At 66.0% G+C, this 113,842-nt stretch carries 105 protein-coding genes, 2 tRNA genes and 1 pseudogene (2 of these 108 cut by a window edge); 46 read left to right on the top strand and 62 right to left on the bottom strand.

All coding sequences use genetic code 11. From position 1 onward, the window contains the following. A protein-coding gene (locus tag L1O03_RS06990) for a DEAD/DEAH box helicase (RefSeq protein ID WP_236118768.1) crosses the window boundary here: on the bottom strand, positions 1-699 show its beginning. The gene continues 2,385 nt to the left of window position 1, outside the view; only the first 699 of its 3,084 coding nucleotides appear in the window; its start codon is at positions 697-699; its stop codon lies beyond the left edge, outside the window. Positions 700-983: 284 nt separating this feature from the next. Between L1O03_RS06990 and putP the strand changes: the two genes are divergently transcribed. From putP to L1O03_RS06975, 3 genes are all read left to right on the top strand, one after another. Continuing rightward, positions 984-2,516 (top strand): sodium/proline symporter PutP, encoded by a 1,533-nt coding sequence (putP, locus tag L1O03_RS06985; protein ID WP_236118766.1) that lies wholly within the window; start codon positions 984-986, stop codon positions 2,514-2,516. A 117-nt stretch (positions 2,517-2,633) separates the two neighbouring features. Beyond that, the gene (locus L1O03_RS06980) at positions 2,634-3,308 is read left to right on the top strand and encodes an HNH endonuclease family protein (RefSeq protein ID WP_236118764.1); all 675 of its coding nucleotides are present in this window, start codon (positions 2,634-2,636) and stop codon (positions 3,306-3,308) included. 51 nt (positions 3,309-3,359) lie between these two features. Continuing rightward, positions 3,360-3,851, top strand: a complete 492-nt coding sequence (locus tag L1O03_RS06975) for a DUF2269 family protein (RefSeq protein WP_236118762.1) — start codon at positions 3,360-3,362, stop codon at positions 3,849-3,851. A gap of 96 nt (positions 3,852-3,947) precedes the next feature. Here L1O03_RS06975 and L1O03_RS06970 read toward each other — a convergent pair whose 3' ends face one another. Continuing rightward, positions 3,948-5,972 (bottom strand): DEAD/DEAH box helicase, encoded by a 2,025-nt coding sequence (locus L1O03_RS06970; protein ID WP_236118760.1) that lies wholly within the window; start codon positions 5,970-5,972, stop codon positions 3,948-3,950. Positions 5,973-6,099: 127 nt separating this feature from the next. Between L1O03_RS06970 and L1O03_RS06965 the strand changes: the two genes are divergently transcribed. Further along, on the top strand, positions 6,100-7,494 hold the full coding sequence (locus tag L1O03_RS06965; RefSeq protein ID WP_236118754.1) for an amino acid permease: 1,395 nt from the start codon (positions 6,100-6,102) through the stop codon (positions 7,492-7,494). Here L1O03_RS06965 and L1O03_RS06960 read toward each other — a convergent pair. Beyond that, positions 7,476-8,723, bottom strand: coding sequence for an MFS transporter (locus L1O03_RS06960; protein WP_236118752.1), 1,248 nt, complete (start codon positions 8,721-8,723; stop codon positions 7,476-7,478). The two genes, L1O03_RS06965 and L1O03_RS06960, sit on opposite strands and share 19 nt — an antisense overlap. Before the next feature lie 99 nt (positions 8,724-8,822). Here L1O03_RS06960 and L1O03_RS06955 point away from each other — a divergent pair, with 99 nt between their 5' ends. Next, a complete protein-coding gene (locus tag L1O03_RS06955) occupies positions 8,823-9,314 on the top strand; it encodes a hypothetical protein (protein WP_236118750.1) in 492 nt (163 codons plus the stop codon). A 30-nt stretch (positions 9,315-9,344) separates the two neighbouring features. On the opposite strand, the gene L1O03_RS06950 is transcribed toward L1O03_RS06955, so the two are convergent. Further along, on the bottom strand, positions 9,345-9,932 hold the full coding sequence (locus L1O03_RS06950) for a hypothetical protein (RefSeq protein WP_236118749.1): 588 nt from the start codon (positions 9,930-9,932) through the stop codon (positions 9,345-9,347). A gap of 138 nt (positions 9,933-10,070) precedes the next feature. Here L1O03_RS06950 and L1O03_RS06945 point away from each other — a divergent pair, with 138 nt between their 5' ends. The 3 genes from L1O03_RS06945 to L1O03_RS06935 all read left to right on the top strand — a co-directional run bounded on the left by L1O03_RS06945 (position 10,071) and on the right by L1O03_RS06935 (position 15,652). Continuing rightward, positions 10,071-10,886 (top strand): shikimate 5-dehydrogenase, encoded by an 816-nt coding sequence (locus tag L1O03_RS06945; RefSeq protein WP_236118748.1) that lies wholly within the window; start codon positions 10,071-10,073, stop codon positions 10,884-10,886. Positions 10,887-10,936: 50 nt separating this feature from the next. Further along, positions 10,937-11,767 (top strand): hypothetical protein, encoded by an 831-nt coding sequence (locus L1O03_RS06940; RefSeq protein WP_268914210.1) that lies wholly within the window; start codon positions 10,937-10,939, stop codon positions 11,765-11,767. Positions 11,768-11,914: 147 nt separating this feature from the next. Beyond that, complete coding sequence (locus L1O03_RS06935; RefSeq protein ID WP_236118746.1) at positions 11,915-15,652, top strand: multifunctional oxoglutarate decarboxylase/oxoglutarate dehydrogenase thiamine pyrophosphate-binding subunit/dihydrolipoyllysine-residue succinyltransferase subunit; 3,738 nt, start codon at positions 11,915-11,917, stop codon at positions 15,650-15,652. Positions 15,653-15,781: 129 nt separating this feature from the next. On the opposite strand, the gene L1O03_RS06930 is transcribed toward L1O03_RS06935, so the two are convergent. Next, positions 15,782-16,507 carry a glycine betaine ABC transporter substrate-binding protein gene (locus L1O03_RS06930; RefSeq protein WP_236118745.1) on the bottom strand — a complete coding sequence of 242 codons (726 nt, stop codon included), beginning with the start codon at positions 16,505-16,507 and terminating at the stop codon, positions 15,782-15,784. After that, entirely contained in the window at positions 16,504-17,058 is a 555-nt protein-coding gene (locus L1O03_RS06925; protein ID WP_236118744.1) for a YflT domain-containing protein, read from the bottom strand. Before L1O03_RS06925 ends, L1O03_RS06930 begins: the two co-directional genes overlap by 4 nt. A gap of 280 nt (positions 17,059-17,338) precedes the next feature. Between L1O03_RS06925 and L1O03_RS06920 the strand changes: the two genes are divergently transcribed. Genes L1O03_RS06920 through L1O03_RS06910 form a run of 3 tightly spaced genes read left to right on the top strand, consistent with a single transcriptional unit; the run spans position 17,339 to position 20,361 of the window. After that, positions 17,339-18,643: a magnesium transporter MgtE N-terminal domain-containing protein gene (locus L1O03_RS06920; protein WP_236118743.1), complete on the top strand. Its 1,305-nt coding sequence runs from the start codon at positions 17,339-17,341 to the stop codon at positions 18,641-18,643. Positions 18,644-18,655: 12 nt separating this feature from the next. Beyond that, complete coding sequence (locus tag L1O03_RS06915) at positions 18,656-19,216, top strand: DUF1003 domain-containing protein (protein ID WP_236118742.1); 561 nt, start codon at positions 18,656-18,658, stop codon at positions 19,214-19,216. An 11-nt stretch (positions 19,217-19,227) separates the two neighbouring features. Beyond that, positions 19,228-20,361 (top strand): Mrp/NBP35 family ATP-binding protein, encoded by a 1,134-nt coding sequence (locus L1O03_RS06910; protein ID WP_236118741.1) that lies wholly within the window; start codon positions 19,228-19,230, stop codon positions 20,359-20,361. 63 nt (positions 20,362-20,424) lie between these two features. Here the strand turns inward: L1O03_RS06910 and L1O03_RS06905 are convergent, their stop codons facing one another. The 3 genes from L1O03_RS06905 to sigE all read right to left on the bottom strand — a co-directional run bounded on the left by L1O03_RS06905 (position 20,425) and on the right by sigE (position 22,008). Next, on the bottom strand, positions 20,425-20,904 hold the full coding sequence (locus L1O03_RS06905; protein WP_236118740.1) for a twin-arginine translocase TatA/TatE family subunit: 480 nt from the start codon (positions 20,902-20,904) through the stop codon (positions 20,425-20,427). A gap of 9 nt (positions 20,905-20,913) precedes the next feature. Then, positions 20,914-21,270: an anti-sigma factor family protein gene (locus tag L1O03_RS11560; RefSeq protein ID WP_338026136.1), complete on the bottom strand. Its 357-nt coding sequence runs from the start codon at positions 21,268-21,270 to the stop codon at positions 20,914-20,916. A gap of 102 nt (positions 21,271-21,372) precedes the next feature. Continuing rightward, a complete protein-coding gene (gene sigE / locus L1O03_RS06895) occupies positions 21,373-22,008 on the bottom strand; it encodes an RNA polymerase sigma factor SigE (protein ID WP_236118739.1) in 636 nt (211 codons plus the stop codon). 101 nt (positions 22,009-22,109) lie between these two features. Here sigE and L1O03_RS06890 point away from each other — a divergent pair, with 101 nt between their 5' ends. Then, a complete protein-coding gene (locus L1O03_RS06890) occupies positions 22,110-22,766 on the top strand; it encodes an O-methyltransferase (protein ID WP_236118738.1) in 657 nt (218 codons plus the stop codon). A 72-nt stretch (positions 22,767-22,838) separates the two neighbouring features. On the opposite strand, the gene glgC is transcribed toward L1O03_RS06890, so the two are convergent. Further along, the gene (glgC, locus tag L1O03_RS06885; protein ID WP_236118737.1) at positions 22,839-24,071 is read right to left on the bottom strand and encodes a glucose-1-phosphate adenylyltransferase; all 1,233 of its coding nucleotides are present in this window, start codon (positions 24,069-24,071) and stop codon (positions 22,839-22,841) included. Between the two features lie 38 nt (positions 24,072-24,109). Between glgC and glgA the strand changes: the two genes are divergently transcribed. Together glgA and L1O03_RS06875 are read left to right on the top strand one after the other, a co-directional pair. Next, on the top strand, positions 24,110-25,348 hold the full coding sequence (glgA, locus tag L1O03_RS06880) for a glycogen synthase (protein WP_338026140.1): 1,239 nt from the start codon (positions 24,110-24,112) through the stop codon (positions 25,346-25,348). 117 nt (positions 25,349-25,465) lie between these two features. Beyond that, positions 25,466-26,989, top strand: coding sequence for a GH32 C-terminal domain-containing protein (locus L1O03_RS06875; protein ID WP_236118731.1), 1,524 nt, complete (start codon positions 25,466-25,468; stop codon positions 26,987-26,989). An 81-nt stretch (positions 26,990-27,070) separates the two neighbouring features. Here L1O03_RS06875 and L1O03_RS06870 read toward each other — a convergent pair whose 3' ends face one another. The 9 genes from L1O03_RS06870 to dapE all read right to left on the bottom strand — a co-directional run bounded on the left by L1O03_RS06870 (position 27,071) and on the right by dapE (position 33,271). Then, the gene (locus L1O03_RS06870) at positions 27,071-27,625 is read right to left on the bottom strand and encodes an LppP/LprE family lipoprotein (RefSeq protein ID WP_236118729.1); all 555 of its coding nucleotides are present in this window, start codon (positions 27,623-27,625) and stop codon (positions 27,071-27,073) included. Between the two features lie 56 nt (positions 27,626-27,681). Continuing rightward, on the bottom strand, positions 27,682-28,335 hold the full coding sequence (locus L1O03_RS06865) for an LppP/LprE family lipoprotein (protein ID WP_236118728.1): 654 nt from the start codon (positions 28,333-28,335) through the stop codon (positions 27,682-27,684). Beyond that, entirely contained in the window at positions 28,335-29,201 is an 867-nt protein-coding gene (locus L1O03_RS06860) for a methyltransferase domain-containing protein (RefSeq protein ID WP_236119203.1), read from the bottom strand. The genes L1O03_RS06865 and L1O03_RS06860 overlap by 1 nt, the downstream gene beginning before the upstream one ends. Positions 29,202-29,293: 92 nt before the next feature. Beyond that, entirely contained in the window at positions 29,294-29,464 is a 171-nt protein-coding gene (locus L1O03_RS06855) for a DUF3117 domain-containing protein (protein WP_236118727.1), read from the bottom strand. Positions 29,465-29,509: 45 nt separating this feature from the next. Further along, positions 29,510-29,803, bottom strand: a complete 294-nt coding sequence (locus L1O03_RS06850) for a DivIVA domain-containing protein (RefSeq protein ID WP_236118725.1) — start codon at positions 29,801-29,803, stop codon at positions 29,510-29,512. Then, positions 29,797-30,546, bottom strand: a complete 750-nt coding sequence (locus tag L1O03_RS06845) for a glucosyl-3-phosphoglycerate synthase (RefSeq protein WP_236118724.1) — start codon at positions 30,544-30,546, stop codon at positions 29,797-29,799. Before L1O03_RS06845 ends, L1O03_RS06850 begins: the two co-directional genes overlap by 7 nt. Beyond that, entirely contained in the window at positions 30,543-31,355 is an 813-nt protein-coding gene (gene folP / locus L1O03_RS06840) for a dihydropteroate synthase (protein WP_236119202.1), read from the bottom strand. The genes L1O03_RS06845 and folP overlap by 4 nt, the downstream gene beginning before the upstream one ends. Positions 31,356-31,389: 34 nt before the next feature. Then, complete coding sequence (locus L1O03_RS06835) at positions 31,390-32,151, bottom strand: LOG family protein (RefSeq protein WP_420830312.1); 762 nt, start codon at positions 32,149-32,151, stop codon at positions 31,390-31,392. Positions 32,152-32,155: 4 nt separating this feature from the next. Further along, positions 32,156-33,271 carry a succinyl-diaminopimelate desuccinylase gene (gene dapE, locus L1O03_RS06830; RefSeq protein WP_236118720.1) on the bottom strand — a complete coding sequence of 372 codons (1,116 nt, stop codon included), beginning with the start codon at positions 33,269-33,271 and terminating at the stop codon, positions 32,156-32,158. Positions 33,272-33,408: 137 nt separating this feature from the next. Here dapE and L1O03_RS06825 point away from each other — a divergent pair, with 137 nt between their 5' ends. The 3 genes from L1O03_RS06825 to dapD are packed head-to-tail and all read left to right on the top strand — an operon-like array spanning position 33,409 to position 36,751. Then, entirely contained in the window at positions 33,409-34,356 is a 948-nt protein-coding gene (locus tag L1O03_RS06825) for a DapH/DapD/GlmU-related protein (protein ID WP_236118717.1), read from the top strand. A 10-nt stretch (positions 34,357-34,366) separates the two neighbouring features. Continuing rightward, complete coding sequence (locus tag L1O03_RS06820) at positions 34,367-35,755, top strand: amino acid permease (RefSeq protein WP_236118715.1); 1,389 nt, start codon at positions 34,367-34,369, stop codon at positions 35,753-35,755. Between the two features lie 18 nt (positions 35,756-35,773). Then, on the top strand, positions 35,774-36,751 hold the full coding sequence (dapD, locus tag L1O03_RS06815; RefSeq protein WP_236118714.1) for a 2,3,4,5-tetrahydropyridine-2,6-dicarboxylate N-succinyltransferase: 978 nt from the start codon (positions 35,774-35,776) through the stop codon (positions 36,749-36,751). Positions 36,752-36,893: 142 nt separating this feature from the next. On the opposite strand, the gene L1O03_RS06810 is transcribed toward dapD, so the two are convergent. The 7 genes from L1O03_RS06810 to typA are packed head-to-tail and all read right to left on the bottom strand — an operon-like array spanning position 36,894 to position 44,102. Next, positions 36,894-37,505: a GtrA family protein gene (locus L1O03_RS06810; protein WP_236118713.1), complete on the bottom strand. Its 612-nt coding sequence runs from the start codon at positions 37,503-37,505 to the stop codon at positions 36,894-36,896. Continuing rightward, positions 37,505-38,626: a succinyldiaminopimelate transaminase gene (dapC, locus tag L1O03_RS06805; protein ID WP_236118712.1), complete on the bottom strand. Its 1,122-nt coding sequence runs from the start codon at positions 38,624-38,626 to the stop codon at positions 37,505-37,507. Before dapC ends, L1O03_RS06810 begins: the two co-directional genes overlap by 1 nt. Before the next feature lie 3 nt (positions 38,627-38,629). Then, complete coding sequence (gene fdxA / locus L1O03_RS06800) at positions 38,630-38,953, bottom strand: ferredoxin (RefSeq protein ID WP_236118711.1); 324 nt, start codon at positions 38,951-38,953, stop codon at positions 38,630-38,632. Positions 38,954-38,994: 41 nt separating this feature from the next. Further along, positions 38,995-39,414, bottom strand: coding sequence for a hypothetical protein (locus L1O03_RS06795; RefSeq protein WP_236118710.1), 420 nt, complete (start codon positions 39,412-39,414; stop codon positions 38,995-38,997). Then, positions 39,404-40,333, bottom strand: coding sequence for an N-acetyl-1-D-myo-inositol-2-amino-2-deoxy-alpha-D-glucopyranoside deacetylase (mshB, locus tag L1O03_RS06790; protein WP_338026135.1), 930 nt, complete (start codon positions 40,331-40,333; stop codon positions 39,404-39,406). The genes L1O03_RS06795 and mshB overlap by 11 nt, the downstream gene beginning before the upstream one ends. 4 nt (positions 40,334-40,337) lie before the next feature. Further along, positions 40,338-42,143, bottom strand: a complete 1,806-nt coding sequence (locus tag L1O03_RS06785) for an ABC transporter family substrate-binding protein (RefSeq protein ID WP_236118709.1) — start codon at positions 42,141-42,143, stop codon at positions 40,338-40,340. 45 nt (positions 42,144-42,188) lie between these two features. After that, complete coding sequence (typA, locus tag L1O03_RS06780; protein WP_236118708.1) at positions 42,189-44,102, bottom strand: translational GTPase TypA; 1,914 nt, start codon at positions 44,100-44,102, stop codon at positions 42,189-42,191. 183 nt (positions 44,103-44,285) lie between these two features. Between typA and L1O03_RS06775 the strand changes: the two genes are divergently transcribed. Further along, positions 44,286-45,035, top strand: coding sequence for an Rv1157c family protein (locus tag L1O03_RS06775; RefSeq protein ID WP_236118706.1), 750 nt, complete (start codon positions 44,286-44,288; stop codon positions 45,033-45,035). A 2-nt stretch (positions 45,036-45,037) separates the two neighbouring features. Further along, complete coding sequence (locus L1O03_RS06770; RefSeq protein ID WP_236118704.1) at positions 45,038-45,571, top strand: DUF402 domain-containing protein; 534 nt, start codon at positions 45,038-45,040, stop codon at positions 45,569-45,571. On the opposite strand, the gene L1O03_RS06765 is transcribed toward L1O03_RS06770, so the two are convergent. The 5 genes from L1O03_RS06765 to L1O03_RS06745 form a co-directional block, all read right to left on the bottom strand. Beyond that, positions 45,549-46,388, bottom strand: coding sequence for a ribonuclease H family protein (locus L1O03_RS06765; protein WP_236118703.1), 840 nt, complete (start codon positions 46,386-46,388; stop codon positions 45,549-45,551). The genes L1O03_RS06770 and L1O03_RS06765 overlap by 23 nt on opposite strands. Before the next feature lie 32 nt (positions 46,389-46,420). Then, entirely contained in the window at positions 46,421-48,127 is a 1,707-nt protein-coding gene (locus L1O03_RS06760; protein ID WP_236118700.1) for a dipeptide ABC transporter ATP-binding protein, read from the bottom strand. Continuing rightward, positions 48,124-49,080 (bottom strand): ABC transporter permease, encoded by a 957-nt coding sequence (locus L1O03_RS06755; RefSeq protein WP_236118698.1) that lies wholly within the window; start codon positions 49,078-49,080, stop codon positions 48,124-48,126. Before L1O03_RS06755 ends, L1O03_RS06760 begins: the two co-directional genes overlap by 4 nt. Further along, positions 49,073-49,999, bottom strand: coding sequence for an ABC transporter permease (locus L1O03_RS06750; protein WP_236118695.1), 927 nt, complete (start codon positions 49,997-49,999; stop codon positions 49,073-49,075). Before L1O03_RS06750 ends, L1O03_RS06755 begins: the two co-directional genes overlap by 8 nt. A gap of 115 nt (positions 50,000-50,114) precedes the next feature. Beyond that, complete coding sequence (locus L1O03_RS06745; protein WP_236118694.1) at positions 50,115-51,692, bottom strand: peptide ABC transporter substrate-binding protein; 1,578 nt, start codon at positions 51,690-51,692, stop codon at positions 50,115-50,117. 298 nt (positions 51,693-51,990) lie between these two features. Between L1O03_RS06745 and L1O03_RS06740 the strand changes: the two genes are divergently transcribed. From L1O03_RS06740 to L1O03_RS06730, 3 genes are all read left to right on the top strand, one after another. Beyond that, positions 51,991-52,956: a DUF808 domain-containing protein gene (locus L1O03_RS06740; protein ID WP_236118692.1), complete on the top strand. Its 966-nt coding sequence runs from the start codon at positions 51,991-51,993 to the stop codon at positions 52,954-52,956. Positions 52,957-53,028: 72 nt separating this feature from the next. Then, positions 53,029-54,126 (top strand): lipoate-protein ligase small subunit, encoded by a 1,098-nt coding sequence (locus L1O03_RS06735; protein WP_236118691.1) that lies wholly within the window; start codon positions 53,029-53,031, stop codon positions 54,124-54,126. A gap of 15 nt (positions 54,127-54,141) precedes the next feature. After that, positions 54,142-55,398, top strand: coding sequence for a hypothetical protein (locus tag L1O03_RS06730; RefSeq protein WP_236118690.1), 1,257 nt, complete (start codon positions 54,142-54,144; stop codon positions 55,396-55,398). A 24-nt stretch (positions 55,399-55,422) separates the two neighbouring features. Here the strand turns inward: L1O03_RS06730 and L1O03_RS06725 are convergent, their stop codons facing one another. From L1O03_RS06725 to L1O03_RS06710, 4 genes are all read right to left on the bottom strand, one after another. Then, positions 55,423-55,956 carry an O-acetyl-ADP-ribose deacetylase gene (locus tag L1O03_RS06725; protein ID WP_236118689.1) on the bottom strand — a complete coding sequence of 178 codons (534 nt, stop codon included), beginning with the start codon at positions 55,954-55,956 and terminating at the stop codon, positions 55,423-55,425. A 17-nt stretch (positions 55,957-55,973) separates the two neighbouring features. Then, complete coding sequence (gene selB, locus L1O03_RS06720) at positions 55,974-57,788, bottom strand: selenocysteine-specific translation elongation factor (RefSeq protein ID WP_236118688.1); 1,815 nt, start codon at positions 57,786-57,788, stop codon at positions 55,974-55,976. After that, entirely contained in the window at positions 57,776-59,209 is a 1,434-nt protein-coding gene (selA, locus tag L1O03_RS06715; protein ID WP_236118681.1) for an L-seryl-tRNA(Sec) selenium transferase, read from the bottom strand. Before selA ends, selB begins: the two co-directional genes overlap by 13 nt. Positions 59,210-59,236: 27 nt before the next feature. Continuing rightward, positions 59,237-59,331, bottom strand: a tRNA-Sec gene (locus L1O03_RS06710). A 73-nt stretch (positions 59,332-59,404) separates the two neighbouring features. Between L1O03_RS06710 and selD the strand changes: the two genes are divergently transcribed. Further along, a complete protein-coding gene (gene selD / locus L1O03_RS06705; RefSeq protein WP_236118680.1) occupies positions 59,405-60,406 on the top strand; it encodes a selenide, water dikinase SelD in 1,002 nt (333 codons plus the stop codon). Positions 60,407-60,466: 60 nt separating this feature from the next. Here the strand turns inward: selD and nrfD are convergent, their stop codons facing one another. From nrfD to L1O03_RS06685, 4 genes and pseudogenes are all read right to left on the bottom strand, one after another. Then, the gene (gene nrfD, locus L1O03_RS06700; protein ID WP_236118678.1) at positions 60,467-61,555 is read right to left on the bottom strand and encodes an NrfD/PsrC family molybdoenzyme membrane anchor subunit; all 1,089 of its coding nucleotides are present in this window, start codon (positions 61,553-61,555) and stop codon (positions 60,467-60,469) included. Then, positions 61,552-62,637 carry a 4Fe-4S dicluster domain-containing protein gene (locus L1O03_RS06695; protein ID WP_236119200.1) on the bottom strand — a complete coding sequence of 362 codons (1,086 nt, stop codon included), beginning with the start codon at positions 62,635-62,637 and terminating at the stop codon, positions 61,552-61,554. Before L1O03_RS06695 ends, nrfD begins: the two co-directional genes overlap by 4 nt. Before the next feature lie 152 nt (positions 62,638-62,789). Continuing rightward, positions 62,790-65,987, bottom strand: a pseudogene (gene fdnG, locus L1O03_RS06690) (formate dehydrogenase-N subunit alpha); the annotation flags it as partial. 133 nt (positions 65,988-66,120) lie between these two features. Then, positions 66,121-67,560 (bottom strand): GuaB1 family IMP dehydrogenase-related protein, encoded by a 1,440-nt coding sequence (locus L1O03_RS06685; protein WP_236118677.1) that lies wholly within the window; start codon positions 67,558-67,560, stop codon positions 66,121-66,123. Positions 67,561-67,757: 197 nt separating this feature from the next. Between L1O03_RS06685 and L1O03_RS06680 the strand changes: the two genes are divergently transcribed. The 5 genes from L1O03_RS06680 to L1O03_RS06660 all read left to right on the top strand — a co-directional run bounded on the left by L1O03_RS06680 (position 67,758) and on the right by L1O03_RS06660 (position 72,849). After that, the gene (locus tag L1O03_RS06680) at positions 67,758-68,996 is read left to right on the top strand and encodes an MFS transporter (protein WP_236118676.1); all 1,239 of its coding nucleotides are present in this window, start codon (positions 67,758-67,760) and stop codon (positions 68,994-68,996) included. Between the two features lie 21 nt (positions 68,997-69,017). Further along, positions 69,018-69,464 (top strand): DUF2871 domain-containing protein, encoded by a 447-nt coding sequence (locus tag L1O03_RS06675; RefSeq protein ID WP_236118675.1) that lies wholly within the window; start codon positions 69,018-69,020, stop codon positions 69,462-69,464. A 38-nt stretch (positions 69,465-69,502) separates the two neighbouring features. Beyond that, the gene (locus L1O03_RS06670; RefSeq protein WP_236118674.1) at positions 69,503-70,594 is read left to right on the top strand and encodes an alpha/beta fold hydrolase; all 1,092 of its coding nucleotides are present in this window, start codon (positions 69,503-69,505) and stop codon (positions 70,592-70,594) included. Next, positions 70,581-71,168 (top strand): DapH/DapD/GlmU-related protein, encoded by a 588-nt coding sequence (locus L1O03_RS06665; protein ID WP_236118673.1) that lies wholly within the window; start codon positions 70,581-70,583, stop codon positions 71,166-71,168. The genes L1O03_RS06670 and L1O03_RS06665 overlap by 14 nt, the downstream gene beginning before the upstream one ends. A gap of 151 nt (positions 71,169-71,319) precedes the next feature. Next, complete coding sequence (locus L1O03_RS06660) at positions 71,320-72,849, top strand: ATP-binding protein (RefSeq protein WP_236118672.1); 1,530 nt, start codon at positions 71,320-71,322, stop codon at positions 72,847-72,849. A 731-nt stretch (positions 72,850-73,580) separates the two neighbouring features. Here L1O03_RS06660 and ychF read toward each other — a convergent pair. After that, entirely contained in the window at positions 73,581-74,666 is a 1,086-nt protein-coding gene (ychF, locus tag L1O03_RS06655) for a redox-regulated ATPase YchF (RefSeq protein ID WP_236118671.1), read from the bottom strand. 73 nt (positions 74,667-74,739) lie between these two features. Here ychF and L1O03_RS06650 point away from each other — a divergent pair, with 73 nt between their 5' ends. Next, positions 74,740-76,167, top strand: a complete 1,428-nt coding sequence (locus L1O03_RS06650) for an AI-2E family transporter (RefSeq protein ID WP_420830310.1) — start codon at positions 74,740-74,742, stop codon at positions 76,165-76,167. A gap of 60 nt (positions 76,168-76,227) precedes the next feature. Next, positions 76,228-77,406 carry a DUF6542 domain-containing protein gene (locus tag L1O03_RS06645; RefSeq protein WP_236118670.1) on the top strand — a complete coding sequence of 393 codons (1,179 nt, stop codon included), beginning with the start codon at positions 76,228-76,230 and terminating at the stop codon, positions 77,404-77,406. 99 nt (positions 77,407-77,505) lie between these two features. Here L1O03_RS06645 and L1O03_RS06640 read toward each other — a convergent pair whose 3' ends face one another. Beyond that, on the bottom strand, positions 77,506-78,465 hold the full coding sequence (locus tag L1O03_RS06640) for a 4-hydroxy-3-methylbut-2-enyl diphosphate reductase (RefSeq protein WP_236119198.1): 960 nt from the start codon (positions 78,463-78,465) through the stop codon (positions 77,506-77,508). A 129-nt stretch (positions 78,466-78,594) separates the two neighbouring features. Here L1O03_RS06640 and xseA point away from each other — a divergent pair, with 129 nt between their 5' ends. Together xseA and L1O03_RS06630 are read left to right on the top strand one after the other, a co-directional pair. Next, entirely contained in the window at positions 78,595-79,836 is a 1,242-nt protein-coding gene (gene xseA, locus L1O03_RS06635; RefSeq protein ID WP_236118668.1) for an exodeoxyribonuclease VII large subunit, read from the top strand. A gap of 37 nt (positions 79,837-79,873) precedes the next feature. Continuing rightward, the gene (locus L1O03_RS06630; RefSeq protein WP_236118666.1) at positions 79,874-80,182 is read left to right on the top strand and encodes an exodeoxyribonuclease VII small subunit; all 309 of its coding nucleotides are present in this window, start codon (positions 79,874-79,876) and stop codon (positions 80,180-80,182) included. Here the strand turns inward: L1O03_RS06630 and L1O03_RS06625 are convergent. Continuing rightward, on the bottom strand, positions 80,179-80,826 hold the full coding sequence (locus tag L1O03_RS06625; protein WP_268914163.1) for a DUF4245 domain-containing protein: 648 nt from the start codon (positions 80,824-80,826) through the stop codon (positions 80,179-80,181). The genes L1O03_RS06630 and L1O03_RS06625 overlap by 4 nt on opposite strands. Before the next feature lie 122 nt (positions 80,827-80,948). Between L1O03_RS06625 and glpX the strand changes: the two genes are divergently transcribed. From glpX to L1O03_RS06585, 8 genes are all read left to right on the top strand, one after another. Continuing rightward, a complete protein-coding gene (glpX, locus tag L1O03_RS06620; protein ID WP_236118663.1) occupies positions 80,949-81,962 on the top strand; it encodes a class II fructose-bisphosphatase in 1,014 nt (337 codons plus the stop codon). A 100-nt stretch (positions 81,963-82,062) separates the two neighbouring features. Beyond that, on the top strand, positions 82,063-83,463 hold the full coding sequence (locus tag L1O03_RS06615; RefSeq protein ID WP_236118661.1) for a class II fumarate hydratase: 1,401 nt from the start codon (positions 82,063-82,065) through the stop codon (positions 83,461-83,463). 85 nt (positions 83,464-83,548) lie between these two features. Continuing rightward, positions 83,549-84,784 (top strand): NRAMP family divalent metal transporter, encoded by a 1,236-nt coding sequence (locus tag L1O03_RS06610; protein ID WP_236118660.1) that lies wholly within the window; start codon positions 83,549-83,551, stop codon positions 84,782-84,784. Positions 84,785-84,819: 35 nt separating this feature from the next. Continuing rightward, the gene (locus L1O03_RS06605; RefSeq protein WP_236118658.1) at positions 84,820-85,575 is read left to right on the top strand and encodes a LamB/YcsF family protein; all 756 of its coding nucleotides are present in this window, start codon (positions 84,820-84,822) and stop codon (positions 85,573-85,575) included. Positions 85,576-85,578: 3 nt separating this feature from the next. Further along, positions 85,579-86,229 carry a 5-oxoprolinase subunit B family protein gene (locus L1O03_RS06600; RefSeq protein ID WP_236118656.1) on the top strand — a complete coding sequence of 217 codons (651 nt, stop codon included), beginning with the start codon at positions 85,579-85,581 and terminating at the stop codon, positions 86,227-86,229. Further along, complete coding sequence (locus L1O03_RS06595) at positions 86,226-87,122, top strand: 5-oxoprolinase subunit C family protein (RefSeq protein WP_236118655.1); 897 nt, start codon at positions 86,226-86,228, stop codon at positions 87,120-87,122. The genes L1O03_RS06600 and L1O03_RS06595 overlap by 4 nt, the downstream gene beginning before the upstream one ends. Positions 87,123-87,262: 140 nt before the next feature. Further along, complete coding sequence (locus L1O03_RS06590) at positions 87,263-87,913, top strand: TetR/AcrR family transcriptional regulator (protein WP_236118653.1); 651 nt, start codon at positions 87,263-87,265, stop codon at positions 87,911-87,913. Further along, on the top strand, positions 87,910-89,559 hold the full coding sequence (locus tag L1O03_RS06585) for an MDR family MFS transporter (protein WP_268914158.1): 1,650 nt from the start codon (positions 87,910-87,912) through the stop codon (positions 89,557-89,559). Before L1O03_RS06590 ends, L1O03_RS06585 begins: the two co-directional genes overlap by 4 nt. A gap of 111 nt (positions 89,560-89,670) precedes the next feature. On the opposite strand, the gene L1O03_RS06580 is transcribed toward L1O03_RS06585, so the two are convergent. The 3 genes from L1O03_RS06580 to L1O03_RS06570 form a co-directional block, all read right to left on the bottom strand. Next, a complete protein-coding gene (locus L1O03_RS06580; protein ID WP_236118652.1) occupies positions 89,671-90,204 on the bottom strand; it encodes a GNAT family N-acetyltransferase in 534 nt (177 codons plus the stop codon). A 118-nt stretch (positions 90,205-90,322) separates the two neighbouring features. Further along, the gene (locus L1O03_RS06575) at positions 90,323-90,922 is read right to left on the bottom strand and encodes an LGFP repeat-containing protein (protein WP_236118651.1); all 600 of its coding nucleotides are present in this window, start codon (positions 90,920-90,922) and stop codon (positions 90,323-90,325) included. 118 nt (positions 90,923-91,040) lie between these two features. After that, positions 91,041-91,820: a LysR family transcriptional regulator substrate-binding protein gene (locus tag L1O03_RS06570; RefSeq protein WP_236118650.1), complete on the bottom strand. Its 780-nt coding sequence runs from the start codon at positions 91,818-91,820 to the stop codon at positions 91,041-91,043. Positions 91,821-91,882: 62 nt separating this feature from the next. Here L1O03_RS06570 and L1O03_RS06565 point away from each other — a divergent pair, with 62 nt between their 5' ends. After that, the gene (locus L1O03_RS06565) at positions 91,883-92,230 is read left to right on the top strand and encodes a DUF5997 family protein (RefSeq protein WP_236119196.1); all 348 of its coding nucleotides are present in this window, start codon (positions 91,883-91,885) and stop codon (positions 92,228-92,230) included. On the opposite strand, the gene L1O03_RS06560 is transcribed toward L1O03_RS06565, so the two are convergent. Further along, the gene (locus L1O03_RS06560; RefSeq protein ID WP_236118649.1) at positions 92,218-93,414 is read right to left on the bottom strand and encodes an alpha-amylase family glycosyl hydrolase; all 1,197 of its coding nucleotides are present in this window, start codon (positions 93,412-93,414) and stop codon (positions 92,218-92,220) included. The two genes, L1O03_RS06565 and L1O03_RS06560, sit on opposite strands and share 13 nt — an antisense overlap. Before the next feature lie 22 nt (positions 93,415-93,436). Next, positions 93,437-94,747, bottom strand: a complete 1,311-nt coding sequence (gene glyA, locus L1O03_RS06555) for a serine hydroxymethyltransferase (RefSeq protein ID WP_236118647.1) — start codon at positions 94,745-94,747, stop codon at positions 93,437-93,439. An 89-nt stretch (positions 94,748-94,836) separates the two neighbouring features. On the opposite strand from glyA, the gene coaA reads away from it, so the two are divergent. Continuing rightward, positions 94,837-95,760 carry a type I pantothenate kinase gene (gene coaA / locus L1O03_RS06550; protein WP_236118646.1) on the top strand — a complete coding sequence of 308 codons (924 nt, stop codon included), beginning with the start codon at positions 94,837-94,839 and terminating at the stop codon, positions 95,758-95,760. A gap of 15 nt (positions 95,761-95,775) precedes the next feature. Here the strand turns inward: coaA and L1O03_RS06545 are convergent, their stop codons facing one another. From L1O03_RS06545 to mca, 4 genes are all read right to left on the bottom strand, one after another. Beyond that, a complete protein-coding gene (locus L1O03_RS06545; protein ID WP_236118645.1) occupies positions 95,776-96,306 on the bottom strand; it encodes a flavodoxin domain-containing protein in 531 nt (176 codons plus the stop codon). Between the two features lie 13 nt (positions 96,307-96,319). Next, a complete protein-coding gene (locus tag L1O03_RS06540) occupies positions 96,320-97,096 on the bottom strand; it encodes an isoprenyl transferase (protein WP_236118644.1) in 777 nt (258 codons plus the stop codon). 133 nt (positions 97,097-97,229) lie between these two features. After that, positions 97,230-97,508, bottom strand: a complete 279-nt coding sequence (locus tag L1O03_RS06535) for a hypothetical protein (RefSeq protein ID WP_236118643.1) — start codon at positions 97,506-97,508, stop codon at positions 97,230-97,232. A 12-nt stretch (positions 97,509-97,520) separates the two neighbouring features. Further along, positions 97,521-98,384, bottom strand: coding sequence for a mycothiol conjugate amidase Mca (mca, locus tag L1O03_RS06530; RefSeq protein ID WP_236118642.1), 864 nt, complete (start codon positions 98,382-98,384; stop codon positions 97,521-97,523). A gap of 196 nt (positions 98,385-98,580) precedes the next feature. Between mca and L1O03_RS06525 the strand changes: the two genes are divergently transcribed. The 3 genes from L1O03_RS06525 (at position 98,581) to L1O03_RS06515 (ending at position 100,231) form a co-directional block, all read left to right on the top strand. Beyond that, positions 98,581-99,036, top strand: coding sequence for a DUF4307 domain-containing protein (locus tag L1O03_RS06525; RefSeq protein WP_236118641.1), 456 nt, complete (start codon positions 98,581-98,583; stop codon positions 99,034-99,036). Positions 99,037-99,170: 134 nt separating this feature from the next. After that, the gene (gene greA, locus L1O03_RS06520) at positions 99,171-99,692 is read left to right on the top strand and encodes a transcription elongation factor GreA (RefSeq protein WP_236118640.1); all 522 of its coding nucleotides are present in this window, start codon (positions 99,171-99,173) and stop codon (positions 99,690-99,692) included. 56 nt (positions 99,693-99,748) lie between these two features. After that, positions 99,749-100,231: a hypothetical protein gene (locus L1O03_RS06515; RefSeq protein WP_236118639.1), complete on the top strand. Its 483-nt coding sequence runs from the start codon at positions 99,749-99,751 to the stop codon at positions 100,229-100,231. A gap of 197 nt (positions 100,232-100,428) precedes the next feature. Here L1O03_RS06515 and L1O03_RS06510 read toward each other — a convergent pair whose 3' ends face one another. From L1O03_RS06510 to L1O03_RS06460, 11 genes are all read right to left on the bottom strand, one after another. Continuing rightward, a complete protein-coding gene (locus L1O03_RS06510; protein WP_420830316.1) occupies positions 100,429-101,250 on the bottom strand; it encodes a Bax inhibitor-1/YccA family protein in 822 nt (273 codons plus the stop codon). A 137-nt stretch (positions 101,251-101,387) separates the two neighbouring features. Further along, positions 101,388-101,461 (bottom strand) — tRNA-Leu (locus L1O03_RS06505). A 100-nt stretch (positions 101,462-101,561) separates the two neighbouring features. Further along, complete coding sequence (locus L1O03_RS06500) at positions 101,562-102,512, bottom strand: Ppx/GppA phosphatase family protein (protein WP_236118638.1); 951 nt, start codon at positions 102,510-102,512, stop codon at positions 101,562-101,564. Then, on the bottom strand, positions 102,509-103,072 hold the full coding sequence (locus L1O03_RS06495; protein ID WP_236118637.1) for a DUF501 domain-containing protein: 564 nt from the start codon (positions 103,070-103,072) through the stop codon (positions 102,509-102,511). The genes L1O03_RS06500 and L1O03_RS06495 overlap by 4 nt, the downstream gene beginning before the upstream one ends. Positions 103,073-103,077: 5 nt before the next feature. After that, complete coding sequence (locus L1O03_RS06490; protein WP_236118636.1) at positions 103,078-103,677, bottom strand: FtsB family cell division protein; 600 nt, start codon at positions 103,675-103,677, stop codon at positions 103,078-103,080. 84 nt (positions 103,678-103,761) lie between these two features. Further along, a complete protein-coding gene (gene eno / locus L1O03_RS06485; protein ID WP_236118635.1) occupies positions 103,762-105,039 on the bottom strand; it encodes a phosphopyruvate hydratase in 1,278 nt (425 codons plus the stop codon). 198 nt (positions 105,040-105,237) lie between these two features. Then, on the bottom strand, positions 105,238-106,011 hold the full coding sequence (locus tag L1O03_RS06480) for a lytic transglycosylase domain-containing protein (RefSeq protein WP_236119195.1): 774 nt from the start codon (positions 106,009-106,011) through the stop codon (positions 105,238-105,240). 89 nt (positions 106,012-106,100) lie between these two features. After that, a complete protein-coding gene (locus tag L1O03_RS06475; RefSeq protein ID WP_236118634.1) occupies positions 106,101-107,009 on the bottom strand; it encodes a CPBP family intramembrane glutamic endopeptidase in 909 nt (302 codons plus the stop codon). Between the two features lie 125 nt (positions 107,010-107,134). Then, positions 107,135-107,749: a MazG nucleotide pyrophosphohydrolase domain-containing protein gene (locus L1O03_RS06470; protein WP_236118633.1), complete on the bottom strand. Its 615-nt coding sequence runs from the start codon at positions 107,747-107,749 to the stop codon at positions 107,135-107,137. 52 nt (positions 107,750-107,801) lie between these two features. Next, on the bottom strand, positions 107,802-111,488 hold the full coding sequence (gene mfd, locus L1O03_RS06465) for a transcription-repair coupling factor (protein ID WP_236119194.1): 3,687 nt from the start codon (positions 111,486-111,488) through the stop codon (positions 107,802-107,804). A 14-nt stretch (positions 111,489-111,502) separates the two neighbouring features. Then, on the bottom strand, positions 111,503-112,180 hold the full coding sequence (locus tag L1O03_RS06460) for a TetR/AcrR family transcriptional regulator (RefSeq protein ID WP_236118632.1): 678 nt from the start codon (positions 112,178-112,180) through the stop codon (positions 111,503-111,505). 898 nt (positions 112,181-113,078) lie between these two features. On the opposite strand from L1O03_RS06460, the gene glmU reads away from it, so the two are divergent. Continuing rightward, on the top strand, positions 113,079-113,842 hold the 5' portion of the coding sequence (gene glmU / locus L1O03_RS06455) for a bifunctional UDP-N-acetylglucosamine diphosphorylase/glucosamine-1-phosphate N-acetyltransferase GlmU (RefSeq protein ID WP_338026133.1). The gene runs 760 nt beyond the window's last position; only the first 764 of its 1,524 coding nucleotides appear in the window; the start codon lies at positions 113,079-113,081; the stop codon falls past the right edge of the window.

Here is a 113,842-nt window from a genome sequence, read left to right as displayed (position 1 = left end):
ATTCTTCCACTCGTTGAGGGCGTGGAGCAGGTGGGCCCCGCCCCGCTTGAGCGGCTGCGATCGCACGAGTGCCTGCGGGAACTCATGCCACTTGCGCGGCGGGATGCTGTCCAGGATCTCCTCAAGCACAGCGCTCACCACCCAATGCGGGAGGTTTTTCACCAGGTCCTCCACGAGAAAAGAATTATTGTCGACGAGAACCCCCGGCGCGCAGCCCGTCATCGCCGCGACCCAGGTGCGTTCCGCAACGCCCGAGGCGAGCTGCCACTGCGGCCACCACTGCCGGTCCTCGAAACCGAGCCCGAACACCACGCGCCCGGCGCGGACGAATCGCACAATCCCCCGCTGGAAGCGGATGAGCCAGCGCAGGTCGGGGGCAATCGCCGCGAGCTGCTGCGGGGTGGCCGCGGGTGCGGCTTCATCGAGGTAGCTGAGCTGATCGAGGAACTCCACCGCGGCGGGTCCGCCGTAGGCGGCGGTGGGGATGACGAGCTCCACGCTGCGCCCCCGAGGGGTGTGGAGTCGGGTGCGCAGCCGGTGGCGGAAGCGGCGGTCGTCGAGCAGCCGAGCAACGTGGTGAGGGAAGACGCCTTCGGGCACGGCCGAGGGAAGGACGATGCGGTGCCCCTGAGTCTGCTCGATCCACACATGGAGCCCAGATCCTCGGATCCACAGCCCATGGAGGAGAAAATCGGGCATGTACTCGCCGTCCTTGACCGTCGTTCACTCACTTGTCGGGGCGTCTCCACGGAGACATCCCCGGAGACATCTACTAGAGAGAGGGTACACGGCACCCCGGACATGATCGGCTGGCCGGCCCCTTCAGCCGATTCCCATCGCGGCCACTGAGCGCACCGCCGTTCGGGGGTGAAACTTTCCGCGGCCATGTGATGTGCCTGACAAGCTGTTAGGCTCGCACGGTCAGCCTTGTGCCCTCGCGGGATGCGTCGGGCACGGGGGCCTCCCCTCATGGAAGGACACCGATGACTGAACAAAACTGGTTTGTCATAGCCATCGTGATCTACATGGCTGCCATGCTGGCCATTGGGTACTGGAGCTATAAACAGACCGATAAGTACGACGACTATGTGCTCGGCGGGCGGGGCCTGCCGCCCTTCGCGGCCGCGCTCTCCGCCGGCGCCTCGGACATGTCCGGCTGGCTGCTCATGGGCCTTCCCGGCGCGCTGTTCGTATCGGGATTCTCGGAGCTGTGGATGGCCGTCGGGCTCCTCGTCGGTTCGTGGTGCGCATGGAAGTGGGTGGCCCCGCGGCTTCGCGCCTACTCGGAGGTCTCCTCCGACTCCATCACGCTGCCGAGCTTCTTCGAAAACAGGTTGAAGGACCGCTCGCGGGCGCTGCGCGTCTGCGCCGCGATCATCATCATCCTGTTCTTCACGTTCTATGTCTCCTCCGGGATGGTCTCGGGCGGCCGCTACTTCGAGGCCACCTTCGGCGGGGATTACCTCACGGGCATGCTCATCGTCGCAGCGGTGACCGTCGCGTACACCTTCGTGGGCGGCTTCCTCGCTGTCTCGTATACGGACGTGGTGCAGGGCCTCATCATGTTTGCCTCGCTCATCATCGTGCCGGTCATGGCGCTCGTGTCTCTCGATAATCCCTCGGATATCTTCAGCTGGGCCACCAGCCATGACTACGGTCCGTACACCGACGGCACCGGGAACCCGCAGTACTTCAACCTGGTGGCGGGCGTCTCCGCGGCGACGATCATCGGGAATCTCGCCTGGGGGCTCGGCTACCTGGGGCAGCCGCATGTCGTGGTCCGCTACATGGCGCTGCGCTCGCCGCAGGAGGCGAAGGCCGGCCGCCGCTACGGGATCGGCTGGATGGGCCTGTCGATGATCGGTGCGGTCTTCGTCGCGCTCGTCGGCACTACCTTCTTCTCCCAGAATGCCGACTACTCGGTCACGGACCGGGAGGCCTTCGAGACGATCTTCCTCGACATGGGCCGCATCCTCTTCCACCCGCTCATCGCGGGCCTCGTGCTCACGGCGGTCCTCGCGGCGATCATGTCGACGATGTCCTCGCAGCTCCTCGTCGTGTCCTCCTCTCTTATCGAGGACCTCTTCACCATCGCGAAGAAGAATCTGCCGGCCGAGCACATCATGATCAACCTCTCCCGCACGGCAGTGGTGATCATCGCGGTGATCGCCGGACTGATGGCGGTGAATCCGCAGGACTCCATCCTCGGACTCGTGAGCTTCGCCTGGGCGGGCTTTGGCTGCGCCTTCGGCCCGCTCATGCTGGGCTGCCTCTACTGGCGACGGCTGACGAGCGCCGGCGCTCTTGCCAGCATGGTGACCGGGACGGTCGTCGTGCTTGTCTGGGGGCTCACGGGGCTCTCCGACATCATCTATGAGATGGTGCCGGGCTTCGTGTGCTCGAGCATCGTCCTCGTGGTGGTCTCCCTCCTGACCAAGCAGGACAACCCCGAGGTCGAGCGCGAGTTCGACGAGGCCAGCCGCCTCGCCGCCAAGGTCGCCAAGGCCGCAAGCTAGGGATCCCGCCCGGGCCGGCTGCGCACAAGCCAGCCCGCGGGAACCCTCCCCGCATCGGCGCTGTCTGTTCGAGACATGCGCCGATACTTTTTTCTCCTCCTCGTAGCAGCAAGTTGCGTGATTCTCGCCCTCACCGTGCTCCCCGCGCTCCATGGCCCCTCGCACCGGCTGCTCGCCAGCCCGCCACTTGCCGACACCCTCCCTCATCTGCGCATTCTCCCCCAGCGCTCCCGCGTCCTGGGCTATGAGCGCGAGGCCTTCGGCGAGGGCTGGCAGTCTACCCTCCGCCCGGGAGACACCGAGCCCTGCACCACCCGGCAGCACCTCCTTCTCGACGCCGCCCGCGCCACCCCGCTCTCCCCTTCCACTGACTCGCCGCGCAGCGAAGGCTGCCACCTGATCGCCGGCACCATCCTCGACCCCTATTCGGGGAAGGACCTGGTCATTCGTGCCGACGGTGGGCCGTCGGCACTTCGCCCCCGAGATATCGACATCGACCACATCTTCCCTCTCTCGGCGGCCTGGGACCTCGGCGCCTTCGCGTGGAGCAGGGAGCGGAGGGTGGCCTTCGCCAATGACCCGGCGAACCTGGTACCCACCCTCAAGGCGTGGAATCGGGAGAAGTCCGATGCTCTCCCCTCCGAATGGCTCCCGCCTGATCCGAGGGTGCGCTGCGACTACTCCCGGCGCGTCGCCGCACTGGCCCTGCGCTGGGACTTGGCGCTCACCGAACCTGACCTCTCCACCATGCGGAGGCAATGCTGGCTGTCCGAATGGCTGCCCACCGCCTAGGATCGATGACGGACTTCACCCATGTCTACCCGTATGAAGGACACTATCTGCATGCATACACTGCTGTTAGCACTCCATATCCTGTGCGCCATCCTCTTCCTGGGACCTGTCACCGTTGCGGTTTCCGGCTTCGGGGCGCAGGCGTGGAAAGCCCAAGAAGGATCGGACCTCGCCCGCGGCACTGCCCGCATCTTCCATAAGATCACGGCCACCTATGGCGTCCTCTCGGTCCTCGTTCCTGCGATCGGCGTGGCGCTCATGTTCACCGATCCCGGCCTCTACTGGAAGCAGGGCCGCTTCCACGCCTCCATCGTGCTGTCGGTCATCGCGTGGATCCTGCTCATTGTTGTCATCATCCCGCGTCAGAAGAGGATGCTGGGGGCGCTGCGCCTTCTCGACGAAGGCGAGCAGGAAGAAGCGGAGGCCGATGGCGAAGCCACCGTCACGGACTGGGCTTCCGCGAAGAAGCAGCTCTCCATAATGGGCGGTATCTTCTGCCTCCTCTGGGTCATCATCGCGATCCTCATGTTCACCAACTTCTAGGGCATCGAGGGCGCAGCCCAAAAAACAACGCCGCAGGGTCTCTTCCCTGCGGCGTCATTCTTTATCTCGTTTTATCTCGTTGAACTCGTGCTGGGGCTAGTCGCGCCAGTTGTCGTCTCGCCAGTTCCGGCGGCGGCCATTCCTGTCATTCCGGTCATTGCGGTCGCGGTAGCCGCGGCGATCATTGCGGTCGAAGCGCTCCCGACGACCTCGCTGATCGCCCCGGTCGCGGCGGTCGCGGTCTCCGCCCTGCCCGCGATAGCCATCCCGACGGCCACCGCGGCGGTCAAACTGCCGGCGCGGCGGGCGCCCGGTGTCCGGGGCAATATTGATGAGCTGCCCCGAGATCCGGGTCTCCTTGAGCCGATCGAAGAAGTCGGCCGGCAGGTCCTTCGGCAGCTCGACGAGGCTGTGATCAGCGCCGATAGTGATGCGCCCGAAGTCCTTGGAGTTGAGCCCGCCTTCGTTCGCGATGGCGCCCACGATCGCCCCGGGGCGCACCCGCTGGCGTCGGCCCACATCGAGACGATAGGTATCCATAGAGCCGGAGCGGCCCCCGTGCCGACGATCCCCGCGGTCCCGGCGATCGCGCCGGTCGCCGTCGCCATCGCGGCGGAAGCCACGCTCGCGCCGCTTCTCCGGCGGCGGCTCCTTCATGAGGAACTCATCACCCGCCTGGGCCTGGGTGGCCAGGGCAGCGGCGACATCCTCCAGCGGAACGTCATGCTCCTCGGCGTACTGCTTGACGAGGCTCCGGAAGAGGTCAAGCTGCGTATCTTCGAGAGATTCCGTGATGGAGTCCGCGAACTTCGCCTTCCGGGTCGCGTTGACTTCGTCGACGGTCGGCAGGTCCATTTCTTCCAGCCGCGCATTCGTGGCCCGCTCGATCGAACGGAGCATGCGGCGCTCGCGCGGAGTGACGAAGAGGATGGCCTCACCGCTGCGCCCCGCGCGGCCGGTGCGGCCGATGCGGTGGACGTAGCTCTCGGTGTCGTGCGGGATGTCGTAGTTGAGGACGTGGCTGATGCGCTCGACATCGAGCCCTCGGGCGGCGACGTCCGTCGCGACGAGGATATCCAGCCGCCCGTCTTTGAGCTGGTCGACGGTCCGCTCGCGCTGCGCCTGCGGGATGTCGCCGTTGATAGCGGCGGCGTTGAAGCCGCGGGCGCGGAGCTTCTCGGCCAGCTCCTCGGTCTCGAACTTCGTCCGCACGAAGATGATCATCGCCTCAAACTCGGTGACCTCGAGGATGCGGGTCAAGGCGTCGAGCTTGTTGCGGTGCGCGGTGTGCAGGTAGCGCTGCGTGATGTTCGTGTTCGTGCGCGTCTCCGAGCGCACGGAGATTTCCTCCGGATTGCGGAGGTACTGCTGGGAGATCCGACGGATGCTCGCGGGCATCGTCGCGGAGAAGAGCGCCACTTGCTTCTCCTCGGGGGTGTCGGCGAGGATGCGCTCGACGTCCTCCTGGAAGCCCATCTGCAGCATCTCATCGGCCTCATCGAGGACGAGGAAACGCAGGCGAGAGATGTCGAGGGATCCCTTCTCCAGGTGGTCGATGACCCGACCCGGCGTTCCCACGATGATCTGCGCCCCGCGGCGAAGGCCGGACAGCTGGATGCCATAGGCCTGGCCGCCGTAGATCGGCAGGATGTGGATGTCGCCGAGGTGATCGGCAAAGGATTGGAAGGAGTCCGCCACCTGGAGGGCAAGCTCGCGGGTGGGCGCGAGGATGAGCGCCTGGGGGCTGCGCTCCTCCTTCTCGATCCGGGCGAGGATGGGCAGCGCAAAGGCCGCCGTCTTTCCCGTTCCGGTCTGCGCCAAACCCACGACGTCCACCCCCCGCATGAGGAGCGGGATGGTCTCCGACTGGATCGGGGATGGGGATTCAAAACCAACGCGCTGAACGGCGCTCAGCACATCGTCGGGAAGCCCCAGGCCGTCGAAGCCTTCGGGGGCATCGTCCGTGGTCGTGTCGTTCTGTTCGGGGGAGTCGGACTCGGACGGTGTCGCTTCCCCGGTGACCAGCCCTTGGGCTTCACCCAGCGATGTGTCCTGAGATTCCGATGGATTCTTGATTTCCGGCTGTTCGAGGCCGCCGGCAGCGTGATCGGTTATGCTCATTGCTCGCTCAGATTACGCTACGTCCTGGAAAAACTCCATTCCGCGGGCCACTGAACTGCGCGAAAACGCTCAGGGTAATCTAAGGAAACGCGCTCACTTTCCGATCGAAGGATGAGAGGACTTCCCTGTGTCTCGCACCCCGCAGCCGTCATCGACGACGCCCACCTCCCGCCCCCGAGGCCTCAAAGCACGCCATATTCATTTCATCGCGTTGGGCTCCGCGATTGGCACCGGATTGTTCTACGGTTCGGCGGGCGCCATTCAGGCGGCCGGCCCGGCGGTCCTGCTCGTCTATCTGCTCGGCGGCGCGGTGGTCTATTTCCTTCTCCGCGCGCTGGGTGAGATGGCGGTTCGCCACCCGGTCGCGGGCTCTTTTGCGGAATATACCCGCGCGTATTTGGGCGATTGGGCCGGCTATATCACGGGCTGGATGTACGCATTCGAGATGATCATTGTCTGCCTCGCGGATCTCACGGCCATCGCCATTTATATGAAATTCTGGTTCCCGGACACACCCCAATGGATCTGGGTGGCTGTCACACTCCTTGTGGTGGGTGCGGCTAATCTCGCCAGCGTGCGCTGGTTCGGTGAGCTCGAATTCGCCTTCACCATTATCAAGGTCAGCGCGGTCATCGCGATGATCCTCGCTGGTGCAGCGATCCTCGTCTTTGGGGTGGGAAGCACCCCCTCCCACCACGTCGGCCTCTCCAACCTCTGGTCCGATGGCGGCTTCGTACCGAACGGCGTGCCGGGGATTATTTCCGCCTTCATTCTTGTTCTTTTCGCCTTCGGCGGGACGGAAATCATTGGCGTCGCGGGGGCGGAGGCCGACCACCCCGAGCGCGATATTCCCGCCTCGGTCAATACCGTTCCGCTGCGCATTCTGCTCTTCTACGTCGGGGCTATCCTCGTGATCCTGGCTCTCAACCCGTGGAGATCCATTACCGGCGAGGAATCCCCCTTCGTCCAGATTTTCTCCGCACTCGGTGTGCACTGGGCGGCGGCACTCCTCAATATCGTGGTGATTACTGCAGCGCTCTCCGCGATTAATTCCGATCTTTTCGGCGCCGGCCGCGTCATCACCGGCATGGCGGCGAAGAAACTCGCGCCCGCCGCATTCAGCCGGGTGAGCGCTCAGGGCGTGCCCATCGTGACGACTGTTGCCCTCATCATCGTGCTCATCGTGGGTGTGATTCTCAACGCCATCCTGCCGGAAGAGATTTTCACGATTATTGCGGCGCTTGCCACCTTCGCGACCATCTTCGTGTGGCTCATGATCCTCCTCGCCCACGTGGCTTTCCGCCGTTCCCTCAACGCGGAGCAGAAGAAGAGCTTGCAATTCCCCGTCCCCTTCTGGCCAGTGGGCCAGTACTTCGCCATCGCCTTCATCATCTTCACGTTCGGCATCATGGTCTGGCAGGCGGAGTATCACTCGGCCCTCGCGGTGGGCGTGGTCTTCACCATCCTCATGTCCGTCCTCTACGCCCTTCGCGCGCGCCGAGCTCAGTCCGCCGCCAATTGAGTGGGCTTGGCTGTCTGCAGGGTTTCCCTCCCCTTCAGCCACACGAGGATGGCCACCAGCCCGATCACGCCACAGCTCATGAAGCCTGCCTCAAAACCCCACCGGCTGGCGATCATCCCGACGAGGATGGGCCCCAGAATCGCCCCGCAGTCCTGGGCCATCTGGAAATTCGCCAGGGCTTTCCCGCCCGAGCGCTCCCTCCCGATGACATCCCCCACCACCGCCTGCTGGGCAGGGTTGAGGCACCCCGCTCCCAGGCCTGCCGCCGCGGACAGACCCAGGAGCAGCGGGACAGTCGTCGCGAACCCAATGCTCGCGCTAAACACCGTGTTGACGGCAAGCCCAACGAGGATGAGCGGCTTCCTCCCCCAGCGATCCGCGAGCGCACCCGAGAATTGCAGGGCGATGGCGCTGCCTACCGCATAGGCTGCGAGCGCGATCCCCGCGATGGATCCACTGTGGTGGAAAATCGTCGCGGCGAAGAGTGGCAGCGCCGCGACGCGCACCCCAAAGTTTGACCACCCATTGGCAAAAGCGCCGACGAGGGCGCTGCGATACGCACTGTCGCGAATGGCGGTCCGGAATGTCAGCGGCGGAAGGCTGGATTCCGACTCCTTCCGTCGCGCCCCAATCCCCGCCGGCATCCGCCACCAGACGACGAACGCGGCGAGCGCCACCATGCTCCCGTAGATCGCGAAGGGGGCGCGCATTCCCAGCATCGCGAGCGCCGCCCCCAGCACCGGGCCAATGATATTCCCCATAAGGAAGGCCGAGGCATAGAGGGAGGAGCACCGGCCCCGAATGCTCGGCGGGGCCATCGAGATGACCAGGCCCATCGCGGAGACGGTGAACATCGTTGAACCAATGCCGCCAATGCCCCGGAGCAGCAGAATGTGCCAGTACTGCGTGGCAAGGGAGACGAGGCCCGTCGTCACCGCCACCGTGAGCAAGCCGGTGAGGTACACCTTCCTCGAGCCGAGCGTATCCACGAGCTTCCCCGAGGCGGGAGCGAAGAGCAGTCTCGACGCCGCAAAGATGGACACCACCGCGCCGGCGGCCGCCATGCTCACGTCGAAGCTGGAGGCGAACTGCGGAATGATCGGCGCAATGAGCCCATAGCCCAGCGCGATGAGAAAGGCCGCGGCCACAAGCACCCAGATCCCCGCCGGAATCCGTGGCCGCGCCTCCTTATTCTTTTCCTTCGAGAGAGGAGATGAGATCTTTTTCATTGCCCTACCAGGCTACACGCGAGAACTATTCGAACATATATTCGACTTCGGGCGTTGGTGCGCGATCCCATGTCCGGCCCTGCCCCTAGTGTTCCGGACATGAAGAACATTCACGCCAGCGCCATTTCCCCCATCCACCCGGCCCGTCTCGCGGAGCAGATCCGCGCGCACGCTACCGACGAGCTTCACCGGCTCCACGCGATCATGCGCCACCCGCGCTCCCTGGCCCGGCCGCTCCCCTCGTGGCGGCCGCCGCGCATCAGGCTGCCCCTTCGCCCCTATCCCGAACTCACCGCCACGCTCACGCGCTACCGCGTGGGCCCACGCACCCGGGCGCTCGTGAGCGGCGGCGATGATCTGCGCATCCCCGCCTATCTCATCTCTCTTCGTTTCAGCCGCGCGGACGGCGGGACCGTCCGCCCCCAGCTCAGCGAGGCTTGGGTGCGCGGCATGGTGGGAGAGCACCGGGCAGATACCGTCCACGTCCTCGACGAGGACCACGCCCCCACCTATTGCTGGCTCGTGGACTCGGAGTTCCGCCCGCTCCGCTCCCCTGCCTCCCTTTTCGAGGGAGTCGCGGAGGCCGCCTAAGCCCGCGGGCTCAACTCGCGGGCGCGGGCTCTACTCCACCGGGTTGAGCTCCTCCTCCCACTCCTCGGCGCGCTCGGCTGCGAGCGCCAGGACGTCGAAGAGCCGGTCCACGTCGCGGAAGGTACCGAGTGTGAGGATCTCCTCCTCTGTTTCCTCGTCCTCCGGATCCCCGTAGGCCACCATGCTCACGGTAGCCAGGAGAGCCCCATCCTCCGTACTCAGCTGCACGTGAAGTTCGGAGTTCTCTGCCACATCGGCCACGGCGAGGTCCGGCATGGTCCCGTCCTGAAGGAACTCGAGGTCCCCCAGGCGCTCGTCGGTCCCCTCGAAGAGGTCGTGGAGCACGGTGACGAGCTGATCCGTCGCAACGTGGTTGGCAATCTCCTCGAGGGCATCCTCCACGCTGAAGACGACGGCGACGAGGGTGTCCTCCCCGTCCTCCTCGTCGAGGTCAGAGGAGCTCGAAATGTACACATTGGCCGCGGGAAGGAGCGGGTCAATCTCTACAAGATGAATCTCAATGCCCGAGGCGATGGGCACCAGCATCGTGGTCCCATGCACCCGAGACTCCAGGCCTTCCTTATCCAAAGTTGCTGATAGATCTTCCAGAAAGCTCATCGGGTGTCGAGTCCCTTTCTCACTCACCGTGAACAATGAACCGCCGGGCCGACGGTTCTCCCCAGAATAGCGAGCGTCCTGCGACTGCGCCTGAAGGCCGACTAAGAAATTCCGCCACCATGCTCTACGGTGGAGGGTATGACTCCGCACATTGATCGCGATACGTCTCTGTGTATCTCTCTGGCGGAACGCCCCTCCAACCACGGCGTCCGTTTCCACAATTGGCTCTACAACGAGCTAGGCCTCAACTACATCTACAAGGCCATCGCCCCGGAGGACATCACCGCCGCTATCGCCGGCATCCGCGGGCTCGGGATCCGCGGAGCAGGGGTGTCCATGCCCTATAAGCAAGAGGTCATCCCCCTCATCGACGAGCTCGACCCCTCCGCCGCGCGGATCAACGCCGTCAACACCATCGTCAACAACGACGGCGAGCTGACGGGCTACAACACGGACCTCCTCGCCGTCTCCTCCCTCCTGAAGAGCCACGCCGTCTCCCCGGATCTCTCCGTCGCCGTCCGCGGCTCGGGCGGGATGGCCCACGCCGTTGTCGCAGCGCTGGCCGAGCACGGGCTTCGCGGCACGGTTGTCGCGCGCAACCACGTGACGGGAACCTCCCTCGCCAAGGCTCATGAGTGGGAGTACTCGACGCTCGTGCCCGAAGGCACCCAGTTCCTGGTCAACGTCACGCCGCTCGGAATGTACGGCCCCGACGAGGATGTCCAAGCCTTCAGCGACGAGGAGATTGCGGCCGCGCAGATCGTCATGGACGCCGTCGCGTATCCCGTCGAGACCCCTCTCATCCGAGCTGCCCGCGCAGCGGGCACGGAGACGATCACCGGCCAGGAGATCATCGCGCTCCAGGCGGCCGAGCAATTCGTGCTGTACACGGGGGTCCGGCCCAGCGAGGAGGACATTCGCCGGGCCGAGGACTACGCCTCTGCGGAGCACTAAGCTAAAATTTTCACGAAGTTTTATATCTCCTGGAAGGAACCCACGTGGGGCTGATCGACACCCTCAAGAACACTCTCGTGAAGCGCTCGGCGCAGACGCCGGACTCCGTCACCGACGGCGTCGGCTCCGACCCGGCGGCCCTGGAAAAGAACGCCGGGAAGGCCGGAAAGGTCCTCATTTCGGTGCTCGACCGTGCCGCGGCCATGCAGTCCGGCGCCATCACCCGCTACGTCGACTTCCTGCGCTCCCGCCACCCGGAGGCCAGCCCGGCGGAGATCCAGCAGATGATCGACACGCACTTCCTCCGCATCGTGAGCGGATCCGGCGGCACGGTGGGGGCGGCCTCCGCCCTCCCGGGCGTCGGCTTCATCGCCGGCGCCGCAGCGATCAGCGCAGAATCCCTTCTGTTCCTCGACGCCGCTGCCTTCTACACGATGGCCTCGGCGAAGATCCGCGGCGTGGATATCAGCGACTCCGAGCGCCGACGCGGGCTCATCCTCCTGGCCCTGCTCGGTTCGCAGGGCACCGCCATCGTGGACACCATGATCGGCGACACGGCCGGTTTCGCGGGCCTGCCCTCGGCGGCCTCCCTGGCCCGGCTGTCCACCTCGAGGCTGCAGACCGTCAACAACCGTCTCCTCAGCACCGCCCTCAAGCAAGCGAAGAAGCGGATCAAGATGGCATGGCTCGGCAAGCTCATGCCGCTGGGGATCGGCGCGGCCATCGGACTCATCACCAACCGGAAACTGGCGAAGAAGTTCATCTCCAATGCACGGGAATCCCTGGGGGTGCTCCCCTCCCGTTTCGACACCGCCGCGCCCTCGAAAGACGAGGTCAATGAGCCTGAGCTCGAGTCCGTCGAGAAGGCCCTGGAGAACTAAGTTGACGGAAACTGCACACACGGGGGTGGCGCGAGCCCCTCGACGTGTCAACTATTCCTCCTACCGCGTACTCTGTACGAGGTAGAGACATTTGTCACCTTTGTGACCACACAAAACCCAACTACAGAAGTGAGGCGAGCAACTGCTGTGAGCAGCGCGAGTACTTTCGGCCAGAATCAGTGGCTGGTGGATATTATGTACCAGCAGTTCCAAGATGATCCTTCATCGGTGGACCCGGAATGGCGGGAACTCTTTGACAAGGGAGGCCACGTCGACGCCTCCGCCGCCTCTCACTCCGCCTCCTCGGAGGAGTCTGCCCCGGCAACGAAGGGCGACTCTGCCGGGCTGGGCGTCTCCAAGAAGGAGGAGAAGCCCGCCAAGGTTGCGGAGAAGGCCCGCCAGGCGGCCCCCACCCCGCAGCAGGCGGAAAAGGCCCGCAAGGAGGCCGCGCAGAAGAAGCGCGAGCAGTCCCCGCTGAGCAAGGTGAAGGAGCAGCCCGCCGCTGGTTCGAAGCCGCTCAAGGGAATGTTCAAGGCCATCGCGAAGAACATGGACGAGTCCATCGAGGTGCCCACCGCGACCTCCGTCCGCGACATGCCGGCCCGCCTCATGTTCGAGAACCGCGCAATGGTCAACGACCAGCTCAAGCGCACCCGCGGCGGCAAGATCTCCTTTACGCACATTATTGGATACGCGCTGGTCAAGGCCGTCATGGCGCACCCGGATATGAACCTGCGCTATGAGGTCGTCGACGGCAAGCCCACCGTCGTCACCCCCGAGCACATTAACCTCGGTCTCGCGATTGATCTCCCGCAGAAGGATGGCACCCGCGCGCTCGTCGTCGCCGCCATCAAGGAGTGCGAGAAGAAGAACTTCGCGGAGTTCGTCGAGGCCTATGAGGACATCGTTGCCCGCTCGCGCACGGGCAAGCTCACCCTCGAGGACTACCAGGGTGTCACCATTTCCCTGACGAACCCGGGCGGCATTGGCACCCGCCATTCCGTCCCCCGCCTCACCAAGGGGCAGGGCACCATCATCGGTGTCGGTTCCATGGACTACCCGGCCGAGTTCGCGGGTGCGTCGGCGGACCGCCTGGCTGAGCTGGGCGTCGGTAAGCTCGTCACCATCACCTCCACCTATGATCACCGCATCATCCAGGGTGCGGAGTCCGGTGACTTCCTCCGCACGATGAGCCAGCTCCTCATCGACGACGCCTTCTGGGATGACATCTTCGAGTGCATGCACATCCCCTACACCCCGATGCGCTGGGCCCAGGATCTGCCCAACACGGGTGTGGACAAGAACACCCGCGTCATGCAGCTCATCGAGGCCTACCGTTCCCGCGGCCACCTCATCGCGGACACGAACCCGCTCAACTGGCACCAGCCGGGCATGCCGGTCCCGGACCACCGCGACCTGGACATCGCCACCCACGGCCTCACCCTGTGGGACCTCGACCGCACCTTCAACGTCGGTGGCTTCTGCGACAAGGAGACCATGACGCTGCGCGAGGTGCTCAGCCGCCTCCGCTCCGCCTACACCCTCAAGGTGGGCTCCGAGTACAACCACATCCTCGACCGCGATGAGCGCCTCTGGCTGCAGGATCGCCTCGAGGCCGGGATGCCCAAGCCCACCAACGCGGAGCAGAAGTACATCCTCCAGAAGCTCAACGCCGCGGAGGCCTTCGAGAACTTCCTCCAGACCAAGTACGTCGGTCAGAAGCGCTTCTCCCTCGAGGGTGCCGAAGCCCTCATCCCGCTCATGGACTCGGCCATCGACACCGCGGCCGGGCAGGGACTCGACGAGGTCGTCATCGGCATGCCGCACCGCGGCCGCCTCAACGTCCTCTTCAACATCGTCGGCAAGCCGCTGGCCACGATCTTCAACGAGTTCGAGGGCCACATGGAGCAGGGCCAGGCCGGGGGCTCCGGTGACGTGAAGTACCACCTCGGCTCCGAGGGCCGCCACATCCAGATGTTTGGCGACGGCGAAATCAAGGTCACCCTCACCGCCAACCCCTCCCACCTCGAGGCTGTGGACCCGGTCATGGAGGGTCTGGCCCGCGCCCGCCAGGACATCCTGGACAAGGGCGAGGACGGATACACCGTCATGCCGCTCATGCTCCACGGTGATGCTTCCTTCGCCGGCCTCGGCGTGGTCCAGGAAACCCTCAACCTGGCTCAGCTGCGCGGCTACACCGTGGGCGGCACCGTGCACATCGTCGTCAACAACCAGATCGGCTTCACGACGACCCCCGACTCCGGCCGCTCCAGCCACTACGCCACCGACCTGGCGAAGGCCTACGGCTGCCCCGTCTTCCACGTCAACGGCGACGACCCCGAGGCCGTCGTCTGGGTGGGCCAGCTCGCGACGGAGTACCGCCGCCGCTTCGGCAAAGACGTCTTCATCGACCTCGTGTGCTACCGCCGCCGCGGCCACAACGAGGCCGACGACCCGTCGATGACCCAGCCGAAGATGTACGAGCTCATCAACAACCGCTCCTCCGTGCGTGCGCACTACACCGAGGACCTCATCGGACGCGGCGACCTCTCCAGCGAGGACGCCGAGAAGGCCGCCCGCGACTTCCACGACCAGATGGAGAGCGTCTTCAACGAGGTCAAGGAAGCGGAGAAGAAGGGCCCGCAGGAGCAAAAGGGCATCACCTCCTCCCAGGATCTGCCGCACGGCCTGAAGACGAACATCACCCGCGAGGAGCTCGTCGAGATCGGCCAGGCGTACTCCAACCTCCCCGAGGGCTTCGAGTTCCACAACCGCGTCAAGCCGGTTGCGAAGAAGCGCCTCGAGGCCGTGAAGAACGGCGGCATCGACTGGGGCTGGGGCGAGCTCATCGCCTTCGGCTCTCTGGCGAACACCGGCAAGCTCGTCCGCCTGGCTGGCGAGGACTCCCGCCGCGGTACCTTCACGCAGCGCCACGCCGTCGTCTACAACCCGAAGAACGGCGAGGAATACAACGCCCTCCACGAGCTCGCCCAGAGCAAGGGCGAGGGCAAGTTCCTCGTCTACAACTCCGCGCTCACCGAGTACGCGGGCATGGGCTTCGAGTACGGCTACTCCATCGGTAACCCCGAGGCCGTCGTGGCCTGGGAGGCCCAGTTCGGTGACTTCGCCAATGGTGGCCAGACCATCATCGACGAGTACGTCTCCTCCGGAGAGGCCAAGTGGGGGCAGCTGTCCTCCCTCATCCTCCTCCTGCCGCACGGCTACGAGGGCCAGGGGCCGGACCACTCCTCCGCCCGCATCGAGCGTTTCCTCCAGCTCTGCGCCGAGGGCTCCATGACCGTGGCCCAGCCCTCCACCCCGGCGAACCACTTCCACCTCCTGCGCCGCCACGCCCTCGGTGGCCTGCGCCGGCCGCTCGTCGTCTTCACCCCGAAGTCGATGCTGCGCAACAAGGCCGCCGTGTCCTCCATCGAGGACTTCACCGAGGTCACCCGCTTCCAGTCGGTCATTAACGACCCGCGCCTGGTCTCCCGTGACCTCGAGGAGATCGGCGACGTGAAGAAGGTCAAGAAGATCATGCTGTGCTCCGGCAAGATCTACTATGACCTCGAGAAGCGCCGCCAGAAGGACGGCCGCGAGGACGTCGCGATCATCCGCATCGAGATGCTCCACCCGATCCCCTTCAACCGTCTCCAGGAGGCCTTCGCCTTCTACCCGAACGCGGAGGAAATCCTCTTCGTCCAGGACGAGCCGGCCAACCAGGGTCCGTGGCCCTTCTACAACGAGCACCTGCCGAACCTCATCCCGGACATGCTGCCCATGCGCCGCGTGTCCCGGCGTTCCCAGTCCTCCACGGCAACGGGTATCGCCAAGGTTCACCAGGCCGAGCAAGCCCAGCTGCTCGACGAGGCATTCGGCGACTAATCGCCTCCTCTCAGCGCCTCACGGCGCGCACAGAGAACGGCCCCTCCCACCACACGGTGAGAGGGGGCGTCCCCTATCGTGAGCACACCACGCGCGAAGGGGCACGATGCCCACTCGCTACCCGGCGCGCTAGATGTCCGTCTTCTCGTCCTGCGTCTTGATCTGGCCCTCGGCGCCGCCTCCGCCGCCCAGGCTGTGCGTCGCGAGGAAGTGGCTCACCGCCTCAGAGATGGAGGCGTTGTCTTTGGCTTCCTGCATGATTTCCTCGAGGTCTTTCGTCGTGAGAGTGCGGTTCACCGTGTTGAGGGCCTCGTAGGCGTAGCGGCTCACGGCCTCCTTGCGATACACCGGGACGATGTTCTGCGGCAGCTTCCCCTGCGCGGTGTTCATGCACCCCTGCGCGGTCGAGGGATCCGTCATGTCATAGGATCCCGGCATCGTCGCGACGAGGGTCTTATACACCGTGTCCTGGAAGTCCTGCCCCTCCTGGGCCCCCTCGGCCTGCTCTTGCTTGGCCGTCAGGGACTTCGCCGCCGAGGCATCCATCTGCTCCAGCAGAGTGCCGGTGCACCCCACCGCTATGTCCGCGTGCCCATTCCGCAGGAGCTCCAGCGGCGAGCTGCCCCCGTTCGTGTCCACCTGCATCGTGGCGGGCACGCCCTCGGCGTTGAGCGCCTGCTGGAGGAGCTCGCCCAGCACCATCTGCTCCATCGAGTTCACGCTCACACCGACCACCAGCGCCTGGTTCGGCTTCTCCTGGGCTTCGGGCCCCGGTTCAGCGGAGGCACAGCCCCCCAGCGCGAGGGCCCCCACCACGCTGAGAGCCCCCAGAGTTCGCGACGACGTCAGCCTCATGCATCCTCCCCGTCGTTCTCCGCGGGCCGAGGCGCCCGGGTGTCCGGGGCGGGCTGCCCGGCGATCCCGCTCTCCGCAATCATGTCCCGGGCCTGGCGGGCGAGGGAGGGCGTGCAGATGACGTCGTAGCGGCCGGCCACGATCGTCGAGGAGGAGGTGAAGTCCCGGCGCCCGCGCGTCGCCGCATAGGGAACCGCGACCATGATCATCCCGAAGATGACGCCCATGATGATCCCGGTGATGAGCGGCATGAGCCACCCCTGACCGAAGATTCCCATGAGCAGGCCAAAGAAAACGCCCAGCCAGGCGCCCGAACCGGCGCCGCTGGCCAGCACCTTGCCCCAGGTGAGGCGGCCGGTGACGTTCTCCACCTCGATGAGGTCCACGCCGACAATGGTGAGCTCCGCGACCGGGAACTCGCGGTCCGAGAGCATATCCACTGCAGCCTGGGCCTGCTCATAGGTGCTGAAGCTCCCCACAGGCCATCCGGTCGGGCGCCGGCGCTCGCGAAGGGAAGCGCTGGCGCGCCGCTGGGGATCCTGGTGAACCATGGTGAATCGTCTCCTCTGCGCGTCCGGGTGCGATACTGCCACTCTATTATGAACGCCCCGGGGCTCCTCATCGTTCCTCGGTGTTCCACGGTTCACACTCACAAGCCCCCACCAGGCCGCACATTCTTCGACACTATCTCTGGTGATAAAAAGAATATGAAGCGCCTTCGCCAGCGGGCAGGTGCACACCCGCACCGGGAAGAATCGGGGCCGGATTCCGGTTCTGGACTCAGGTCCCTTTCAGTGCGTTGTCCAGGAATTTGAGTGTAAGGGTGGAGATATGAGTCTCATTGATCGCGTGTACGCCGGCCGGCTCCGAGGCATGGAAGTCCACACGCCTGACGGGGAAGCTCTTGGCCGGGTCCGCGATGTGGTGACCGGCCTTCGCCCCCAGGGCCACACGTCTCGGGCGCTCGGGCTCGTCGTCGAGCTCAATACCAAGCGAAGGATCTTCCTCCCGATGCTGCGGATCGCCAGCATCGAGCCCGGCGACATCACCCTCACCACCGGCTCTGTCTCCCTGCGCACTTTTGTGCCCCGCGCCGGGGAGGCCACGATCCTCGGGGACATCATCGGGACGAAGATCCATACCGACGACCCCGACTCCCCCGAGCTCCACGATCGCCCCCTCGAAATCGCCGACGTCGAACTCGAGCGCACCCGTACCCGTGACTGGGTCATCAGCCGCGTTGCCGTGTTCACCACCCGCCCGAGCTTCGGCCGCACGCCCTCGCTCTCCACGGTGCCGTTCCGATTCGTCCATGGCATCGCGCCGGACTTCAGCGAGGCCTCCGCGGCGACCGTCGAGATGATCGCCGGATTCGATGACCTCCGCCCTGCCGACGTCGCGAACATCCTCGCTGACCTGCCCCGCCGCACGCGGGAGCAGATTGCGCGAGAGCTCAACGATGAGCGCCTCGCCGACGTCCTCCAGGAGCTCCCCGAGGATGAGCAGACGGAGGTCCTCGAGTCCCTCGGTATTGAGCGCGCCGCCGACGTCCTCGAGGAGATGGACCCGGACGATGCCGCCGACCTCCTCGGCGAGCTCCCCGCCACCCGGGCCGAGGTGCTCCTCGGCCTCATGGACCCGGAGGAGTCCGCCCCCGTCCGGCGCCTCATGAGCTTCTCCCCCGACACCGTGGGCGCCCTCATGACCCCGGAGCCGCTCATTCTCACTCCGCAGACCACGGTCGCTGAGGCCCTTGCCCTCGCCCGCGATCCCGACCTGCCCACCTCGCTGTCCTCCATGGTGTTCGTGGTGCGTCCGCCGACGGCCACCCCGACCGGCCGCTACCTCGGCTGCGTCCACCTTCAGCGGCTGCTCCGCGAGCCGCCGGCCTCGCTGGTGGCCGGGGTTCTCGACCCGGATCTCCCACCGCTCTACGCCACGGACACCCAGGAGACCGCGGCCCGCTACTTCGCGACGTACAACCTCGTATGCGGGCCGGTCGTCGACGAGGACCGGCATCTCCTCGGCGCGGTCGCCGTCGATGACCTCCTCGACCACCTCCTCCCCGAGGACTGGCGCGAGGACGATTGGCGCCTCAACCCCACCACCACCCCGACTACCCCGACGACCTCCTAGGAAGGGCCCCTCATGGCACAGTCGCACGAACTGGATACCCCCGTCGCCACCACGCGGCGCCGGCTCTTCACCATTGATGACAACGTCGTCGGCGAGGCGGCGGAGAACGTCGCCCGGTTCTTCGGCACCGGCCGCTACCTCATGTGGCAGACGGTGATCGTCGTCGCGTGGATCGCGCTCAACGTGGGCGGGTTCTGGTGGAACTGGGATCGCTTCCCGTTCATCCTGCTCAACCTCGCGTTCTCGACTCAGGCGGCCTACGCGGCGCCGCTTATCCTCCTCGCCCAAAACCGTCAGGAGGATCGGGACAAGTTGGCCATCCAGCAGGACCGCCACCGGGCGGAGCAGACGAAGGCGGACACGGAGTTCCTCGCCCGGGAGCTCGCCGGCGTGCGCCTCGCGATTGGAGACATGGTCTCTCGCGATTATCTCCGCCACGAGCTGGAGGATCTCCACAGCGTCCTCGACCGCATCGAGGCACGCCTCGACGACGTCTCCGCCGATCAGCAGGAAACCCACGAGCACCTCAGCGAGCCCACCCAAGGTGACCTCATCGAGGACGAGCCTCGCTAGAATAAGAAACGATGTCTACACTGAGCGAATCCCAAGTCAGAGAAGCACTCTCCCGGGTTGTCGACCCGGAGATTGGCCGCCCCATCACCGAATTAGGGATGGTGAAATCCGTCTCGGTGAACGGCGCTGACGTCGACGTCGAGCTCTACCTCACCATCGCCGGCTGCCCCCTCAAGAACACGCTGCAGCAGAATGCCCGCGCTGCCGTCGAGGAGCTCGACGGCGTGCGAAACGTCACCGTGACGATGGACGTCATGAGCGACGAGCAGCGCCGCGAGCTGCGCAATCACCTCCGCGGCGGGCAGGCCGAGCCCACCATCCCCTTCGCCGAGCCCTCGAGCACCACCCGCGTCTTTGCCATCGCATCGGGCAAGGGCGGCGTGGGCAAGTCCTCCGTGACGGTGAACCTCGCGACCGCTCTCGCGCAGAAGGGTTTGCGCGTCGGGATCATTGACGCCGATATTTATGGCCACTCCATCCCGCACATGATGGGCTCGGAGGATCGCCCCACCCAGGTGGATGACATGATCATGCCGCCCATCGCGCACGGCGTGAAGATGATCTCCATCGGGCATTTCATTGAGGGCAATGCCCCGGTCGTCTGGCGTGGCCCCATGCTTCACCGGGCGATCCAGCAGTTCCTCGTCGATGTGTTCTGGGGTGACCTGGACGTCCTCCTCCTCGACCTGCCTCCCGGCACCGGCGACGTCGCCATCTCCGTGGCGCAGCTCATCCCCAACGCGGAGCTCATCATCGTCACTACGCCTCAGGCCGCGGCCGCCGAGGTCGCCGAGCGTGCGGGCAGCATCGCGCAGCAGACCCGCCAGCGGATTGCCGGCGTCATCGAGAACATGGGCGCCATGGTCATGCCCGATGGCAGCACAATGGACATCTTCGGCTCCGGCGGCGGCGAGACCGTGGCCACGCGCCTCACCCAGATCACCGGCGCCGAGACCCCACTCCTGGGCAGCATCCCCCTGGACCCAGCACTGCGCATCCACGGCGATCACGGCACTCCCGTCGCCATCTCCGAGCCCGAGTCCCCCTCCGGCAAGGCCTTCACCGCGATCGCCGATTCCCTCCGCATCCGCAGCAGCGAGGACTCCCTCGTCGGTCGTTCCCTTAACCTCGGGGTGCAGCGCTAACAACGCTCCCCGCAGCGCGTTGATCTGCACTGTGGGGAGCTCAGTGTTCTCGACGACGCCCAGCTAGGTCACATCATCCCAGGAGAATCCTCCCGAGGGGGCTGCCGGCCCAGGCCCGTCGTGCCGCTGCGTGGGCGGGGTCTCCCTATCCCGCTGCGGCCGGGGCTCCTGCCCTCGGAGATCCTGCTGGTGGGCCTGCCTCCGGTAGGCCTCGCCCGCTGTGTCCCCCTTCATGATCTTTCTGGGGTCAAAGGAGTCGAGGAAGTCCTCATCATCATCGAAGAGGGCGCGGGTGATGGCCGCCTTGGGCCCCATCCGCTGGATACGGGCAATCTGGCTGAGCGGCTGGCGAAATTCCTCTAAGTCCGCCCCGAGGTCGCTGAACTCACCATTGAGTTCTGCCTTGGCGTTGTTGATGGCCTTGCGCGCCGCATAGAGCGCCGCCTGGACGTCCTTGATGACTCCAGGCAGCCGCTCGGGCCCAATGATGATGAGACCCAGCAGCAGGATGCAGATGATTTCCGGCCAGCCGATTCCGAACACGGTTCTACCCTAATGGCCTCTCATCCCGCTGACTCGTTGAGGGTCGCGGCTCAGCCAGGACACATCTCCGTGCAGCGCCTGATCGATGCGCTCGCGCCACCCCGGCTTGCAATGCGGGGTGTCCTCAGCTTCCGGCCCCGGGTGGCAATCAACAGCAATGCCCTGGAGGCGGGCGAGGAGGTCCTCCGGCATCGGGACGTCGTCGCCCCTGCAGGAGCGAACCCGCGCCGCGGTCATGCGGTGCCGATCCACTTCATTGCGGCACTCCTCGCATTCGCACAGATGGTGATGGGCGCGGCGCCGGGCGGTCGGGCCCATTTCGCCGTCGACATACGCGGCAATGGCCTCCGGGCCCAAATGCTCCACTGACGCGAATTCCCTCTGCCTGTGCTGCGAGTGCACCATCACCATCACCACCTTCCCCGGTGAGTACGCCAAAAATACGGGCCCAAGGATACCCGAGGTGAGCTAGCTCGTGGGGAGAAGACGGCGGACGTCACTGTCCACCGCTGCCTGAGACTCCAGGTAGGAGCGGATTTGGCTCCGTCCCCGGTGGATGCGGGAGCGCACCGTTCCCAGCTTCACACCGAGCGTCGACGCGATCTCATCGTAGGAGTAGCCCATGACGTCGCAGAGCACCACCGCGGCGCGGAAATCGGGGGCCAGCTGGTCCAGGGCATCCTGGAGCGTGGGATCGAGGTTCGTCGCGTCATATACCTGCTCTGGCGTGGCGCTCCGGCCGGGGATGCGCTCATTGTCCTCGGGCAGGGCCTCCATGCGGATCTTGTTGCGGTGGCGCACCATGTCGAGGAACAGGTTCGTCGTGATGCGGTGAATCCAGGCCTTGAAGGCACCCGGCCGGTACTTCTGGAGGGAGCGGAACACCCTCATGAAGGTTTCTTGGGTGAGGTCCTCCGCGTCGTGGGGATTCCCCGACAGGCGATAGGCGAGCCGATACACGCTCTCCGCGTGCTCCTCCACAAGCTCTGCCCAGCTGGGCATGTCCCCCTCCCCAGCATCAAAGGCTGCCGTCCCCCGAGCCGTCGAGTCCGGCCCCACCGGGCCATGATCGGTGAACTCCGCGGGAGGTGTGCTGTCAGCCATGGTTGTTATTGTGCACTGCCACCCCGTGACTTTTCTACCGCTACTCCTGAGAAGTTGCTGGCAATCTGGTCCTCGCGCCCGCGGGCCGTACACTAGGCACTGTGAGTGATACTGTTTTTGATGCCCTGAGCGCGTACATTGCGTCGTCAACCCCGGATGATCCCGCCCTCGCTGAAGCCTTGCACGGTGCGGAGGAATACGGGCTTGCTACCCCCGATGCCCCCACCGGCCAGCTGCTCGGCACCGTGGCGGCCCTCGGCGCCTCCCCCGCTGCGGAGCGCGGCGGCGGGGCGATCGCCATCACCCCGGCCTTGGGGCCCATCGCTCTCACCATCCTCCGCGGCCTCCCAGAGAAGGAAACGCTCACGTGCATTGACCCGGAGGTCGAGCACCACACCATGGCCCGCGAGGCCCTCTCCGCCGCCGGCTACCCCGCCAACCGAGCGCGCTTCCTCACCGCCCGCCCGCTCGACGTCATGAAGCGCCTCGCTGCCGGCAGCTATCACCTCATCGTTGCCGACGTCGCCGCCGATGATCTCCCCGCCGTCTACGCCTCCGCCTGGCATCTCCTCTCCCCGCGCGGGGTCCTCGTCCTCATGGATGCTCTTCTCGACGGCACCCTGGCCGATGACTCCCGCCGCGACCGCTCCACCCAGGCCGCACGCCAGCTCTGGGAGCAGGTGCAGGAGAATGAGGACGCCCTCGTCACCCGCCTGCCGCTCGGGGCGGGGCTCATGCTCATCACGAAGCTGCGTTAGCGCCGTACAGGATGAGGGGGAGCACCGCCAGGGTGCTCCCCCTCCGGAGGAAGGTCGTAGTCGGGGGCTTCCTTAGCTTTCGTGGGTCTTGACCACTTCGTTCTTTCCGATCACGACGACGCCGCCATCAGAGACCACGAAGCGCTCTTCATCACGCTGCCGATCCACGCCGATGATCTCCTCGGGGCCAATCACCACGTTCTTGTCGACGATGGCGTGGCGCACCACCGCGCCCTTGCCGATCCTCACGCCCGGCATGATGACCGAGCCCTCCACCGTCGCGCCCTCCGCGACGTGCACATCGGAGGAGAGGACCGAGTTGCGCACGGTCCCGCCGGAGATGATGCAGCCGGTCGCCACCATCGAGGACTGCGCGATGCCGCCCTGGACGAACTTGGCCGGGGGCAGGTTCATCGTGTCCGTCGAGTGGATGGGCCAGCGGTCGTTGTAGAGGTTGAAGACCGGGTGGACGCTGATGAGATCCATGTGCGCCTCGTAGAAGGCGTCGATGGTCCCGACGTCACGCCAGTAGGCGTGGTCGCGCTTGGTGGAGCCGGGGACGTCATTCTGCGTGAAGTCGTAGACGTGGGCGTCGTTGCGGGCGACGAAGGCCGGGATGATGTCCCCGCCCATGTCGTGCTTGGAATCCTCGTTGTCTTCATCGGCACGCAGGGCCTCGATGAGGGCTTCCGTGGTGAAGATGTAGTTCCCCATGGAGGCGTAGGTCATCGACGGGTCGTCCGGGGTGCCGGGCGGATCGGCGGGCTTCTCGAGGAACTCGGTGATCGTGCCGTCCTCGGTGCACTGGATGCAGCCGAAGGCGGTGGCCTCCTCCCGGGGCACGCGGATGCCGGCCACGGAGCAGGACTTGCCGGACTTGATGTGCTCCTCGAGCATCTGGCCGGGATCCATGCGGTAGACGTGATCGGCGCCGAAGACGATGACGAACTCCGGCTTCTCATCATCGATGAGGTTCATCGACTGCAGGATGGCGTCGGCGGACCCCGTGAACCAGCGCTTTCCGAGCCGCTGCTGAGCGGGGACGGACGCGATGTACTGGCTGATCGGGCCGGAGAGCTGCCAGGCTTGGGAAATGTGCCGGTCCAGCGAGTGCGACTTGTACTGAGTCAGGACGGCGATCTTGAGAAAACCAGCATTGACAAGGTTCGAGAGAACGAAGTCAATGAGTCGGTAGGTGCCGCCAAAAGGCACGGCTGGCTTGGCGCGGTCCGCGGTGAGTGGATACAACCGCTTCCCTTCGCCACCGGCGAGAACAATTGCTAGGACGTTGCGTTGACTCCTCACACCCACCAACTTATTAAAAAACCTCACTCCTCGCTGGAATAGTCGCCTTCGCCACGTTTGGTGGCCTCATGCAGGACCTGCCTCAGCTGATTAGGCTCGGTGGCATGAGAGTCGGAATGATGACCAGAGAGTACCCGCCAGAGGTCTACGGCGGAGCGGGGGTGCATGTCACGGAGCTCACGCGGTTCATGCGTGAGATCGTTGAGGTCGACGTCCACTGCATGGGCACACCGCGGGACGCCGAAGGGGTGTATGTGCACGGCGTCGACCCCGCCCTGAAGGACGCCAACCCCGCCATCAAGACACTGTCGACGGGCCTGCGCATGGCTGAGGCCGCAACCAACGTCGACGTCGTCCACTCCCACACGTGGTACGCCGGCCTCGGCGGCCACCTCGCCGCCCGGCTCCACGGCATTCCCCATGTCGCGACGGCACACTCCCTCGAACCCCACCGCCCCTGGAAGCGCGAGCAGCTCGGCGGGGGCTATGACATTTCTTCCTGGTCAGAGAAGAATGCCATGGAGTACGCGGACGGGGTCATCGCCGTCTCCGCGAAGATGAAGGAGGCCATCCTCGAGGCCTATCCGCGGATCGACGAGGACCGGGTCCACGTCGTCCTCAACGGCATCGACACCGAGCTGTGGCAACCGCGGCCGACCTTCGACGATGCCGAGAACTCCGTCCTCCGCGAGTTGGGCGTGGACCCCGACCGGCCCATCGTCGCCTTCGTCGGCCGCATCACCCACCAGAAGGGGGTGGAGCACCTGGTCAAGGCGGCCCACGACTTCGAGGAGGGCGTCCAGCTCGTGCTCTGCGCGGGCGCGCCGGACACCCCGGCCATCGCCGAGCGCATCAGCGCCCTGGTGCAGAAGCTCCAGGAGGAGCGCGAGGGCGTCTTCTGGGTTCAGGAGATGCTCGAGAAGCCGCGCATCCAGGAGATCCTCAGCGCCGCGGACGTCTTCGTCTGCCCCTCCATCTACGAGCCCCTCGGGATCGTCAACCTCGAGGCCATGGCGTGCTCCACTGCCGTCGTCGCCTCCGATGTGGGCGGCATTCCTGAGGTTGTTGTCGACGGAAGCACCGGCGCCCTGGTCCACTGGGACGAGAGCAACCAGGAGGCCTTCCAGCATGACCTCGCCAGTGCGGTGAACGCCATCGTCACCGATAAGGAGCTCGCCAAGAAACTCGGCAAGGCTGGGCTCACGCGAGCGAAGGAGAAATTCTCCTGGGAGACGATCGCCCAACAGACCGTGGACGTCTACCGCTCCCTCCTGTGATGATTTTCACCTCCGAACAGCGTCTCCTGCACTGTTCGGAGGTTGTCACTATCCTGGCACCCACGTGCCCTACTCCCCTGTGAACACCGCAGATTCTCAGCAAAGGACTTCGGCTTGATGACCTCTCCCTACCGCCCGGAATTGCATCTCACCTCCGAGATCGGGGTTCTCAACGCCCCGGCAGGCCTACTCCTCGACGGATCGACCTGGCACCTCTTCCACCAATTCCAGAAGACGGCGGAGGCACCCGCGCGGTGGGCGCACGTGGTGGCCGAGAACACCCCCTTTGACTGGGAGATCTGCAACGACGTCATCGCGCCGCGGGCCGGCGAGATCAAGGTGCGCGCCGGATCAGTGATCTCGCAGGGGGCCGGGGCAAGCCTGTACTTCACCTCCGTGACGGAGACGGGCACCACCGTGCAGCTCGCGCGGCTCAATGACCTCAACGCCAGCATCGCCGAGCTCGAGGAGGAGGCCTCCACCCTGGACCCGGGCGTCCACCGCGTGGGAACAGTCCTGGGGAACACGGCCGACTTCACCGACTTCCGCTCCCCCTGCGTGGTCCACGGCTGGGCGACCGAAGAGGACCGCTCCGGGGGCCACGAGGGCTGGCTCATGCTCGCTCTTACCGGCCCCGCCGAGAGCCCCACGATGGTCGTCCTCTCCTCCCCGGATGGGCAGGACTGGGGCGTCGTCGGCCCCCTCAGCTTTGAGGGTGACTCCGGGCTCCCCGAGGACAGCCCGATTGTGAGCCCGCGGATCATTCGTCTTCACGACGAGGTCGACGACGAAATCCGCGACGTCCTCCTGGTCACCGTGGAGGAGGGCGAGCGCGAGATGGCCGGCTACCTGGTCGGCGAGCTCCAGGGCTCGACGTTCCAGGTGACCTCGCCTTTCACCCGCCTGGACTATGGCCATGACTTCACCCGCCCGCGGAACACCAATGTCACCCCGGGCACCCTCGCCGAGCACGAGCGCTATGACCAGGCGGTGCTCGTGGGGTTGATGAATGGCTCGGGGCGCCGCGATGAGCCGGAGAAGCACCTCTCCTGGGATGCCGAGGGCTGGGTCAACTGCCTGAGTTTGCCGCGCATCGCAACGCTCCAGCAGGGCGTTCTCTACCAGACACCGACCTCGGGGATCATCGATGCCGTCGCTGAATCGGATGCGGCGTACGCGTGGACGGGAATTGGCGAGGTGAGCAGCGGCGGCGCGATCACCGTGGACATCCTCGACGCCGAGGGCTCACCCGCAGCCCGCGTCACGCACCGCGGCGATGCGGTGGAGCTTGATCGCTCGCTGAGCCCGCATCACCGCGAGGATCCTGTTGCCGTGGCTCCCCTGCTCGAGGCCGATACGGATGCACTGACGATCATCGTCGATGGCTCCACCGTGGAGGTCTTCGCCGACGGCGGCGTGGCGACGCTCTGCAGCCGCGTGTACATCGACGGCGGATGCTCCGGCTTCTCCGTGCACACCGAGGGCGAGGCCACCCTCCTCCGCTCCTATGAGCGCCAGTCCCGCGAGCGCTACTCGGGCATCTTCCCCGACACCGACGACGCCGACTTCTCCATCGACGACCTCTGGGCGGAAGACGAGAACGTCTGGGGCGACGACGAGGACGAGGGCCTGGTGCGGTAGTCGCCGCGCACTGGGCTAGGCCTTAAGAAAGAATCCCAATCCTGCTTGAGCCATCATACAGATGTGGCTGAAGCAGGATTTTTAGCGCGATAGCGATTGGTTCGGCATCCGCCCTTGGCGCTCGACTTTATCGCCATCCCAATAAAAGCGCACGGGGGTGGTAAAGCGCGAAATATACGCAGCTGCCTCACCCGAGCGATGGAATTCCTCATAGTCGATGTATTGAACAGCAAGCGCCTCCCCATCAGGAGTGACTTCATAAGCCTGCTGCTGGTGTTCAGTATCGTCTACACCAATATATTTTCCCTTGTGGAAAAATATCAGGTAAGTAAAGTAATCGGGAGAGGCGTGACCCGCCGGCCCAACAATAGCGTAGCTGAGCTCCGAACACGGAGAATAATTACTTTCCCCCCTATACTCCCAGCTTATTGGGGAATAGCCTTCAAGCGGATAGCGAGCATTCACATCATCAACAGCCGCAAGCACTTCGCTCGCTTGGGGGTCCACCGCACAGTTCTTAGGATGGGCTTTGTGCTGGAGAGTCACGCCCACATAGACTCCCACAGCGGCTGCGAGGATGATTACCGACACAGCGAGAATCACGAGTAGCACTCTCAGCGTGCTCGCATTCTTCATAGTTTTTAGGACCCTCTCCGGGCGCTATCCACACACAGCTTCACCATATGTCGCCCTTAGCGTGAGCCGAGGTGAGTGTTCGGGATACGGCCATCATATTGCACTGAATCGCCGTCCCAGTAGTAGTGGACATGACTGTTATAAAGAGGCGCAGCCATGTTGTTCTGACCCGACTTCTCCAAGGCCTCCCAATCGCGATAGACCACATCGAGGCCATCACCATTTTCCTCGATTTTCTGTACCTGCTGCGGATACGTGCTGTCCACTCCCAGATATTCGCCATCATGGAAGAACAGGAGGAGGGTCGCAAATTGAGAATTCGTGATATCCCTTTGGTCGAGCTGGGCATAGCTCAGCGTCGCACAGGGCGAATAGTTGCTGTTCCCTTCATATTCCCACCCAAACTCGTTGGGATATTTCTCGCTCGCTTCATGGATAGCCATCAGAACCTCGCTGGCGTGGGCATCGACGGTACAGTTTCGTGCCTCCGGCGTCGGCGAGGATTCACTCGTCGTTTCCGTCGAGCTCTCCGCAGCAGAAGGGCTCGGCTGAGCGGAGCTTACCGAGGAAGTAGGGCTTCCCGACGCCTCGCGAGAAGAGGAGGAATCACTCATGGTGACTCCGAAGTACACCCCCACTGCAACGGCGAGTATGGCCACCGCAACACCAAGAAGTGAAAGGAGGATTGTCAGCGTCTTATTGTTATTCATCAGCGGGCTACTCCCAGCCGGGTGATTGCGGCCTTGGCGGTGACGACGAGGCTCTCGGGCAGAAGCTCGATGCGCTCGGCAAGGTCGTCGGGGTCAATGTGTTGGGCGGAGGGGCTCATCCCGATTTGGGCGGCGATCGCCTCCTGGTCGAGCTTCATGGGGAAGCGTACCGAGCGGGGCTCGCCCACAACGCTCAGGTGTCCCTCGGATTGCGCGATGAGCTGCTCGACCTTGTCGCTTTCTACATCGCGGATGCCCAGCGGGGCACGGAGCTCACTGAGGTGCCCCGGCTCTGCGGTGAGGACAACGACCTCTCCCCCGGGCTTGAGAACACGGGCGAACTCGGCGACGTTCCGGGGTGCGAAGACCACGGTCATGACGTCGACGGAATCATCCTTGAGCGGGAGCCTCGCGCAGGCGTCGGCCATGATGGCCGCAGCGCGCGGGTGGCATCGCGCAAGGTGACTCGCAGCCGCCGAGGACACGTCAATGCCCAGGCCCCGAGACCCCGCCACGGAGTCCAGGGAGTGGGCCAAATAGTAGCCGGTTCCAGCGCCGATCTCGCAGATGAGCGGCGAGGCGTCGTCGGGAACACCGGCATCATCGAGGGAGTCGTGCACCGCGCCGGTCACGGCCTCGACGAAGGGGGCGAAGTGCCCGCCGGAGAGGAAGGCCTCCCGGGAGGCGATCATCGCGGGGTCGTCGCCCTCTGAGGAGTCGGGGCGGAGTGTCAGATCGGCGTAGCCGGAGGCATCGACGTCGTAGCGGTGGCCGGTCATCGAGACCACATGCGATAAGGAGGAATTAAGGCGTAGCGATGAACCATCCTGCGGGTCAGCCAGGATATCGATGATCTCACGGAGCACGTCGGGCACCCATCCTCTCTGCGTGGAATGGTCTTATGCTACCCATACTCGTGGAGGTGGTGTGCACACGCCCCCTCGACTGTGCCGGGGCTTTAGCTCTCGGCTGCTTCGGTGAGTTTGGCGCCAAGTTCGGCAGCTTCCTCGTGGCTGAGTTCCACGACCAAACGGCCACCCCCATCGGAAGGAATCCGCATGACGATCTTCCGGTTTTCGACGACGGCCTCCATCGGACCGCTGCCCGTACGGGGTTTCATCGCTGCCATATGAACCAGGCTCCTCACTGAGATTATCAAGTTACCATTTCTAGCCTAGTCTCTTTTTTCCTCCGTGAGCATGGCATGCGCGGATTCTAATGCATCGAGGCGGTGCTGAAGGGAAGCAATAACCTCCTCGACCTGAGCCGGGTGATAGCCGCGGAGGACGACGTCGAAACGCACATCATCGATCCGCCCTTCCGCCACCGCCTGGGCATTGTCGTGCCGTTGCACGGCGTCCTCGCTCGGGGCCTGGCGCTCGCCGCGGCCCACGACGAGGGACACCAGCCAGATAAACAAAGCCCCGAACACGGCCAAAGCAAAGAACATGGCTATCCAGCTCAGCATGGGGAGTCTCCTTGGATCTCGCTCAGGGGAGGTCGTTCGCTAACCGACTGTCGGTCTATTAAGGTAGCAGCAACAATCTCCGCCATGGGGGACAATTCCTCCAGCGGACGGTTCCGGTGCGCCCTCGGGCCCAGCTCCACGCTGCGGATTGCCCCCGGGCCCCAGCGTCGTGCCACGTCGACGAGCAGACCGGCTTCCACCCCGTACCCCTCGACGAAAGGCACCCTCCGCGCCACCGAGCGCCGCACGGCGTACTCCCCCGCGAGCGGCTGGGGGATGTGGGAAAGCTCCGGGTAGAGAAGAGCCATGATGGGTTTCGCGCACAGCTCCGTCACCCGTCCACCGCCCGAGGGCTGCCCCTCAAACATCCGGGTGTAGGAGGCCTTGACCAGGTGAACGCAAGGGTCCGCCAGAGGGGCGGCAAGGCGGCTCACCATGTCGGGCTGAGGGTTCTCGAGGTCGGCGTCGACAAACACAATGGCCTCCCCTCGTGCGGCTGCCACCCCGCGCCAGAGCGATTCCCCCTTGCCGGGTCGGGGCGGGATGCCGGGGAGGATGGAACGCCAGTTGAGGACCGTCGCCCCGGCCTCGCGGGCGCGTTCGGCGGTGTGGTCCGTCGAGTCGGCGTCGATGACCAGGATCTCGGTGGGGGCGTCCGCGGCGACGGCGCGCACGACGTCGGCCACGGTGGCCTCCTCGTTGAGGGCGGGAATCACCACGCTGACGGTGCCGGGTGCGCTCATGCGAGGCCTCGAATCGTGTGCGCTGGGGGGATCCTCCCCTCGATGGCGCAAATCATCCGCAAGGTGTCCATGGTCTCGCGGACCTCGTGCGAGCGGAAAGCCGCCACCCCGTGCGCCACGGACCACGCCGTCGCGGCCAGGGTGCCGACAAGCCTCTCCCCCACCTCACGGTCCAGGGTCTCCCCCACGAAATCCTTATTCGACAGTGCCATGAGCACGGGCCAGCCCGTCGCCACGATCTCATCAATGCGACGCAGGAGCTCCAGCCCGTGGAAGGTGTTCTTCCCGAAGTCGTGGGTCGGGTCGATGAGCACGAGCTCTTCCGGGCAGCCGCAGGCCACCGCGTGTTCTGCCTGCCGCGTGGTCTCCGCGATGACATCAGCCACCACGTCATCAAAGTGCACGCGGTGCGGGCGCGTGCGCGGCGTCACCCCACCCGTGTGCGAGCACACGTAGCCCACGGAGAGCTGGCCGGCCACCTCGACAAGCTCCGGGTCATAGCCCGCCCACGTGTCATTGACCAGGCCCGCGCCCGCCTGCACGGCAGCCTCCGCCACGGGCGCTCGCCACGTGTCCACAGAGATGAGCACGTCCGGGTGTTTGTCATGCACCGCCGCGATAAGCGGCACCACCCGCTCGATCTCCTCCTCCACATCGACGACGGGCCCCGGCCCCGCCTTCACCCCGCCGATATCAATGATCGTGGCCCCGTCCGCGATGACGGCGTCGGCGCGCTGGACGGCGGCGTCGATTTCGAAGGTCGCGCCGCGGTCGTAGAAGGAGTCCGGGGTGCGATTGATGATCGCCATCACCGCGGGGACGGGATGAAAGAGGGACTGGGGCTCAGTCACGAGCGGCCCTCCGTCGTTCCACAATGTGCTCCACCGCGTCGGAGACGGAGTCGGTGAGGTAGATGAGGTCGGGGTCCTCGGGGTCAATCATGCCCTCGGCGACGAGGCGCTCCCGGATCCATCCGACCAGCCCCGACCAAAACTCCGTTCCCATGAGCACGATGGGATAGTGGGTGACCTTGCCGGTTTGGACCATGCAGAGGACCTCGAAGAACTCGTCGAGGGTCCCGAATCCGCCCGGGAGGCAGACGAAGGCCTCGGAGTACTTGAGGAACATCGTCTTGCGGGCGAAGAAATAGCGGAAGTTCATGCCGAGGTCGACCCAGTCGTTGAGCTTCTGCTCGAAGGGAAGCTCGATGCCGAGGCCGATGGACAGCCCACCGGCCTCGCTCGCCCCACGGTTGGGGGCCTCCATGAGGCCTGGGCCGCCGCCCGTGATGACGGCATAGTCCTGGGCGGCGAGGGCCTCGCCGAGCTCGCGGCCCGTCGCGTACCAGGGGTCCTCGCGGCTCACCCGGGCAGAGCCGAAAACCGCCACGGCCTTGGGCAGGCTCGCCAGGGCGTCGAAACCCGTGACGAACTCCGACTGGATGCGCAGGATGCGCCACGGATCGGCGTGCAGCCAGTCATGATCCGAGCCCAGCTCAAGAAGCCGCTGGTCATAGGTGGATCGCTGGCGGTCGCTTTCCTCCCCGCGCCGCATGAGCACGGGGCCCCGCAGCATTCGTTGGCTTCTCTTGCGCCTTTCCACCATCTCGTTACTCCCCTCGCAGCCACCGCAGAAGCGTGTCGGCCACATCGCTCACCATCGATACCGGACATTGCTCGTCCTTCTTGTGAGCATAGGAGGGATCCCCCGGCCCGAAGTTCACGGCCGGGATTCCCATCTCGGAGAATCGGGCCACATCCGTCCAGCCATACTTCGCGCGGAAGTTCCCGCCCGTGGCCTTGACCAGCTCCGCAGCCGCAGGACGGCTGAGACCGGGCAAAGCCGCAGGGCTTTCATCGTCGACCTCGTAGCTCACCCCTTCTTCCTTCTCGACGCCCAGAACATCGAGCATGTGCTCCATGGCTTCAGCGAGGCTGCGGTCAGGGGCGAAGCGGAAGTTGACGAACATCCAGGCGTCGTCGGGGATGGTGTTCGTCGCGACACCACTTTCCACGTGGACGATATTCAGCCCCTCCCGGTACTCGCAGCCATCGATCTCCACCCGGCGCGGCTCATAGGCCGTGATCCGGGAGATGATCGGCGCGAGGCGATGCATGGCGTTCACACCCATCCAGGAGCGGGCCGAGTGGGCGCGCACCCCCTCCGCGCGGATCCGCAGGCGGATCGAGCCCTGGCAACCGGCCTCGATCATGGCGCCGGAGGGCTCGCCGAGGAGGGCCACCTCGCCCTCAATCCACTCGGGGTGGGCCTTCTGCAGGTGTCCGAGACCGTTGTACTCGGCGGCCACCTCCTCGGATTCATAGGCGACCATGGTGAGGTCCCGCTGCAGGCGAGGATCATTGGCGCACACCGCGAAAGCGTGAAGGTACACCGCGAGACCCGACTTCATGTCCACGCTGCCGCACCCGAAGAGGGTGTCTCGCCCCTCGGCGTCCGGGGCGCGGTGGGAGGGGACGTTATCCGCGATGGGGACGGTGTCCATGTGCCCGGCCAGCACCACCCGTGCCCCCAGCCCCCGCTGCGTGCGGGCGACAACATTGTTCCGATAGCGCAGCACCTCAACATTCGGGATTCGACGGAGGGCCGCCTCGATAGCGTCGGCAATCTCCTCTTCATGGAATGAGGGACTGGGGATGTCGACGAGGGCTTCCGTCAGGGCGATGGGGTCGATGGTGAGGTCCAGGGCGTGCGTCGGTGTCGTCATTCTTCACACCCTACTGAAGGGATCCCGCGGAGGGGCGGCCAGCGGCCAGGGAGTGATGATAGCCACGGCAACCCCCATCCTCGGCCCCAAGACGGCGCATTGAATGTGATGATTATTCCCACGTAAAATGGCACTTTGTGACCACCCTCGGAGCAGTAGCCACTGGTATAGCCAATATTGCGATGGATGGGACCGTCCTCGACACCTGGTTCCCCGCACCGCAACTCATCGACTCGTCGACGGAACCCGCCCCCGATGGCCAGCCCGCCACCGGCACCCGTCGGCTGTGGGGGCGGGAGCTCTCCGCGCGGATGATCGCCCTCATCTCCCTCGATGAGGACCGCATGGTCGAACAGGTGGCGGTGCGCACGAGGATCGCTGATCTGCAGCAGCCTCCCGTCGACGCCCACGACGTCTACCTCCGCCTCCACCTCATGTCGCACCGCCTCGTCGAGCCGGGCAGCATCACCATGACCGGGGCGATTGGGCTGCTCTCCGACGTCGTGTGGACGAACAAGGGGCCCTCCACCCCGCAGAACTTTGAGCTCGTGCGTGCCCGGCTGCGCACCCGGGGGCTCATCCACGTCTATGCGATCGACCGGCTGCCCCGCATGGTCGACTATGTGGTGCCCAACCAGGTGCGCATCGCCGAGGCGGAGCGGGTGCGCCTGGGGGCGCATCTCGCGCCGGGGACGACGGTGCAGCGGGAGGGCTTTGTCTCCCATGATTCGGGCTCGCTGGGGCCGTGCAAAATCGAGGGCCGGCTGTCGTCGGGGGTAACCCTTGGGGAGGGGTGCCAAGTGGGACTCTCCGCCTCCATCATGGCGGAGCGTCAGGAGGATGGTTCGCGGCGGCCGCTGAGCGTCGGCAAGGACTGTCACTTCGGTGTTTCCGCAGGTCTTCTGGGTATGAGCATCGGTGATGGGTGTGAGATCGGGACCAAGATCATCCTCGAGAAGAGCACCGTCGTCTACGATGCGGACCGGGATTGCCTCACGAGCGGGGCGGAGCTAGAGGGGCGTTCCGGGTGGACCCTCCGCACCGAGGCGGGGCATCCGGAACCTGTTGTCCGGGGTCTTCAGTAATGTATCCCTCATGGAGAACACAGAAAGCAACAAAGGTGAGCTGGGAAATGGCTTAAAAACTCGCCATCTCACCATGATGGGGCTGGGCTCAGCCATTGGCGCCGGCCTCTTCCTCGGCACGGGGGTGGGCATTCGCGCCGCGGGCCCGGCCGTCCTGTTGGCCTACCTCATCGCGGGGATCATCGTCGTCCTCGTCATGCAGATGCTCGGTGAGCTCGCCGCCGCCCGGCCGGCCTCGGGCTCTTTTGCCACCTATGCGCGTCAGGCGCACGGCCACTGGGCCGGGTTCACCCTGGGCTGGCTCTACTGGTTCATGCTCATCATGGTTCTCGGGGCGGAGATGACCGGCGCTGCCGCCATCATGGGCGCCTGGTTTGACGTGGCGCCCTGGATACCGGCGCTCGTCTGCGTCATCTTCTTCGCCGTGGTGAACTTCACGCAGGTGCGTGGCTTCGGCGAGTTCGAGTTCTGGTTCGCCTTCATCAAGGTGGCGGTTATTCTCCTCTTCCTCGTCGTCGGTGTGCTCCTCATCTTCGGCCTGCTGCCGGGGAGCACCTTCGTCGGGACGTCGAACTTCCTCTCCCAGGGCTTCATGCCGCACGGGATCTCGGGTGTTGCGGCCGGGCTGCTGGCGGTGGCCTTCGCCTTCGGCGGAATTGAGATCGTCACCATCGCGGCGGCCGAGTCGGAGAATCCCTCCGTCGCCATCCGCACCGCGGTGCACTCCGTCATCTGGCGCATCGCCGTGTTCTACCTCGGGGCGGTGCTGGTCATCACCTTCCTCATGCCCTATGACACGATCTCCGGAGCCGACTCCGCCGCCGAATCCCCCTTCACCATCGTGCTGAAGATGGCGAACATTCCGGGCGTCGTGGGCTTCATGGAGGCGGTCATCGTGCTCGCTCTCCTCTCCGCCTTCAATGCGCAGATCTACGCCACCTCGCGGCTATGCCACTCGCTCGCCCGGGAGGGCGATGCCCCGCGCATCTTCGCCGTCACCAACAGGAACGACGTTCCCATCAACGCCGTCATCCTCTCCATGGTGTTCGCCTTTGTCTCCGTGGGGCTCCAGTGGGCGAACCTCTCCGGCCTGCTGGACTTCCTCCTCAACGCCGTGGGCGGCTGCCTCCTTGTCATCTGGATTGTCATCGCGACGAGCTACCTCAAGCTGCACCCCGAACTCGAGCGCAACAACGAGATCGCCACGGTCCGGCTGCCCGGCTACCCGGTGCTCCCGATCCTCGCCCTCGTGCTGCTCGCCGGGCTGGTGATCCTCATGCTCTTCGACCAGGGAGCACGCTCGGAGATCACCTCCGTCAGCGTCATCGTGGTGGTTCTCATCGTGCTGTCCTTCTTCTCCCGGCGCTCCACCCAGCGCAGTGCCGCCCGCTCGAAGTGATCGGGTAATCTCAGGCGCATGACTGCGTATCGAGCACTTGGACTAGCGACCATCACCGACGACGGCACGGTCCTCGACGCCTGGTTCCCCAGCGCCGAGACCACCGAGGAGTCCCTCGACGCCGGCACCACCCGTGTCGACGCCACCAGCCTCCCCGAGGAGCTCGCTCCCCTCTGCGGACGCGACGAGGCTCGCCAGGTGGAGCGCGTCGGGATCGAGACCCGCATCGCGGATCTCAGCTCCCCGGCAGCCGATACGTACGACGCCTACCTCCGCCTCCACCTTCTCTCCCTGCGGCTCATCCAGCCGCACGGCGCGAACATGGACGGCATCTTCGGGAAGCTGAGCAACGTCGTGTGGACCAACCACGGTCCGTGCGCTGTCGAGGGATTCGCCCTCACCCGCGCCCGCCTGCAGGCCCGCGGCCCGGTGACCGTATACTCCATTGACAAGTTCCCCCGCATGGTCGATTACGTCACGCCCTCCGGCGTGCGGATCGGCGATGCTGACCGCGTGCGCCTGGGGGCCCACCTCGCCGAGGGCACCACGGTCATGCACGAGGGCTTCGTCAACTTCAACGCCGGGACGCTCGGGCACTCCATGGTGGAGGGACGCATCTCCGCGGGTGTCGTGGTCGATGACGGATCCGACGTCGGCGGCGGTGCCTCCATCATGGGCACCCTCTCTGGCGGCGGCAAGGAGGTCATCTCCATCGGGAAGCGCTGCCTCCTCGGCGCCAACGCCGGCGTGGGCATTTCCCTCGGCGATGACTGCGTCGTGGAAGCCGGGCTCTACGTCACCGCAGGCACCAAGGTTGTTCTCCGCGGGGACGCAGCCGCCGCCTTCCACCTCGAGGACGGCGCCTCGATCAAGGCCAAGGAGATCTCCGGCGCCAATGGCCTTCTCCTCCGGCGCAACTCCCTCAACGGGGCTGTTGAGGCCGTGACCTGGAAGGCCGAGGCCGTTCAGCTCAACGCTGACCTCCACGCCAACTAACTCCGCACCTGCCGCGGCACGACGACACCGCGGCAGGGAACACAAAGAGCGCGCACGATATCTCCACCGTGCGCGCTCTCTTCTATCTTCACCCACTCCGGGACGCCCAGCGTCCGGGAATCTCGGACTCCCCTACGTGCTTCTAGACGGGCTCGGCATCCTCCACCACCGTGGTCTTCTTCGGCTTACGGAAGGCCCAGATCTTGTTGAGGATGAAGTTCACCGGCATGGAGACAAAGGTGCCGATGAGGTTCGCCCAGTACAGGCGGGTGCGCAGGCCCGTCGAATCATCGAAGATGTCCGTGGGCAGGGAGATCGGCGAGTTCGCGTTCATGAGGCTCGTCGCGACCAGGAGGTTGACGACGAGAGCGCCGACCCCCGTCATGAGGAAAGCGATATAGCCGCGCCACCACCGGGGCTTGAAGCTCCCCTTGAATGTCCACCAGCGATTGAGCTGGTAGTTCCACGTGTTAGCCACGACGAAGGCGATCGTGAGGAAGATGTGATACCAGCGGATGTGGAAGCGGGATCCCAGGAGGTTGAGAAAGGGATCGTCCGGGAGGATGGAGAGGACGTCCCCGAAGAAGCGGCGCACGATGATGAGCACCGCGAAGTTCACGAAGACACCCGAGCCTCCGACGATCCCGAACTTGAGAAACTGCAGCACGGCACCGTCGCGGCCGCCGAGCTTCTCAACGATCCTCGCGTACAGCGAAGGGGAAGTTGGGGAAGTTGGAGAAGACGCGTCACTCATTACTGTTCATCACCGCGGAGCCGACGGGCAGCCGCAGCGATGTCCTCATCGGAGCCCGTGAGGCCGATGCGGACGTGCTTCTCCCCCTCCGGCCCATAGAAGGCGCCGGGGGCGACGAGGATGCCTCGCTGGGCGAGCCAGTCCACGGTGGCCCAGCAGTCCTCCTCGCGGGTGGCCCAGAGGTAGAGTCCCGCGTCCGAGAGATCGATGCGGAATCCGGCGTCGACGAAGGCCGCCATGAGCGTGGCGCGGCGGCCAGCATAGCGGAGCTTCTGGATGCGCTCCTGGTCATCGTCCTGCGCGGCGGCCAGCGTGGCGGCCTGGACGGGCGTCGGCATCATGAGGCCAGCATGCTTGCGGACACCGAGAAGCTCCTGGATGAGGGCCTCATCGCCGGCGAGGAAGCCGGAGCGGTAGCCCGCAAGGTTGGAGGTCTTGGAGAAAGAGTGGATGGCGAGGAGGTTGCGGTGATCGCCGTCGCACACGCGCGGGTCGAGGATGGACACGGGCGGGTGCTTCTCCTCGTTCCAGCCGAGGCCGAGGTAGCACTCATCGGAGGCGATGATGACGTCACGCTCGCGGGCAAACTCGACGACCTTGCGCAAGTGATCGACGCCGAGGACCTTGCCGGTGGGATTGCTCGGGGAGTTGATGAAGATGAGCGACGGCCTGGCCGGGCCGATCTTCAGCAGGGAGTCCGAGCGGAGGACCGCGCAGCCGGCGAGGAGGGCGCCCACCTCGTACGTCGGGTAGGCGAGCTCGGGGATGACGACCGTGTCTCCGGCACCGAGCCCCAGCGTGGTGGGCAGCCAGGCGATGGCCTCCTTCGTCCCAATGACGGGAAGGACGGCCTTCTCGCTCAGCCCGCTCACGTGATAGCGGCGCTCCAGGGAGGCCACCAGCGCGGCACGCAGCTCAGCGGTGCCGGCCGTCTGGGGATAACCCGGGTCGGGCGCCGCTTCCGCCAAAGCCAGCTGGATGCCTGGCGCTACCTCGTCCACCGGGGTGCCGACGGACAGATTGATCATTCCCTCGGGGTGCTGGGCGGCGGTAGTCTGCGCGTCGGCAAGCAGGTCCCAGGGGAACGTGGGCAGGGCGGAGAGAAGCGGCGTCCTCGTCATGAGCTAGTCCTGATTCTGTGGGGGGAGGGAGTCGACAAAGGGCGGGTCAAAGTCCTGCGGCCCGAGCCGGGAAGCCCCGCCGGGGGATCCCAACGAGTCGAAGAACGCGACGTTGGCGTCATAGTACTCCGCCCACTCATCCGGCACATCGTCCTCGTAGAAGATGGCCTCGACGGGGCAGGCGGGCTCGCAGGCGCCGCAGTCCACGCACTCGTCGGGGTGAATGTAGAGGGAGCGCTTCCCTTCGTAGATGCAGTCAACAGGGCATTCTTCCACGCAGGCGCGATCCATCACGTCGACGCAAGGCTGGGCAATAATGTACGTCATTCCAGGTCTCTCACAACTCCAGAAACGAATAGGGTGAAGATCTATAGTTGTTCGATCCGGCTGCGCAGCAGCGGCCAGGCTCCTCCGGCCATCCCAGCGATGAGCAGCACGAGGCTGCGCATACTGGAGCCGAGGAGCTGATCCCCCGTGATCGCCGGGCCGAATAAGAGCAAGAAATAGCCCACCAACCACGACAGGACGGGGATCGCAACGACCCCTATGTTACGACTCCACAAGAGCGCGGTTCTAGTTAGCACACCATTAAAAAGCGCGGCGATGACGATGGTGATGGGGAACATCACAGAACCCCCGCCGGGGAGAGTCAGGCGACTATGCACATACGCGCACTCGATAAACAGCGAGATAAGGGAGCCCGCGCACAGCCACATCATGGCCACCGCGACCTCCCCGCGCGAATAGGGCCGGCCCGCGTCCTCCGCCTGCTCAGACTTAGCGTTCATGCGCCCACTCCAGGCCATCCCACGGCAGGTGCGCCCCCTCCGGGAGCGGGGCTCCGCCGCCGAGGCGGAAGTCCTCATGGTCGAGGATCGGCTGGGCAATGAGGTTGGAGAGGGCCCACACCGCCGGGCAGGCGTCGTCGTTATTCACGACGGCCACCGCGCGGTGAGGATTCGTGAGCGAGAGATCGCCATCAGCCACCCAAATCTGCGTGGCGTGGGCCTTCATGGCGCGCACCTTCGCGCCGAAGCTCTCCGCGCTGAGCGGGACGCGCACCTCCATGCCGATCGCCGAAGGGAGCTCCCCCGGCTCGGCGTGGCGCCAGCCCTCCGGGACCTGGCCGATGGCGGCGAGCCCGGCATCCTGGGCGGCCTCGTCCACATAGGAGAACAGAATCCGCTGGACATCCCAGGTTCCGGACTCGCGGAGGCGGCGCACCGCGGCCAGGGTGATCTCGTGGGCGCGGATGTGATCCGGGTGGCCGTAGCCGCCCTCGGGGCCGTAGGTGAGGACGAGGTGCGGACGCAGCTCGGCCATCGTGTCCGCGAGCGCGTCCACGCCCTCCTCCCCGGAGGAGACGAAGGCGCGCGGGTGCGAGTGCGCGGGATCCCCCGCCATCCCAGAATCCCGCCAGCGGCCGGCGCCGCCCAGGAAACGGCCACTCACGCCGAGCTCCGCGAGAGCCTGGGCCAGCTCACCGATCCGAAAGCCGCCGAGCTGGTCGGCCTCATCGGCAATGAGCTGCTGGAAGGTCTCACCGATCACCTCGCCCTGCTCCCCGAGGGTGCACGTCACGACGGTCACCTCCGCGCCCGCCTGCCCGAGGGCATGGAGGGTTCCGCCCATGGTGATGGACTCATCATCGGGGTGGGCGTGGACGGCAAGGACACGCAGTCCTCGCAGGTCAGGGGAAGTCTCCACGGTGTTAATCCTCTCCGCTGTTCTCGCGTTCCTCGGGGCTGGCGGTGCTCGTTGCAGTGCTGCTCTCCGCGCGCTGCCACGTGGCAAGGCTCGACAGCCCTGTGGGCCAGCGCTCGAGGTCAGGGTCCGGCCCCACCATACCGTGGCCGAGCGCCATCACCCGAGTCTCCCGAAGAATCGGCAGACTGAGGTGCTCCGTCTCCTCGACCTCCGTCGCCAGCTCCTCACCCTCTGAGCGGGACCCCGGCGCCGCGAGGAGTTCGGCCAGGTGGGCGTCGAGCCCCTCATCGCAGAAGCCAGAGAGGTTCTCGAAGCGCGGCAGGGAGCTCGGGCTCGGGCGCGGGGTGGTGGTTTCGGGGCTCGCGGTGGGGGTCTCGGAGGGCTGCTCCGCCGCCGCGGGGCTCGTGCCGCCCGCGCACTGGTAGCGCGAGGCCACGGACACCGGATCCCCGTTGATGTCTTGCCAGGTCATCACCGCATCCACTGAGCCGCCGGGCAGGAGGGTTCCGCTGAGCTCCTCGAGGGTGGCGCTGCGCACCTGCGCCTCGATGCCGGCGTTCTTAAGGATGTCGACGGCCGCCCGCGCCGCGCTGAGTGAGGAGGCATCGGCGGGGTCGGCGCCGATGACGAAGGGGCGTTCCGCGCTCTCGCTCGCAAGCTCCCGGAGGCTGTGCGCTCGGGTGTCCTCGTCGATGCCGCTGCTCGCCGCCGCAACCTCGGACTCCCCTGCCGCGGCCAGCGACGAGGAGCGCCCGGCCGCCAGCCGCGCGAGCACGTCAGTGTCCAGCACCGAGGACAAAGCCGCCCGGCGCACGCGCAGCCGCGTCAGCGGAGAACGCACGTTATACACGAGGCGCAGCTGCCGGGCCGTACGATACGTGCGCACCTGCGTGTGCGGGATGAGGCCAAAGGTATCGACGCTCGTCTCCTGCGGCGTCATGTCCACCAGCGAAATCTGCCCGGTGCGCAGCTGCTCGGCGCCGCTCAGCGGGTCGCGCATCTCCACCAGCTGGATGCGCTCCACGGAGGCCGGATTCTTCCCCCAATAGCGATCATTACGATGCAGCGTGATGAGCCCGCGCTGCTGATCGAGGTTCGCCACGAGGAAGCGCCCGCCCGCCGCCGGCACCCCCTTCCTCAAGGCCTGCCCGAAATTCGCCGTATCCCCCAGGACATGCGCGGGGAGCAGGTGTTGGAAGAGGCGCGACAGGTCCCCCACCGGCGAGGAGAAATCCACATCCACCTGCAGGCCATTGTTGCCGACGCGCAGGTCACTCACCGAGCGGTACACCGCAGAATCCTTAGCGCCCGGGGTGTGGAGGATCCCCTCCCACAGGTAGCGGAAGTCCGCCCCGGTGATTGGGGTGCCATCGGACCACTGGGCCTCCGGGCGGAGGATATAGCGAACGGTGGACTGCGCGCCGGGGGCCGGCTCGATCTCCTTCACGGAGCTCACGAGGTCCTCGTTGAGGTGCCCGTCCACGTAGACGCTGGGGAAGATGGCGTCGGCAAGGGAGGCCACGAGGGCGCAATCATCGCTCATGAGGTGCGGGTTTACGCCGTTGACCAGGGGGTCCACGCCGACGGAGATGTCCGGGCGCGAGTCATCGGGCGCATCCTCGCGGGCCGGCTTCTCCGCCTCCGGGGCCGGGGCCTCAGCCTCCTGGGCCTGCGGTTCCTCGATGGGCGGCGGGCCGGGGTTGGCCATGCATCCGCCGAGGAGGATCGTGCTGAGGAGGAGGACCCCGCAGCGCGTGAGGGGGCGCGCGCCGCCGGGGCGAGTGCTGGGACTCACCGTGGGATGTGTCATGCTCGTCTCCTCATCCTCCGCGGCGCGGACTCCTCGTTTCTGGTGTTACTTGTTGCGAGCCTTCGCCCGGGCGCGGGCGCGGCCGCGCTCCGTCGCGGAGAGCTCCACCTTGCGCACCCGGAGGATGTCCGGGGTAACCTCCACGCACTCGTCCTGGCCACAGAATTCCATGGCCTCGTCGAGGGAGAGCGTGTGCGCCTTCGCGAGGGTGACCGTCGCCTCCGAGGTCGCGGAGCGCATGTTCGTGAGCTTCTTCTCGCGGGTGATGTTGACGTCGATGTCCTCATCGCGGTTGTTCGCACCCACCACCATGCCTTCGTAGGCCTCGGTGCCGGGCTCGACGAAGAAGGTGCCGCGATCCGCCAGCTGCTGGAGGGCATAGGAGGTGATCTGGCCGGAGCGGTCCGCCACGAGGGATCCCGTCGCGCGATCCTTGATCTCGCCGGCCCAGGGCTTGAGCCCCTCGGAGTAGTGGTTCGCGATGCCCGTGCCGCGGGTCTCCGTCATGAAGGTCGTGCGGAAGCCGATGAGGCCGCGAGCCGGCACCGAGTACTCCATGCGGACCCAGTCGTCGCTGGTGGTGTCCATGCTGAGCATCTGCCCCTTGCGCGAGGCCATGAGCTGCGTGACCGCACCCTGGTACTCGCCGGGGATGTCGATGACGAGGTGCTCGAAAGGCTCGTGCAGCTTGCCGTCGATCTCGTGGGTGACCACCTGGGGCTTGCCGACGGTCAGCTCGAAGCCCTCACGCCGCATCGTTTCCACCAGCACGGAGAGGGCCATCTCGCCGCGGCCCTGCACCTCCCAGGCATCCGGGCGGTCGGTGGGAAGCACGCGAAGCGACACGTTGCCGATGAGCTCCTGGTCCAGGCGCGCCTTCACCATGCGGGCGGTGAGCTTGTCCCCTCCGCCGCGGCCGGCCAGCGGCGAGGTGTTCACGCCGATGGTCATGGAGATCGCCGGCTCATCGACCGTGATGCGCGGCAGGGCAACGGGGTTCTCGGGATCCGCGAGGGTGTCGCCGATCATGACGTCGTCGATACCCGAGATCGCCGCGATGTCCCCCGCGATGACCTCCTTCACGGGGACGCGGGTCATCCCCACCGTGGAGAGAAGCTCCGCGATCTTGGCGACCTTGACGTGCTGGTTGCCCTCATCGTCGTAGTGGATCCACGCGACCTGCTGCCCCTTGCGCAGCACCCCGGAGTGGACGCGGACGAGGCCGATGCGCCCGAGGAAGGAGGAGGAGTCAAGGTTGGTGACGTGCGCCTGGAGCGGGGCGTCGATGGTGGCCGTCGGCTCCGGAAGCGTGTGGTAGAGCACGTCGAAGAGCTCCTGGAGGTCCTCTGCCTCGGGGGCGCAGCCGTTGCCCGGGTTCTTCGTGCTCGCGCGGCCCTCGCGGCCGGAGGCGTAGAGCACCGGGAGGTCAAGGAGCTGCTCCGCTGCGGCGGCTGCCTCCTCATCGTCGAGGGAGGACGCGAGCTCCAGCAGGAGGTCCTGGGATTCCTCCACGACCTCGTCGATCCGCGCATCCGGGCGGTCCGTCTTGTTCACGCAGATGATGACCGGCATCTTCGCCTCCAGCGCCTTCCCCAGCACAAAGCGGGTCTGGGGAAGCGGCCCCTCGGAGGCGTCGACGAGGAGCACCACGCCATCCACCATGGAGAGCGCACGCTCAACCTCACCGCCGAAGTCCGCGTGACCCGGGGTATCGATGACGTTAATCACCAGGTCATTGCCGTCCTTGCCGGCCCCCTTCCGGCGGATAGCGGTGTTCTTGGCCAGGATGGTGATGCCCTTTTCCTTCTCCAGATCACCCGAGTCCATCACGCGATCAGCGACCTCCTCATGCTCGCTGAACACGCCGGACTGCTCCAGCATGGCGTTGACGAGAGTGGTCTTGCCATGGTCGACGTGGGCGACAATGGCAACATTACGAAACTCAGGGTGAGTGCTCACGAGGTGGAAACTCCTAGACACGATTGCGGGATAGCGTTATTAGAGTACTCCGCGCTCCCCCACGATGCACCTTGCTGCACCGCGTTCCCGTCGCGCTTACCGCTCCCGGCCGCGCCCCCGACCCTGCCGGGTACACTAACGACTGTTTGGGACCCGCCCGTCGTCCAACCCTAGGAGAACCTCGTGCAGCGACCCAGCCAGCATCCCCGCCGTCGCCTCGGCAGCGCCCTCGCCGCGGTGCTCACCGCCGGCAGCCTCCTCAGCCTGCCCGCCGTCACCGCGACGGCCGAGGACGCGCCGAACCACGCCGCTGCAGGGGCCGCCGCCCCGGCGTATGTCACCCTGCCCGACGGGCGCCAGGTGGAGCTGCCCGTCGACGCCCTTGGCCGCCCGAGCCCCGAAGTTCTCCAGCAGATCACCCGCGCGGCGAACACCCCCGGGCTGCCCGAGGACATCCGCGACATGATGCTCGCCGCCGTGTCCTTCTTCTCCGGGGAGATGGGCGGCGGCCCCGAGCTCCCCGAGAACGGCCCCCGGATCCACCAATTCGGTTGGCCCTCCGTGGCCGGGCACTGCATTGGCGGGGCGATGGACTCGGTGGGCAGCGCGCTGGCCGTCGTCGGCCCCTCGGAGATCCCCTCCCCCGGCGCGGGCGAGGGCCAGACCTCCTTCCTCTTCACCGCCCTCGGCACCAAGCCTGCGGAGAAGGATCAGCAGGATTCCCTCCGCGTCCACTGGGTGAACCTCTCCACGCTGCACTACGGCCGCACTGCGCTGGGCAACCACGGCATCAACCCGGATGGGCCGGCCACGGTCTCCGGCACGGCGGACACGGGCCGCGGGCTCATCCTCGCCGGTCTGGAGGGCTCAGTCCGCACAGGTGATGGCACCTGCTCCTTCTCCCCCACCGCCGCTCTCATCGATGCACGATAACCATGGTTGATCTCCACCCCGTCAAGGAAGAACTCTTCGACATCCCGGCGCGCCTCAACATCGACCCGAAGGGCTTCCACCGCGCCGTGGACACGTACGAGCGCACGGACTTCGGCCTCTACATGGGCCGCGGCGCCGATCACCCGCGCTTCGGCTACCTGGAAAGCTGGCTTCTTCCCGCGCTCAGCCTTCGCATCAACATCTTTCACTTCCGCCCCCACGTGACAACGGGGCAACTCTACTACTGCGACGTGGCGGAGATTATCGACGACGGCGAGCGCATGCGCACCCGCGATCTCTATATTGACCTCGTGACACACCGGGACAAGGACCTCGAGGTCCTGGACATCGATGAGCTCGCCGCCGCCACTGCGGCCGGCCTGCTCAGCCCCGCCGACGCGGAGCGCGCCATCGAGGCGACCCTCCACGCCGTCGAGGGCATCACCCGGGCCGGCGATGACCTCATGGCCTGGCTCCGCGCCGAAGGCTACCCCCTCACCTGGGCAGACAGCGTCACCCTTCAGCCAGCGGGCTGACTTGGTGCTGGGCCAGCTCCCAGCGACCCCGCTCCGCGATCCACACGGATGAGCGCAGCGCCGGCTCAGAAGTCTGGCTGCGGATGATCGCCACCCCCTCGCGCGGGATCTGCACGTCGAGGGAACTTGGGCTCAGCCTCCGCGGCTCCTCACCGATGAGGACGAAGTCTTTCCGGCGCGGGGCCCGGCCGCTGCGCAGCCAGTTCTTTTCGCGGAGGGCCAGCTCGTCTTCCTCCCCCTGGGTGGGGAGCTCGAAAAGCCCTTCCTGGCTGGGCGCCGCGGGGCCGGACGGGGCGGGTGCGGCGGAGGCGGAGGCCGTGGCGGTGTCCGCCTCCACCACCTCCCCGGCGCCGGGGAATCCCGGGCCAGTCTCCGGCTTCTTCCCCCGGGAAAAGGCCGTGGCCGCCGCGCGGGCGCGCTCATCGGCGGCCTCGTTGAGCGGATGCCCCGCATGCCCCTTCACCCAGCGAAAATCGACGGCGCCGCGGCGATCGTGGAGGGCCGCGTCGAGCTGCTTGAGAAGATCAACATTCTTGGGCGTGCTCTTGTCCTTCTTGCGCCACCCCTGGCGCTTCCAGCCGGGCATCCACTGCGTGAGCGACTTGATGACGTACTGGCTATCACAGCAAATGACCAGGTCATCCGGCACGTGCGCGGTGGAGAGGAGAAGGTGGAGCACCGACTGCAGCTCCCCCCGGTTGTTGGTGCTCTTCTCCCAGCCCCCGGCCGCCCAGGTGTCGTCGTCGATGTACCAGGCCCAGCCGGCCGGGCCCGGGTTGCCGAGTGCGGAGCCGTCCGCCGCTGCGATGATCGTCATGGCGACTATCGTGCCACACCCGGCATACCCGGCTAGGAGGAGGCCGCTCCCCCGCCGAGCGGAATGCCGAGCCCCGGCACCGCGTCGATGAGGTCGCGGGTGTACTCCTGCTGCGGATGGTGGAAGATGTCATCCGCCGTGCCCTGCTCTACCACGGCACCGTTTTGCATGACGACGATGTCATCCGCGGTCTGGCGGACCACCGCGAGGTCATGCGTGATGAAGAGGTAGGACAGGCCCAGCTCCTCCTGCAGCTGCGCGAGCAGCAGAATGATCTGGTTCTGGACGAGGACGTCGAGCGCGGAGACGGCCTCGTCGAGAACAAGGACCTCCGGCTGGAGGGCGAGCGCGCGGGCGATGGCGATGCGCTGGCGCTGCCCGCCGGAGAGCTCGTTGGGATAGCGGCGCATGGTAGAGGCCGGCATGGCCACCATGTCGAGGAGCTCCGCCACCCTCTTCTCCCGCTCCTTGCGATTGCCCACCTTGTGGAGGAGAAGGGGCTCCTCGATGCTGCGGTAGATGGAATACATTGGGTCGAGGGAGGCATAGGGGTTCTGGAAGACCACCTGCATCTTGCGGCGCATCGCGAAGAGGTCGCGTGCACCGAGCGTCGAAAGATCCGTGCCCTTGTAATAAATCTTCCCCTCGGTGGGGTCGATGAGGTTGAGGATCATGTTCGCCACGGTGGACTTGCCCGAGCCACTCTCGCCGACAAGCGCGAGCGTCGTTCCAGTACGCAGGCCGAAGCTCACGTCGTCGACGGCGCGGAGAACCGACTTCTTCCCCCGCGCGCCGCGCACATCGAACTCTTTCACGAGGTGCGAGACGCGAATAATCTCCGACTCCGTGTCATCTACCCCGCTCTGCGCCGAGCGCGCCACGCGATCCTTCGCAGTGTGGCCTGCGGCCTCGGCCGTCTGGATCCGTGCCGACGCCAGCGAAGGTGCCGCCTGCACGAGGCGCTGGGTGTAGGGGTGGTGCGGGTCCTGGAGGATGTCGAGGCTCGGCCCGCTCTCCACGATCCGCCCACGGTGCATGACCACCAGGTGCTCGGCGCGCTCGGCGGCCAGACCCAGGTCATGGGTGATGAAGAGCAGCGCGGTATTGAGCTCCTCCGCGAGCTTCTGAAGGTGATCGAGGATGCGCTTTTGCACCGTGACGTCGAGCGCCGAGGTGGGCTCGTCGGCGATGAGCAGGTCTGGGCGGGCCGCCAAGCCCATCGCGATGAGCGCGCGCTGGCGCATACCGCCCGAGAACTCGTGGGGGTACTGGCGGGAGCGGCGCTCGGCGTCGGGGAGGCCGGCCTCGCCGAGGAGCTCCGTCACCCGCTGGGGGATCTCCTTCGACGGGACGGTCTTGTTCGCCTGAAGGCTCTCCCCAATCTGGGTGCCGATGCGCCACACCGGGTTGAGGTTGGTCATCGGGTCCTGGGGGACGAGGCCGATCTCCGCGCCGCGGATCTTCTCAAACTCCTTCTCCTCCAGGTGCGTGATGTCGCGCCCCTTGAAGAGGATCTGGCCACTCGTCACCGTGCCCGTACCGGGCAGGAGGCCGAGGATGGACATGGCCGTCGTCGACTTGCCGGAGCCGGACTCCCCCACAATCGCGACCGACTGCCCGGGGTACATCGTGAGGTTCGCGCCGCGGACGGCCTCCACGGTGCCGGTGCTCGATTCGAAAGCAATGTGGACGTCGCGCATCTCCAGCAGCGGCGTCGTCTGCGTCTCAGTGGTGGTCATCGTTTCCTCGCCTTCGGATCCAGGGCGTCGCGGACGACATCGCCCATCATGATGAAGCTCAACACGGTGAGGGCCAGGGCCATCGCCGGGTAGAAGAGAACCATCGGCTTCGTGCGCAAGCTGGCCTGGGCCTGGGAAATGTCCCCGCCCCAGGACACGATGCTCGTCGGAAGGCCGATGCCCAGGAAGGACAGGGTGGCCTCCGCCACGATGAAGCTTCCCAGGGCCACCGTCGCGTAGACGATGATCGGCGCCGCCGCGTTGGGGAGGATGTGGCTGGTCAACATATGCCACTTCGAGGCCCCCAACGAGCGGGAAGCCGTGACATATTCCTCGTTCTTCACGCTCATCACCGCGCCGCGCGTGATGCGCGCGATCTGCGTCCAGCCGAAGATCGTCAGCACGATGACCACCGTGAGGATGGTGCGGTGCTCCTTGAAAACCTGCATGACGACGATCGCCGCGAGCACCAGCGGCACCGCGAAGAAGATGTCCGTGATACGGGAGAGCAGCGTGTCGAGGAAGCCGCCGAAGAAGCCGGCAATCGCGCCGATGATGGTCCCCAGCAGCGTCACCGCCACCGTCGTGAGGACGCCGACGGCCACCGAGGCGCGCGCGCCATAAATGGTGCGGGCGTAGATGTCACACCCCTGGCGGTCAAAGCCGAAGGGGTGGCCACTCTCTGGGGCGTGCAGTGACTTCCCCAGCTCACACATGCGCGGATCAACGCTGGTGAACAGGCTCGGGACGACCGCCATGAGGATGGCGATGAGGATAAGCAGCGCGGACACCCAGAACAGCGGGCGACGGCGAAGGTTCTTCCAGGCCTCGCCCCAGAGCGAGGTCGGGGCGGAGGCATCCGGGATGGCGTCGACGGCACCGAGTCCGCTCTCATCAGTCTCGGCAACGAAGCGCTCCTGACCCGGACGGGGTGTGCGGAGTTCTTTAGACATAGCGGATCCTTGGGTCGAGGACGGCGTAGAGGAGGTCGACGATGAGGTTGGCAATGATGTAGACAATGACGAGCACCGTGGTGAACGAGACCACCGTCGAGGCCTCACCGCGGAGAATCGCCTGGTAGATCGAGCCACCCACGCCGTTGATCGCGAAGATGCCCTCCGTGACGATGGCCCCGCCCATGAGGGCGCCGAGGTCAGCGCCGAGGAAGGTGGCCACCGGGATGAGCGAATTACGCAGCACGTGGCGGCCCATCACCGTCTTGTTCGAGAGCCCCTTGGCCCGCGCGGTCCGCACATAGTCAGCCTGGAGATTCTCACTCACCGACTGGCGCGTCAGCCGGAGAACATAGGCGAAGGACAGCGCACCCAGCACGATAGCGGGCATGAGCAGGGAGTACAGGTCCTCGTGACTACCCACCGTCACGGGGAAGATCCCCCACTCCACGCCGAAGAGGAACTGGAAGACGAAGCCGATGACGAAGGAGGGGACGGCAATGACGAAGAGGGAGACGACGAGCACCGTCGAGTCGAAGATTCCACCGCGGCGGATGCCCGCGATGACACCGAAAATGATCCCGAAGACGGCCTCAAAGATGAGTGCCATGATGGCGAGCTTGATCGTCACGGGGAAGGCGTCGGCCATGGCCTGGGCAACGGGGCGGCCGGAGAAGGTCGTGCCGAAGTCCAGGGTGAAAATCCCCTTGAGATAGAGGAGGTATTGAATGATGAACGGCTTGTCGAGGTGGTATTCCGCGACAATCCGCTGACGGGCGGCCTCGGTGACGCCGCGGTCGCCGCCCAGGGCAGCTACCGGGTCACCCGGCATGAGGAAGACCAGCGCATAGAGCAGAAGAGTGGCCCCAAGGAAGACGGGGATCATCTGCAGAAGTCTGCGCCCAATGTATCGGAGCATGTAATGTTCCTTTGCTCAATGAGAGGACATGTCCGAGCACGCCCAAGCCCCGCATCAGAGGCGAGCCTATGAGCGGGGCTGACGTGAAGAGAGCCTCGGAGAGGTCCGGAAGGGTTTAGCTCTTCGTGATCGCGTAGTAGAGGGGCTGCGAGCGCCAGTCGAACTCCACGTTGCTGACGGCCTCGGAGGAGCCGCCCGTCACGTTGGAGTACCACAGCGGGATGGACGGAAGATCCTGGAGCAGGATCTCCTGGGCCTCGTTGTAGTGCGGAACTGCCTCCTCCGGGGTGGCGGAGCCGGCGGCCTCGTTCAGCTTGGCGTCGAAGTCCTTGTTGGAGTAGTCGGAGTCATTCGAGCCTGCACCAGTTCCCCACTGGGAACCCAGGAAGTTCCCGAGCGAGGGGTAATCCGCCTGCCAGCCAGTGCGGAAGCCACCCTTGATGGTGCGGTTCGTGATGTCATCGCGGAGGGACTTGAAGTCCGGGTAGGGGTTGCCCGAGGCCTCGATGCCCAGGGTGTTCCGGATGGAGTTCGTCACCGCATCGACCCAGGCCTGGTGCCCGCCATCAGCGTTGTAGGCGATGGTGAACTGGCCGTCGAAGGGCGCGATCTTCTCCGCCTTGGCCCACAGCTCCTTGGCCTTCTCCGGGTTGTACTTGAGGACGTCCACACCCTTGAGGTCATCGGAGTGGCCGGGAATCACCGGGGAGGTGAAGTCCGTGGCCGGGGTGCGGGTGCCGCCGAAGATCTGCGAGGTGATCTCCTCACGGTTGATCGCCATGGAGAGAGCGGCGCGACGGAGCTTGCCTTCCTCGCCCTCGAAGTGCGGGGTGCCCTCGGCGATGGTGAAGCTCTGCGAGACCGCGACGGGCTTGTTCACCGCGCGGTCGCCGAGGTCCGACTCGAAGGTGGAGAAGGCGGTGTCCGGGACGGCGTCGAGGACGTCGAGGTTGCCGGCGAGGAGGTCATTGTAGGCAGCATCCTGCTGGGCGTAGAAGACGAACTTGATGCCGTCGTTCTTGGCGATGCGATCACCGTTGTAGTGCTCGTTGGGCAGCAGGGTGGCGTTTTCGCCGTGGTTCCACGAGTCGAGGGTGTAGGGGCCATTGCCGATGGGCTTCTGGCCGTACGCCTTGATGTCATCAAAGGCGGACTCGTGCATCGGGAAGTAGGCGCTGTAGCCGAGGCGCTGCGGGAAGTCGGCCTCCGGCTGCTCCAGCTCGATGGTGAACGTGTGATCGTCGACCACCTTGAGACCCTCGAGGGAATCCACGCCCTCCTTGTAGCCCTTGATGGGCTCAAAGAAGTAGGAGTTGAGCAGGGACTCCCGGACGGCGTAGTTCCAGGCGTCGACGAAGTTCTTCGAGGTCAGCGGCGAGCCATCGGAGAAGGTGAGGTCCTTCTTCAGGGTGACCTTGTACGTCTTATCCCCCTCGAGGTCGATGGACTCGGCCATATCGTTGTGGGTCTTCCCCTCGGCGTCGTAGTAGATGAGGCCGGAGTAGAGCATGTCCACGATGCGGCCGCCACCCACCTCATTGGTGTTGGCGGGGATAAAGGGATTCTGGGGCTCAGAGCCATTAACGGTGATGATCCCGCCGTCGCTGGAGCCTGAGCCGCCGCCACCGCACGCGGCCATGGAGAGCGCCACGCCCGTCGCGCCCAGAAGCACCACTGCCTTCTTCAATCCCATGTGTTTCCTCCCGGGGTTGGTTTCGGTCAACGCTATCTAGCTTCCTATAGAAATCCTGAGAACTTCAATGCCCGTTGCGGACGTGACCTGCCCCTCATGTACCTGAAGCTCAGTTTCATCGCGTTAAATGCCGTTTAACCTGCGAGTTTCTCAGTTCACAGGATCGAACTCTTATGATCGAGCTCTCCCCAAGGGGGTAGCCGAAGCCCCCGAAAACTACCCCCACCGTTTCTCGGGGCGCTCCCCCACACGCGCTAAGATTTCCAGCGACACTCCCGGCCCGAAAGGAGAACCACCCATGGCTGGTGGGATCGCCGCCCTGCTCGATGATGTTGCTGCCATCGCCCGGACCGCAGCATCCAGCGTCGATGACATCGCGACGACGGCAGGGCGCACGAGCCTCAAGGCGGCGGGCGTCGTCGTCGACGACACTGCCGTCACACCCCAGTACGTGCAGGGCATCACCCCGGCGCGCGAGCTCCCCATGATCTGGCGGATCACCAAGGGCTCGCTCCGAAACAAGCTGCTCATCATCCTGCCGATCGCACTTATCCTCAGCGCTTTCGCCCCGTGGGCACTCACGGCCATCCTCATGCTCGGTGGCTCCTACCTCTGTTATGAGGGGGCGGAGAAGATCGTCCATTGGATTGCCTCGCGCCGCGAGGAGCACATCCCGGCCAGCGAGCAGGGGCAGGAATCCGAGGACAGCCTCGTGCGCAGCGCCATCCGCACCGACCTCATCCTCTCCGCGGAGATCATGGTCATCTCCATCAACGACCTCCGCGATGACCCGCTGCTCACGCAGGCTCTGACGCTCATCGTCGTGGCGCTCATCATGACCGCCCTCGTCTACGGCGTGGTGGCGCTGCTCGTGAAGATGGACGACGTGGGCCTGCACGCCATGAAGACGCACGACGGCGCCCTCGCGCGCTGTGGCCATGTCCTGGTCAAGGCCATGCCGTGGGTGCTGCGCGTTCTCAACATCGTGGGTACCTTCGCCATGCTGTGGGTGGGCGGGCACATCCTCGTCACCGGGCTCGCGGAATGGGGCTGGCCGCTCCTCGAGGAGTGGGAGCATCACGCGGCCCACGCCGTCGGCGAGGGGGCGCTGGGCTGGTGCGCGGAGACCGGGATCAGCCTGGTAGTCGGGGCTCTGTGGGGGCTCATCATCCTCGGCGTGGTGACCGGGGTGGCGCGGATCCTGCCCCGACGCTCCGCGGATGCGAAGGATGCTGAGGACACGAAGGAGCCCGCCTCCGCCTAGGCGCCGGCGTCCACTCCCCGCCGGCCGTGCGCGGGCCTCCACCTTTCGATGGATGCACATTAGGCTGTGGGCATGACTGATTCTTCTCACGAATCCTCCCACGTCCATTCCGAGATTAAGGTTCCGGGCGGGAAGCTCGTCGTCGCGGATGCGGACATTGAGGCGAACCACCTGCGCAATGTGCACATCTCGGGGGACTTCTTCCTCGAACCGGACGAGGCCTTCGACGTGCTGAGCTCCAGCCTTGAGGGGTCCTCCGTCAGCGAGGACACGACGGCCCTGCGCAATAAGCTCGACGCGGCACTCAGCGCCTGCGGCAGCGAGACCGGCAAAAAGGTCGAGCTGCACGGGGTGAGCACTCGCGACATCGCCCAGGTGCTGCGCCGGGCGGTCTGCCGAGCCACGGACTTCACCGACCATTCCTGGGAGGTCATCCACTCCCCCGTCGTCCCCACCCCGATCAATGTCGCCCTCGACGAAGTCATGCTCGAGCAAGTTCGCACCGGCCAGCGCGGCCCGACGCTGCGCATCTGGGAATGGAATGATCGCGCCACCGTCATTGGCTCCTATCAGTCCTATGTCAACGAGCTCAACCCGGAGGGCGTCACGGAGAATAATGTCACCGTGGTCCGTCGTATTTCCGGGGGTGGGGCCATGTTTATGGAGGGCGGAAACTGCGTCACCTATTCGCTCTATATCCCGGAGAGTCTCGTCGCGGGGCTGAGCTATGAGGACTCCTATGAATTCCTCGACCGCTGGGTGCTCGCGGCCCTCGCCCGCCACGGGGTCAAGGCCTGGTATGTGCCGATTAATGACATCACGTCAACCGGCGGAAAGATCGGTGGCGCTGCGCAGAAGCGCCGCGGCGGGGCGATTCTCCACCACGTCACCATGTCCTATGACATCGATGCCGATATGATGACCCGAGTGCTTCGCATTGGGAAGGCGAAGATCGCGGATAAGGGTATTCGCAGCGCGAAAAAGCGTGTGGATCCGCTGAAGAGCCAAACGGGTTCCTCGCGCGCGGAGATTATCGATACCCTCATCGAGACCTTCTCCCAACGCTATGGTGCTCAACCCGCCGAATTATCGGAGGCTGATCTGGAGGCGGCCCAGTCGCTCGTCGATACTAAATTTGGTACCGATGAATGGACGCACCGTGTTCCCTAGGAAATAGAGGTCATCATGCCGATTAGTCCCTATCCTGTTCCCGCGCGTGCGGCGGGCACCACCCATGCGGCGCAGCTCGACGACGCCCACCAGGCGATTCTCTTCTCCCACCTGCAGAAGAACGTGGTGCCCCAGCAGGGCCTCACGATCCCCGTCACGCTGCTCGCGGACTTCCGCAGCGGTGGATTCAAGGTGAAATGGGACTACGGCATCATCGGCTCTCTCCCGGCGGATTTCCGGGCTCGCTTCCCCCACCTCAACGCGCTCCTCGCGGCGGGGCGTAACCCCGAGACGCAGGCGGAGCTCCACCTGGTGGATGGCACCCTCCACACCCTCGTCCTCCTCGCCGATGATGAGCTCCTCCTCCCTGCTAACGAGGGCCCCGCCGAGCCCTGGGGCCTCCTCCGCGAAGGCCGGGGGCAGCCCTACCCCGTGGAGCTCAGCGATCCCTCCGCCTGCTCCGCCTATGCCGGCCGGCAGGTGCTCTGCGTCCTCGACCTGGGGGACACGCGCACCGAGCTCCGCGTCTCCCTCGATGGGCGCGCTATCGGGACAGCCACGAGCGCCCCCGAGGAGCTCGTGCAGCTCGTCTACCACTATCAGGCGCTCGGGCTTATCGCCGTGGCCAGGGGCTACGTCGAGGGCTCAGGCGATGGGCTCCACCTCGAAGTCCTGGACCCCGAGGAGATCACGGAGGATGACCTCGAGCCGCCGCTCTCCCCCATCGAGCACGTGGAACTCGTGGGCCTCGAGGAAGAAAAGGCGCGCAGCGCGCGTGCCAGGAGTGATGCCGCGGACTCCGACTCCGCAGGCCATCTCGACGACGAGGGCGGCGCCACCCACCCGGATGAGGAGGGAAACTGGTCCCTTCGCATGCCCTCCAACAAGTTCGCCGCCCCCACCCCCGAGCAAATCCGCGCCCACCGGGAGAAGATCCGCGTGCACTCGCCGGCCTCCCTCGCGGAGGGTCCCGATGATCCGGGCGCGACCAGCGTCTTCGCCGCTCTTCCCGACGAGGACCCGGTGGTCGGGGTGGCCGGGCCGGAGCTCGCCGAGCCTGCCTCCGCGAAGGACCTCCCCACTCCCCCGCTTCCGCGCGCGGAGCACGCCGAGAAGCGCCCGGCCCCGGCGCCCGCCCCTCAGGCCTCCGTTCCCGCGCCAGCGCAGGACGAACCCCGGTCCTCGACGCCCGACTCCCGGGCATGGATCTGGGCTTTGCTCGCGCTCATCGCAGTGCTCATCATCTCCGCGCTCATCGTCTTCACCATGTAAGACACCCCGGATCGCTAGTCGAACTTAGCGTGAGGAGCTAGCCGCCAGCGCCCGCCGCAGCGCCTCCTCCGCGTCGGGGCTATAGGCCACGAGGATGACCTCCTCGACGCCCTGGGCCTCACCCTTCAGGGCGGCGGAGCAGGAGTCCACCGCGATCTGCGCCGCGTCCTCGAGGGGCCAGCCGTAAACCCCCGCTGAGATGAGGGGGAAGGACACCCGACGGGCGCCCAGGCGTGCGGCCTCGCTTAGGCACGAGCGATAACAGGAGCGCAACACCGCAGAGCGATCCTCACCCCGGGAGTACACCGGCCCGGCCGTATGAATCACCCACCGGGCGGGCAGGCGGCCGGCCGTCGTCGACACCGCCTCACCGCGAGGAAGCCCCTCCGGGAGGCGAGTGCGGCGTAGCTCCTGACACTCGGCGAGGATCTCAGGACCACCGGCGCGGTGGATCGCGCCATCGACGCCCCCGCCGCCCAGAAGCCCGGGGTTCGCGGCGTTGACGATGGCATCGACGGGGATGCTCGTTATGTCTCCGGATTGCATAGTGACCGTCATGGCCGCATTATGGCACGTCAGCCGCCTAGAACTCGACGGCGAGTCGCATCAACCCGGCGCGTCAGCCGCTGAGTATCCAAGAACTCCAGCAGAGGCACTGCCACGCGACGGGTGGTATCCAACGCCCGGCGCGCCTCCGAGAGCGTGAACTCCCCGCCCAGGCCGCGGAGGATCGCCACCGCCTTCTCCGGCGCCGAGGCCAACAAGACGACGGACTTGTCCTGGCCCAGCCGGATGATCCGGCCGGCGCGCTCGGCGGCTGCCAGCTGGGCGGGGCTGAGGCCGAGATCGCGGAGCTCACCGGCGTCGGGGGCGCGGAAAGGCTCCTCTGCCAGCCACTCCTCGATGGTGGCGATCCCCCGCTCCGCCGGGCCAAGGTCGATGCGCCGGCCGGGCTCGCGCACCCGACCCTCGTGGATCTCCAGGCCGGCCTCCTGCGCCACCGCGCGAACAAGCTCCTGATCGCTCACCCCCAAGACGGAGGCGGCCTCCCCGAGCAGCAGGCCGGGGCTCAGGGCGTCGAGAGCCTTCACCTTCTCGGAGAGCATCCCAGCACGGCCGCGAAGCCACTGCGCCGAGGCCCACCACGGGCCCACGGCGCGCACCCCGGGCGGGCACTGCGCGGTGGGAACGCCCATCCGGCGGCAGTCCTCCCGGAGGAGAATCCCCGCCGCCTCCACGAGCCGACGCCCACCCGGCACGCCCGGGTGGCGCTGGAGTTCCTCCGCGCGGCGCCGGCCATCGCCGCGACGCACCAACTCCGGCGGGAAAAGGTCCACCACCTGCACCCCCGCCGCCACCGCATGGTCCCCGGCCGCGCGGAGAATCACCCGGTCACCCAGGCGCAGAGGCAGCGGGGCGGGCCAGCGCAGCCGCGCGTGTCTGCTTCCCAGGGGGCGGCAATGCACCTCGTCCTGCCGGGTTCCCAGGTGCGCCATGAGGGTCCCCGGGAGATCCCGCGCATCCTCCACCGCGGCGAGGGCATGCGGGCACACCTCGACGTCCACCTCCCGCCGCAGCAGCCAGTCCCCGGGGCTCAGCAGGGCGTCGCCCCGATGCACCTCGTCGCTTCCGATGCCGCGGAGGTTCACCGCGGCGCGCGCCGGGGGAAGGATCGCCGGCTGGGCCTCGTTCTCGGAGTGCAGCCCGCGGATGCTGACCTCGCGGGGGTGGCCGTCGGCCCCACAGTGGAGGAGGGTGTCACCGCGGCGCAGAGTTCCCGCGCCGAGGGTGCCCGTCACGACGGTGCCCGCCCCGGTGATACTGAAAGAGCGGTCAAGCCAGAGCCGGATTGGGCCGTCCGGGTCCGCCGGCTCCTCGTTTTCTGCCCGGTCGAGGAGGGCGTCGAGGACGTGGCGGAGCTCATCCACGCCCTCGCCGCTCACGGCGGAGACAGAGAGGATGGGGGCCTGGGAAAGAAGGGTGTCACCTAGGCGGCGTCGAATATCCGCGATGACCTCCTCCCGGCGCGCCGCCGAGGCCCGATCACAGCGGGTGAGTGCGATGAGCACATGGCGAATCCCCAACGAGAGCAGCGCGGCGCAGTGATCCGTGGTCTGCTGCTGCCAGCCCTCGTCGGCGGCGATGACCAGGCACACCGCCCGCACGGGCCCCACGCCCGCGAGCATGTTGCCCAGGAATCGCTCGTGGCCGGGAACGTCCACAAAGGCGAGGTCGCGCCCGGAGGGGAGCCTCGTCCACACGAAGCCGAGGTCAATGGTGAGCCCGCGCTCCTTCTCCTCCGCCCAGCGGTCCGGCTCCATCCCCGTGAGCGCGGCGACGAGCGTCGATTTCCCATGGTCAACATGCCCGGCGGTGGCTATGACGGACACGAGGGATCCTCCTTCTCTCCCTTTTCGGGATTCGTGGCGCCGGTGCCCCGCCCTCTGCCCGCAAGGACCGCGCGCACCGCACGAAGCACCTCCGCATCCTGTGCGGGTGGCACGCAGCGCAGGTCGAGTAAGCATGCCCCCTGGTGCACCCGCCCCAGCACCGGCGGGGTGCCCGCGCGCAGCGGGGCCGCAGCCCACTCCGGTAGGCGAAGCGCCCATCCCGGCAGCGGCACCCCCGGGGCTCCCCCGCCGCCGACGCGCCCGTCGTGCTCACAGACCTCGACGCCTACCTCGCCGCCGGCAGCCGGATCGCCCTCGCGGAGCTGCCCGCTGAGGGATGCCGCCAGGCGCTCGCAGCGGGAACGCAGCTCCTCCGGGTCGGCATGAAGGCTGGCGTACACCGGCACGTCCGCGGCGGGGGCCGTCAGCGTCGCGTGGAGCGCGGCGAGGGTGCTCTTGTTCGTGCGCACGGCCCGTGCCAGCGGGTGGCGAGCCATGCGCCGGATGGCCTCCGCTCGCCCGAGGACGATGCCTGCCTGCGGCCCGCCGAGAAGCTTATCTCCGCTGGCCAGGACGATATCGGCGCCGGCGCGCAGAACGCTCTCCGCGTCCGGTTCTCCGGGGAGAAGGGGGTCGGGGCGCAGCAGGCCGGAGCCGGCATCCATGATGAGCGGCAGGCCCCGCCCGTGCGCGATGCGCGCGAGCTCCCCCACCCCCACCTCAGTGTGGAAGCCCTCCACCCGGTAGTTCGAGGGGTGGACCTTGAGGATTGCGCCGGCCTTCGGGCCGATCGCCTCCTCATAGTCGCGGGCATGGGTCCGGTTGGTGGAGCCCACCTCCTTCAGCCGCACCCCCGTGGACTCGATGAGCTCGGGCAGGCGGAAGCCGGCACCAATCTCGATGAGCTCTCCCCTGCTGATGATGAGCTCGGCGCCCGGCCCCGCGAGAGCCGCAGTCGACAGCAACAGCGCCGCCGCACCATTGTTCACCACCAGGGCGTCCTCGGCGGCCGGGCAGGCGTCGAGGAGCGCCTCACGCGCCTCCGCCCCGCGCTGCCGGGAGCGCACGCCGCGGCGCATGTCCATCTCCACGGGGACGGGGCCGGCGGCATCGACCAACGCCCTCTGCGCGGCCTCCGAGAGGGCGGCGCGCCCCAGGTTGGTGTGGACGACGACGCCCGTCGCATTGATCACCGGCCGCCACCCGCTCGGATGCTCGGCGACGTGGCGCAGGGAGCGGGCAACCTCGGCGGCCACCTCCTCGGGGGCGCACTCGCCTCTCCGGGCACGGTCTTGAGCTCGACGGATCTCGCCGCGCACCCGCACCGCATCCACCGAGTCCAGCCACGGCACAAGGGCCGGGTGCTGGAGGAGGGCGTCGGTGCGGGGAATGTGGCGGCGAGGATCGCTTCCCGATGGCATGGCGACCTCCGCTTCTGTATGCACGTCTGGCGGAGACGGACGGGAATCGAACCCGCCAGGCCGAGCTACTCGGCCTCACCGGTTTTGAAGACCGGGATGCCCACCAGGACATAGACGCCTCCATCGGCTCACTGTAGCAAGCGCTCCGCAGCGAGGGCCGGTGCAGCCCAGAATCTACGGACTACGCTCGAGCTCATGACTTCTTCTCCACGTCTCACCACCCTCGCCAGCGGCGGCGGGTGCGCATGCAAAATTCCACCGGGCGAGCTCGAGGACGCGGTGCAGGGCCTCGTGGGGCTCAAGGATCCGCGGGTGATCGTCGGCCTCGATGATGGCGACGACGCCTGCGCCATCCGCCTGAGCGGCTCCACGGCCATCATCTCCACCGCGGATTTCTTCACCCCCATGGTGGACTCCCCCTATGACTGGGGGCGCATCGCGGCGGCGAATGCCCTCTCCGATGTGTACGCCATGGGCGGCACCCCGCTCACCGCGATCAACCTGGTGACCTGGCCCCGGGAAGTCCTCCCCCTCGACATTCTGCGGGAGGTGCTGCGTGGCGGGCTCGACGTCTGCACCGAGGCCGAGACCCCCGTGACCGGCGGCCATTCCATCACGGGACCGGAGCCCGTCTATGGGATGGCGGCGACGGGCGTCGTCGACACCGCACACCTCATGCGCAATGACGCCGCCGAGGCCGGCCTGCCCCTCAGCCTGAGCAAGCCGATCGGGGTGGGGCTGCTCAACAACCGGCACAAGAAGACGGGCGAGGTTGTCCAATCCGCCGTGGACACCATGACCACTCTCAACCGGGAGGCCTCCGCGCAGGCCGTCGCCGCGGGGATTCGTGCCGCCACGGATGTGACGGGCTTCGGGCTCCTCGGGCACCTGTACAAGATGTGCCGGGCCTCTGGCGTGCGGGCGCGCGTCGAGCGACGCGCCGTGCCGGTGCTCGCGGAGGCTCTCCAGGCGCTGGAGGAGGGCTTCATCCCTGGGGGTTCTCGACGCAACCTCGACTGGGTGCGCCCCCACGTGAGCGCCGGCCCGGGCGTGAAGGACGAGGATCTCCTCCTTCTCGCCGACGCCCAAACCTCCGGCGGTTTGCTCCTCGCCGGGGAGATTCCGGCCGCCCCCGTCATCGGGGAGCTCCTTCCCGCCGAGGACGGCGCCCCCACGATCGAGGTCGTCTCCGGCTAGGCGGGTTTAGGCGGGGCCATCCGGAGCCGCCCGGACGCCCGCCCCGAGCCCCCCCCCCGCTCAGCGCGCCGTCGTGATGCTGTCGTGGACGGTACCGGCGTCCTGGCGGGCCCGCAGGCGACGCTTCTGCGGCTCGATGACGCAGCGCGGATCCTTCACGGAGTCCAGCCCCGCGTAGAGCATCCCGAAGCGGGTGAGCGCCGAGCCCGCCATGAGTGCCAGCCCCGAGGCCACCGCCATCTTCCGGGAGCGACGCGCCCCCAGAAGGGTGCCTACCAGGCCCGCGGCCACGCACTTCTCGCTGAGGGACAGCATGGTGCCGGAGCGTCCCTCGCGGAGGGATTCTTCAATGACCGGGTCGGCCTTCTCCATCATCTGGTGCGTGGCGTAGAGGTCGGCGCTCGCCCCGGCGAGGGCGAGGAACCGCGCGGGGGCGGCATCGGCCGTCGGGGTGAAGACCATCGCGGTGCCGGCGGAGGCCAACGAAGCCGAGGAGACGAACACGACGGGCAGGGTGTCTTTGACCTCGTTCCACACGGGGTTTGAGGTGTCCCCCAGGAGCACCGCAGTGTACACGGCCAGCGGCGCGCCGAGCGCCCCCGCCGCAACTCCCGCCGCCGGGGACACCACCCGGTGCAGCAGCGTTCGCAGCCGCCGCGGAAGGGGCGCCCAGTGCTGGGTGAGGTCGTCGATCTCAGCGAGCGCAGCCAGCGCCGACGTCCCACCGAAGCTCCCGAGGATCCAGGAACCCATGTTCATCGGCGAGGAGAGCTTAAAGACGCGGAACATGTTGAGCATTCGCTCGGGCCGCCCGAGGTCGGCGATGAGCGCCAGCGACCCGGAGGCCGCCGCGCCGAAGGCCGCGAGCCGCGCCGTGCGACGCAAGGCCGCGTTCCCGCTGATTTGGGATCCCAGCGCCAGGAGCGAGGATCCGCCGGCCACGCCACCGAGGAAGAGATATATCCCAATCGGTGACTTCCACGGCGGCGCCTTGACCACGGGGGTTCCGTAGTAGGAGTCGAAGTGAACCTTCGGCACCATCTTTTCCTCGCGGCCGCCATCGCCGGAGCGTCGGGCGGCCCGGCGCTCCTGCCGGGTTCGGGGGCGCGCCCCCTCGGGGGGACGATAGGAATCAAAAGGCTGGGTCATTTCCGTCCTCCTAGCAGGAAGGATGCTGCGACGGCACCGATCATCCCCGCGGCGGCGAGCGTCGCCTTTTTCGCCATCTCGGGAAGATCGCGGGTCGGGACATGCGGGTCCGGCGGCAGGCCGTAGACCTCCGGCTCATCGAGGAGCAGGAAGATCGATCCGGTTCCGCCCACACCATCGTCGTCGTTGGCGCCGTAGAGCCGGGCCTCAGTGAGCCCCTGGGCGTGTAGCTCCGCGACGCGCGCCCGCGCCCGCGCCAGCATCTCCTCACGCGTTCCGAACTGAATGGACTCGGTGGGGCACGTCTTCGCGCACGCCGGCTGCTCCCCCGCCTTGAGGCGGTCATAGCACATGGTGCACTTCCGGGCGACCCCAATGTCCGGGATGGGCGCCCGCTCGCCGGGTGTGTAGTCCGCGCCTTTGGGCTGGCGGCGCGGGAGGAGCCGTCGAATATCGAAGGATTGGCGGGTGTCCTCGAGGGGCGCGTCCCAATCCCGCTCGCCAAAGCGACCGTGATCCTCCCGCAGCTTCACGACGCCGTCCGAGCGCCGCTCGATCACGCCGAAGGGGCACCCAGCCACGCACGTTCCGCAGCCGTTGCACACGTCCGGCTGCACCACCACTGTCCCGAACTCCGTGCGGAAGAGGGCACCCGTGGGGCAGACGTCGAGGCATCCGGCGTTCGTGCAGTGTTTGCACACGTCAGAGGCCATCAACCAGCGGAAGTCGGGAGTGTCGGGCGGGGTGGTGTCCACCGCGCCGGGCTCTGCCCCGTCGACACCGCCGCTGCTGCTGCCGGGCATGCTCGGCATCCCGAGGCCGATGAGCCTGCGCCCAGATTCGCGCGCCTGCTCGATGCGCTCCTCGGTTTGCTCGACGAAGGCTACGTGCCGCCACGTGTTCGCGGAGAGGGTGCCGGTGTTGTCGTAGGACATGCCGGTGAGCTGGTAGCCGTCCTCAGGGTTGCGGTTCCATTCCTTGCACGCCACCTCGCAGGCCTTGCACCCGATGCACACCGAGGTGTCGGTGAAGAAGGCCTTCCGCTGCCGCGGATCATAGGTGGGCCGGTTCGAGGACTCCATCGCGCTGAACGCCACGACTACTTCACTCCCTTCTCATCCGAGGGCCCCGGCTCCACATGGTGCGACTCCGTCTCCGGGGTCTGCTGCGCCCCGCGCGGGTGCGCGGCATCGGGGTTCTCGGTTCCGACGCCCGCCTCGGACGCCTGCGCAGCCTCCTCCGGGGCGGAGAGCCTCGTGTTGCCGGTATCGGGTGTGAGCCCTGCCCGGCGCTGGTATTCGCGCACAAGCGCGGTGCGCTCGGCGCCGCGGGGGCGTCGGCCCGCCACCACTGCACAGGCGCTGACCTTGGAGGCCTGGATGTTGACGTTGGGGTCCAGCGTGATGCCGAGGAGGTCATTCGGGCTATCGCCGTGGACCTCCCCCACCGTGTCCGACTGCCCGTAGTGATAGGGCAGGCCGATCTGGTGGAACTCCTTGCCATTCACCGTGAGCATCTCGATGCGATCGGTGATGAGCACGCGCGCCTCGATCGCCGAGCGCGGCGAGATGATGGTGGCCCAGCCGCCGTGCTCGAGGCCGAGTTTCTCGGCGAGCTCGGGGGACACCTCGCAGAAGAGCTCCGGCTGTAGCTCCGCGAGGAAGGGCAGGGTGCGCGTCATCGCGCCGGAGGTGTACATCTCGGTGAGCCGGTAGGTGTTGAAGAGGTAGGGATAGACCTCGGAGCCCGGTTCACCGGCATTGGGCGCCGAGAGGTTATCCACGCTCTTGAAGATGAGTCGCGTCGGCGATTGCTGCTGGTGATACAGCAGATTCGGCACCGGCGACTCGTGCGGCTCATAGTGGGTGGGCATGGGCCCGTCCACCATGCCGGTCGGCGCGAAGAGCCAGCCCTTCCCGTCCGGCTGCATGATGAAGGCATCATCCCCGGCGAGTGCCGCCGGTCCGACGGCATCCGGGTCGGGCGTGTGCCCCGGCGGGAGCGTCGCCGGGAAGTCTGGCACGTCATCGCCGACCCACTTCTGGGCCTCCTTATCCCACCAGATGTACTTCTTCCGCTCGGACCACGGCCGCCCGTCCGGCGCCGCCGAGGCCCTGTTGTACAGCAGGCGGCGGTTCGCGGGCCAGACCCAGCCCCAGTCCATGGCCAGTTCGTTTTGCTCCTGGCCAGGAACCTTCTTCGCCGCATGGTTGATCCCGTTGGCGTAGACGCCCGCGTAGATCCAGCATCCGCCGGACGTCGAGCCATCGGCCTTCATCTCGTTGAAGTTCTCCAGGAGCTGGCCGGCCTTCTCTCCACTCAGGTGGTAGCCGTTGATCTCGCGGAGAACGGCCTCGGCGTCGGGATCCCCATGCTCGTCCACGGGATAATCCCAGGTCATGGCCTGTAGGGGGAAGTCCCGCGGGTCAGTGGAGTCCTTCACCTTCTCCTTGATGCGGCGTCCCAGTTCGTAGAAGAACTGCAGCTCGCTCGTGGCGTCTCCCGGCGGGTGCAGCGCCTGGAAGCGCCACTGCACCATGCGTTGGGTTTGGGTGAAGGTCCCGCACTTCTCGACGTGGGTTGCGGCGGGCATGAGGAAGACCTCGGTCTGGATCTCCTCCGTCTTGAGCTCGCCGGTCTTCACCTCCGGCGAATCTTTCCAGAAGCTTGCGGTCTCCATGTCCTGGAAGTCCCGGACCACCATCCATTTCAGGTGGGAAAGCCCGAGCCTCTGCAGGCGGCCATGCGACTGCGCCACCGCCGGGTTCTGGCCAAAGACAAGGTAGCCGTCGACCTCATCGCGCATCATCGCCTGGAGCGTGTGATAGGTCGAGTGCGCGCCGGTGAGCCTCGGCATGAAGTCAAGGCCCCAGTTGTTCTCCGGGGTGGCGGCGTCGCCCCAGTACGCCTTCATGAGGCTCACCGCGTAGGCGTCTCGACGCTGCCAGAAGCCCTTTTGATCGCCCGAGGCAATCTGATCGAGGTACTGCTCCCACGTCTGCTGCTCCACCGTGGGCATGGGCAGGTAGCCCGGGAGGAGGTGGAAGAGCGTGGGGATGTCCGTCGAGCCCTGAATGGAGGCGTGGCCGCGCAGCGCCATGATGCCCGAGCCCGGCCGGCCGATGTTGCCCAGCAGCAGCTGGAGGATCGCGCACGTGCGGATGAACTGGGCGCCCAGGGTGTGCTGCGTCCAGCCGAGGGCATAGGCGAAGCAGGTTGTCCGCTCAGGGGTGGAGTTCTCCGTGATGGACTCCGCCAGGTAGGTGAAGTCCTCCGGCGAGATGCCGCAGATCTGCTCCACGACCTCCGGGGTGTAGCGCTGGTAGTGCCGACGCAGAATCTGGAAGACCGTCCGCGGATGCTGGAGTGTCTCATCGCGCTCGACGTGCCAGGAGGGGGCATCCTCGCCGGCCGTGTGGGAGCGCTCGTAGCCCCAGCTTTCGTTGTCGTACTTGCCGGTCTCCGGGTCATAGCCGGAGAAGAGGCCATCGAGGTCTTCGGTGTCCTGATAGTCCTCCGAGATGATGACGGAGGCATTCGTGTATGCGCGGACGTACTCGTGGAACCACTTGTCATTCTCAATGACATAGCGGATGAGCGCGCCGAGCAGCACGACGTCGGTACCACCGCGGATGGAGATATGCCGGTGCGCCACTGCGGATGTCCGGGTGAAACGCGGATCCACGTGGATGATGCGCGCGCCGCGCTTCTTGGCCTCCATCACCCACTGGAATCCCACCGGGTGGCACTCGGCCATATTCGACCCTTGAATGACGATGCAATCAGCATTCGCCATGTCCTGCAGCGGCTGGGTCGCGCCGCCGCGGCCAAACGAGGACCCCAAACTGGGGACCGTGGCGGAGTGTCATATACGAGCCTGGTTCTCGATCTGAATGGCTCCCGCCGCGGTGAAGAGCTTCTTAATGAGGTAGTTCTCCTCATTGTCGAGCGTCGCCCCGCCGAGGCCGGCGATACCCATGGTGCGATTGACGCGCCGCCCCTGGTTATCGACGTCCTGCCAGCCGTTGCGGCGGGCCTCCATGAAGCGATCGGCGATCATGTCCATCGCCTGATCGTGGTCGAGCTCCGTCCATTCCGTGGCCCCCGGGGCTCGGTACTTGATGGTGGTGATCCGAGAGGAGGAGTTCACCAACTGTTCCGAGGCCGAGCCCTTCGGGCACAGCCGGCCGCGGGAGATCGGAGAATCGGGATCCCCTTCGATCCCGATGACCTTCTCATCTTTCACATAGACGCGCTGTCCGCATCCCACTGCACAGTAGGGACACACGCTTTTCACCACGCGATCGGCTTCCTCGATCCGTGCGGTGATGGCATCCGTACGCTGGGAGCGCGTGGGGGTGCCCCTGCCAAAGGGGTCACGGGCGCGCAACTGGCGAAGGACTGGCCAGTTGAGCGGGGTGAATCGTGACATGCTCACATGATAGCAACCGGGGCGGATTATTTTTGATCCAAACATTCATCCCGCGGGGACGCGCCCCTCGCCGGCGGCGGCGGGAGGAGCGACACGACCGGCCCCGCCCCTCCTGCCGGGACCTCAGCGGTCCTTAGCGGGTGGAACGAGGCTTCCCCTCCGCAAAGCCCGCCGCGGACTGGACGCCCACGATGGCCCGCTCCCGGAACTCCGGGATGGTCGTCGCACCGGCGTAGGTGAAGGAGGAACGCACGCCGGAGACGATCCGGTCCAGCAGGTCCTCCACTCCCCCGCGTCCGGGCTCGAGGTAGATTCGCGCGGTGGAGATCCCCTCCTCGAACATCTCCCGGCGCGCCTTCTCAAAGGCCTCGGTGGAGGCATTGCGGTTCTCGACGGCGCGGTGCGAGGCCATCCCGAAGGACTCCTTGTACTTGCGGCCGTCGGCATCCCAGAGGATGTCGCCCGGGGACTCGTAGGTGCCCGAGAACCAGGAGCCCACCATGACGTTCGAGGCCCCGGCCGCGAGCGCGAGTGCAACGTCGCGCGGGTGGCGGACGCCGCCGTCGGCCCAGACGTGAACGCCCTTCTCCCGGCCCTCCGCAGCGCACTCGAGCACCGCGGAGAACTGCGGGCGGCCGACGCCGGTCTGCATCCGGGTCGTGCACATGGCGCCCGGTCCCACGCCGACCTTGATGATGTCCGCACCAGCATCGGCGAGATCACGCACCGCCGCCGCCGAGACAACATTGCCCGCGACGACCGGCACGCCCGGGTCCAGCGCCCGGACGCGCTCCACGGCACGGATCATGGATTCCTGGTGCCCGTGTGCCGTATCCACCACGAGGGTGTCCGCCCCGGCGTCCAGGAGGGCGCGCGCTCTCCCCTCGACGTCCCCGTTGATGCCGATGGCCGCGCCGACGCGCAGCCGATTCTCGGCGTCGACGGCCGGAGTGTAGACGCTGGCGCGCAGCGCACCCTTGCGGGTGAGGATGCCCACGAGAGAGCCATCCTCCCCGACGACGGGCGCGAGCTTGCGGGAGTTCTTGGTGAGGACCGCGAAGGCCTCTCGCGGGTCGATTGTCTCCGGCAGAGTGAGCAGCTCGGTGGACATGAGCCGCCCCACCTGGGCAAAGTTATCGACGTCCTGGAGGTCCTTCTCAGTGATGAGGCCAACCGGCCGGCCCGACTCAGGATCCACCACAACAGCAGCACCGTGGGCACGCTTCGGCATCAAGTGCTTCACGTAACCCACGGTGTGGTGCGGTTTCACCCGGATGGGCGTATCAAACAGGAGGTGCGAGGATTTCACCTCAGAGATGGTGTGGGCGGCGATATCGGCCGGCACATCCTGCGGAAGGATCGCCATGCCGCCGCGGCGAGCCACGGTCTCCGCCATCCGACGCCCGGCCACCGCCGTCATATTCGCGACGATGATCGGGATGGTCGTTCCCGTCCCGTCCTCCGTGGCCAGGTCCACATTCATGCGAGAGCCAACAGAGGAACGCGAGGGCACCATGAAGACGTCCTCGTACGTGAGGTCGTAGCTGGGGCGTTGATCGTTGAGAAATTTCACGCCCCTTAGACTAGACCCTCATCGCGGAGCTGTGTTAGGCGCTGTGTTAGGCGCCGATCCCCGCGGGGAGGAGGCCCGGCAGGTAGCCGAGCAGGTCGAACACGCTGGACAGGTCAGAGTTGGAAAGAGAAGAAAAGATATCTGCGAACATGCCCTTGAGCATAGCCCCTCACCGGCTTCTATAAAATACTTGAACCATGAAAAAAATCCTGTGGCCGGTGATCATTCCCGCACTTCTCTTCGCGATTGCGATCGGAACCACAACCCCGGTCCTCATCATCGCCGGGCTCCAGGTGGGTGCGACCCAGCCGATGGCCGCGGGGATCGTCGCGTTCATGGGGATCACCTCTCTCGCGTGCACCATCCCTGCCGGGCAGTTCATTGACCGGGTCGGTGATGCCCGCGCCATGACCGTCGCCTCCCTGGCCGCCGTGCTGGTCACAGGCGTGACGGTCCTGGCGCTCGTGATCCATTCCCTCCCCCTCTACGCGCTGAGCCTCATGCTCCGCGCGCCCATCCAGGACATGTGGAACCTCGCGCGGCAGGCATTCGTGGCCACGGTCCTGCCCCGCGAGAGCCTCGGCCGCGGGATGACGGCTCTCGGCGGCACGATGCGCGTCGGCAACCTCCTGGGGCCCCTGCTTTCTGCCGGTCTCCTGCTCTTTTTCCCGGTGTGGTCGGTCTTTGTCCTCTCCGCCCTGTGCGCCCTGCTCGCGATTGGCGTCCTCCGCCTGCCGGCCGCCCGCGCCCTCGACGACGCCGTGGCCACCCCCTCCCGCACCGCGCCGGCATCACCGGAGGCTCCCGCCGCGGAGCCCAGCCCCTCCCTGCGCGAGCTGCCGGTGCGCTGGAAGGCCGTCGTGCTGGCGGGGCTGAGCATCGTCACGCTGGGGCTCGCCCGCTCCGCGATGCCGGTGGTGGTGCAGCTCTGGGGGCTCAGCCTGGGTTTGCACAACTCGGAGATTTCCCTGGTTATCGCGCTGGGTTCGGCGGTGGAGCTCTGTCTCATGGTCCCGGGCGCTTATATTAAGGACTCCATGGGACGGGTCACGACGCTCACCACCTGCCTCGGCATCTTTGGCGCGGGGTTCCTCCTCATGGTCGCGATCCCCACGTCCCCCGGCCTCTGGATCGCGATGCTCGTCATGGCGCTGGGCAATGGGCTCGGCACGGGAATCAACATGACGATCGGCGCGGACCTCTCCCCCGCCCAGGGGCGGGCGAAGTTCCTCGGCGTGTGGGCTCTCTTCAATACCGGAGGCCAGCTGGGCGGCCCCTCCGTCATCTCGGCGCTCATCGCGGCGGCCTCGCTGAGCGTCGGCGTGATCAGCTGCGGGGCGCTGGCGATTCTCGGGGCGGTGTGGGCCTTCGCGTGGCGCGGGACCCTCCAGCTTCCCACCCGCGTGCGGGAGAGCGTCCGGGAGAGCAGACCCTAGGTCTGCGTTAACCTCGAAGATATGAAGAAGCTCTACTGGGCAGCATGTACATATTTGGCGCTGGGGCTCATCGCGGGAGTGTTCTACCGCGAGTTCACCAAGGTCTTTGACGGCCACGGCGGAGAGACCCAGCTCAACACCCTCCACACCCACCTGCTCGCGCTGGGCATGATGTTCTTCCTCATCTGCATCGCCCTCGAGCACGCCTTCCAGCTCAGTGCCCACCGGCGATTCTCGACGTGGTTCATCCTGCACAATGTCGCGCTCGTGTGGACCATCGGCTTCATGGTGGCCAACGGCGTGGTCCACGCCATGAACAGGGATGAACTCTGGGGCGCGGCGTGGTCCGGCCTGGCGGGCGTCGGCCACATCCTCCTCACGGTGTCCTTCATCATGTTCTTTGTCATTCTCAACAAGCGCATCCGGGTCACCGAGTATCACCGCGCCCAGGAGGCAGCTCAGCACTAAAAGATGCCGCTGCTCGCCCCCACACCTACAGTGGTGCTATGAACCACACAACACGGCACCCGCGGCGATGGCTCAAGGCTCTCTCCGTGGGTCTTCTCACGGTGATCGGCGCCGTGATCGTTCTCGGCCTCGGCGCTTATGCTTTGCGAAGCTATAACCTCCACCGATACTCAGCCCCCAGCGGCGGGCCGGAGGAATACCGCCACCCCACGGACCTGGGCTCCTACCCCACGGACATCCCCGGGATCACGGTGGAGCACGTCCAGGGCCAGTACCTCAATGGCTTTCATCTCAGGCCACAGACTGTGCGGCACCAGGGCAGCGTTGTTACCTTTGGCGGATCCGATGGGTCTCCGAATTTCCACGAGGCCCAGGCTCTCGCAGAACAGGGCTATGACACGTGGGCGCTCTTCTTCTTTGGGATGCCCAATCAGTCCGCCGAGCTGGCGCGCGTGCCCCTCGACTTCTTCTCTGAGGCCCTCGATCGCATCCACGCCGAGGGCAGCCCGGGCCCCCTCACCCTCCTCGGCGCGTCCAAGGGGGCGGAGCTCGCTGCGGAGCTCGCGAGCACCTACCCGCAGGACATCGACAACATTGTCCTCCTCGCCCCCAGCGCCTACTCCTACCAGGGGCTGACCTCCGACTTCGAGGACGTGCCCTCGTGGACCTTCCGCGGCGAGGATGTCCCGTGGATCTCCCTTCGCGACGCCTCACCCGGCCGCGCGATCGCCATGTCCACCCGCCTGGGCCTGGGCTTCCCCACCTCCTACCGCGACGTCTACACCAGCGCCACGGAGCGTTCTTCCCGCGCCGACGACGCGCGAATCCCCATCGAGCGTTTCCCCGGCCGCGTCCTCGCCTTCGCGGGGACGGAGGACCGGATGTGGGACTCGGGCGGCTCCGCCACGCTCATTGCTGATCACCACCCCGACACCACGGTGAGCATCCAGCAGGGCGCGGGCCACGTCTACGCGCCGATGACCACCATCGCCCACGGCGGCGCGGTGATTAACCTGGGCGGGGACGTGGAGAGCAACACCCGCGCCGAGGAGGACTACCGGCGCATTCTCTCCGAGACCCTCGCCACCTGGCACCCGAGCATGGAGGAGACACCCCATGAAGCGCAGTGAGTTTTTGGAGCTCATGGCCCACAGCGAACCGCTCATTCCCGGCACCGAGGCCATGGACTTCATGCAGGAGCGCGCGGCGGAGGTGCGCCTCCTCACCCAGGCGTATAACAGCACCGTCGCGGGGCCGGAGGAGCGGCGACGCACCCTCGCCGACATCATCCAGGAGCCGGTCGATGACTCGGTGATGGTGCTGCCGCCGCTCACCGTCGATTGCGGAGTGAACCTCCACCTGGGGCGGAACATCTTCATCAATGCCGGGTGCAGCTTCCAAGACCAGGGCGGGATTTGGCTCGGGGATGGGGCGCTCATCGGACACAATGCCGTATTCGCCACCCTCAATCACGACGAGGACCCCGCCCAGCGCGGCATTCTCCACCCCGCGCCCATCGTTGTAGAAGAGAACGTGTGGATCGGGGCGAATGCCACGATCCTCGGTGGGGTGACTATTGGCGAGGGGGCGATTGTTGCGGCGGGGGCCGTCGTGACCAGCGATGTTCCCGCAGGCCACGTGGTAGCCGGGGTGCCGGCTCGAGTTATCCGTCCGGTGCGGGCGGCTGATATGCGGGAGGACTAACGCACAGCACAAAACCGGGAAGGAAAGGGAATTGTATGCCATAGTCTGTGGCGGTCGTGCATGACGCTGCAGACTGGCAATCACACTGCAGACTGCAAATAGACTGGCAATCACACTATAAAAGTTGCAGTCTGAGGTTTACAGTGTGGTTATGGAATGGACTCGATCAGACCTTGACGATGTACTGGCGCAGTTGCGTGATCGGCGTGGCGATAGCGCATTAATCGAGGTCAAGCGAGCTACAGGCGGCGTTCCTAAGATGCCTGAGACTCTGTGCGCTTTCGCAAATATGCCCACAGGCGGCACCATCATCCTTGGCGTAGACGAAGGCAATGGCGACTTCGAGGTACTCGGGGTCGCCAATGTTGCCCAGCTCGAAGCAGGACTAGCAAGTATGGCGCGCAACTCCGTTGAGCCCTGCCCTCACCTTGAGTTTCAGACACTACACGTTGGCACAAAAGCAGTCGTGATCGTGCACGTGTCGCCTCTACCTCTCATGGAACGGCCAGCCCGCGTCGGAAAACAGGCTTACCTTCGCCAAGCGGATGGCGACTACCCTATGGAAGACTATGAAGAACGCATGATCGGCGTTGCTCAACTCCACGCCGAGGAGCAGGTCACCTATGACCTTTCCCCCGTAATTGGAGGCGCCCCCGACGATCTTGATCCGAATCTCACCAGAGAGTACATCAATGCTGTGCGGGCTCATGACCGTCGTTTACGTGACTATGATGACCAACAGATTCTTCGAATGACAAGTGTGCTCAATGCTTCTGGAGAACCCACACTTGCAGGTCTTTACGCCCTTGGCCGCTATCCACAAGGAAAATACCCAGCTCTCACCGTCACCGCCGCCGTCCAGCTCCCTGGAGGTGAAGGCCAGGCTCGCAATCGCAATCTCCAAGACTTTACGGGCCCGCTTCCTCTGCTCCTTGCTGAACTCCTGGACTGGGTTGCCGCAAATCTCAGCACTATCCGTAGATATCGACCGGACGGTCATATGGCGGAGGACCCAGAGCTCCCACTCAATGCAATCCGAGAACTTCTTGCCAATGCGCTTGTACATCGGGATCTCGGACCGAATACTCTCGGTTATGGCAAGCAAATCCAGGTTCGCCTCACACCGCGAAATCTCTTCATCCAGAGTCCTGGCGGCCTGCGCGGGGTGTCTTTAAAGCAACTCGAGAGCGTCGAGCATGCCCAAGCAGCGGTCAATCAGCGCTTGTACCAGATGGCCAAACGCCTGACGACTGCTGACGGCGCTTCGATTATTGAAGGCGAAGGCGGTGGAATTCGCGAAGTGTTCCGTGCTGTCGAGGCGCGTGGACTTCCCCGGCCCCAACTCAGAGATACTGGAGTTCAATTCACGGCGTTTCTGTGGCGACCGCACGGTGACACGGTGGATGCTGCAGCCGTTGACACGCCTGTGGTAGCTCCTAGCGAGTCTGCTCATCCGGTCAGCAGCGAGCTGCCACACAGCTCCGCGCCAACCCGCAACGAAGCCACCGTTGTTACTGTCCTCTCACTGAAAGCACGACCTCTCACTATTCACGAGTTATCCGATGCCGCTGAACTCTCGATCGGGCAGGTCCGCTATGCACTGAAGAAGCTCATCGAGGAAAGAATCGTCACTATGGAGGGAAAGCAGGGTCAACGATCCACTCGCTACCGTTTGCAGTGAGCCTCTTGCAGCACTGAGAAGCGATCCCCAGAATGTGAAAACTGACGGCACATTCCACTGCAGACTGACAACCACACTGCAAAATTTGAAGTCTGATTTTGGAGTGTGGTTCTTACCAACACTTGGCCAGTCTCTCGCAAACCCACTGTGCCGCCCATCGGGCAGGTCCGCTATGCACTGAAAAAGCTAACCACGGAAAAACCGTCATCACGCAGGGAAAACAGAGGAGGCTATCCCCTCGCTACCGTTCGCAGTGAGCCTCTAGCAGCACTGAGATGCGATCCCCAGATGCGAAAACTGACGGCACATTCCACTGCAGACAGACAACCACACTGCAAACACACTGCAAAATTTGAAGTCTGATTTTGCAGTGTGGTTCTTCCCTACACTTGATCAGTCTCTCGCAAACCCACTGTGCCGCCCATCGGGCAGGTCCGCTATGCACTGAAAAAGCTAACCACGAAAAAACCGTCATCACGCAGGGAAAAGAGGGACAGCGATCTCCTCGCTGCCGTCTCGCGTGAACCTCTCACGACACTGAAAAAATCCCCCAGAATGATAAAACTGTCTACACACTTCGCCTCACACTGACAAACACACTGTGAATGACACTGTAAAAGTTGCAGTCTGATGAACAGTCTGCAGTGTGCGGTGCCCCACCCCCAGAGCACCCAGCCCACGCCCGCGGTTGGGCGGACACCGCCACCGCAACCGCGGGCGCTGTGAGCCTCTTAGACGTTGAACTTGAACTCCACGACGTCCCCGTCCTGCATGACGTAGTCCTTGCCCTCCTGGCGGACCTTGCCCTCGGCGCGGGCCTCGGCCATGGAGCCGGCGGCGTCGAGGTCATCGAAGGAGACGATCTCCGCCTTGATGAAGCCGCGCTCGAAGTCCGTGTGGATCACGCCGGCGGCCTGCGGGGCGGTGTCGCCCTGGTGGATGGTCCAGGCGCGGGACTCCTTGGGGCCCGCGGTGAGGTAGGTCTGCAGCCCGAGCGTCGCGAAGCCCGCCTTGGCCAGCGAGTGGAGCCCCGGCTCCTCCTGGCCGACGGACTCGAGGAGCTCGCGCGCCTCCTCCTCGTCGAGTTCGAGGAGCTCGGCCTCGGTGCGGGCGTCGAGGAAGACGCAGTCAGCCGGCGCGACAAGCTCGCGCAGCTCCTGCTTCTTCTCCTCGTCGGTGAGCACGCCCTCGTCGGAGTTGAAGACATAGAGGAAGGGCTTGGCGGTCATGAGGTGCAGCTCGCGGAGCAGGGAAACGTCGATCTCCCCCTTCTTCGCGGCACCATAGAGGGTGCGCCCGTCCTCGAGGATGGCCTGGGCCTTCTGGGTGGCCTCGACGACGTCCTTGAGGTCCTTATTCTTCCGCGCGTCCTTCTCCAGGCGCGGCAGGGCCTTCTCGATGGTCTGCAGGTCCGCGAGGATGAGCTCGGTCTCGATGACCTGGATGTCGCTAGCCGGGTCCACTCGGCCGTCGACGTGGATGACGTTGTCATCATCGAAAGCGCGAACGACCTGGCAGATGGCGTCGGCCTCGCGGATGTTCGCAAGGAAGGCGTTGCCCATCCCCTCGCCCTCCGAGGCGCCCTTGACGATGCCCGCAATGTCCACGAAGGACACCGTAGCCGGGAGGATCCGCTCAGAGTGGAAGATCTCCGCCAGGCGGTTGAGGCGCCGGTCCGGCAGCTCCACCAAGCCGACGTTCGGCTCGATCGTCGCGAAGGGGTAATTCGCCGCCAACACGTCATTCCGGGTCAGCGCGTTGAAGAGGGTCGATTTCCCCACATTGGGCAGTCCAACAATTCCAAGAGTAAGGCTCACGGCGCCCTATCCTAGCAACGAGCTCCCGTCGGGCCTTATTCGCGTGGGAGGGATTATTGGGCACAATGAGTGTGTGACGGACGCGCAGAAGGATCAGAACCCGAGCCAGCTCACCCCCGAGGAGTCGGAGGTGGACTTCACCGAGCTCCAGAAGGAGTTCGACGAGCCCCGCCATGACCAGATTGACCGCTCAGTTGTCGTGGGGATGGGCGTGAAGACGCTGGCCCAATGGTGCCTGCGGCTGCTGTTCATCGCGGTGTTCTGCTATGCCGGCTGTTACGCGATCCAGCAGTTCTGGAAGGGCATTCTGCCCATGATCCTCGCGCTGCTCGTGTGCACGGTGCTCGCGCCTCCCACCACATGGATGCGCAAGCATGGCGTCCCCGGTGCGCTCGCGGCGTTCATCTCGATTTTTAGCGCCTTCGCCTCCGTCGGCGTGCTCTTTTGGCTGGTCGCCCCGCAGGTGACGCGGGAGTCCCAGACCCTCTACTTCCAGGCCTTCGAGGGCATCCAGCGCCTCCAGCTGTGGCTCCAATCCCCGCCGCTCAAACTCGACGCCGATGACCTCAACAACGTCGTCAACCAGGCCGTGAACTGGCTGCAACGCCAGGCGGGCACCATCGCGGGCGGCATTTTCACGGGACTCTCGGCCATGACCTCGGTCCTCGTCACACTCTTTGTCGTTTTCGTCCTCACCTTCTTCTTCCTCAAGGACGGCCACGGTTTCCTCCCCTGGGTTCGACGCGCCACCGGCCGCCGCATCGGCTGGCACCTCACGGAGGCCCTCACGCGAGCATGGAGCACGCTGGGCGGTTTCATCCGCGCGCAGGCTGCGGTGTCCCTCGTCGACGCCATCTTCATCGGCCTGGGTCTCTCCCTCATCGGGGTGCCGCTGGCCCTGCCGCTCGCAGTGCTCACCTTCGCGGCGGGATTCATCCCGTTCATCGGTGCGATCTCGGCGGGCACGCTCTCGGTGCTCATCGCGCTCATTTCGCTGGGGCTCACGAAGGCCCTCATCACGCTGGGGCTCATCCTCGTGGTGCAGCAGCTCGAGGGCAATGTCCTCTCCCCCATCCTCCAATCCCGCGCGATGAACCTCCACCCGGTCATCGTGCTCATCTCCGTGACGGTGGGCGGCGCGCTCTTCGGGATCGTGGGGGCTTTCCTCGCGGTGCCCACCGCCGCGATGATCGCCGTCGCCTACCGCTACATGCAGGACATGGCGTCGATCCGCTCGGGCGAGCTCCGCGCCAAGGACGTCGCCTTCGCCACGAACGCGGGCGCCTGGACCGGCGCCTATGCCGAGGAAGCCGGGCGCCGCATGCGCGAGAAGCTCCGGGAATCCACCATCACCGTGCCCAAGGGGGTCGACGCCGGGGCTGCCATCCACCAGCCGGAGAACCCCTCCGCCTCGGCGTTCGTGGCTCGGATCACGGGGGCCGCGGAATCCCTCGCTCGCCTTGTCGATTCCAAGCGCCACCGCCCTTCAGACGAAAGCTAAAGATCTCCCCTCGGGGTGTTGAGCCCCGTTCGCGCAGCGCTTTCATTAAAATTCCTCAACGTGTCTCATGTTCCGCAGAATTCATCCCGACAACGCACCGGGTCGCGATCCCAGCGATCCGCTGGGTCCGCGAGTGCTCGTTCTGCTGGAGCTCTCTGGCCGGGCCTGCCGCTGTGGGCGGGCCCGGTCATCATCGCCGCAGCCCTCGTGACGGGCATCCTCTTGAGCCTGGTCACCGGCACGATGGGGGCCGCCTACCTGTGGTGCTTCGGCCTCGGTGTCCTCGCGGTCACCCTGCTCATCAACCCGCGGGGCCTGTACATCACGGTCGCGAGCATCCCCATCCTCTTCGCGATTCTCACCCCCCTCGGCGCGTGGATCCTCTCTTCGCAGCTCATGGGAGGGATGCAGCGTCTCAGTATGACGACGCTCGTCACCATCATCTACCCCCTCATGCAGCTCTTCCCCGAGTTCTTCCTCATCACCGTGCTGGGCTTGGTCATCGCCGTCGTCCGATGGTGGCTCCTCCGGAGGCAGCAGCACATCCTGGAGTCCCAGGCCCGCGAGTCCCGGCGCAAGGACGCCGAAGCCGAGCGCCGCAACCAGGAAACCACTCGACGCGCCCGTGAGCGCACCGCCGGGGCCGCCGCCACAGCGACCTCGACGTCCTCCACCTCGTGGAGCAGCACCCGGCGCTCCCCGCGCACCCCGCGCACAGAGGAGAAGCGCCCGGAGCGCAGCCGGTCTTCGGCTGCGGCCGCGTCCTCCGCGTCCGCCTCTGCCTCCGCTTCGGCTCAGCGCGGCTCCCGCTCGGCGCGGGACGCCCGCCAGCAGCGTTCCCCGCGCTCGACGGCAGAGGGACGCCCGGTGCGCGAACCCCGCAGCGCCAGCTCGCGGAGCTCTGCGCGTCAGGTGACCGTCGAGGAACTGTTGCGGCGTTCGGGGCGCGCACGGATCATCGGCAATGCCAACGAGGATATCTACACCCGGCGCCTGCCGGAGGAGACGGCGAGCGCCGCAGAGCAGAAGGAGCACCGGGGCCGCCGTCGCGCGGATGCCCGGCCGCGGCCTTCCGAGGAACCGCAGAAACGCGACCGCTACCTGGCCTATGGCGAGCGTTATCACGGCTTCCGGGACCGGGATGACCGCCACTACCAGCGCGATGATTGGGATCGCGCGCGGGAACGCCGCCACCGGAGCCGCCGGGACCTGCGGGATCAGGGGGAGGATCGCCGCTAAAGCCGCCCGGCTCCATCCAGAGAGACGAGAACGCAGCTGCCACGTGCTTCACGGCCGTGGCAGCTGCGTTCCAGTGTGCGCCCTTCGGGGCTCTACGCTCTACTTCTTGACGCGCGGCGGGCGAATATCGCGGGGAAGGGCGAAGGAGATGGTTTCCTCGGCGGTGGTCACTTCCTCCACGTCCTCAAAGCCGCGCTGCGCGAGGAACTCAATGACCTGGTTCACCAGGATCTCCGGGACGGAGGCCCCGCTGCTCAGGCCCACGGTGCTCACGCCGTCGAGCCAGGACTCGTCGATCTGGCGAGCGAAGTCCACAAGGTGGGCGTCCTTCGCGCCCGCTTGGAGGGCCACCTCGACGAGGCGTCGGGAGTTCGAGGAGTTCTGTGAGCCCACCACGATCATGAGCTCACACTGCGGGGCGATCTTCTTCACCGCCACCTGCCGGTTCTGCGTGGCGTAGCAGATGTCCTCGCTGGGCGGGTTTTCCAGGTTGGGGAAGCGCTCCTTGAGGCGGCGGACGATGTCCACGGTCTCATCGACGGAGAGGGTCGTCTGCGAGAGCCAGATGAGCTTCTTGTCGGCGAACTCCTCCGGGACGGTGTCGGCGCCCTCGAGGCCGTCGACGAGGTAGGTCACCTCGGGCGCCTCCCCCGCGGTGCCCTCCACTTCTTCGTGGCCCTCGTGCCCGATGAGCAGGATCTGATAGCCCTGCTTCGCGAAGCGCTTGACCTCGTTGTGCACCTTGGTCACCAGCGGGCAGGTGGCGTCGAGCGTGGAGAGGCTGAGCGAGCGCGCCCCCTCGCGCACCGCCGGGCTCACCCCGTGGGCGGAGAAGACCACGTGCGCGTTCTCGGGGACTTCGTCGGTCTCGTCGACGAAGATCACGCCCTTCTCCTCGAGGGTCTCCACCACGTAGCGGTTGTGCACGATCTGCTTACGCACGTAGATGGGAGCCCCGTACTTCTCCAGGGCCCGCTCGACGGTTTCGACTGCCCGATCAACCCCCGCACAATACCCACGTGGCGCGGCCAGGAGAATCTTCTTCCCGCTTTTGTCCATGCCCACTACCCTAATGTTCTGCTGGAGGAAGAACCAACCGGATCTCATGTCCGACCCAACTCCTAAGCTAGGACGTACCCGCGGAACCGCACACCACAACCAATCATGACGAACACGGGGAGGGATGCCATGGCCGAGAGCGTCAATTCACCAGAAACCGCCTGGTCGGTCCAGGATGTGAACACCAAGGTCAAGGGGTGGATCGAGCGCCTAGGGCACATCTGGGTGGAAGGGCAGCTCACCGAGCTAAAAACCAACCCCCAGTGGAAGATGTGCTACGCCACCCTTCGCGATACGGACGCCCAGGCGAGCGTCAGCCTCACGTGCCCGGCGGCCCTCATCCGCAACGCTCCCCACCCCTTCTCCCATGGGGATCGCGTGGTGGTCTACGGCAAGCCGGCCTTCTACGTCGGCCGGGGTAGCTACTCCCTGTGGGTCACGCAGATGCGCCCGGTAGGCGTCGGCGAACTCCTTGCCCGGATCGAAATGCTGCGCAAGAAGCTGAGTGCGGAGGGGCTCACGGCCCCCGAGCGCAAAAAGACCCCACCCTTCCTTCCCCGCCGGATCGGGCTCATCACTGGCAGGGGCTCCGCCGCGGAACGCGATGTCCTCTCCGTGGCCCAGGACAGGTGGCCGCAGGTGAGCTTTGAGGTCATCAATACTGCGGTGCAGGGGGTCGACGCCGTCCCCCAGATCATTGATGCCCTCGCCCGCCTCGATGCCATCGAGGACGTCGACGTCATCATCATCGCCCGCGGCGGGGGCTCCGTCGAGGATCTTCTCCCCTTCTCCGAGGAGGCCCTCCAGCGCGCCGTCGCCGCGGCCCGCACCCCCATCGTCTCCGCGATCGGCCACGAGCCCGATCACCCGGTGCTCGACGATGTTGCCGACGTCCGCGCCGCCACCCCCACGGACGCTGCGAAACGCATCGTCCCGGATGTCGCCCAGGAGCGGGCGGGCATCGCCGAGTGCCGCGGGCGCATGGCCGCCGCGCTCCGGCAGTGGGTTCAGCACGAGCGCCAGGCGCTGGCCGCCGTGCGTTCTCGGCCGGTCCTCGCCAACCCGCTGCGCCCCATCGAGGAGCGACGGCAGGAAGTGGAGCAGGCTCTCGCGGCGGCACGCCGAGACATCACGCATCTCCTCGACCGGGAGCGCCACCGCATGACCGGGCTGCGGGCACAGATCACCACGCTCGGCCCGGGTGCCACTCTCGCCCGCGGCTATTCCATCGTGCAGGTGCGCCCGCGCGATGGGAGCGAACCCTTCGTCGTGACCTCCATCGAGCAATCCCCGCCAGGCAGCCAGCTGCGCATCCGCGTGAGCGACGGCTCCATCACCGCCGCCGGCATGGCCACTCAGCCCGCCGACTAACCCCCTCCCCCCGATTCTTCCCATCGAAAGGAACCCCATGGCCACAGACACTTTCGGCACCGGACAGCCCGGCGAGAACGCCTTCCCGCCCGTCGCCGAGCTCACCTACGAGCAGGCCCGCGCGGAGCTCATCGAAACCGTCCGCATCCTCGAGGCCGGACAGATGAGCCTCGACGAGTCCCTCCGCTTCTGGGAGCGCGGCGAGGAGCTCGCCCGCCGCTGCGAAGAGCATCTCGACGGCGCCTCCCGCCGAGTGGAGGCAGCGCTGGCCCGAAGCCGCGGCGCCGAGACCGCCGGGGACGGGACGTCGGCCCCTCAGAACGACGAGGACGAGGACGAAGCCTAGGACTCCGCGGCGCCCCTGCTCGCCTCGGCCGCGTCCTCCCGGGGCAGCGGCGCCGTTCTGATCGCGCGCGCGAGGATCTCGACGATGTCCTCCTCGCTGCCCTCGCCCTGGGCGAGAAGCCGGACGCCGCCGAGGTCCACGACCCAGAGGTTGTCCTTGTCCTCATCCATGGTCGAGAAGATGTGGGCCTCATGCCCCTCGATGCTGCGCTGCCCGATCTCTTCGCGGGTGTAGCCGTCGAAGCCATCGACGGCGTCCTTCGCGCTGACACCCGTCTGGACGAGGCGGACGTAGCCGTCCTTCGCGGTGACCCACCCGACGGAGGCGGCCGGCTCATTGTTCACGTTGATGCGACGGGCGCTGTTGGCAGTCCACCCCTCGGGCGCCTCGACGTAGCGGATGGGGAAACCGAGGGTGTGGGCCTCGCCGTCGAGCATCGCGTGGTCATCCACCGCCTGGACCGGCCCATTTTCCGGTCGTCCCGGGTTGAAGGAGCACAGCCCGGTGAAGCCGACGCAGAGGATCATGACCACCCCGACCGCCGCCAGGGAGTAGATCATGTCGCGTCCATCTTGAAAGAGTCTCGGTTTCTCAGCCACGCTAGTCAGTATCGCACGGTCAAAGGTCACAGTCAGATAGGGCATCATCTGCCCACATTCGGGTGTGAATTTCTCCGCCCCGGTGTCCAGTCCCTGGAACAATGGGGGCAGTGGCGGACAGATGTCCGCCGACCGTTTGTGATGCACACCAGGAGGCTGGAAAACAGATGACTAATGACCACCGCGAGAGCCTCGATCGTAACTTGGCTATGGAACTGGTCCGCGTGACCGAGGCCGCGGCACTGGCCTCGGGCCGCTGGGTTGGCCGGGGTCAAAAGGAATCCGGTGATGGCGCGGCCGTCGATGCCATGCGCCAGCTCATCAACTCCGTCAACATGGACGGCACCGTGATCATCGGTGAGGGTGAGAAGGACGAAGCGCCCATGCTCTTCAATGGTGAGCACGTGGGCACCGGGGATGGCCCGAAGGTGGACATCGCCGTCGACCCGGTGGACGGCACCACTCTGATGGCCGAGGGCCGCCCGAATGCCATCGCAGTCATCGCGGCAGCCGAGGCCGGCTCCATGTATGACCCCAAGGAGGTGTTCTACATGCGGAAGATCGCCGTCGGCCCCGACGCCGCCGGCAAGATCGACATCGAGGCCCCGGTCGAGCACAACATCAACGTCGTCGCGAAGGCCAAGGGCATCGACGCCTCCGACGTCACGGTCGTCGTCCTGGACCGCCCGCGCCACCTGGAACTCATCAACCAGATCCGCCAGGCAGGCGCCAAGGTCCGCCTCATTTCCGACGGCGACGTGGCCGGCGCTGTGGCCGCCGCCCAGGACACCAACTCGGTGGACATCATGATGGGCATCGGCGGCACCCCGGAGGGCATCATCACCGCCTGCGCCATGAAGTGCATGGGCGGCGAGATCCAGGGTGTCCTCGCCCCCAAGGATGAGGAGGAGGCGGAGCGCGCGAAGGCCGCCGGCCACGAGCTCAACCGTGTGCTCACCACCAACGAGCTGGTCTCCTCCAACAACTGCTACTTCGCCGCCACGGGTGTGACCAACGGTGACATGCTCCGCGGCGTGAGCTACCGCGCCAACGGTGCGACCACCCGCTCCCTCGTCATGCGCTCGAAGTCCGGTACGGTCCGCTACATCGAGTCCCGTCACAAGCTGACCAAGCTCCAGGAGTACTCCGTCATCGACTACACGCAGGGCATTCTGCGCTAGTGACTCCCCGCCCTGAGACGTCCCCGACGCCTCAGGGCATCCTGCGCCATACTTGATCCTGGATCCCAACATTTCTCAACCTCTGAAGGTGATGACACGAATGACTGAACAGGAATACCGCATCGAGCACGACACGATGGGCGAGGTCAAGGTTCCCGCCAAGGCCCTCTGGCGGGCTCAGACCCAGCGTGCCGTCCAGAACTTCCCGATTTCCGGCCGCACCCTGGAGCCCAACCAAATCCGCGCCATGGGCCTGCTCAAGGCCGCTTGCGCCCAGGTGAACAAGGAGAAGGGCCTGCTCCCCGCCGACAAGGCTAATGCGATCATCGCCGCGGCGAAGGAGATCGCCGACGGGAAGCACTACGGGGAGTTCCCCATCGACGTGTTCCAGACGGGTTCCGGCACCTCCTCCAACATGAACACCAACGAGGTCATCGCGTCTATCGCGAAGTCCCACGGCGTCGAGGTACACCCCAATGACCACGTCAACATGGGTCAGTCCTCGAATGACACCTTCCCCACCGCCACCCACGTGGCCGCGACGGAAGCCGCCGTGAAGGACCTCATCCCGGGCCTCAAGGTCCTGCAGGAGAGCCTCGCCCGGAAGGCCGAGGAGTGGAAGGACGTCGTGAAGTCCGGCCGCACCCACCTCATGGACGCCGTCCCGGTGACCCTCGGCCAGGAGTTCTCCGGCTACGCCCGCCAGATCGAGGCCGGCATCGAGCGCGTCGAGGCCACCCTGCCGCGCCTCGGTGAGCTGCCGATCGGCGGCACGGCTGTCGGCACCGGCCTCAACACGGATGCCGACTTCGGCGAGAAGGTCACCGCCGCCCTCCGCGAGCTCACCGGCATTGAGGAGCTGCGCGAGGCCCGCAACCACTTCGAGGCCCAGGCCAACCGCGATGGCCTCGTCGAGTTCTCTGGCGTCATGCGCTCCATCGCTGTCTCCTTCACGAAGATCGCGAACGACATCCGCTGGATGGGCTCCGGCCCGCTGACCGGCCTCGGTGAGATCCACCTCCCCGACCTCCAGCCGGGCTCCTCCATCATGCCGGGCAAGGTCAACCCGGTGCTCTGTGAGACCGCCACGCAGGTTTCCGCCCAGGTCATCGGCAACGATGCCGCTGTGGCCTTCGGTGGCGCGCAGGGCGCCTTCGAGCTCAACGTCTTCATCCCGATGATGGCGCGCAACGTCCTCGAGTCGGCGACCCTCCTCGCCAACACCGCCCGCGTCTTCGCAGAGAAGCTCGTCGACGGCATCGAGCCGAACGTTGAGCGGATGAAGACCCTCGCCGAGTCCTCCCCCTCGATCGTTACCCCGCTCAACTCCGCGATCGGCTACGAGGCCGCCGCGAAGGTCGCCAAGACCGCCCTCAAGGAGGGCAAGACGATCCGCCAGACGGTCATCGACCTCGGCTTCGTCGACGGCGAGAAGCTGACCGAGGAAGAGCTGGACAAGCGACTCAACGTCCTCGACATGGCGCACACCGAGCGCCACTAGTCACTCCCCCTGAGTGACCCGGGCTGAGGCCCCCGCTCCCCACCGCATCTGTGCGATGGGGAGCCTTTTCTTTATGATGTGAGACATGCCATCTTCTTCTCAGGGTTCTCTGAAGAACACAGTGGCTCGCGCCACCAACCGTTCCGCCCTCATGGGCGCCATCTTCCTCATGGCCACGAGCGCCATCGGCCCAGGCTTCCTCACGCAGACCGCCGTGTTCACCAGCAAGCTCGGCGCAGCCTTCGCCTTCGCGATCCTCGTGTCCATCCTCATCGACATCGCCGTGCAGCTCAACGTCTGGCGAGTCATCGGCATCGCCGGTCAGCGCGCCCAAGAGCTGGGTAATACGGTGCTGCCGGGGCTCGGCTGGGTGCTTTCTGCGCTCATCGGCGTGGGCAGCATCGTGTTCAATATCGGCAATATCGCTGGCGGCGGCCTCGGGCTCAACGCCGCGCTGGGGATCAGCCCAGTCCTCGGCGGGGCGATCACCGCGCTGCTCGCGATCGCCGGCTTCGTCGTGAAGAAACTGGGGAATCTGCTGGACAAGCTGGTGGTGGTGCTGGGAGCGCTCATGATCGTCCTCACGGTGTACATCGCATTCCGCTCCTCCCCGCCGCTCGCCGAGGCAGCGATCAACACGATTGCCCCGGAGAAGATTGACCTCGTCGTCATCACCACGCTCGTCGGCGGCACCGTCGGCGGATACATCACCTACGCCGGCGCCCACCGGATGCTGGACTCCGGCGAGACCGGCCCGGAGCACGCGGCGACAGTCTCCCGCTCCTCGATCTCGGGCATCCTCGTCACCGGGGTGATGCGCGTGGTCCTCTTCCTCGCCGTGCTGGGCGTGGCGGCCAGCGGCGCCCGCCTCGAGGGGGAGTCCAACCCGGCGGCAGCAGCCTTCTCCTACGCGGCCGGCCCCATTGGCCTCCGGATCTTCGGCGTGGTGCTCTTCTGCGCGGCCTTGAGCTCGGTGATCGGGTGCTCCTACACCTCGGCGAGCTTCCTCGTCCCGCCGCGCGCGGAGTTCCTCACCCGCCAGAACATCATCACGATTGTCTTCATCATCGTCTCGGGCGCGCTCTTCCTCACGGTGGGCACGGCGCCCGCCAAGCTCCTCGTCTTCGCGGGCGCCTTCAACGGCCTGGTCCTGCCGTTGGGCTTCACGCTCATCCTCTATATCGCGTTGTTCCGCGGCAAGGACCTGCTCCACGGTTATCGCTATCCCAAGTACCTCATCGTTTTGGGAGTGGTGGCCCTCGTGGTCTCCTGGGCCCTCGCGTGGTTCTCCTTCAAGGGGGTGTTTGAGCTCCTCTCCTAGTACCGTCGCCCCCATATCCCGATTTTTAGGAGGACATGTTGCCCCTCACGATCGATCTCAATAGCGACGTCGGAGAAAGCTTCGGCGCCTGGTCCATCCCCAATGACGAGCGCATCATCCCGCTCGTGAGCAGCGCGAATATCGCCTGCGGCTTCCATGCTGGCGACCCCCGCGTCATGCTCAGCACCTGCCGCCTAGCCGTGGAGGCAGGGGCCAGGGTGGGCGCCCATATCGGATACCGGGACCTCGCCGGGTTCGGCCGGCGCAGCATCGACTATGACCCCGCCGACCTCCGCGCCGAGACCATCTACCAAATCGGGGCCCTCCGCGCCGCAGCGCAGGCCGTCGGCACCACCGTCAGCTATGTCAAGCCCCATGGGGCGCTCTATAACCGCATGGCCCATGACTCCGTCCAGGCGCAGGCCGTCATCGAGGGCATCCTCGACCTCGACCCCTCACTGCAGCTCATGGCGCTCGCGGGAACGCCTGTCGTCGAGCAGGCGCGCCAGGCGGGGCTCAGCGTCATCGAGGAGGCCTTCGCCGACCGCGCCTACCACCCCGATGGCACCCTGGTGTCCCGACGCGAACCCGGCGCCGTCCACTCCGATCCCGAGACGGCCGCCGCCCAGGCGGTCGCCATCGCGGAGGGCTCCCCGCTCCGCGCCGTCGACGGCACACCCGTGCGCATTGCTGCCCAGTCGATCTGCGTCCACGGGGACAATGAGGCGGCACTGGCCGTCGTCCGCCTCATCCACGAGCGCTTCGCTGAACGCGGAATCGAGGTGGGCTGATCCATGCGCACCCATCTCTGCGGTGACCGCGCCCTCCTCATCGACGTCGACCAGCCCGCGGGATATGCCTCCGCTACGGATGCCGTCCTCGCGCTCACCGAGAGGCTCCGCGAGGTCGCCCATCCCGGCATCATCGACCTCGTCCCCGCCGCCCAGACCCTTCTCATCCACCTCGATCCGGCAGTGCTCAGCCTCGAGGGGGCTCAGCGGCTCCTGGATGACACCGGCCTCCCACCCGCCACCGCCAGCACGGGCGGTGGGGAGACGCACCGCATCCCCGTCTCCTACGACGGCCCTGACCTCGAGGATCTTGCCTCCTCCCTCGGCATCACCACCGCCGAGCTCATCGTCCGCCACAGCGGCACGACGTGGCGCGCTGCCTTCGGGGGCTTCGCGCCCGGATTCTTCTACCTCTCGGCGGCCTCCGGCCCGGGCCTGGGCACGGTCCCCCGGCGCTCCGAGCCCCGGACCGCCATCCCCGCCGGATCCGTGGCTCTTGCCGGCGAGTGGTCGGCCGTGTACCCCGGCTCCTCCCCCGGCGGCTGGCAGATCATTGGATTCACGGAGACCCCCTTCTGGGACAGCGCCGCCGAGCGCCCCGCACTGCTGCGCGCCGGCGACCTCGTCGAGTTCTACGACAAGGAGCATGCATGAGTTCCACCCCTGTCCTCCGCGTCCTGTCCACCGGCCCCCAGCTCCTCCTCGAGGATCGGGGCCGCCCCGGCCGCGCCAGCCTGGGAGTGAGCCCCTCGGGCAGCTTCGACCGCCTCTCCGCCGCCCGCGCCAATCACGCCCTGGGGAACACGCCGGATGCGGCCGTCCTGGAGATCCTGCTCGGCGGGTGTGAGTTCGAGGTCCTCAACCCCACCAGCCTCGTCGTCACCGGCACGGACGCCAGCGTGAGTCTCCGTCGTCGCCGGGGCGCCGTCATCGACGCCCACACGCACCGTATTCTCGACGTCGCCACCGGGGACCGCCTCTACATCGAACCAGCCCGCTACGGACTGCGCGCCTACCTGGGAATCCGCGGCGGATTCCTCGCCCAGGAGGAGTTGGGCAGCCGGAGTACGGACACGCTGTCCGGGCTGGGTCCGACGCCGCTCGCCGAGGGCGACGTCCTGAGTAAGGCCAGTGACATCGCCGAGCTCGCGTGGTGGCCAGCCTTGCGCACCCTCCCGGTCCTCTGGCGCCGCGTTGCCGAGGAAACGCTCACGGTGATCCCCGGGCCCCGCGAGGACTGGTTCGAGGAGGATGCGCTCGACCTCTTCTACTCCCAGACCTACGAGGTGAGCCAGGACTCCAACCGGGTGGGACTGCGCCTCACGGGCGATGTGCCGCTGGGGCGTCGTCGGAAGGAGGAGCTGCCCAGCGAAGGAATGGTTCGAGGGAGTATTCAGGTGCCGCCCAACGGCCAGCCCGTGGTCTTTGGCCCCGACCACCCGGTGACGGGCGGCTACCCCGTCATCGCGGTGCTCACATCGAGATCCTGCGATCGCAGCGCCCAGTTGCGGCCGGGAGATCGCATCCGTTTCCGCAGGTCGCACTAGGGGTTCTGCCCCCTCCCCGAGCCCTCCTGTGGGCTAGCCCCCACGCCGGCGTGACCCGCCCCACAGAATTTTGCACGGAGGGGCGAATTTCACTCCATACATAATTGCACTTGGTGCAAAGTTGCACTAGGTTTAGGTTCATGGCTGAGAGTGAACCGTCCCTTCGCGAGTCCAAGCGACGAGCTACCCGCGCAGCCATCGAAGACTATGCTTCCGCCCTCGCGGCGGAGAAGGGCTTCGACAACGTCACCGTCGACGACATCTGCGCGGAAGTCGGCATTTCCAAACGCACCTTCTTCAACTACGTGGATTCTAAGGAGACCGCCGTGCTCGGCGCCCCTCCGCGCGTCCCCACGGATGAGGAGCGTGCGGAATTCCTCGCGACGGAGCATGAGGATATCCTCAGCGCTCTGTGCCGCCTCGCCTTCGAGCTGGCCACCACGGTCCGGTGCGTTGCGCCGGAGCAGCGGGCCACCGTCCTCAAGCGCCGGCGCATTATTCGCCGGCGTGACCCCGACCTCGCCTACCAGAATGTTGCCGGCGTGCACACGATGGCGGCGGCGCTCGTCGAGCTCACGGAGGAATACCTCGAGCTCTACCCCGGGCGGAAAACGCTCTCGGCACCCCCGAGTCACGAGGCTCAGTCCCTCGTCTCCATCGCGCTGTGCACGCTCCAGCTGGGAAATCGCATCTGGTTGGAGCAGGCCGACGGGAGCGACGAGGCCCTAGAGAACTGTTGCATTGACGCTCTCCACGAACTCACCACTATTTTCCAAGGACGCTCATTATGACTTTGGCACCCTCTTCCGATCCGCAGAAAGAAGGAGATATTACGTCTCGCACTGATACATCGAGCGCCTCAGCCGCTGAGCGCTCCCCCGACGCGACGGCCCCTGCCTCCCCCAAGGAGAGGCAGCTGGGCTTCATCATCGCTGCCCTCATGCTCTCCATGCTCATGAGCTCCCTCGGGCAGACGATCTTCGCCGCGGCCCTGCCGACCATCGTCGGCGAGCTCGGCGGCGCGAACCACATGTCCTGGGTCATCACCGCCTTCCTCTTGGGCCAGACCATCGCGATGCCGCTCTTCGGCAAACTCGGTGATCAGCTGGGCCGCAAGGGCCTCTTCATCGGGGCCAATGCGCTCTTCGTCCTCGGCTCTCTGCTGGGTGGCCTGTCGGTGAACATGGCGATGCTCATCATCGCGCGCGTCATGCAGGGCGTGGCCGGCGGTTCCATGATCATCCTCTCCCAGGCGATCACCGCCGACGTCACCACTGCCCGCGAGCGCGGCAAGTACATGGGCATCATGGGCTCCGTCTTCGGCGTGTCCTCCGTGCTCGGCCCGGTGCTGGGCGGCTGGTTCACGGACGGCCCGGGCTGGCGCTGGGGCCTCTGGCTGAATATCCCGATCGGTATCGTCGCGATCACCGCCATCTGGTTCTTCCTCCGCCTCCCGAAGCGCCAGAAGAACCTCGACATTGACTGGCTGGGCACGCTGACCATGGCGCTCGCCACCGCGAGCCTCGTCCTCTTCGTCACGTGGGGCGGCAATGAGTACGAGTGGGGCTCCCCGCTCATCCTCGGTCTCATTGCGTCGACCATCATCTTCGCCGCGATCTTCGTCTTCGTGGAGAGCAAGGTCTCTAACCCGCTCATCCCGCTCCAGCTCTTCAAGACGCGGAACTTCAACCTCACGCTGCTGGCCGGCCTCGCCGTGGGTATCTTCATGTTCGGCACCCTCGCCTACATGCCCACCTACCTGCAGATGGTCCACGCCATGACCCCGACCAACGCGGGTCTCATGATGATCCCGATGATGATCGGCCTCATGGGCACCTCGATCGTCGTGGGGAACCTCATTTCCCGCACGGGCCGCTACCGCTTCTTCCCCATCGTGGGCATGGTCATCACGGGCATCGGCCTCTTCCTGCTGAGCACGATGAAGCCGGAGACCTCCCTCATCACGGTCGGGATCTACTTCTTCGTCTTCGGCTTCGGCCTAGGCTGCTCGATGCAGGTGCTGGTCCTCATCGTGCAGAACTCCTTCCCGCTGAGCATGGTGGGCACCGCCACCGGCACGAACAACTTCTTCCGCCAGGTGGGCGGCTCCCTGGGATCCGCGCTCGTCGGCGGGCTCTTCACGGGCCGCCTCACCGGTCAGATGCAGAGCAACCTCCCGCAGGCCATCAAGGACAGCGGCGAGGAGGGCGCCCGCTTCCTGCAGACCTTCAACCCGGAGACAGACCTCAGCAGCCTCACCCCGACGGCTCTGCACCACATGCCGCAGGCTATTGCCGACGCCATCCAGCTCTCCTATAACGATTCGCTCACCCCGGTCCTGCTCATGGTGTGCCCGCTGGCTTTCCTCTCCGCGGTCATCCTCTTCTTCATCAAGGAGAAGAAGCTGAGCGATCGGCTCGAGCCGCTGGAGGACTAGCCCTCTCCCCGGCTCACCTGGTGCACATCCTCAAAAAACACTGACCCCCACCTTCCTCGCGCAGAGGGCGGTGGGGGTCAAGCGCATGCGCGCTCCAGTCAGCCGTGAGTGCTAGACGTGAATATCGGGCTTGGGCAGGAGCTTTTCGTAGATGTCGGTGTCCCGCCACTCCCCCGCGAGCTCCCCGTAGGTCATCTTCGCAATGTGGCTGAATGTGCCGATCTTCTCGAATCCCCGGGATTGGTGCAGCTTCGCCGAGCCCGTATTCTCCGGGAAGATCCACGCATGGATGGCCCACTTATCGAGCTCCTGGCACACCTCGATAAGCGTATCGAGCAGCGCACCCGCAATCCCGCGACCGCGAGCGTCGGGGTGAATATACACGGAGTCCTCCACCACCCCGTGGAACACCGAACGCGAGGAAATCGGCGCCGCGGAGACCCACCCCAACACCGTGGAGTCATCATCGGCTTCCACGGCGACGTAGACCGTCTCCATGATCTTCGCGGAAGAGAACTGCTCCCAGGTGAGCGCCTTCCGCTCGAAGGTGGCGTGCCCGGTGTCCAAGCCATGCTCGTAAATGGCCTGGACATGCGGGTAATCCTCGCGGCGAATCGGCCGGATCCTGAATGTGGACTCTGTCATGGTCCAAATTGTTCACGATGCCCCAGATTCATGCAACTAGACGCACGTGTCTGGGCCACCCATGCGAAAAACCCGCACCCCACAGCGCGGGGTGCGGGCTCAATCCGCAGGCGCGTCCTTACTTGGTCTGGACGTCCGCCTTGTAGTCAGCAACCTGGCCGGTCTCGGAGGTCCAGTTGATGGTGCCCTTGGTGAACTCCTGGGTCCAGCCGTTGTCAATGCGCTGCTCGGCAGAAACCGGGACGCCCACCTCGGCGTCGTAGCCACCCTGCTCGAGCCAGGTCTCGGCGATCTTGCCCTGGATGAGGACGCCACCGTTGTCCTCGGTGTTCACGACGTAGCGGCCGTCGGAGTACTCCACGATGTACTGGCCCTCGTCGTTGCCCTTGGTGACGCCCACGGCCTCACCCAGCTGGTTCTCCTCGGCGGCGGTAGCGACAGCAGCCGGGACCTCAACATCGCCCTGGGCGGTCGGGATGCTGGTCAGCTTGTCAGCCCCACCCTTGGCGGCATCGGCGGCGGAGGAGGCGGCGTCGCCAGCGGACTCCTTGGCGGAGTTGGCGGCGTCGCCAGCAGCGGAGGTGGCGGAGGCGGCAGCGTTACCCGCAGCGTCCGTGGCGGAGGAGGCGGCCTCCTTGGCGTCCTGGGAGCACGCAGCCAGGCCCAGGGTCAGCGCGACGGCAGCGGTACCAGCGAGGATTCGACGGTTCAGCGACATGGTTCAACCTTTCATAAGAATTGTCGGTATGTCCGCTCACCATTATTCGTATCAGATCTCACACATGCCAATTTCTTGATACGTTGTTGCCAAATTGTTAACTTCGCGTCACCATTTCTCAGCCTCGCCGGCCACGACGCCCACCTCGGCCTCGCCCAGCAGATCCCCGCCGGCCTGCCCCTCGACGCCCCGAGCCACCGCGCTGCCGGCCGCCCGCATCCTGAACGGCCCGCCCCTCGCGCGCAGCCCGACGTTCCTGCTTCGCCCGCGTTTTCTCCTTCGCGCTGAGTTTCTTCGTCTGCCCGTGTTCCCCGGCGCCGCGGTCTCCCCCGCCCTGCCGGGTGCTCTGCGCGGTCCGTCCCTTCATGATGCCTACGAGGTCCTGGACGTCGTCGGCATCCCTCTCCTTCGGCCACACGATGCCGATCCGCGTCTCCCCCCACGGCGCCTCCAGAAGCTCACAGTCGCGAACCTGCTTCCCGCCGAGCATCGCGAGGATCGGCCGCGGCCCCATCACCACGCCCACATTCGCTGCCACCACCTGCAGCCCGACGCGCAGCCCCGCAAGATCAATCGACGTCCCTGCCTCGGGCGCGTAGTGGCAGGCCTCCCCCGCAATGTCCTCGGGACGCAGCGCCTCCCCGAGTTCCGCGTACACGCTCTCCTTGGGCACAGCCACGCCGGCGCTTTCCGTGTAGAGCTCGACGACGTGATACTCCTCCCGATCGATCCGGGGCTCCGGGAAGCGCACGAGTGCCGCATCGACCTCGCCGTCAAGAAGCAGGCTCACGGGGTCATCCTCGCCGCGGGTGCGGAGCGGGCCGTGGGAGCTGCGCTCCTCATAGCGTCGGAACCATTTGTCCGGCTCGGTGCCGGTGACGAAAGCGAGGGTGAGCATGCCCACATGCTACCGTGGCTCCCGTGACTGAAGAATCTCTCCGCCAACCATCCGGCTCCGCGATGAAGCCGCAGACTGCCGCGAAGAAGCTCGGCATCTATCTGCCGGCCACGCCCGAGGAGTTCCAACGCTCGGCCATCACCCATGCTGAGCTGCGGGAGCTACAGCAGAATCCGCCGCAGTGGCTCGTCGATCTCCGCCGTGAGGGGCCACACCCCCGCCCGGAGGTGGCCCGCAAGCTCGGCATTACGATCAGCGCGCTCAAGCGCAATGAGATGGATAAGCCCCTCACCACGCAGGAGATCAGCGAGCTCCTTCAGAACCAGCCCGAGTGGCTGCGGACGGCGCGGACCTCACTCGCTGAGCAGCGCGAGGCCGCCCACCCCAGCGATGAGGATCACCAGCAGTAGCGGAGCTCCTCCCCATCGCTCCACGCCAGGTGGGCGCGGAACTTCTCACTGATGTCCACCTGCACCGTCAGCTCCCCCTCCGCCGAGCTCAACGCATACTCAATGCGCTCATTGTCCTTGGAGCGCACCTCCAGCGTGGCGGTGCTCATCCACGGGTGGCGCCGCCTGGCCGCAATGAGGTCGTGATAGACCTGCCAGAGCCACTTCCCCTGCTCCGCCAGCTTCTCCGGGCTCTCCGGCAGCGGCGGGCGGATGGGATCATCGGCGCCGAATCCCTCCCCCTTCTCTCCGCGGAAGGCCTGCTCATCCCCGTAGTAGATGCTCGGGCAGCCCGGCAACGTGAAGAGGAAGCACGCCGCGAGCGCCGCCCCGCCATCCCCCACGACGCTGGCAATCCGGTCCACGTCATGGTTGCCGACGAAGATGTTGAGGATGTGCCCCCTGCTGAACTCCTCATGCCGCTCGAGGGCGTGGGCAAGCTCCCAGAAGTTCTTGTCCTTAATGGAGCTCCAGATGGCCTTCCACAGCTCGTATTGCGTCGCGGAGTCGAGGTGCCCCTCGTCGATGAGCTGCACATAATCCCCGTGGATCATCTCCCCGAGGAAGATGGCCTGCGGGAACTCCGCGCGCACCCGATCGGTCACCTCTGCCCAGAAGGCCGTCGGCACCGCATAGGCGACGTCGAGCCGCCAGCCGTCGAGCCCCAGACGCAGCCAGTGAAGCATGATGTCCGTGACCATGTCCGCCGTGCGCGGGTCGCTGTGATCGAGCTCGACGAGCTCCTCGTGCCCCTCCCACGGGACGGGGTCGCCAGCCTCGGTGCGCTTGATGGGCCCACCGGAGGACACCAGGGGGTGCGTGGCAGCGACGTGGTTGAACACGCCGTCGAAGATGACCCTGATCCCCCGAGCATGGCACTCCGCGATGAGCGTCCTCGCGTCCTCCTCGGTTCCCACCCGAGGGTCGATCGCGTAGTGATCGAGCGTGTCATAACCGTGGGACACGGAGCGGAAGATGGGCCCCAGCATGAGAGCATCGCAGCCGAGCTGCTGGACATAGTCCAGCCAGGCCGTCGTGCGCCGCAGGGCGGATGACTGGGAGCCATCCTCCGGGTGCTCGAGCTGCCGCAAGTCGGCGCTCAGCGGATAAACCTGCCAAATGATGGTGTGCTCAAGGTTGCTCACACCATCACTCTAGTCATAGTCCCTAGTGCAGCGGCCAGCTCTCGAGGCCGTCGTAGAGCGCGAACTGATCGGCGAGAGCGCTCACGCGGGAGCTCAGCGTCTCCGTATCGAGGCTGCCATTCGCCGCGCCGACGAGCGCCGTCGCGATGATGTCGGCCACCTCGGAGAAGGCCGCCGCGTCGAGGCCGCGGGTGGCCAGCGCCGAGGTGCCGATCCGCAGCCCGGAGCCCACCATCGGCGGGCGCGGGTCGAAGGGCACGGTGTTGCGGTTGACGGTGATGCCGATCTCGTGGAGGGCGTCCTCGCCCTGCTGGCCGTCGAGGGAGGAGTGACGCAGGTCCACCATGACGAGGTGGACGTCGGTCCCGCCGGTGAGGACGCTGATGCCGGCCTCGGCAACGTCCGGGGCCATGAGCCGCTCCGCCAGGATGCGCGCCCCTTCGAGGGTCCGCTCCTGGCGCTCGCGGAACTGATCCGTCCCGGCGATCTTCATCGCGATGGCCTTCGCCGCGACAGCGTGCATGAGCGGGCCACCCTGCTGACCGGGGAAGACCGCCGAGTTGAGCTTCTTCGCGTACTCCTGCCGCGCGAGGATCATGCCCGAGCGGGGGCCGCCCAGGGTCTTGTGGACGGTGGTGGACACGATGTCCGCGTGGGGCACCGGGCTCGGGTGCAGCCCCGCGGCGACGAGCCCAGCGAAGTGGGCCATGTCCACCCACAGCTTCGCCCCGACTTCGTCGGCAATGGAGCGGAAGGCCGCGAAATCCTGCTGGCGCGGGTAGGCGGACCAGCCGGCGATGAGGACGTTCGGGCGCTCGGCCAGGGCCTGCTCGCGGACCTTGTCCATGTCGAGGCGGAACGTCGTCTCATCGACGCCATAGGCCGCCACCTCGTAGAGCTTGCCGGAGAAGTTGAGCTTCATGCCGTGGGTGAGGTGCCCACCGTGGTCGAGGGAGAGGCCCATGATCTTGTCCCCAGGGGAGATGAGCGCGTGGAGGACGGCGGCGTTCGCCTGGGCCCCCGAGTGCGGCTGAACATTCGCGAACTCCGCCCCGAACAGCTCCTTCGCGCGGTTGCGGGCGAGGTCCTCGATGATATCGACGTTCTCGCAGCCCCCGTAGTAGCGACGGCCGGGGTAGCCTTCTGCGTACTTGTTCGTCAGCACCGAGCCTAGGGCCTGCAGGACCGCCCGCGGCACGAAGTTCTCCGAGGCGATCATCTCCAGCGTGTTCCGCTGCCGCGCCAGCTCCCCGTCAATGGCCTGCGCGACCTCCGGGTCTAATTCCGCCAGCGAAAGGTATCTCACATCTGCGTTGGTGGGCTGCTCCGACATACTTCCTCTTCCTTGTGTCGGGTAGGGACCGGTTGGTGGTGATCATACCCGGTGTCGAAAGACCCAGAGACACCTGCCACAATAGGGTCATGCCGCGCACGTCAGATTCCACGCCGTATCTGGACTTCGACCGAGCTTCCTGGCGTCAACTCCGTCAATCCATGCCTCAGGTACTCACTGAGGAGGAAGTGGTCCAACTCCGCGGCATCGGGGAGAACATTGATCTCGACGAAGTCTCGGACGTCTATCTCCCCCTCTCCCGCCTCATCCACCTGCGCGTGGAGGCGCACCAGCGGCTCAACGAAGTGACGGAGACGTTCCTCGGCTCGCGGACGTCGAGAATTCCCTTCATCATCGGGATCGCGGGCTCCGTGGCGGTGGGGAAATCGACCACCGCGCGCCTCCTCCAGGTCCTCCTCCAGCGCTGGGAATCCCACCCGCGGGTGGACCTCGTCACCACCGACGGCTTCCTCTACCCCTATGCGAAGCTGAGCCGCCGCGGCATCCTCGAGCGCAAGGGCTTCCCCGAGTCCTATGACCAGCGGGCCCTGCTCCGCTTCGTCACCGAGGTGAAGTCCGGGAAGCCGGAGGCGCACGCCCCCATGTACTCCCACACGCTCTATGACCGCCTCGACGAGGTGCAGGTCATTAAGCAGCCGGACATCCTCATCCTCGAGGGGCTCAACGTCCTCCAGACGGGGCCCACCCTCATGGTGAGCGACCTCTTCGACTTCTCCGTCTACGTCGACGCCCAAACCTCCGACATCGAGCAGTGGTACATCGACCGCTTCTTGAGCCTCCGCGCCACCGCCTTCCGCGAGCCGGACGCCCACTTCTCCCACTACGCCAACCTGTCCGACCAGGTCGCCATCACGGAGGCCCGGGAGATCTGGCAGGCGATCAACCTCCCCAACCTCGTGGAGAACATCCTCCCCACCCGCGTGCGTGCCTCGCTGGTCCTCCAGAAGGGGGCCAATCACCACGTCCAGCAGGTGCGGATGCGCAAGATCTAGCGCCCCCGCCCCGGCCTATGTGGCCTGCTGTGCCTCCTTGCACCACTCCACAATGGGATCCAACTCCGCCATGTCCATCCAATCGACATCACGGCCATAGTTCTCGATCATCGCCCGCTCATTGGGCCCCTTCTGCGGCTTCGCCTTGAGCGCCGCAATAATGCTCCGCATCACCACGCGGTGCTTCGCGCTGAGCTCGGAATACGCCATCCGACCGGGCAGATAAAACCGCCGGACCTTCTCCGCAGCCTCCCCGAGCACCCGGCTCAGCGGATCCTTCGCCCGCGCTTCCTCCAGCAGGGTCATCCCCACATTGACGACGGCCACCGGGTGCCTGCGAACCAGGTCCGGGCGGCGTCGAACATAATCCGCCGCGGGCATGACGGGCCCGTGCACGGCGCTGAGAACGATGATCGCTTCGCCCTCCGCGGCCGGATGATCCCCCGCCTCCTCGAGGGGGAGAAGCCTGGCGCCCAGCCGCCCCGCGAGCTCCTCAGCATAACGACGGGTGGACCCATACCAGGAGTGATAGAGCACCAGAGTCATGTCTACGACGTCTCTACTTTCCGAATCGACGGGAGCGCCCACTGTATTCCCGCAGGGCGCGAAGGAAGTCTATGCGCCGGAAGGCCGGCCAATACGTGTCGGTGAACCAGATCTCCGAGTAGGCCGCCTGCCAGATGAGGAAGCCCGAGAGCCGCTGCTCCCCAGACGTGCGAATGACGAGGTCCGGGTCCGGCTGCCCGCGCGTGTACAGGTGCTCGGAGATGGACGCGACGCTAATGGCCTCCGCGATCTTCTCCGCCGGGGTGCCTGATGCCACCTCCTCCTCAATCACCGCGTGGACGGCGTCGACAATTTCCTGCCGCCCGCCATAGCCCACCGCCACGTTGACGGAGACGCCAGTGTTGTCCTCGGTGTCCGCCACCGAGGACTGGAGGCGCTGGGCGATGTCCTCGGGGAGGAGGGAGAGATCGCCGACCAGCCGCACGCGGCAGTTGTTCTCCGTGCTCACCAGCTCGGAGACAACGTCGACGATGATGTCGAAGAGCATCGTGAGCTCCGCGGATTCGCGCTGGAGGTTCTCCGTTGACAGGAGGTACAGGGTGACGAGTTCGACGTCCGTATCGTGGCACCAGCTCACGAGCTCTGCCACCTTTCGGGCCCCCACCCGGTGGCCGTGGCTCACGTCGTCGAAACCCGCCTCGCGCGCCCACCGACGATTCCCGTCGCACATCACGGCCACGTGCCGGGGTTGCCGAGCTCCCCGCAGCTCACGACGCAGCCGCGTCTCATAGAGCGGGTAGAGCAGACGGGACAGGAATCTCACGTTCATAAAGTGTAGCGCTCGGACGATAACAGGGCGGGTCAGGGCACTCGCTGAGCCAACCACACGGTGCGGAGCTGCGTGTGGCCGTGCTCGGCGCCAGTGCGCCCGCGGAGGCGAGAGAAACGAGAAGCTCGAGAGGCTAGAGGAGGTGTTTCCGACGATGATCGAGGACGCCGGCCTCCTCCATCGCTTTGTCGAGGGCCTCCTCGTCAAAGAGGTCCAGCCCGTTTTGCTCCGCGAAAATGCGGCGGCGGTTCATCCGCGAGAAGCGGCGGTGGAAAGCCCAGCCCAGGTACAGCACGGCGGCGGCCAGCAGGACCAACACCAGGAGCCCCACCGGCGAGGCCTTTCCAAACTCAGGGCCCAGCGGGCCGACATTTTCGGCCCGCTCAGCGAGGACCATCACCGTGTCCAGCATCCTGTTACCTCCTTAGTCGATGCCGGCAAAGAGGTCATCCTCCGGGATGGAGGTGGACACGCGGGTCTTCGCCAGCTCGAATTCTTCCGTCGGCCATAGCTTACGCTGTACCTCCACGGGTGTCCCGAAGAAGGCTCCCGCAGGATCGATTTGCGTGGCGTGGGCGCGCAGGGCGTCGTCACGGGCCTCGAAGTACTCCTCGCAGCGGACCTGCGTGGTGACCCGTTCCATGACGTCCGCCTTGTTCGCCTTCCACCGCTCGAGCATGGGCGTATACGGGCTCGGCTTCCCCTCGCGGAGGAGGAGCTCGTGGAACATCTCCATCCGCTGACGGATGAAGCCGTGGGTGTAATAGAGCTTGAGCGGTGTCCAGGGCTCGCCCAGCTCGGGGGCATAGTTCGCGTCGCCGCTGCGCTCCCAGGCCGCCATGCTCACCTCGTGCACCTTGAGGTGATCAGGGTGCGGATAGCCGCCGTTCTCGTCATAGGTGATGATGACGTGCGGCTGGAACTCCCGCATAATGCCCACGATGTCTCGCACCACCGTGTCCGTCTTCTCCCGGGCGAAGCAGCCCTCCGGCAGCGGGGGCAGCGGGTCCCCCTCGGGCAGCCCGGAGTCCACGTAGCCCAACCAGCGGTGCTCGACGCCCAGCGCCGCCACGGCCTTCGCCATCTCCTCCTTCCGCACCGCGGTCATGTTCTCCTTAATCCCCGGCTTATCCATCGCCGGGTTGAGGATGTCTCCGCGCTCTCCCCCCGTGCACGTCACGACAAGAACCCGATGCCCCTCCGCCGCATAGCGGGCGAGCGTGGCCGCACCCTTCGAGGACTCATCATCCGGGTGGGCATGGATCGCGAGAATACGCAATGACTTCATGTCCGCTTGTCCTTTACTCCTGGTGTGTGTCATCTCATCTGTGACCGCGCCTGCACCTCGACGCGCGCGCCGCCACAATTTTGTTGTCAGTTCACCTATTCTACGGCCTCGCACTCCCGACGCCACCCCGGGGCACCACTCCCCCTGCGATAGACTAAGTCCCAGTCCCCTGCCCTTGCTTCTCGGAGGTTCACTGATGCCCCAGGACACAATCGACCGCCCCACCTCGCGCTATGGGCGTTCACCCTCCCCTCAGAAGAAGGGGCCCCGGTCCATCACGGGCAAGTGGATCGTCGTGGGCATCATCATCGTCCTCATCCTTGCCGTCGTGTACGTGGCGTGGACCGTGCGCCAGCGCAGCGTCACCTCGGAGGTTTCCGCCTCCATGGCGGGATTCTCCGCGATCGATGATTCCACGCTTCAGATGGACGTCGACGTCACCAGGAAGGACGTCACCGTCCCGAGTTATTGCATCGTGACGGCCTTGGACATCAATCACGCAGAGATCGGCCGCCGCGAGGTGCTCATCCCCGCCGGCGGAAACGAGACCCAGCGGATCACCACCACCATCCCGAGCACCTCCCGGCCGGTCTCCGGCGGGGTCTATGGCTGCTCGACGTCCATCCCCGCCCACCTCAGCATCCCCGACTAGGATGCCGTGCTAGAATTTGCACAAAATTGCACGTCACCGTGCGCCCTTGCGCCCCGGCTTCGGCCGGGGTCATTGGTGCCGGTCGAACGCCGTCCGCTGAGCGTCGGCGTCTCATGAACGGAAGGTCCACATTTATGGCTGAAGAGCAGAAGCAGTACATCACTCCGGAGACGAAGGCCAAGCTGGAGGCCGAGCTCAACGCTCTTATTGAGAACCGCCCGGTGATCGCCGCCGAGATTAACGAGCGCCGCGAGGAAGGCGATCTCAAGGAGAACGCCGGCTACGACGCCGCCCGTGAGCTGCAGGACCAGGAAGAGGCCCGCATCAAGCAGATCTCCGAGATCCTCGCCAACTCCACCACGGAGCGCGGCGACATCGCCGAGGGCGTCGCCCACGTGGGTTCCGTCGTTCACGTCTACTACAACGGGAACAAGGAGGAGAAGGAGACCTTCCTCATCGGTACGCGCGCTGCAGCCATCGACAACCCGCACCTCGAGACCTACTCCGAGCAGTCCCCGCTCGGCGCGGCTGTCGTCGGTGCGCACGAGGGCGAGACCCGCGAGTACACCGCCCCGAACGGCAACACCATTAGCGTTACTATCGTCTCTGCCGAGCCCTACAACTCGGAGAAGGCCGCGACCCTCCGCAAGTCCTAGGACCGAGGCCCACCCATACCCCATCGTTTCATCTCGATCTTGGAGGATTGAGTCCCATGTCCCGTAGTTTTCGTATGAAGTCCGCCGTTGTCGGCACCTGCGTGGTGGCGCTCGGTCTCAGCCTGGGAGCGTGCTCGCCTCCGCGCCAGCAGCCCTCGGAGACCAAGCTGGACAACGCGACGAGCGCCGCCGCCCCGAGCCAGGCCACCCCGAGCCAGGCCGCCGAGAAGGGCGACAGCACCACCCCGGTGTTCCTCACCTGCGGTGGGACCCCGGTGATGCAGCCGTCGGTCCTTGACCTCGCGTGCGGCGATGCCGGCGACACCCTGAAGGACATCCAGTGGCAGTCCTGGACCGAGGAGGGCGCCCAGGGCACCGCCACCCGCGAGACGGTGGAGCGCCCGGGTGCTACTCCGGAGCGTCACTCGAACGTCTCGGTCCAGATGCTGAACCCGCGCCACTCCGCCGCTGGGCTCGTGTTCCAGCAGGTCCGCGTGGGGAATGACACCTTCAACGCGGAGATCCCGAGCACGCAGTAGTCACTGCCCATTTCCAGGGACACGGACGCAGCCTCCCCGCGATGCCGCCCATCGCCGGGAGGCTGCTCCGCGTCTGGGGTTCGCCGTCCGGGGGCACCATCCGGGGCTCAACACAAACACCGCACCCTACCGCTTGCATGTCGCGGTAGGGTGCGTGCGTGTTGTCTCCGGTCTTTGTGCCCGGTCTGAAGAGGCCTTTACCTCTGTTGGAAGATGCTCAGCAGGCGGAGGATCTCGGTGTAGAGCCACACGAGGGTGACCGCGAGGCCCAGAGCAATGCCCCACGCCGCCTTGGCGGGAGCGCCAGCGCGGATCATCTCATCTGCGGAGTCAAAGTCCACGAGGAAGCTCGCGGCCGCCAGTCCGATGCACACGAGCGAGAAGATGATGGACAGCAGACCGCCCGCGCGCAGCAGGTTGAGGCCGAAGAGGGAGAGGACCACGTTGCCCAGGGCCAGAACCACCACGCCCATGAGGCAGGCGGAGAGGATACGGGTGAACTTCGGGGTGACCTTCACGGCGCCGATCTTGTACACAAAAAGCATGCCCAGGAACACGCCCACGGTTCCGAGCACCGCCTGGCCGATGAGGAGGCCGGCGTTCACCGTACGGCCGAAGACAAAGCCACTGAGGACCAGCGAGATGCCGCCGACGAAGAGGCCCTCGAACGCGGCGTAGATGAGGGTGACGGCGGCGGAGCCGAACTTCCGCCCGAAGGTTGCCACCAGAACCGTGATGAGGCCACCGATAGCGCCCACGATGGTGAGCATGGAGGACAGGCTATAGGAGACGGTGGCGCCGATCGCGAAGTTGACGATCCCGAGCGCCACGATGACCGCCAGGGTGATGCCCGTCTTCGTGACGACGTCGTCCACCGTCATCGGGCGCTCGGTGGAGCGCTGCTCCATCGGAGGGAAGGAATACTGGCCAGCTTGGGTGCCCAGGAAGGGGTCGCCCTGTGGCGCACCGTGGCCATTCGGATGGGTGAGAGTCTTCATGACCGGGTTGCTGCTACGCACGTTGGTCACAGATCCTTTCGCATTGACTAAGGGAGTGTTCCTTAGTCTTCAACGCATCGCCCCCGGAAATAGTTCCCAACCCTGCACTCCCCGCGGGAACGCACCGCCCACACCCCCGTTGAGCTGCGGAAATATAGTACCCCCAGTCGGACTCGAACCGACAACACTCAGATTTTAAGTCTGCTGCCTCTGCCAATTGGGCTATGGGGGCTGGGCCGAAACCCGCCGATCATCTTAATCGCGCGGATTCCATAAGGGTAATTCCCTGCTCATGAGCTCAGGTGCCGGGGAGCCCAGCCGCTCCCCCACCCCTATGCGCTGCGCAGCCCCGCGATCATGCCATCCAGGATGTCCTTCTCCGAGATGACGAAGGCCTCCGCGCCACAGGCCCGGCGAAGCAGCTCAACGATCCGCGTCACGATGAAAGCCCCCGCCCCGAACACATCCGCCCGGCCCGGGTGGACGACGGGATGGGTGCGCCGCTGAGCGGCGGTTTCGGACAGGATGCCGTCGGCAAGGACGGGCAAGGCATCGAAGCGCAGCTGAGAGCAGTGAATCGCCGAGGGCTCGTACGTCTCCAGGCCCTGCGCGAGCGCGGAGAGCGTCGTAAACGTGCCGGCGCAGCCGACACAGGTGCGCGCCTCCTTGAGCGGCACGAGGAGCTCGACGCGCTCGAGGCGCTCGTCGATGTACTCACGGGCAATGTCCTTCTCCGACTCCGTGGGCGGGTCGCTGCGCATAATGCGCTCGGTGATGCGCACGCAGCCGACCTGGATGGAGTGCGCCCCGTGGATGGTGCCATCGTGATCGCCGACGATGAACTCCGTCGACCCACCGCCCAAGTCCATGACGCAGAAGGGGCCATCCTCCGGGCGAAGGTCCGCCACCGCCCCGTGGAAGGACAGCTGGGCCTCCTCCTCCCCGCTGATGACCTCCGCGCGCCGGCCGGGACGGATCTGGGAGAGCAGCTCCTCGGTCATGGAGAAGAAGTCCTCTTTGTTCGAGGCATCCCGCACCGCCGAGGTGGCGACCATCCGGACGTCGTCGACGTGTTCGCGCTTCATGAGCTCGACGTATTCGCTCAGCACGGCGCGCGCCCGCTCGATGGCGGCGGGGTTGATCTCCCCCGTGGCGTCGACGCCCTGGCCCAGGCGGATGATCTTCATGATGCGGTGGACGTCCCGGGCCTGCCCGCCGGAGACGTCGCTGATGAGGAGGCGGAGGGAGTTTGTTCCGCAGTCGACGGCAGCAAGGCGCGTCATGCCAGCGCCCCCTTTCCGGCGTGGGAGAAATCGAACTGGGTGGGATCAATGCCCAGCTCTTCGCAGGTGGGCCAGGACTCCGGGATGGCGGTGCCGCGCAGGCCCCCGTGCTCCGCGGCGAGGGCGACGGCCTCGGTGCCCAGGCGGACGCGCTCCGGGCCCTCCGCGAGGGCATAGGCCATGAGGACGTGAAGGCACTTCACACGATCCGGCATTCCCCCGCCAGAGAAGGTGGTGCCCAGGTCTTCGAGGGCGTTGCGGGTGGCCAGGTAGTGTTCGTGGGCCTGGCGATAGTCCTCGGCGAGCGCGCTGTCCTTCTCGAGGCGCTCGCTCATCCACGTCATGACGTGGGCCACCTCCAGACGAGAGGCCTCGGCGGTGAGGCGGGGGTCGGTGAGGTAGTAGAGCGTCGGGAAGGGGGTCCCATCGGGCAGGCGCGGCTGGGTCATGATGACCGCGGGGGCGCCATCGGGACAGCGATAAGACACCTCGATGGCCCCGCGCGGGGGGCGACCCAGCTGCGCGGAGACGGCGTCGAAGTCTTCAGGGCTCAGAGTCATGAGCTCTATTGTGGCATGCCCTCCGGGTCGGGCTGCAGAGGCATGTGGGTATCTTCGCCGGGGCCGGGGTCCTCGTTCTCGGAGGGGCCGGCGCTGGGCGGCTCGGTGATGGAGTCCCAGAGGACCTCGTACCATGTGCGGGATTGCGCTTCTTCCCGCTCGGTGATCGTGCCGGCGGCTTCGCGCTGGAGGCGCGGGTCGAGGACGCGGAAGGCTGTCTCCCCCTTGTCGATCACCCCCAGCCGGTTCCTCGCCTGCTCCTTGACGTACTCCTCGCTGTTATAGCGCTCGATGGTGTCCTGGAGCCTATCCTTCTCCTGCTGCTTCGCCACGATCGACTCCTGCAGCCGCGCGATCTCCTGCCGCTGCTCATAGAAGTTGCTCAGCGGCTGCGCCACAATCCACAGGACCACGATGACCGACAGCACAATGAGCGCGGCCACCCCGGGGTTCATCTTCCCCTGCGCTCGCTCCTTGAGGGCCTTCCTCCCCTTCTTGGCTGCCTCCGCAGAGGCCCGCTCACATTCCCGAGCCCGATCCCGGCTGGAGACCGGTACGGTACTGCGCCCACGGTGAGGTTTCGACGACTGGCTCCTGCTGTTCATGATGTCCTGATCCTACCCCGGGCGGCGAGAAAAAAGCTCCCCGGCCACAGGCGTGGCACGGGGAGATTTTCTTAGGGGCTGGTGTTAGCCCTGGAAGCGCGGGAAGGCGGAGCGGCCGGCGTAGACCGCGGCGTCGCCCAGCTCCTGCTCGATGCGGAGCAGCTGGTTGTACTTGGCCACGCGCTCGGAGCGGGCCGGGGCACCCGTCTTGATCTGGCCGCAGTTGAGGGCGACAGCCAGGTCGGCGATGGTGGTGTCCTCAGTCTCACCGGAGCGGTGGGACATCATGGTCCGGTAGCCGTTGCGGTGGGCCAGCTCGACGGCGTCGAAGGTCTCGGTGAGGGTACCGATCTGGTTGACCTTCACGAGCAGGGCGTTCGCAGCCTTCTTCTCGATGCCCTCCTTGAGGCGGGCCGGGTTGGTGACGAAGAAGTCGTCGCCCACGATCTGCACCTTGTCACCGATCTCAGCGGTGAGCTTGGTGTAGCCGTCCCAGTCGTCCTCCTGGAGCGGGTCCTCGATGGAGACGATCGGGTAGTTCGCGAGCAGCTCGTTGTAGACGGCGGCCATCTCCTCAGCGGAGTGCTCGCCACCCTCGAACTTGTACACGCCGTCCTCGTAGAACTCGGAGGAAGCAACGTCGAGGGCCAGGGCAACGTCCTTGCCCGGGGTGAAGCCGGCCTTCTTGATGGCCTCCACGATGAGGTCGAGGGCGGCACGGGTGGAGTCGACGGAGGGAGCGAAGCCGCCCTCGTCGCCGAGGCCGGTGGACAGGCCCTTCTCCTTGATGACGGACTTCAGGGTGTGGTAGACCTCAGCGCCCATGCGCAGAGCCTCAGCGAAGGACTCCGCACCGATCGGGGCGATCATGAACTCCTGGACGTCAACGCCGGAGTCGGCGTGAGCGCCACCGTTGAGGATGTTCATCATCGGGACCGGCAGGACGTGGGCGTTCGGGCCACCGATGTAGCGGTAGAGCGGAAGGCCGGCGGACTCGGCGGCAGCCTTCGCGACGGCGATCGACACGCCCAGGATGGCGTTGGCGCCCAGCTCGGACTTGTTCGGAGAGCCGTCGAGCTCGATCATGGCCTGGTCAACGAGGCGCTGGTCATCAGCCTCGAGGCCGGCGAGCTCGTCGGCGATCTTCTCGTTCACGTTAGCGACGGCTTTCTGCACACCCTTCCCTGCGTAACGGTCCCCGCCGTCGCGCAGCTCGTGCGCCTCATGAACGCCCGTGGACGCGCCGGAAGGCACGCCTGCCCGGCCGTGCGCACCATCGTCGAGGAAAACCTCTGCCTCGACAGTGGGGTTGCCGCGGGAATCCATGATCTCACGCGCAAAGATGTGGATGATGTCAGCCATGTGTTCTCCTCATAATCTTCGAGAGCGAACTGTGGGCGCCGTACGGGGTGCACGGCACCATCGCTTCTTATTGTTCCATGTTTTGCGCGAGCGCGCCGTGCCTATTCGGTCACATTCGGAATGAATCGGACTGTGGGGAGCGGGCACCCTGGGCTCAGCGACCTCGGCGGCCTCGGCGGACGGGGTTCGGCGGTGCCCCTAGCCGGCGGGTTGCTTGAGCGCATAGGAGTTCGCGGCGTCGCGAACGTCGCGAAGGTACTGATCGGACTGGTTATAGCGCCCGATCGCGGCGACCCACCCCTCCGCCGTGGAGAGGTCGTGGCCATCGCAGAGAAGCTGCGCGGAGGACAGCGCCGCGTCGTCAATCTGGTGGGGATCGCGCACTCCATCACCATTGCCATCGAGGCCATAGTGCTCCCACGACTGCGGGATGAACTGCATGGGCCCCACCGCGCGATCAAACTCGGTGTCCTTGTCCAGCTGCCCGCCGTCCGTGTCCGGGATGTGCGCGAAGCCCGGAGAGCCGTCGAGAGGCACACCAATGATGGGTGGCTCGACGACGCCCTCCTCGTTCATCTTTGCGGCGCCGAAGGCCTTGCCCGTGTAGGTGCCGTGGCGGGTCTCGACGTACCCGATCCCCGCCAGGGTATTCCAGCGCAGGTGGCACTCGGGCCAGGCCTGCTGGGCGTAGAGTTCGGCAGCCCCGTACGCGCGCAGCGCCTGGGCGGGAATGTCCGTCTCATCGGAGAGAGGATCTGCCCACCAGGCCAGCTGGCTCGCGACGCGTCCCCCCGCCTGCAAATCAATCGCGGGCACCTCCGCCCCGGGATCCGGCGGAACGTGATCAGGAACCGCCTGGTACTGCCGCATGGGCGGGTTGCCGCCCATCATGGACAGCGACCACCCCACGAAAGCGATCACCATTATGATTGCCAACACGGTACCGCAACCACACCCCGCTGCTTTCTTCATACCGCGTCGTGCCATGGGTGTTCATCCTACCGGCCCGCGCCCCGCAAGAATAGTTGGCCGGTGAGGAGGCTCCGCGCGAGCGCCTGAGACTAGATCCCCGCCATCGCTTTCGCGGTGAGCACCAGCTCGGCGAGTACGTAGGCCCACAGCACGGCATCACGCCACCAGGGATGGGCTCCTGCGGCCTCGCGCTCCTCCTCGCCCGGCTCGGTGACGGGACGGGCCGCGCGGGCGTCGGGTGCGCGTCGAACCTTCATCTCCGCGATGAGGAGAATGATCCCGATGATGATCGCGGCGACCGTCACGAGGGCAACGACAAGGTTGCCGAGGTGGGCCTCGGAGCCGGCGTTCGTCGAGGTGAGGGAGGAAGCCAGGGTGTCCCAGGAGTTGGAGAGGATGTGCGCGCCGATCGCGTAGCGCAGGCCCCACGTCCAGGCGATATAGCCGAGCAAGAGGCCCGTGCAGAAGGCCGAGATGCCCTGCTCCAGATCGTGGTGGGTGAGGCCGAAGCCGATCGCGCTGAGGACAATCGCCAGGCCGCGGCCATAACGCGCCAGGACCCCCAGGGCCGCGCCGCGCCAGACGAGCTCCTCAATGACGGGGCCCACCAGGCAAGCGTAGAGCACTCCCCACAGAGTCACGTGAGAGGTCGCGACGCCCACCCCGGTGGACGTCGACCACCCGAGGGCCCCGCACAGTTTGCCGACGAGCCCGGCGAGGATCCCCCCAACGATGGAGACTGCAATCGCGGCGAAGACCAGGCCCACCGCACGGAGCACCGAGAGGTCGCGCCCGCGCCAGCGGAGTTCCTCGCGGAGGAAGGGCCAGCCCACCGCGAGGAGAACGGGCACGGCGGTCACAAGGGTGATGACGGCAAGTCCGGCATCCTCATCGAAGCCGTCCGGCAGAAGATAGCTGCGGAACAGCGCAAACAGTATGGTCTGGCAGAGCAAGCCGAAACACAGGCGTGTCAGCAGGGGGCGGCGGGTGGTGGGCATATCACGTCCTCGCGTCCTAGGGTGTCGGGAAACAACGACCCCAAAACTAGCATGAAATTTTGCTGAAAAACCCGCCCTGAACTGCACTTCAGGAAGTTCCTGAGGAGCTGCCAGGCAGTTGGCAGCTAGTGGCCCTTCTCTGAGTTTTTGCCCTCAGCCCACAGCCGTTCTTGCTCCTCCTCGGAAACGGGAATGACAGTGCCATCGAAGAGGTAGGGCGAACGCACGCGCATCTTTTCCACGAAGCTGCGGGCGACATCCCCCAGGTCGAACTCGCCGCGGCGATCCGCGATTTCCGCATGGAAGAGCACCTGGAGGAAGAGGTCCCCCAGCTCCTTGCGGAGCTCCTCGCTGGAGGCGCCCGCGGAGACGGCCTCGCAGAACTCCTCGGTCTCCTCGCGCAGGTAGGGCAGCAGGCTCTCGTGGGTCTGCCGGGCCTCCCACTCCCCCAGGTCCAGAGCCCGGCTCATCACCCGGCGCGCCTCCTCCAGCGGATCCTCGCGGCTGGGGGCCTCGATAACGCGCTCCCCTCTCTCGACGCGCTCGAGCACCTCGGGGTCCTCCCTATTCGTGCTCACGAGGGTGCCGGTCCCGAGCTCCTCCGCGCCCGCCAGGTCGCTCACGTGCCAGCGGACGGATATTGGCACCTCGCCCGTGTAGGTGATGGGCGCGCGCAGCGCCACCACCCCGTCCATCGGAATCTGCGTGGGCCAGCGAGGATCAAGCAAGAGTACCGTCATGGCCCTCTAGTCTAGGGGGTTGGGCGCTCCTGAGCAGCGATGAGACCTCGGCTTACTCCGAGACGCTGTAGATCCTGCGGCGGCGCGGGCGCTCACTGCGGCCCGAGGGCTGCTCCGGGCTGCGCGCCTCCCCGGTTCGGACGTCGACGCCCTCCCGCTGGAACATCGCGGCGAGGAAGTCCGCCACCCACTGGAGGATGTCCTCGTCGCGAAGGAGCGGGTCGGTGACATTTCCGCGGCCCGCCTTCGGCTGGGGGACGGCGATGACCTTGGCCGCCGGGCGATACGTGGCCCCCGGGAAGAGGCGCTTGAGGCGGACCTGGCCGGAGTCGGGAAGCTCCACCGGGTGGATTTTCAGGCGGGTGCCCTGGACCCCAATATCCGTGATCCCCACCTCGCGGGCGAGGTGGCGCAGACGGGAGACACTGATGAGGCGGGTGACCTCCGGCGGGAGCGCGCCATAGCGATCCTCCATCTCCTCGCGCACCACGCGGATGTCCTGCTCGGAGCGGCTTTCGGCGAGCTTGCGGTAGATCTCCAGGCGCAGGCGCTCGGAGTTGATGTAGGCCTCGGGGATGTGGGCGTCCACCGGCAGGTCGAGCTTGATTTCCTGCGGCCCTTGGTCGGTGGCGTCGAGGGGCTTGCCCTCCGCCATCGCGCGGAAGGTCTCCACCGCCTCCCCCACGAGCCGAACGTAGAGGTCAAAGCCCACGCCCGCGATGTGCCCGGATTGCTGCGCGCCGAGGACGTTCCCGGCGCCGCGCATCTCCAGGTCCTTCTGCGCGACGGCGAGCCCCGCGCCCAACTCGTTGTTCTGGGCGATGGTCGAGAGCCTGTCATAGGAGGTCTCGGTGAGCGTCTGATCCTTGGGATAGAGGAAGTAGGCATAGCCGCGCTCGCGGGAGCGCCCCACCCGGCCGCGCAGCTGGTGCAGCTGGGACAGCCCCATGTGGTGGGCGTTTTCGACGATGAGCGTGTTCGCATTGGCGATATCGAGCCCCGTCTCCACGATGGTGGTGCAGACCAGGACGTCATACTCCCGATCCCAGAAGCCCTGCACGGTCCGCTCGAGGACGTCCTCGCTCATCTGGCCGTGGGCGACGACGATCCTCGCCTCCGGGATGAGGTCCCGCAGCTTTCGGGCGCGCTGCTCGATGTCCGCCACCTTGTTGTGGATGAAGAAGACCTGGCCGTCGCGGAGGAGCTCCCGTCGGATGGCCGCCGCCACCTGCTTATCTTCCTCGGGGCCCACGTAGGTGAGGACCGGGTGGCGGTCCTCTGGCGGCGTGAGGATCTGGCTCATCTCCCGGATGCCGGCCATGGACATTTCCAGGGTTCGCGGGATCGGGGTGGCGGACATGGTGAGGACATCGACGTGCGTGCGCAGCGCCTTGATGTGCTCTTTGTGCTCGACGCCGAAGCGCTGCTCCTCATCAATGATGACGAGGCCCAGCTCCTTCCAGTGCACACCCGTCTGCAGGAGTCGGTGCGTCCCGATGACGATGTCCACGCTGCCGTCGGCAAGACCCCGGAGGATCTCCTTGGCCTCGCTGGCCGTGGTGAAACGGGAGAGCCCCTTGATGGTGACGGGGAAGCCTTCCATGCGTTCGCTAAACGTGGCGAGGTGCTGCTGGGCCAGCAGGGTCGTGGGCACGAGCACGGCCACCTGGCGCCCGTCCTGCACGGCCTTGAACGCCGCGCGGACGGCGACCTCCGTCTTCCCATAGCCCACATCGCCAACGATGACGCGGTCCATCGGGACCGGCTTCTCCATGTCGGCCTTCACCGCCTCGATGGCGAGCATCTGGTCTTCGGTCTCCACGAAGGGGAAGTTGTCCTCCATCTCCCGCTGCCAGGGGGTATCCGGGCAGCAGGCGTGGCCCGGCGCGGACTGCCGCTTGGCATAGAGCTCGATGAGCTCACCGGCGATCTCGCGGACGGCGGCGCGGGCCTTCCGCTTCGTGTTCTTCCAGTCCGAGCCGCCCATCTTCGACAGCTTCGGCGCCTCGCCGCCCGTGTAGCGGCTCAGCATGTCGAGGCTATCCATGGGCACCCACAGCTGGTCCGCCGGCTGCCCTCGCTTGGACGCGGCGTACTCCAGCACGATGTATTCCCGACGCGACGTCCCGTCGCCCGTCTTCACGGTGCGCTCCGCCATCTTGAGGAAGCGCCCAATCCCGTGGGTTTCGTGCACAACGTAGTCCCCGGTGCTGAGCGCCAGCGGATCAACACGGTTGCGGCGCTTGGCTGGGCGTCGCTTGGCGCCCGCGATGTCGCCGACCCGGTTGCCCGTCAGGTCCGTCTCCGTGATGACGACCAGGGGCAGGGCCTCCGCGTCCTTCAGCTTGCGCACCTTGGGGAACACCAGCCCGGCGTGGGACAGCGCCTTGTAGAGCGTGACCTCTCCCGGGGATGGCTGCCAGCCGGGCGTCGCGAGCTTATGGGGAATGCCCTGCTCGCCGAAGCGCTCCTCCATGCGCTTCATCGCACCGCGCGTCGGGGCGATGAACGCGGCGCGCCCGCCCTGCTGGGTATGAAGGCGCAGCTTGTCCATCATGGACTGGATTTCGGTGAGATCACCGCGGGGGGTGGGGCCGGGCTCGTAGGTGAGAGGCACGGTCTCCGAGTCATCCCCCACGAACATGCCGGGCGGGGTGAAGGTCCACCACCGGATACCGTCTCGCTCGGCGCCCGCCGCGAGAGACTCATAGCTGCGATACGAGGAGGCGCTGAGGTCAAGGTCGCGCGCCGCCGCCGGACCTCGAGCGCCCATCGCCGCGGCTTCCCACCCGGCTTCCATGAACTCCGTGTCGGTGGTCTGCAGGTCAGAGATCCGAGTGCGGATCTTCTCCGGGTTGCACAGAACCACGTGGCTGCCAGCGGGCATGAGCTCGGTGACCGGCCGCAGCGGAACATCGCTGAGCACCGGGATGAGCGCCTCCATGCCCTCCGCTGGGATGCCCTCGCTGATGGAGGTCAGCATGTCCGTCAGCGTCGGGTTGCCGGTGTGCGTCGGCAAAAGCTCCGCCGCCCGGCGCGCCACGGCCTCCGTGATGGGCAGGGCCCGGGCCGGGTAGATGCTCACCTCGTGGAGCTGCATCTCCGGGATGGTGCGCTGATCAGCGACGGCGAAGTGCCGGATATCGCTCACTTCATCGCCCCAGAACTCGATGCGCACCGGGTGGCTCAGCGTGGTGGGATAGACGTCGAGAATCCCGCCGCGTACGGCGAACTCCCCGCGCCGCGCCACCATGTCCACCCGCGAGTAGCCGCGGAGAACGAGCTGCTCCTGGAGTTCGTGAAGGTCGTGCTCGTGCTCCTCCTCGATGTGAAGAGGCGCGGTCCCCTCCGCCCCATCGGCGAGCGGCTGGCACACCCCGCGGGCGGCGGTGAGAACGACGTCCACCTCGCCGCGACGCATCCGGTCGAGGGCCTCCGCCCTCAGACCGACGCTCTCCACCCCGGGACTCATCCGCTCATGGGGCAGCGTCTCCCAGGACGGGAACCAGGCCACGCGATCACCAAGCATGGCGCGGAGCTCGGCAGCAAGGTCCTCCGCTTCACGCCCCGTCGCGGTGACAACAAGGACGGGGTTCGGGGAACGCTGGGCAAGCGTGCCGATAGCCCAGGGACGAACCTGGTCCAGCCCGGTGAGGTGAACCGCCGGGTCCTCCAGGATCGCGCCGAGGCCCTTGAGCCCGGGATCAGTCGCCGCGACCTTGAGCAGGCCGGAGAGCATGGGGGTGGGCACCGTTACGCTTCCTCCTCAGTGGGTTGGGGGCTAGTGGGGGTGGCGGGCGCCGGGGTGGTGGCGTCGTCGTCCTCGGGGATGGACACGAGGGTCGGCTCCTTCTTCATACCAGCGAGCCCGTTCCAACACAGGTTGACGATGTGCGCCGCGACCTCTTCCTTGGCCGGCTCCCGCTCATCGAGCCACCATTGGGCGGTCATGGAGACCATGCCGACGAGGGCCTGGCCGTAGAGAACCGCCACCTCGGGGTCTAGGCCCTGGCGTGTGAAGGCCTGCGCCAGGATATGCGAGACCTGCGCGACCGCCGTATTGAGCATGGTGGAATAGGAGCGATCACGGCCGGGCACCATGTCTCGGCCGAGGAGAAGGAAGCCGTCGGTTTCCTCCTCGACGTACGTGAGCAGCGCAAGGACCGCGCGTTCGATGCGCTCGCGGGAACGGCCATCCGCCAAGGATGTGGTGATGACCTCCTCGAGGTGCCGCATCTCCCTGTCCATGATGACGGCGTAAAGCCCTTCCTTACCGCCGAAGTGCTCGTAGACGACGGGTTTGGAGACCCCCGCCCGGGAGGCAATTTCCTCCACGCTCGTCCCCTCGAATCCGCGTTCGGCGAAGACTTCCCGGCCGATGGAAATCAGTTGCTCCCGGCGCTCGCGACCGGTCATGCGCTGTCGAACCATACCCACCAGATTAACGCGCCCACCTCCCCCTCCTTCAATTTCACTGAGTGGGGAGCATGGGCTACACTCGGATGACGCGCGGAGACGCGTGGTTCCCCATGGTGTAATCGGCAACACTACGGTTTTTGGTACCGTCATTCTAGGTTCGAGTCCTGGTGGGGAAGCTTCATCATCATCGGCGGGATCGGGGGATCACGTATTCGTCCTCCCTGTCCTTGTGGCAAGTGCTCGTGCTGAGCCGACAGCCCTGATCCATCGCCGGTGACGCTTATCCCGCAGATCTATTGTCCGCCCCCGGGGCGTGAATAACCCTCCGTGTTTTCTTTTTCCTCATTCAACGAGGACCGAATTAAGCCGTACCCGATCATCGATAAAGAAATTATCATGATCGGGATGGACGTCAATATTCCCGACTCCGAGTTGACGGCAACAAGGAAATAGATCTCACATGCGGCCATAACCATCGCGCACGACACGCACGTTATACCCACAACGTGGAACACACGTACCACCGAGCACTTATCCAGATTTCGCACAAGAATAGCGAGCGGTAGGGCTGCACCTATCCACAGGACCGTGGCCCAGAGTATTCTTCCACTTATAGTGATAAAGCTCCCGAGTATAATAACCGCGGACAGTATCGCCTGAACACAATGTTCTACTCTCATTGGACTTTCTCCTAACATATCACGACGATCCCCTGATGAAGAGGGCCTCACTGCCCCTCCGTAGACGACTATTCCGCCAGTTATTTCGAGTACTTTTCATACGGCGGGTCGCAGAGTTGGCAGCACCCTACCTCCTCGGCCCCATCGACTCAAGGCCTCTTCCGCGAGAGAGCGGTGCGTTATGCTTTCCCAAGAACCTTGTCCCCCACGTGTGGAGGTAGACACCTACTGTGAGCAGCTCAGCAACAGACGCGAAGGGCTCGGCACGGTCCGCCGGCCAGCCGTGCGCGGTGGTTATTCTGGCAGCCGGCCAGGGCACCAGGATGAAGTCCGCGCTTCCCAAGACTCTCCATACCATTGGGGGACGCTCCTTGTTGTCCCACAGCATTCACGCTGCGGCGGGGATGGAGCCGGAGGACATCGTGGTGGTCGTGGGCCACGGCCGGGAGCAGGTTAGCGCAGCGGTGGCGGAGACGGCCGAGGCTCTGGGGCGGGAGATTGACGTCGCCGTCCAGGAGGAGCAGAAGGGCACCGGGCACGCGGTGGGCTGCGGGATGGAGCCGCTCGAGGGGTTCTCGGGCACCGTCATCGTCACCAACGCGGACGTGCCCCTTCTCCGCGCCGAGACACTTTCCCAGCTGCGCGCCGCGCACGAGGAGGTCCCCACCGCCGTCACCGTCCTCACCATGACCGCGGAGGATCCCACCGGCTACGGGCGCATCGTCCGCAACGAGGAGGGTGAGGTCACGGCCATCGTCGAGCAGAAGGATGCCGACGAGGCCACCCTCGCCATCACCGAGGTGAACTCCGGTGTCTTCGCCTTCGACGCCGCCATCCTCCGCGACGCGCTCACCCGCCTGGACTCGAACAACGCGCAGGGAGAGCTCTACCTCACCGATGTGCTCGGCATCGCCCGTGCCGACGGCCACCCCGTCCGCGCCCACCGCGCCGCGGATGCCCGCGAGCTCGCCGGTGTGAATGACCGCGTGCAGCT

This window comes from Corynebacterium uropygiale, from assembly GCF_021568315.1.
Classification (GTDB): domain Bacteria; phylum Actinomycetota; class Actinomycetes; order Mycobacteriales; family Mycobacteriaceae; genus Corynebacterium; species Corynebacterium uropygiale.
This window is presented reverse-complemented; position numbering and strand designations above follow the sequence as displayed.

Coding starts and splice junctions, on each gene's coding strand:
- putP (WP_236118766.1), top strand. CDS start 984: ATGACTGAACAAAACTGGTTTGTCATAGCCATCGTGATCTACATGGCT.
- L1O03_RS06975 (WP_236118762.1), top strand. CDS start 3,360: ATGCATACACTGCTGTTAGCACTCCATATCCTGTGCGCCATCCTCTTC.
- L1O03_RS06970 (WP_236118760.1), bottom strand. CDS start 5,972: ATGAGCATAACCGATCACGCTGCCGGCGGCCTCGAACAGCCGGAAATC.
- L1O03_RS06960 (WP_236118752.1), bottom strand. CDS start 8,723: ATGAAAAAGATCTCATCTCCTCTCTCGAAGGAAAAGAATAAGGAGGCG.
- L1O03_RS06955 (WP_236118750.1), top strand. CDS start 8,823: ATGAAGAACATTCACGCCAGCGCCATTTCCCCCATCCACCCGGCCCGT.
- L1O03_RS06950 (WP_236118749.1), bottom strand. CDS start 9,932: ATGAGCTTTCTGGAAGATCTATCAGCAACTTTGGATAAGGAAGGCCTG.
- L1O03_RS06945 (WP_236118748.1), top strand. CDS start 10,071: ATGACTCCGCACATTGATCGCGATACGTCTCTGTGTATCTCTCTGGCG.
- L1O03_RS06930 (WP_236118745.1), bottom strand. CDS start 16,507: ATGAGGCTGACGTCGTCGCGAACTCTGGGGGCTCTCAGCGTGGTGGGG.
- L1O03_RS06925 (WP_236118744.1), bottom strand. CDS start 17,058: ATGGTTCACCAGGATCCCCAGCGGCGCGCCAGCGCTTCCCTTCGCGAG.
- L1O03_RS06920 (WP_236118743.1), top strand. CDS start 17,339: ATGAGTCTCATTGATCGCGTGTACGCCGGCCGGCTCCGAGGCATGGAA.
- L1O03_RS06915 (WP_236118742.1), top strand. CDS start 18,656: ATGGCACAGTCGCACGAACTGGATACCCCCGTCGCCACCACGCGGCGC.
- L1O03_RS06910 (WP_236118741.1), top strand. CDS start 19,228: ATGTCTACACTGAGCGAATCCCAAGTCAGAGAAGCACTCTCCCGGGTT.
- sigE (WP_236118739.1), bottom strand. CDS start 22,008: ATGGCTGACAGCACACCTCCCGCGGAGTTCACCGATCATGGCCCGGTG.
- L1O03_RS06875 (WP_236118731.1), top strand. CDS start 25,466: ATGACCTCTCCCTACCGCCCGGAATTGCATCTCACCTCCGAGATCGGG.
- L1O03_RS06870 (WP_236118729.1), bottom strand. CDS start 27,625: ATGAAGAATGCGAGCACGCTGAGAGTGCTACTCGTGATTCTCGCTGTG.
- L1O03_RS06865 (WP_236118728.1), bottom strand. CDS start 28,335: ATGAATAACAATAAGACGCTGACAATCCTCCTTTCACTTCTTGGTGTT.
- L1O03_RS06855 (WP_236118727.1), bottom strand. CDS start 29,464: ATGGCAGCGATGAAACCCCGTACGGGCAGCGGTCCGATGGAGGCCGTC.
- L1O03_RS06850 (WP_236118725.1), bottom strand. CDS start 29,803: ATGCTGAGCTGGATAGCCATGTTCTTTGCTTTGGCCGTGTTCGGGGCT.
- L1O03_RS06845 (WP_236118724.1), bottom strand. CDS start 30,546: ATGAGCGCACCCGGCACCGTCAGCGTGGTGATTCCCGCCCTCAACGAG.
- folP (WP_236119202.1), bottom strand. CDS start 31,355: ATGGCGATCATCAATCGCACCCCGGACTCCTTCTACGACCGCGGCGCG.
- L1O03_RS06835 (WP_420830312.1), bottom strand. CDS start 32,151: ATGGTGGAAAGGCGCAAGAGAAGCCAACGAATGCTGCGGGGCCCCGTG.
- dapE (WP_236118720.1), bottom strand. CDS start 33,271: ATGACGACACCGACGCACGCCCTGGACCTCACCATCGACCCCATCGCC.
- L1O03_RS06820 (WP_236118715.1), top strand. CDS start 34,367: ATGGAGAACACAGAAAGCAACAAAGGTGAGCTGGGAAATGGCTTAAAA.
- dapD (WP_236118714.1), top strand. CDS start 35,774: ATGACTGCGTATCGAGCACTTGGACTAGCGACCATCACCGACGACGGC.
- L1O03_RS06810 (WP_236118713.1), bottom strand. CDS start 37,505: ATGAGTGACGCGTCTTCTCCAACTTCCCCAACTTCCCCTTCGCTGTAC.
- dapC (WP_236118712.1), bottom strand. CDS start 38,626: ATGACGAGGACGCCGCTTCTCTCCGCCCTGCCCACGTTCCCCTGGGAC.
- fdxA (WP_236118711.1), bottom strand. CDS start 38,953: ATGACGTACATTATTGCCCAGCCTTGCGTCGACGTGATGGATCGCGCC.
- L1O03_RS06795 (WP_236118710.1), bottom strand. CDS start 39,414: ATGAACGCTAAGTCTGAGCAGGCGGAGGACGCGGGCCGGCCCTATTCG.
- L1O03_RS06785 (WP_236118709.1), bottom strand. CDS start 42,143: ATGACACATCCCACGGTGAGTCCCAGCACTCGCCCCGGCGGCGCGCGC.
- L1O03_RS06770 (WP_236118704.1), top strand. CDS start 45,038: ATGGTTGATCTCCACCCCGTCAAGGAAGAACTCTTCGACATCCCGGCG.
- L1O03_RS06765 (WP_236118703.1), bottom strand. CDS start 46,388: ATGACGATCATCGCAGCGGCGGACGGCTCCGCACTCGGCAACCCGGGC.
- L1O03_RS06760 (WP_236118700.1), bottom strand. CDS start 48,127: ATGACCACCACTGAGACGCAGACGACGCCGCTGCTGGAGATGCGCGAC.
- L1O03_RS06755 (WP_236118698.1), bottom strand. CDS start 49,080: ATGTCTAAAGAACTCCGCACACCCCGTCCGGGTCAGGAGCGCTTCGTT.
- L1O03_RS06750 (WP_236118695.1), bottom strand. CDS start 49,999: ATGCTCCGATACATTGGGCGCAGACTTCTGCAGATGATCCCCGTCTTC.
- L1O03_RS06745 (WP_236118694.1), bottom strand. CDS start 51,692: ATGGGATTGAAGAAGGCAGTGGTGCTTCTGGGCGCGACGGGCGTGGCG.
- L1O03_RS06740 (WP_236118692.1), top strand. CDS start 51,991: ATGGCTGGTGGGATCGCCGCCCTGCTCGATGATGTTGCTGCCATCGCC.
- L1O03_RS06735 (WP_236118691.1), top strand. CDS start 53,029: ATGACTGATTCTTCTCACGAATCCTCCCACGTCCATTCCGAGATTAAG.
- L1O03_RS06730 (WP_236118690.1), top strand. CDS start 54,142: ATGCCGATTAGTCCCTATCCTGTTCCCGCGCGTGCGGCGGGCACCACC.
- L1O03_RS06725 (WP_236118689.1), bottom strand. CDS start 55,956: ATGACGGTCACTATGCAATCCGGAGACATAACGAGCATCCCCGTCGAT.
- selA (WP_236118681.1), bottom strand. CDS start 59,209: ATGCCATCGGGAAGCGATCCTCGCCGCCACATTCCCCGCACCGACGCC.
- selD (WP_236118680.1), top strand. CDS start 59,405: ATGACTTCTTCTCCACGTCTCACCACCCTCGCCAGCGGCGGCGGGTGC.
- nrfD (WP_236118678.1), bottom strand. CDS start 61,555: ATGACCCAGCCTTTTGATTCCTATCGTCCCCCCGAGGGGGCGCGCCCC.
- L1O03_RS06695 (WP_236119200.1), bottom strand. CDS start 62,637: ATGGAGTCCTCGAACCGGCCCACCTATGATCCGCGGCAGCGGAAGGCC.
- L1O03_RS06680 (WP_236118676.1), top strand. CDS start 67,758: ATGAAAAAAATCCTGTGGCCGGTGATCATTCCCGCACTTCTCTTCGCG.
- L1O03_RS06675 (WP_236118675.1), top strand. CDS start 69,018: ATGAAGAAGCTCTACTGGGCAGCATGTACATATTTGGCGCTGGGGCTC.
- L1O03_RS06670 (WP_236118674.1), top strand. CDS start 69,503: ATGAACCACACAACACGGCACCCGCGGCGATGGCTCAAGGCTCTCTCC.
- L1O03_RS06665 (WP_236118673.1), top strand. CDS start 70,581: ATGAAGCGCAGTGAGTTTTTGGAGCTCATGGCCCACAGCGAACCGCTC.
- L1O03_RS06660 (WP_236118672.1), top strand. CDS start 71,320: ATGGAATGGACTCGATCAGACCTTGACGATGTACTGGCGCAGTTGCGT.
- L1O03_RS06640 (WP_236119198.1), bottom strand. CDS start 78,465: ATGGACAAAAGCGGGAAGAAGATTCTCCTGGCCGCGCCACGTGGGTAT.
- xseA (WP_236118668.1), top strand. CDS start 78,595: ATGGCCGAGAGCGTCAATTCACCAGAAACCGCCTGGTCGGTCCAGGAT.
- L1O03_RS06630 (WP_236118666.1), top strand. CDS start 79,874: ATGGCCACAGACACTTTCGGCACCGGACAGCCCGGCGAGAACGCCTTC.
- L1O03_RS06625 (WP_268914163.1), bottom strand. CDS start 80,826: ATGCCCTATCTGACTGTGACCTTTGACCGTGCGATACTGACTAGCGTG.
- glpX (WP_236118663.1), top strand. CDS start 80,949: ATGACTAATGACCACCGCGAGAGCCTCGATCGTAACTTGGCTATGGAA.
- L1O03_RS06615 (WP_236118661.1), top strand. CDS start 82,063: ATGACTGAACAGGAATACCGCATCGAGCACGACACGATGGGCGAGGTC.
- L1O03_RS06610 (WP_236118660.1), top strand. CDS start 83,549: ATGCCATCTTCTTCTCAGGGTTCTCTGAAGAACACAGTGGCTCGCGCC.
- L1O03_RS06605 (WP_236118658.1), top strand. CDS start 84,820: ATGTTGCCCCTCACGATCGATCTCAATAGCGACGTCGGAGAAAGCTTC.
- L1O03_RS06600 (WP_236118656.1), top strand. CDS start 85,579: ATGCGCACCCATCTCTGCGGTGACCGCGCCCTCCTCATCGACGTCGAC.
- L1O03_RS06595 (WP_236118655.1), top strand. CDS start 86,226: ATGAGTTCCACCCCTGTCCTCCGCGTCCTGTCCACCGGCCCCCAGCTC.
- L1O03_RS06590 (WP_236118653.1), top strand. CDS start 87,263: ATGGCTGAGAGTGAACCGTCCCTTCGCGAGTCCAAGCGACGAGCTACC.
- L1O03_RS06585 (WP_268914158.1), top strand. CDS start 87,910: ATGACTTTGGCACCCTCTTCCGATCCGCAGAAAGAAGGAGATATTACG.
- L1O03_RS06580 (WP_236118652.1), bottom strand. CDS start 90,204: ATGACAGAGTCCACATTCAGGATCCGGCCGATTCGCCGCGAGGATTAC.
- L1O03_RS06575 (WP_236118651.1), bottom strand. CDS start 90,922: ATGTCGCTGAACCGTCGAATCCTCGCTGGTACCGCTGCCGTCGCGCTG.
- L1O03_RS06570 (WP_236118650.1), bottom strand. CDS start 91,820: ATGCTCACCCTCGCTTTCGTCACCGGCACCGAGCCGGACAAATGGTTC.
- L1O03_RS06565 (WP_236119196.1), top strand. CDS start 91,883: ATGAAGCCGCAGACTGCCGCGAAGAAGCTCGGCATCTATCTGCCGGCC.
- glyA (WP_236118647.1), bottom strand. CDS start 94,747: ATGTCGGAGCAGCCCACCAACGCAGATGTGAGATACCTTTCGCTGGCG.
- coaA (WP_236118646.1), top strand. CDS start 94,837: ATGCCGCGCACGTCAGATTCCACGCCGTATCTGGACTTCGACCGAGCT.
- L1O03_RS06545 (WP_236118645.1), bottom strand. CDS start 96,306: ATGACTCTGGTGCTCTATCACTCCTGGTATGGGTCCACCCGTCGTTAT.
- L1O03_RS06540 (WP_236118644.1), bottom strand. CDS start 97,096: ATGAACGTGAGATTCCTGTCCCGTCTGCTCTACCCGCTCTATGAGACG.
- L1O03_RS06535 (WP_236118643.1), bottom strand. CDS start 97,508: ATGCTGGACACGGTGATGGTCCTCGCTGAGCGGGCCGAAAATGTCGGC.
- mca (WP_236118642.1), bottom strand. CDS start 98,384: ATGAAGTCATTGCGTATTCTCGCGATCCATGCCCACCCGGATGATGAG.
- L1O03_RS06525 (WP_236118641.1), top strand. CDS start 98,581: ATGCCCCAGGACACAATCGACCGCCCCACCTCGCGCTATGGGCGTTCA.
- greA (WP_236118640.1), top strand. CDS start 99,171: ATGGCTGAAGAGCAGAAGCAGTACATCACTCCGGAGACGAAGGCCAAG.
- L1O03_RS06515 (WP_236118639.1), top strand. CDS start 99,749: ATGTCCCGTAGTTTTCGTATGAAGTCCGCCGTTGTCGGCACCTGCGTG.
- L1O03_RS06500 (WP_236118638.1), bottom strand. CDS start 102,512: ATGACGCGCCTTGCTGCCGTCGACTGCGGAACAAACTCCCTCCGCCTC.
- L1O03_RS06495 (WP_236118637.1), bottom strand. CDS start 103,072: ATGACTCTGAGCCCTGAAGACTTCGACGCCGTCTCCGCGCAGCTGGGT.
- L1O03_RS06490 (WP_236118636.1), bottom strand. CDS start 103,677: ATGAACAGCAGGAGCCAGTCGTCGAAACCTCACCGTGGGCGCAGTACC.
- eno (WP_236118635.1), bottom strand. CDS start 105,039: ATGGCTGACATCATCCACATCTTTGCGCGTGAGATCATGGATTCCCGC.
- L1O03_RS06480 (WP_236119195.1), bottom strand. CDS start 106,011: ATGAAGAAAGCAGCGGGGTGTGGTTGCGGTACCGTGTTGGCAATCATA.
- L1O03_RS06475 (WP_236118634.1), bottom strand. CDS start 107,009: ATGCCCACCACCCGCCGCCCCCTGCTGACACGCCTGTGTTTCGGCTTG.
- L1O03_RS06470 (WP_236118633.1), bottom strand. CDS start 107,749: ATGACGGTACTCTTGCTTGATCCTCGCTGGCCCACGCAGATTCCGATG.
- mfd (WP_236119194.1), bottom strand. CDS start 111,488: ATGCTCTCCGGCCTGCTCAAGGTCGCGGCGACTGATCCCGGGCTCAAG.
- L1O03_RS06460 (WP_236118632.1), bottom strand. CDS start 112,180: ATGGTTCGACAGCGCATGACCGGTCGCGAGCGCCGGGAGCAACTGATT.